Source organism: Arthrobacter sp. ATA002, from assembly GCF_026898095.1.
In the GTDB taxonomy this organism is placed as follows: Bacteria; Actinomycetota; Actinomycetes; order Actinomycetales; family Micrococcaceae; genus Arthrobacter_B.
Window position 1 is genome coordinate 1429070 of sequence record NZ_CP114015.1, and the last position, 115343, is coordinate 1544412.

The following is a 115343-nucleotide window of genomic DNA, read 5'->3' on the forward strand; positions in this document are numbered from 1 at the left end:
AGCGGCAGACCGGCCTGCGGTAACCGCCTTCGCGGCCGGTCGCCGCTGCCGCCGGCCGCCTGCCGGCACTACTGCGCGGGCAGCTCCAGGTCGTTGCTGCTGATGCATTCACGGGTCGGTTCGATCCGCGACACCGAGTTCTCCAGCTGCACCAGGAGCGTGGAGGAGGAGACTTCCTCCGGGTTGAAGATCACTTCGATCGCCGGCTCCCGTCCGTACGTGGTGGCCGTCCAGGTGGTCTCGTCCTCCCGCAGGATCCAGTCGATGCCGTTGACCGTGGCGCATTGTTCCGTGGTGGGCCCGGGCACCGGCGCGCCGCAGCGCAGGATGATCTTCGAAGGATCGCCCCAGGCAGAGGACGACTGGCTGTCCGTCTCGCGCTGCTGTTCGCCGGCAAGCTCGGACGGCAGGGCCACCATGACGGTGGCGCAGTCCGGGTTTGAAGCATCGGGGGCCGGTTCGACGTCGGCCACGGGAGTGCAGGCGGTCAGGCCCGCTGCAAGGGTAAGAACCACTGCCGGAAGGGCAGCGCGGGAGGAGAACATGCCTTCAAGGCTATCCGCCCCGGGGCCGGGGGATCGAATCGGAGAAACGGCCGGGCTGCCGCTAAGCTCATAACTCGTTTACTTCAGGAGAGTTTTTGTGACGCAGTTCCTACAGGACTATGAGCAGCCGGCGCCCCGCCGCCGGCATCCGGTCCGCGCCACCATGATCGTTCTGCTGGTGCTCCTGCTCACGGCTGCGCTGGTGGCCGGCGGCTATCTCTGGAACCTTGCCCGCAGCTTCGACAGCGGCACGACCACCATAGAGAACGCGCTTCCGGTCAACAGCCCACTCAAGGACCCGGCTGCAGGCGAGTCGCAGAACATCCTGCTCATCGGCAGCGACACCCGGGATCCCGCCTCCGACGACGCACGCTCGGACACCATGATGCTGGTCCACCTGCCTGGGGACCGAAGCGGCGTGTACGTCATGTCCATCATGCGCGACACCTGGACGGACATCCCCGGCTACGGCGAACATAAGATCAACGCCGCAATGGCCTTCGGTGGAATTCCGTTGGTAGTGGACACAGTGCAGACCCTCTTCGACATGCCAATTGACCACGTGGCGATCATCGATTTTGAGGGGTTCAAGGGCCTCACCGATGCTCTGGGCGGCGTAACGGTCAACAACTCTGCCGCCTTTGCTGCGAGCGAGACGGGGGAGTACTTTCCGGCGGGAGAAATACGTCTCGAGGGGGAGTCCGCACTGAGCTTTGTGCGGGAGCGGTATGCCTTTACCGACGGAGACTATCAGCGGGTCCGGAACCAGCAGGCTTTTGTCCGCGGGCTCCTCGGGACGCTCCTGACCAAGGAGACGCTGACCAGCCCCGGGAAAATCAGTGAGTCGGTGGCAGAAATTTCGCCTTACCTCAGTCTCGATGAAGACCTTGATGCTGTAACAGTGGGCGGGCTTGCCCTTTCACTGCGTAACGTCCGCAGCGCAGATATTTCTATGTTCACCTTGCCGAACCTCGGTGTGGGTATGTCAAGCGACGGACAGTCTATTGTGGTCAAGGACGAAGTTGCGATCGCGGAAATAGCGGAAGCATTAGATACCGATGCCATGGGGGAGTACCTGGCCGCAAACGATGGGGGACAGTAGCGTGAGTTTTGGAGTCTTGCCGCGTCGGGCAGGAATGGCTGCGGCGGCTGCCGCGCTCATATCCTCAATGGTGGCTGCACCAGCGACTGCCGTGGAACCCGCGCCTTCTCCGGGAACCGAAAGCCCCGCCCCGCCGGAGACACCGGGTCCCGTGGAGCCCCTGCACCGCCGGCGACGCCTGCGCCGCCGATGGATCCGCCACCAGCCCCCGAGCCGCTGCCGGATCCTGCCCCGGCGCCGCTTCCTGAGCCGGCCCCAGCCCCGGCTCCTCAACCGGCTCCCGCTCCTCAACCAGCTCCGCTGACGCCTCTTATCGATCCTGTAACCGGTTACACCATTGACCGGGGCACCGGTTACCTCATCCATCCGGGCACCGGCTGGCTAATAGAGGCTGGAAGCGGCTACCTCATTGACGGCGGAAGCATGCTCTATACGGACTTCCGGTGGGATGCATCCACAGGACTGGTGACGACGCTTGGCGCTGACGAAGAGCCCACCCAGCCCTCGCCCTCGCCGACTCCGACACCGACAACAGAGGCAACGCCAACACCCTCTCCTACGCCGTCAGCGACACCGACGGCATCAGCCAGTGCATCGGCTACCCCCTCAGCGACTCCCAGCGAGACCCTGTCGCGGCTGAACAAGCTGCAGCGAATGACGGGCTATCCCAGTCCGACTGGGCGCTTCGCGGGAGCGTTATTCTCCTCATCCTGGGCCTTGGAGCGCTCTATTATCGGAAGTTGCGGCGTCCGGCGAAGGACATAACGGCCAAGCCCTAGAGTTTTTGCGAGTAGACTTGGCACGTAATTTTGTCTCAGCGTCTATCAGCGCTGGTTAATGGGGTGGAAAAAGCTTTGCGGGTACTCTTGCTCACGCATTCGTATTCGCCGGAGCACAGCCCGCCGCAGCGGCGCTGGACGCAGTTTGTGCGAGCCTTTCGCCACAAAGGGTGGGCCGTCGACGTCGTCGCCCCCGTTGCACACGCACCCAACGGACGCCGTGTCTTGCCCCGCAATAGTGCTGGCCGTCCCTTTCGCAAGGACGAGGGTAAATACGGGGAGCGCATTTTGAGGGTGCCATTTCTCTGGCATAAAACTACTCGCCTGGGGAGGCTCCTCGACCACTGTTTTTCGGCTTTCTTCAGCACCTTGGCTGGACTCTGCAGTCCGAAGCCAACGGTCGTCATCGTAACCGTCCCAAGCCTGCCTATTCTGGGTGCTGGTTTTGTCGTTGCGCGCCTCCGGAAGCTTCCGTTGATAGTGGATATGCGTGACGCTTGGCCGGACATCGCACGGGACGCACGCCTAGTGCAAGGAAGGGCAAAGAGTCTCGCAGAGAGACTCATTATGGCGGTTCAGGAACGTGCAGACCTGGTGGTGACCGTGACCGATGGATTTGCAAGGACTTTGAAATCGAGGGGCATCCGACGGGTGAAAGCCATAAGCAATGGCGTGGACACGGCTGTCCGCGAGTTGCTTCCACCGCCACCTGCAGAGGCCGACAAGTTGAGAGTCCTATATCTGGGCAATCATGGAGAAAGCCAACGCCTGGAGGTTGTGGTTCGTGCAGCTGCATTGGCCCGTAAGCATGTCGAGTTGACGATGGTCGGGCACGGAGTGCAGCGACGCGCATTGATTGAGCTGGCTGAAGCCTTGGATGCCCCAGTGGAGTTTCACGGTCCGGCGCTCTCCCCGGAGGTCATGGAGTTCTACCGCTCAGCAGACACCTGCGTTGTTTCACTGCGGGACGACTGGAAATCGTTCGAAACAACCGTTCCCTCCAAGACCTATGAAGTCTTGGCTGTGGGGCGACATGTTACCGGAATAGTCCTCGGTGAAGCCAAGAAGATCATCGAGGAATCCGGGGCCGGAGCTGTTGTACCTTCAGACCCGGTGGCTGTTGCTGATTTGTGGAAAAGGTTAGCCTCGGATCGGACCCTGTTGCTGACGGGGACATCAGGCAGGGACTGGATCCACGAGAACGCGAACTTAGAGAGCCAGTGTCTTGACTACATTGCAGCGATCGAGTCGTTGGCTGGGGCCGGAGCCAAGTAATGCGCTATTTTAATGGCTTGGTTAAAAACCTTTGCCTCGTGGGCAATACTGCCCTAGACCATGTCGGTGATGACCCCATGCTATTTGCCGTGCAGGTATCGCGACGTTTGCCAGCTTCGATGGCCCAAGCTGTAGCGGCCTTAGGCAGAAAAACGCCGGCAACAAGCAGTTGGCATCCCTTTTCACTTTTTCTCGCGGGTGATGTGGACGCGGCCAGTGAGTGCCTCAGTCGGGGGATTTTCCGTGCCAGATCGTCGAAAAAATCAGTTCGGCTGGGACAAATCGCGTTGGCAGCCAATTTACCGGAGTTGGCGGATGAGCTGGTTTCTTCTGTTCCCAGCGGGAGCCAGGACTGGCCGCCTTTGAATCGCGTCGCCGATGGCACAGCGGCGACATGAGCGGCGCTGTGGAAGCCCTTGAATGTGGGAGTCGACGAGACGTTAGGCAGAAGCGACGGCTCGAAAGCGAAATGCGCGTCTTCGAAGGGTGGACCCCCGTGTTGGACGCGGTTCCATACACTCCCACGCCCCGGACGGTGCTTCACTTTCTGACGAATTCACTGCCTTACACCGCAAGCGGCTACGCCCAGCGTTCGCACTCTTTGTTGAGGGCACAATCGCGTGCGGGGTGGGCTGTGCACGCCGTCACCCGTCAAGGGTATCCAGCACTGGTCGGCAAGCTCACCGGCCGGGAGACGGAAAATATAGATGGGGTCCACTACCATCGATTGTTCGTGGCCAGACTACCGTCAGGGATGGATCAGCGTTTACAAGAGCAGACCGCGGCCCTCTTGAAACTGTGTTTGCGCCTCCGTCCGGAAGTGCTACACACCACCACCCACTTCGTCAACGCGCTTGTCGTATCCACAGTTGCGCGAGCACTTGGCATCCCCTGGGTTTATGAAGTGCGCGGTCTTCTGGCAGAGACGTGGGCATCATCCAGACCAGGGTCGGCCCGGCACAGCGAGCGGCACCGAAACTTCCGCCGGCGGGAAAGTGACGCCACAAGATGTGCTGACGCCGTAATCACTCTCGGAGAGGCTATGAAGGCCTCCATCACCGAGGAAGGCGGCTGCGCCCCAGATAAGGTGGAGCTGATACCTAACGCTGTCGGAGGCATGTTCCTGGATACCCCGCGAAGTCCTGCAGAGGCTCGCATGGATGTGGGATTAGATCCAGACACGCTCACTATAGGAACGGTAAGCAGCTTGGTCGGTTACGAAGGGCTGGACGACCTCATCCGGGCGTTTGCGCTCCTTTCTCCTGAAATACCTAATCTCCGCTGCCTCATAGTTGGCGACGGAGCGGATTCTTCACGCTTAAGGAACCTTGCGCGGGAACTGGGAGTGAGCGATAGCGTTAGTTTCCCCGGCCGCGTCGATTCAGCCCAAAGCCACCTTTATCATCAAGCATTAGACATATTTGTGCTCCCTCGTAAGAACCTCGCAGTAACACGAACTGTGACCCCCTAAAGCCGGTGGAAGCGTTGGCCAGCTCTCGTCCCGTCATCTTTAGCGATATTCCTGCGTTGCACGAGTCTGTACGTGACGGAATCGAAGGAATATCGGTGGAAGCTGAGAACCCTACTAATCTGGCCAACTCTGTGGCAGCGCTAATTGGGGATGAAACTCTTAGAAGACGAATGGGTGCTGCTGGCAGATCGCGAGTGCTCACTCAGCGGACGTGGCAGGTCGCGGCCGAACAGACAATAGCAATATACGAACGATTGAAGGTAGCACGTGGCGGAAACTAAAACACCGGCACACCCCGGCCCCACCAAGGTTCCAGTAACAATTGATTTACGGTCGGTATCGAGGGTAGGTGCAAGACCATCACTTATCGATTACATCGTCTCTCTCTGGAACTATAGACATTTCGTGCTGTACGACGCAAAAGCGCGAGTTCAAAGTAAGAACAAGCGTGATCGCCTCGGAAGTGCGTGGTTGCTCCTGGATCCTCTACTCAACGGGCTTGGCTACTTCCTAATCTTTGGTTTGCTACTCAATTCCAGCAGAGGTATAGAAAACTTTCTGGGGTATCTGATAATTGGAATCTTTATGTTCCAAATGAGTTCACGGTCCATCGTAGGAACAGCCCGGATTATATCCGCAAACCAAAACGTAATTCAAGCCTTCAATTTTCCACGTGCAGCCCTTGCTTTGGCGGTAAATATACGCGAGCTTATTGCGAACGTTCCGGTTCTGCTTATGATGCTGCTTTTAGTTCTGCTCATTCCACCATCCGAACCAATATCGCTACTTTGGTTTCTCCTGATTCCGATTGTGCTTCTGCAGGTAGTATTCAACTTGGGAATAGGGCTGATCTTGGCGCCACTAGTGGCAAAGGTTAACGACCTGTTGCACCTGATCTCTTTCTTCATGAGATTTTGGCTCTTTGCTTCATGCGTGATGTTCTCGATTGAGCGGTATGCTCAATGGCCGGTTATTCAGAAGATCGTGGAGATTAATCCGCTATACATAATAATTTCCATGGCGCGAGACGCCATTCTCTACAACCAGATGCCTATGTGGCAGCACTGGGCTGGTCTGGGAGCGTGGGCGCTTGGAGCTATTTCCGTTGGGACTGTGATTTTTTGGAAGGGGGAAGAATCGTATGGACGCGATGAGTGAAACGCCCCGGTTGTTGGAGGCGTCACCCGCTGTTGTTATCGACAAGGTGACCATGACTTATGCGGTTACGGCCGACCCCAGCGGATCTGAAAATGACGGAGCAAGAGGGAACTTCCTCCGACGCATCTTTCCAAGCGTCAAGACAGGTTCTCGTGTCGAGGCACTAAAGGAGATCTCCCTCGTTGCAATGAGGGAGAGGTTATCGGTGTAATCGGCCTGAATGGATCTGGTAAGAGCACGCTTATGAAGCTGATTTGTGGAAAGGTTCAGCCCTCTTCCGGTAATGTATATGCTTCATCCACGCCTACAATGCTCGGTGTCTCCGCCGCCCTGGTGCCTGATCTTTCAGGTGCTCATAACATTATGCTTGGCTGCCTCGCGATGGGAATGACTCGCGATGAGATTACGGAGAAATACGATGAAATCTTGGACCTCGCGGGTCTCGGCGAAGCAATCCACTTCCCGATGAGGTCTTATTCATCGGGAATGTCCTCACGGTTGCGGTTTGCAATCGCTGTTTCCGTAGAGCCTGAGATCCTGATTATGGATGAAGCACTGAACACAGGTGATGACGAATTTAAGGACAGGACTAAAAGGCGCATGGACCAAGTCCGGGACCGGGCGGGTTGCGTCTTCTTGGTGAGCCACAGTCTGAATACCATAGCGGATCTCTGCACCCGGGTTATTTGGTTGGATAAAGGGGACCTTCTGTTTGACGGCGAACCGGAATCAGCGCTGAACTGGTATCGGCGGTATACAAAGCATTTAGCTGAACGGGATCGGTCTTCTGCTGGTAAGGTCAGGCGTCGGCTGCGGCGGACTCTGGAAGTAGTGGAAATCCAACCGCGAACACAGGGCCGCCGAAGGTCTGTGCGCGAATGAGACGTTCACAGGTCCGTGCCTTCATATGGCACCTACGAAAAGGAGGGTGCCAGCAGGCTATAGATGGATAGCTAAATATGCTGCTGAACGGACGTTTAGGTCTGACAATCCTAGCGCAAGGCCGCTTTTCCAATGGTCAAATCGTCGTCGCCCTCATTTTAACCCTGCAACCCTACCGGAACGAGCGCCCCGACGTAGGGACCTGACTGTCGCCGTCATATTGGATGAATTTTCAGCACTTTCATTTGGCTTCGAATGGCAACAAATCGAGCTCAGCCTTAATGGCTGGGAGCCTGAGATTCGCTCCGCGCGCCCAGATTTCTTGTTTGTCGAGTCGGCGTGGGCTGGTAATGGTGGCGTTTGGAGGTACCAACTGACCGGAGCAAACGGTCCTAAGCCAGAGTTCAAGAGGTTGATGCGGTATTGCCGCGAAAATGGCATCCCAACTGTCTTTTGGAACAAAGAAGATCCCCCGCACTACGATGACTTCCTTGAAGCAGCGCGCCTGTTTGACTACGTCTTCACCAGTGATTCGGACCGTCTGGAGCGCTACCGACTGGACTTAGGACATACGAATCTGGGTGTTCTGACGTTTGCCGCGCAGCCCGCGATTCACAATCCTGTTCGGCCGTTAGTGGGATGGCACGAAAGAAGCGTCGCATTCGCTGGCATGTATTTCGCCCACAAGTACCCTGGGCGCAGAAGCCAGTTGCAGATGTTGCTAGCTGGTGCGGAAAAGGCCACGGCTAATCTTTCCCACGGCCTCGAAATCTTTGCCCGACATTCGGGCAGAGACGACAACTATAAGTTTCCCTCGCCCTACGACAAACGGGTTGTGGGCACTCTATCGTATCGGGAGATGCTGAGTGCCTACAAGGCATACAAGGTGTTTCTGAATGCCAACTCTGTGGTCGAGTCTCCGAGCATGTGTGCCCGCCGCATTTTGAAATAACGGCATCGGGTACCACTGTTGTGAGTACGCCGAGCCGTGCGCTGGAATTGTTATGGGAATCCAATGAGCAGTATATTGTCCGCTCGCAAGAAGAAGCTCAGGATGTGCTGGCAGCACTGTTCAGGAACCCTGAACTCTCCGGCAGACAGCTTCATCGTGCACAGCGGCGAATTTGGGCTGAGCATACATACACGCACCGGGCGGAGACGATCATTAGGGCTGTCATTCCGAGTAGGGAGCGGGCAGTAGAGACGCCGACTGTGTCCCTTCTCGTTGCCTCTATGCGGCCCCATCAATTGGAACACGTTTTCCGAACCGCTGGGGGTTTTGTAGATGTGGACCTGGAGCTGGTCCTGGTGACTCATGGATTTACGGTATCTGGAAGCCGAATTAATGAGCTGAGTACAAAGTTCGGAGTCGCGAAGGTAGTAGTCATTGAGCGTCCGTTTGAGGTGACACTAGGTGAATGCCTCAACGCTGCGGTTGCGGCTTCCCGCGGCGCGGTACTCAGTAAAATGGACGATGATGACTTCTACGGTCCATATTATCTTCGGGATCTTTTGAATGCTCTGCACTATTCTGGCGCGCAGCTAGTGGGCAAAAGAGCGCATTTTGTCAAGGTGGCTGCGTATGATGCGACTTTGATAAGGTATGAAGGTAGTGAGCATACGTTTACCAGTTCAATCATGGGGCCCACTATCACGGGACCCCGCGAGATCTTTGAATCCAATCCCTTCCTGCCTATTGGAAGAGGCGAAGACACGAAGTTCATCCGAGCGGTTCGCGCCGGCGGCGGCCAAGTTTATTCGGCCGACCGGTATAATTACTGTCAAATCCGTGGCAGCGGGGACCACACATGGAAGATTTCCGACGAGACCATTATCGCGTCGGGTGATGTACGGCTTTTTGGGCCGTCCGAAGAGCACATAGTTATATAGGGGAGTATTTGTGAATGGAATAAAGACTGTAGCTGTCATTGGTCTTGGCTATATAGGCCTTCCCACCGCGGCTGTTCTGGCCTCCAATGGAATAAACGTTATTGGTGTCGATGTCAAGCCTTCCTCGGTCGAGGCGATCAACCGAGGTGAAGTGCCTTTTGTCGAACCCGATCTGGCCACTCAGGTCGCTGGAGCCGTCAGCCAAGGAATGCTTAAAGCGACCACGGATACACCCGCTGCTGACGCATACATTGTCGCGGTTCCCACGCCCTTCAAATCCGACAAAACCGCGGACCTGTCGTACATCGACGCGGCCGCGAGGAGCATCGCTCCCCAGTTGATGGGCGGCGAGCTTGTGATCTTAGAGTCGACGTCCCCTCCGGGTGCCACCCAGCACCTGGCGGACTATCTGGTCACCCTGCGGCCCGACCTGTCACTTGATCCTGAGTCATCCAAGGGAGTAATTCATGTCGCTCATTGCCCGGAACGAGTGTTGCCGGGCCGGGTCATGATCGAACTCGTAACGAATGACAGGATCGTAGGAGGGCTGACGCGGGCTGCAGCTGAAATGGCGCGTGATCTGTATTCCGTTTTCTGCCAGGGAGCAATGCACATTACGGATGCAACAACCGCTGAGATGGCAAAGCTCGTGGAAAACTCTTACCGCGACGTCAACATTGCGTTTGCAAACGAACTTTCGGTCATCAGCGACCGGCTTGGCATAGATGTGTGGGAGTTAATCGAGCTTGCTAATCACCACCCACGCGTTAATATCTTGCAGCCCGGTCCAGGTGTCGGTGGACACTGCATTGCAGTCGATCCGTGGTTTATCGTCGCGGCTGATCCCGAAAATTCAAACCTGATCCGGCAGGCACGCGAAACTAATGACGCAAAGCCGGGCTGGGTTATAGATCGTGTCGCTGAACTTGTGGGAGATAGGCCTTCAGCCACGGTTGCGGCGCTCGGGCTCGCCTTTAAGTCCAATATCGATGATCTGCGTGAGTCCCCTGCGGTTGCCATCGTGCGCGACCTGAGTCAGCGTTTAGAGGGCACATCGGTCCTCGTGGCAGAGCCTCACGTCAGTGAGCTGCCGGCAGTTCTCCAGGAGCCCGGCAACGTTGCCCTTGTAAGCACCGAGGAGGCTATCGCAGAAGCGGATGTCGTTCTTCTTCTCGTGGATCATGATGCATTCAAGTCTCTGAACACTGAGCTTCTTGCCGGAAAGCAAGTAGTCGACACGCGTGGTATTTGGCGCTAACACAAATTCAACAAGTACAAACAGACAGGATTAACGTGAAGTTTGAAGATGAATTCCGTCCAGCATCTGCTGTTGCGGGGGCTAAACGGGCTCGAGTTGCCGCAGATCTGGACGGGTTCATTGTCAAATATGATGGTTTGTTTCACAGAGACAGGCGCAACACAGCAACGATTGAACAACTGCAGAAGCAGGTAAAAGACCTGCAGGGCAAAGTGTCGCAGTTGAATCGTGTAGCTACGCAGAGAAATGCTGAGCTTCGGCGTGTACAGTCCGAGAAGGCCAAGCTTCAGGTGCAGCTTGCGGCGCTGAGGAACTCATGGCGGGTTCGGATTGGTGCAGCGGCAACGGCACCATTCAGATGGGCTGGCACCGCCAGTCGGAGGCTAAGCCTCGGAGAAGCTGTCGCTAGTCAGGGCAGCGTTTCTTCCGGTGAGATAACCGAGGGCGGCACTGCGACAAAAGCGGTGCCGCGATTGTCCACTGAGCTGGTTTCTAAACGAGTCTCCGGCACAGCGGAAAGTGGCACCAGCCATGTTGAGAGCAGAAACCAACATGATGAATGGAAACACCTTTTAGACCTTGTTGATTCATTTCCGACCAAAGCCAATGTTCTTAAGGCTGCGTCGTTCGGTTACTACACTCTGGGCAGAGTGACACTGCCGTTGAGACTCCTCACCGATCATCACGAACTGTTGACACCACTTACGAGCAAAGAGAATCTTCTTGTAAAGACTCTTGAAGGTTTGGCATCAGTTCGTGAGTCCGAATTCTCAATCCCGCCCCGCCAGAGCAACCCGGGGTACCAGGCCGAGCGCGGGCGTCTGCTTTACTGCGCACATAGTGTGGCCCCCTACAACAGCAATGGGTACTCCACTCGGACAAGCGGTCTCATTGAAGGAATGGTGTCCACCGGTCTCGATATCGTTGTTGCGGCCAGACCGGGTTATCCGTGGGACGTCAAGACGGATGTGGCGCCCGACGCACCTCTTAGCTTTGAAAAGACCATCAACGGAGTCACGCATTTCTTCAGCAGTGGGCCGAGCTGGACTGGGGATCGACTCGACTACTACTTACAACAGTCGGCCGACAGCTACGTCCAGGTTGCAATGCGGACCCGTGCCGAGACGATACAGGCTGCCTCCAACCATGTAACCGCTCTGCCAGCCCTTATTGCAGCTAGACGGCTCGGTCTTCCCTTTATCTATGAAGTTCGCGGTCTGTGGGAAGTAACGAAGGCATCGATCTCGCCTCAGTGGGCTGGATCTGAAGCATTTGAACTGGCGAAGAAGCTCGAGACGATCGTCGCTACCTCAGCAGATCTCGTTTGTGCAATCACGGAGCAGGTCAAAGAGGAACTAGTAGCCAGGGGCGTCAGTCCCGATAAAATTGTGATCCTTCACAACGGTGTTAATACGACACAGTTCACCCCGATGCCGGCACATGCCCCAACTCAACATAAGTTGGGGCTGGACGCAGCGACCCCAGTCATTGGTTACGCCGGAAGCTTGGTCGAGTATGAGGGGCTCGAGTCCCTCCTCGAAGCATCCAGGGCACTTGCCGACAGAGGAGTTAACTTCCGAACCGTTATCGTTGGGGACGGTGCGTCGTTGCCTCGACTCCTCCAAATGACGGCAGATCTCGATATAGCCGACCATGTGACCTTTACGGGACGGGTAAGTCCCGCAGAAGTTGCGGACTACATTAGTACGTTCGATGTTTTGCCTTGTCCAAGGTTGCCGCTTGATGTCACTGAGATGGTTTCTCCCTGAAGCCCCTGGAAGCTATGGCGGCAGGAAAGGCGGTTGTGCTGTCGGATCTTGGGCCACTTAGGGAAATGGCCGGTGCTGACGGTGTGCGGGCTCGTCTGTTTGAACCAGGCAATGCCATTGGGCTGGCCGATGTCTTGGAGGATCTACTCAGCGACCCGCAGCAGCGGGTAGAACTCGGACGTAGGGCTCGCCTGTGGACAATAGATGAGCGAGACTGGAAACGGATCGGTGCGACCGCAAAGGATGCAGCTGAGAAGGGCAAAACTAATTTGTATTCTCAGGAGTCGTCTGGATCAAAGTCTGTCAGACTCTCGGAAGTCAGGGTCGGGATTATCGCGGACCCATTCACCACGGCAGGTTTGGAGCCGGAAGTTGATCTCGTGATTCTGCGTCCGGAGACATGGAAGAATCAGCTGGAAGAGACTCCGGTGGATGTGCTTTTTGTGGAATCTGCGTGGGAGGGTAATGAAGGAAGCTGGCGAGGTAAAGTCGGTTACTACGACGACGAATCATTCGGCAACTTGCGCAGTCTGCTGGAGCACTGCAGGCGGAACCACGTACCCACCATCTTCTGGAACAAGGAAGATCCGGTTCATTTCAACCGCTTCAGAACTACGGCTGCCCATTTTGACCATGTCTTCACCAGTGATGACGGTTCGATCTCTGCGTACCTAAGCCATGCGGGTGATCATCTCAAGTCAGTAGCATCACTTCCGTTCTACGCTCAGCCAAAGATTCACAATCCGCTATCCGGGAAACGAGATTATAGCCATACCGTGGCTTATGCGGGGTCCTACTACGGTGACAGGTATAAAAAGCGGTCAAAGCAGCTGCAACAGCTTCTCTCAGCCGCTATTCCATATGGTCTCTCTATCTATGACCGGCAACACTTGAATCCGGAAAGTCCGTACAAATTTCCGGCTGAATTATCGCCCTACGTACGTGGTGGTCTGACATATGCAGAGACGGTTGATGCATACAAGTCTCACCCCGTGCACATAAATGTCAACAGCGTTGAAGACTCGGGGACAATGTTTTCCCGCAGGTTATTTGAAATTGCAGCCTGTGGTGGCGCTGTGGTAAGCGGACCTGCTTTTGGAATCCGTAAGATGTTTGGCGGTATCATTCCCACAGCTGAGGATAAAGGGACCGCTTCGATACTCATCCAATATTGGATGGAAAATGAGCGTGCAAGGAACGCCGATGCCTGGCTCGCGATGCGGTCGATCTTTCGGAGTCACACAGCTGGACACCGCCTCGCTTATGCCCTTCGTACAGCCGGGCTCCGCGTTCTTGCGCCCCAGTTGGAAGCGTACGCAGTAGCAACAAAGCGAATGACTGCGGAGACCCTTCACCAGTTGGAGAATCAAAGTGTCCGCCCGGCGCTCGTCCTCGTCGCAGAACCATGGGAAGGCCAATTAGAGACTAGTCTCAACATCAGGGTCAGCGACGATCATGAGGGCGCGGTGCGGGAATCCAACCTATCGTTGGTAGGAGTACTGCCTGCTTCGGACCTGGACCGCACCTTCTTCGAGGACCTTCTGACCTCCAGAAAATACTGTGAGTGGCAGAACGTGCGTTATGCACCATATGATGACGTGGACACTATCGCTTCGCTGACAGAAATTGATGAGATAAATCTCAAATGCGTGGGCGGGGGAATGTATGCACTGAACCAAGAATCTGGGAAACCCTCGCTTCAACTAATCAGAGCGCTGACTTCAAAGCAGCGCGACGACCGTCCCGTAACGGTCGGGACCACTACTAGCGGACGAGCGGTAAAGAAGAACGTGCTCGTCGCCGGGCACGATTTAAAGTTTGCTCAAGGCATCATTACCGAGTTGGAGTCTCAGGGCCACACCGTACTCATCGATCGCTGGCAAGGCCATTCAGAGCATGACGAGGAAGTTAGCCGCCGCCTCCTAGCCGAATCGGACATTATCTTCTGTGAGTGGACGCTGGGAAACGCCGTATGGTACTCGAGGAACAAGCTGCCAAACCAAAGGCTGGTGACTCGGCTTCATCTCCAGGAAATAAATACTAAGTATCTTACGCAAATCGCAAAGTCAGCAGTAGACCGCTTTATCTTTGTTGGACAACACATCGCAGATATCGCCTTCCGAGACTTTGGGCTCCCTGTTTCGAAGAGTGCTGTAGTCCCCAACTATGTTCCTGTGGACCGGCTGCGTCGGGATAAAACGGACGATGCTCGTTTCAACATCGGCATCGTCGGAACGGTTCCACAGCGCAAACGGTTGGACGTCGCTCTTGATGTCTTAGAAATGCTCCGTAAGCAAGACGGCCGCTATAAGTTATTTGTTAAGGGAAAGAACGCCACGGACTACCCATGGATGAAGGACCGACCGGAGGAGATGGCCTTCTACGAGGAACAGGACCGCCGCATTAGCGCGGACCCCCTACTTAATGACGCGGTATTTTTCGACGGACACGGCGAGGACATGGACAAATGGTACGAAAAGATCGGGACCGTTCTCTCAGTCAGTGACTTCGAATCTTTTCATTTGACGATCGCTGATGGGGCGGCTTCTGGGGCGGTGCCTGCGACCTTGGCTTGGGATGGAGCAGATCAGATTTACCCTTCGGGCTGGATCCATGCGTCTGTGCCTGAAATGGTCGAAGCCATTATTTCCCGTACTTTGACTGATGAACTTTGGAGACAGGCCGGAGCTGCGGCTTCCAGGCAGGCCGAGACGTCCTTCGACCAGCGCCATGTTCTCCCCGAGCTCGTGTCGCAAATCTTGGGCACGAAGACCAACCAGGAATAAGTTGAATGAAAGTATTTTTCAGCTTTTCAGAAGCTAAGAGACATGTAACAACAGGTCAATTCTTTTATTTCGTACCGTAATGTTCTATTTCCTTTCTGGTGGAATTTGACTGGTTCCCCAAAATGGACACTCTTCACTCCGGGACGCTTCGACAGGTCGAAGCCCGCACCGGCATATCAGCGGTCGTCGTACGCAAGCGATCTTGAACACAATGTCGTTTCCGTATTTGACCCACTACTGTTCCGGGACCAAAATATAGGGTTAGGGTGGTTTATTGGCGTCAAAAATGTAGACCACGCGGACATGTTGGCGGATCTAGTTCTCCGTTTGGCAGGGAGTTCAGGTTCACAGGAAACGATTTGCTTGTCTTTGCTTCGTCTGGAGGCGGGCTGCCCGCCCTGAGAATCGCTGCCAAATTTCCAAAGACCTCGGTCTATCTTTCAAACGTTCAGACCGATCCGAGAAGGTATTACGAGAAGTCATATCGGAAACTTATGAGGGTCTCATTTGCGGGCATGAGCCAAGTGGAGATTGACGACCGTTACGGAGACCGGTTGTGTAGTTATGGTTGGGATGGCGATTTTCACCTTGTCTATGCGCAGAATTTAGCGGATGACTTTCACTATAGAAACCATTTTCTACCCTACGTCGACGCTCACGCGAAAACTTCGCGTCTAGCGGCTACTGAATTTATGACCTACGATGATCCCGAGAGTGGGCACGCTGTTCTACCTCGAAGCACTGAAATTGAAATAATAAACGCTATGCATTCTCGGCAGGATGTGTGTGCCATATTACCGAAAGGTCGTATATTTCGTATGACGATGAGTGGAGTGTGAACCGCATGAGTGATTATAGTGCGAAAGAGTTTGCTCGCATCCTCATGTATGGGTCGAGCGATGAGCAGTCGTCCGAGATATTCCATACTGCAGGAGATCACCTGCGACAAGCATTCACGAAGACTCTTAGTCCAGTTAAGAATTCTCAACGGGTGGAGTTTCGCAATTTTGTCGATTATGTTCGGTTAACGCAGGGTCTAGATGAAGCGCTCGGGTGCCTTGAAGGTTTTCGAACGACAGGATTGCCTCCGGAGCTTTATGCAACAGCCGGTATGATCGCAGCCCGTCGCGCGAACGAGTATGACCGGGCAGCTGCGCATTTGGAATCCGCGCATCAGATCTGGCCAGACAATGTCACAATTCATGAGTTTCTCATTGAATCATTGATATCTATATCGCGCTTCGAATCTGCTTCCGCTCTTTTCGCAGCTGTGAAGCCGACTACCGAGCGTGAGGTAGTACGGTTTGGTAACCTGGCTGCAGTGATGGGCAGATGGGATTTAGTACAACGTCTCGTAGATCCGTTCAAAAGTGAAGATTCGACATTTGCACTCCAAGTCTTGCAGGAAAGGCAGCGGATCTCGACCGGGTTTAGCGGGCAGCAAATGGAAATCACTGCCTATGTGCTCAACATGCCGTCTGACGTCCGCAAACTCAATCTCGTATCAGCGCACCTGAACCGCTTGGACGTGCGCATGGAGAGGCAGGCTGGCGTCGACGCGGGCACAATGACGGCAGGAGAGTGGGCAGCGTGGGCAGGCCACGATCGGCTCAACCTTGGGGCTGGTGCCATGGGGTGTGCGCTTGGGCATGTTGCAATGTGGGAGAGGTTCCTTGCAAGCTCGGATAGTTTCTGCCTCATGATGGAGGACGATGCTTATCCTTTCGTCCATGGTGACATTGGTGCCCTCATCGACGGGGCGGAGGAGTTCGATGTACTTTTTGTCCACAACGGAATGTCTGCGCTAAAGTCCGGTAATTTGCGGCACGGATATACCTCGGTCTGGGAAGCCCTGGAGAAGCGGCCTGAGGGCGGTGGGTGGGGAGCCTATGGATATATTCTCTCCAAGGCCGGGGCCGAAAAACTTGTTGATGCCGTCCGAGCTGATAGGATCACGGGTCACATAGACGGTCAGATTGCATCATATGGCGTCCATCCGACCGCAGAGGTCAAATCAAATGCACAACGAATAGGTCGTTCGATACACTCAAAGTCTTCTTCGAAGACCTATTTAAATATCAAATGCGCCCAGTTTCCGCTTATAGGAACAATCGACTTTGGAGACTCCTCGATTGGAAGGATGGGTGGTCACTTCGGATAACCGCCTCGGCCTACCCGTACTTGCTACGGAGATTGGATACGTGCACGTCGTCGAACATGACGTGAGGAAGGCCTCCGGACGATGTGAGCGTGCCTAAATCACACCGCCTAGGGGATCTTCATGTCTAATACTTACGGCTGATGGCGGACTCAGGCCCCGCGTGCACTTACAGCCGGTCCGGTCCGGTGCGGTGGGGGTGGTTGGGGTCCCGTGCAGAAGTCCGGTGTTTATGTGAGTTTCGTGTCCGAGAATGGACACAGGAGGAAATTCACGACTCATGGCACGCAGACACACGCCCGAGGAGGTCATCGCTAAGGTCCGGCAGGGCCAGAAAATGCTCAACGACGGACACCCGCTGATTGAGGTCATCAAGGAACTTCAGGTCACCGAGGCGACTTGGTACCGGTGGTTGAACCAGTACGGCTCCGAGAAGAACGCCGAGGCGTCGAAGCGGACGAAGGAGCTGGAGAAGGAGAACTCCCGACTCAAGCGGCTGCTGGCGGAGAAGGAACTGGCCATCGACATCCTGAACGAGGTGGCTAAGGGAAAATTCTGAGCCCTGAACCCCGCCGCCGTGCCGTGCGCATGGCGGTGGAGAAGTTCGGGGCGTCCGAACGCCTCGCCTGCGAAATCCTGGGCCAGAACCGCTCAGCCTTCCGCAAGAAGAAGCCTGACATGGGTTTCGGGGAAGCCGAACTGCGGGCAGCACTGCGTGCGGTGGCAGCGAAGCATCCGGCGTGGGGGTGGAGGAAAGCCCGCTGGCACCTGCGTACCCAACCTGCCTGGGCCGGGGTGGCCTTGAACGGGAAGCGGGTGCGTCGGCTCTGGCGCGAGGAAGGCCTGACGTGCAAGCCCAAAGCGCGGAAGAAACGCCGTACCGGGCCCGGCGCCGGGGAGGAGAAGCGGTTGTCGGCAGAGTATCCGATGCCTGCCCTTAGCTTCGACTTCCAGTCCGGTGTCACCACCTGCGGCCGGCATATCCGGTTTTTCAATGTCATCGATGAATACACCCGCACCGCCCTGGCGATTATCCCGCGCCGGTCGTTCAAGGCCACCGATGTGGTCGCGGTGCTGGAGAACATCATCGCGGAGACCGGCATTGAACCAACCTATGTCCGGTGCGATAACGGGCCTGAGTTTACAGCCGGCGCGCTCATTGACTGGTGCGCTGCTGCCGGGGTCGAAACGGCGTTTATCGACCCGGGATCACCATGGCAGAACGGGTTCATTGAGTCTTTCAACGCCCAGTTCAGAAGGGAGCAGCTCGCCGGAGAAATCATGGACACGATGGCCGAAGCGGAGTATTTGGCCGAGGAATGGAAAGCTATCTACAATCATGAGCGTCCCCACGGATCCCTGAACGGTATGACGCCGAAGCGGTACTGGGAAACCTGGACGATCAACAACCAATTAGCTATCGCATAAGCACTTGATACGGTCCCTGCGTTTTCCACCGGTCTTATGTGAATAGGAGCGGGTTATTGATGTCGTTCCAAAGTACTTCGTATTGGTCGGGGCTCATATAGCCCGTGTAGCTATGCCTGCGTTTTTCGTTGTAGAAGTCCAGCCACTTGTCCATTGCTGTGACCAGTTCAATGACTGTTGCCCAAGGTTTTCGCGTATTGAGCAGTTCAGTCTGCATGCGGCCCCAGAATGACTCCATGGCCGCGTTGTCGTAGCAATCTCCGACGCTGCCCAGCGAGGGTGTGAGGTCCCAGCTGCGCAGGTTCTCGCTGAATCCCCAAGAGGTGAAGTTCGATCCGTGATCTGAGTGCATGATGGTCGCTCCGTCACGGTCCCGGCTTCGTTGAGCCTGCGTGATGGCACGGTTGACCAGGGCGGTGTCGTTGATCCTTGAGAAGGAGCGGCTGACAGCGGTGCGGGCGAAGCAATCCAAGACGACGCAACAGTAGACCTTGCCTTCTCTGGTGGGGTGTTCAGTAACGTCGGTCAGCCATAGCCTGTTCGGCCCGTCAGCTGTGAAGATCCGGTTAACCAGATCGTTGTCGGTGCGCTTGTCCGCCAGCGGGTTGCGGAACGCGCTGGGGCGCGGGACTCCGGCGATTTCGTGCTCGATCATGATGGCCATGATGAGTTTACGATTGACGATCATTTCGTATTCATCAAGCAGCTCAGCTCTGATCCGTCGCCATCCGTAGGTGCCTTTGGATTTGCGGTGAATGAGGCGCACGTAGTCGGCAACAATGCTGCGTCTGATCGCACGAATTGAGGGTTCGGCACGAAGGTGTTTGAGGTAGGTTGACCGGTTCAGGTCTACGCTGATGCAGGCCCGGCGGGCGGAGAATCCTTGGGCGACGAGCCCGGCGACGACTGCGGTTTTCCTTTTGGGCGCACCACCTCTGTCTGGTCGAACAACGCGCTGGCGGCCTTGACGATCGCTAGTTCTTCCTCGAGCTGGCGGATTCTCTTGCGGGCCGAAACGAGGTCACTGGCATCCGGGCTTGGTGTTCCTTCTTTGATGCCGGCATCCACAAGAGCCTGGTGTTTCCACCGGTATAGAGTGCCCTGGCAGATTCCGGTCTCGGCGGAGATGGACACGACGGATTCGCCCTGGCGCAGACGGATACTGATGCCGCGCCAGACAGAACGTGGATATTGGAAAGGCATGCGGTGACCTCCTGCAGTCACTATGCCCCACTCACGTAAAACTGGACTACCTATAAGGGCCCATGCCAACTGGACTGCTAACGGGGACCCAACCAGGGACCAGCAGCAGTTTCAGCGACGAGCCGCTGAACACTTCGAAGCCCTCTGTCTCCACAGCAGCTGGTGGGGTGCGCTGTACCGCGAGCAATGTCCGGCAGGAATGGCCAACCGTTCCAGCAGGCCGCACCGCAACCAGAAGAGGACCTGCGTTTAGACCGAACGGTGGCAATCCGTCTGCATGTGAACTGACGGTGGGGTCCAGGCGGGTTCGGGCGCAGGCGGGGCATCCGACCGTGCACCGTGTGCTTTCGCGGTTCAGTCTGGCATTTACCCGGCACGACTGGACTGCTGTGCAGGGTCCTCCGCCGCTAGGGGCATACCATTCCCGGTGGGCAGGGTACGCAGGAGTCGGCGCTGAGGCGACCCAGCGACCGGGGCATGCCATTTGGCGTAAAGCCGTCGGCGTGTGTGATCGATCCAAGCGGCAGTAGTCCTAGCTCGCTTGTTTTTTCCGGAAGATGCTGCCTTTATGCTTGCTCGGCTCGCGTCGGCTAACCCGTCGGCAGACGGACCCCGGGAGAACCCGTCGGCCAGGAGGCCACGTTTCCAATCGGGTGCTGTCCGCAGGGAGGCTTTAATCGCCTTTCGGAGGACACTTCTCGGCGGCACGACGTGTCCTACGCCATATTCTCCAACCTTGAGGTAGATCCTTTCATTCCCGGGGCATTGCTCGAGGAAAGGAATCAATTGATTATTGAGAAATCGCTTATCCTGTAGGTTTTGTATATAAGCGACCGTGTTCGCTTCACCGGAAGCGTGCAAGGTCGCTGTGTCCATACTCAGGAACGAGCCGAAATCGTCGGTTTGAGTTCCCGGATAAGCCACATCGCGATATTCCTCAAATGTGTGTGGACTGTTAAACAGGGCTGTCCTAGGATTCACGACTACGGAAAGAGAAGATTTAAACTGAGCTCCATAGTAGAGAGAAGCAAACCCGCCAGCCGAAGCACCAAAAAACATAAGTTGCGTCCCCGAACCAGTGGCTAGGACGTGAGCAATAACCTGAGCGAGGTTCTCATGAAGTGGCATCTGAGACGTCCCGAGGTGCCAGCCAGCAGTGGGAGCATTGACTAATCCGGCTACTGGATCGGCGATGCCCAGATAATTCACGGGGAAACCGTCGATCATCCCCCGGCCCCCGAAAAAGGGGTAGGCCTGCTTGAGCCCCAGGGCGGCATGAAAGTACACGAAGGTTACCGGAGAACCCTTGTCCTCGTACAAAAAATCGAGGTGCATCTCGTTCGAAGAAATGCGAGAAATGCCGTGTCGCACCTCAACTCGCAAAAAATCCCTAAAAGAGTTGTACTGGTGAAGAGGTGCGTCTTCGTACTGGCTCAGGTCCCGTAATCGATAGTTCATCCACTCATTTTATCTCAACACGGTGGAAGCGCCGGTTTGCCATGCAGTACCTAGATCTGTACCCATTTTGTCGTGAAAGCTGTTGGGGTATCCACAGCGTTTTGTCTTGTGAAGACCCTGATCCGGTAACGTCCAGGTGCCAAGTCGTCGAAAAGAGCCTCATGGCTTCTGGAATAGCGGCTCATGGACACTGGCTCTGAACCGCGATACAACCTATAGGCGACCTCAGTAGAGGAGGGCAGTTCAGCGGCGATGTGAATGCTTGTGCCTAACGGGCCAGCGGTAATATTGTACGCGGCTGGAGTGGTCATGGAACGAAGGCTGGCTGAGGCAGGTGATGACACTTGTTCCGCGGGGACCCTTTCAAAATCTGAAAGGCGAATAGTTGTCTCTAGCTCCGCAGCGGCACCTTCGAATTTGATCATGACAACTTGGGTTGGCACAGCGTGGCCGAAGCGCGGAAACCTCCATCCCAGCGGGCGCGGCTTCTGTTCGCCCTCGTGAAGCGATATCCGCACTGGTACATCTCCCTCTAAGCGAAGTTCCAGAACCTTGATAGCGCCGTGCATGAGGTCGAAGCCGTTTGTCGTCAGGTGCGCCCGAACATCCGGACCGAGGTTCCACAACAGTTGGTATGTATGCGGCTGGGAGCTAATGATGGTGTCTGTAAGGAAAAACGACGGCATTCCTCCGTTTTCCTGAACCTGCAACCGCCTGTTGTGGATGGTGTCTGGATAGCGGCCGTTAGTCCCCACGACTGTGAAGTCTGTTTCAGTCTCTGCCTCTCGGACTAGCTGAACCTTATGCCTGAGCCCATCGGTCCGGGGGAGGCTGACTCCATCTACAACGAGTGAATTGTGTGAGTACTGGGAGTAGGCGTATCTGGAGAATGGGTGTTTGTAATCGTATCCGTACGGTCCCGACTCACTGAGTAAATCAATGCCTTTGCTGCGTAGGAAGAGACTTAAATCATCTGAGTGCTTGTGATAATCGGCATTGTAAGCGGCTGAAAAAATGCGTAGACCGCATCTGGGTCACCCCAGCTGCTGCGATAAATAGCATAGCCGGAGTCTGGAAGAACGAGTACGCGGGCTTGCGGGGCCACGCCCTTTCGGCCGCAAGTGGAAGCATACTGGAAGGCAGACCCGGGGAAGACCTTTGCCATCCCGGATTTGCTTGTATCGACTTGCTGGGTATCACTGATGGGCGGGTACTTTCCATCCGGCATCAGCGCATGGGCGGCATATGTTTCGGCATTTTGAACAAGCTGTCCGTAGTAATCCGCGTCTTCGTGATCAGCAGCCTCCACCAGCTTGTGCACATTGGCAAGCTGACGAGAGACGAGGAGATGATAAGTAGGTGTGTTTTCCACGTGGACACCATCGGAGGTGTAGCACGTGGAGAAGTAGTTCCTTAGGCGGCGCAGAGAGAGCTCATAATATTTTTGCATTACGCCAGGATCCGTTGCACACAGCAGACTGTAATAGAGCAAGGACAAGTCTTGAAACATGCCGTGGTTATTGTTTCCGGCATGGAAGTCGTCTCGTGCAAGAACTGCCGCGGTTGATTCCATGAGGGCTTGGACCGGAGCAGTCGCTTGTTCTCCAAGTGTCCGAACCAGGGCAGGATAAATCGAGATCAAGTTGATCAGACGCTGCGCGGTCGTCTCGTCGTGATAGGCCATGTTTGAAGACGGCTCGCGACTCGGATGAAGGTCTGCCCACCGTCCAATGATGGCAAGAGCGGCCCCGGCGCCCTCTTCACACCTCGGATTACCCTGTGCTAGGAGCGTTTTCGACCAGTCAATGAAGAACAGGAAGCCATGCAAGTAACGCTCGTTGGCTCGTGTAGTTGAGGCACTCCATACCCGTCCACCGTTGAACGGCTGATCGCCAAATTGGACGGAGGAGATTAGTTCCTGATCCAGGAACTTGGACGCTCGTGCCTGCGCCTCACTCGAAGAAGAAGCTGGAAGTTGACTCAAAGCTATTTCTCGAAGCCGGAGCGATCGTTCTGAATTTAACATGGTTCCTAGAAGTGGGGATTAGCACGGTGTTCGGGGCTCTACCAGCAGCCAAAGGGCTGCCGATGCTAGCTGGCGAAGTCCAAAACTCGTTTGCCAATACCGAGCAGCTGCTCGATCGCGGCAACGGTCCGCTCGGCGGCCTTGCCGTCACCGTAGGGGTTTACGGCGTTGGCCATGGAGTTGAAGTACGCCTGGTCGTTCAGGAGCCGGTCCACCTCGGAAACAATGCGGTCCTCGTCCGTGCCGATCAGCTTGACCGTTCCGGCCACAACGGCCTCCGGGCGCTCGGTGTTCTCCCGCATCACCAGGACGGGCTTGCCGAGGCTGGGTGCTTCTTCCTGGACTCCGCCGGAGTCGGTCAGGACCAGGTGGGAGAGGGACAGCATGCGGGTGAACTCGCCGTAGGCCAGCGGCTCGGTGACGACGATGTTGTCGATGCCTTCGATGAAGGGCATCACGGCGTCGCGCACCACGGGGTTTTTGTGCAGGGGGAGCACGATGGTCAGCTCAGGTTCGGCGGCGGCGATGCGGGCCAGTGCCCGGCCCACTCCACGCATCGCTTCGCCCTGGTTCTCGCGCCGGTGCGTGGTGGACAGCAGAATGCGTCCGCCGGCTGCTGCCAGCTCTTCAAGCTTCGGGTCGGTGAACGGAATGTCCTTATCCACGGTCATGAACAGCGCATCAATGACACTGTTGCCGGAGACAACAATGTCGTCCGCGGTCACGTTTTCGGCCAGGAGATTGTCCCGGCTGGTTGTGGTCGGAGCAAGGTGCAAACTGGCGATCTGCGAGGTCATCTTGCGGTTCGCTTCCTCAGGGAACGGCGAGAAGAGATCATGGCTTCGCAATCCCGCTTCAACGTGCACCACCGGGATCCCATGGTAAAAAGCCGCAATGGCGCCAGCCGTGGACGTGGTGGTGTCGCCCTGGACAATCACGGCATCCGGCTTGTTGACACTGAAAAGCTTGTCCAAACCGTCGATGGTCTTGGTAAGAATTCCGTTCAGGGTTTGCCCGGGGGAGAAAATGTTCAGGTCATGGTCCGGAACGATGTCAAAAAGGCCATTGACCTGATCCAGCATCGACCGGTGCTGGCCCGTGACCGTCACGAAGCAGTCCAGGGTTTTGGATTCCTGAAGTGCTGCGACAATCGGAGCCATTTTGATGGCTTCCGGTCGGGTTCCATAAATAGGCATGATGACTGGCATGAGATTCCCCCAAATACGCTTGACAAGAGACTGTTATTTGCTGCCAGTCTAGCCGATTCGTTTACGTTGGGGTTATGCCTTCCAAAATTCCTGATCTTAGGACACGCGCGGCCGGTGGCGGTAAGGCTTAGCCGAAAAGCACCAAAAGGGTGATCAGGGTCGGCACCGAGAGGCACACCAGCGTTGTCAGGACCAAGGCCACGAAGCGTTTCTTCCGATAGGCCTTGTCCTTCTTTGCCAACGGCGCGGTAGCTGGTTTCGCCGGGCTCGCCGAAGCGTCGGCCCGCTTTCCGCGGCCGGTGCCCTTCTGTGGCTCCAGAGGCGTGTCCTTCATGTGTCTCGCCGCGGCAATGTCCGGGTACTGCTTGTGCGCCATAGACTCAACCTTCCCACATTTGTGCAAATCGTTATCGGCACCGCCAAGGTCCCTGCGGTAGGCTTCCTACTGACCAAACCGGCTCGGGGGCAATGTGGGGCAGCAAGCAGGCCCGGGGCCAGCACAGCAGCAACAGCACGGAAACGGGATCACTTTGCAGACCAAAATCACCGCGAATGCACAGGCGCTGAAGCGATGGTTGAGCAACGCTGAAGTCTCCCTGGGCAACCACAGTGACCGGCTCAACGCCATCAACATCTTTCCGGTGGCCGACGGCGACACCGGCACCAACCTCTACCTCACCCTCCGCTCCGCCTCCCGGGCCGTCGCCGACGTCGACACCACCGACATCGGTGAACTGCTCGGCATCGCCGGACGCGCGGCCATGGAGGACGCCAAGGGCAACTCCGGCACCCTGCTCTCCGTGTTCCTGAGCGCCATGGCCGAACCGCTGCAGGGCAGCACCCGACTCTCCGCACCCTGCTGGCCACGGCACTGCACCGGGCCCAGCTGCGGTCCTGGTCTGTCCTCAGCGATCCCGTGCCGGGTACCATGCTCTCCGTGCTGGAGGAAGCGGCCCGCGCCGCGATGGACGAAGAGGCCGCCCAAACCGGCGACGACAGCAACGTGGGCCTGGCCGCCACCCTGCGCGCCGTGATGGACGCCGGCCTGGCCGCCGTCGTGCACACCGAACTGCAGCTGGACGCGCTCACCCAGGCCAAAGTGGTCGACGCCGGCGGCGTCGGCTTCCTGCTTGTGCTGGACGCCCTGCGTGCCGCCGCCCTGGGCGAGGAACTGCAGGAGGAACTGCTCGATGGCCTGCACGGCTACGACGTTCAGGCACCGCACATTCACAGCGACATGCCGCGGATGGAAGGGGTGGAGGTCATGTGCACCATCAACCTCAGCCCGCTGGACGCCGCGACCCTGCGCCTGCAGCTGGACGAGGTGGGCGACTCGGTGATCATGAGCGCCGTGAACGCCGTGGGGGAGGGTACCGCTGGCGCGTGCACGTCCACACGCCCGACGCCGGCACCGCCATCGACCTGCTGCGCACCGTGGGCGAACCCATGAACCTGACCATCACCGAGCTCTCCGCCGACGGCCACGAAACGAAGGAAATCGCCGAGGGCAGCGAAATCCACGAGGCCCATGAAGTCCAACGTTCCCCGGAACTCGATTTTCCGCTCGACCGGCGCATCGGCAAGCCGTCCGCCACCAAGCTCGACAAGCAGCTGGGCCTGAAAACGGTCGGGGACCTGCTGCACCACTTTCCGCGGCGCTACATGGAGCGCGGCGAGCTCACCCAGATCGCGGACATCCCGTATGACGAGGACGTCACGCTGATCGCGCGGGTGCAGACCGCCAACTCCCGGCAAATGCAGACCCGCAAGGGAATGCTGCTGGAAGTCACCGTCACCGATGATGACTCCGGCGCCCTGGGCCAGCTGCACCTGACGTTCTTTAACGGCTGGAAGGCGAAGCAGGAACTGACCGTGGGCACCCGCGCCATGTTCTCCGGCAAGGTGAGCGTGTACCGGCACAACCTCACGCTGACCAACCCGAACTACGTGGTGCTGAACGACGACGCCGACGACGAGGAGGAGGCCAAGCGCCCCATCCCCCTCTACCCGGCCACCGCCAAACTCAACAGCTGGGACATCAAGAAGGCGGTGGACACGCTGCTGGTCACCCTGCAGCCCGAAGAACTGCAGGACCCCATTCCGGAGCCCATCCGCCAGCGCGAACACCTGCTCGGCCTGGCCGAGGCCTACGAGAAAATCCACCGGCCCTCCGAGGTCGGGGAGGCCTATAAGGCCCGGCACCGGTTCCGCTACCAGGAAGCCCTGGTGCTGCAGACCGCCCTGGCCCGGCGCCGCAGCATCGCCGCCCGCGAGGACGCCACTGCGCGCCCGCCGCGGACCGGCGGGCTCCTGGACCGCTTCGACGCCTCCCTGCCGTTCACCCTGACTCACGGCCAGTTCGACGTCGGCCGGGAACTGAGCGACGACCTGAGCCGGCCGCATCCAATGAACCGGCTGCTGCAGGGCGAAGTGGGGTCCGGCAAAACCCTGGTGGCCCTGCGCGCCATGCTGCAGGTGATCGACGCCGGCGGGCAGGCCGCGCTGCTGGCCCCCACCGAAGTCCTCGCCGCGCAGCACTACGAGTCCATCACCCGGACCCTGGGCCCGCTGGGCCGGGGCGGACAGCTGGGCAGCGACGACGACGCCACGCAGGTGACGCTGCTGACCGGCTCCATGAACACCGCCCAGCGGCGGGCCGCCCTGCTGGATGCTGCGAGCGGCAGCGCAGGAATCGTCATCGGCACGCACGCCCTGCTCTCGGACCAGGTGCAGTTCGCCGACCTGGGACTCGTCGTCGTCGACGAGCAGCACCGCTTCGGCGTCGAACAGCGCGACGTGCTGCGCACCAAAGGCCGCAGCACGCCGCACCTGCTGGTCATGACCGCCACCCCCATTCCGCGGACCGTGGCCATGACCGTGTTCGGGGACCTCAACGTCTCCACGCTCGCCGAGCTGCCCGCCGGCCGCGCACCCATCTCCACCTACATGGCGCCGCTGGCGGAAAAACCGGCCTGGAACCGCCGCATCTGGGAACGCGCCCGGGAAGAGATCGACGCCGGCCGGCAGGTGTACGTGGTCTGCCCCAAGATCGGCGACCGGGAGGACGAACCGGGCTTTGATATGGCCTTCTTCAACGACGGCCCGGGCGCCGGCAGCAAGGCGGACAAACTGAACCTGGCCTCCGTTCTGGAAATGCACCAGCAGCTCTCCGAGGTTCCGGCGCTCGCCGGCGTGCGGATCGGCGTGCTGCACGGGCGGCTGGACCCGGCGGACAAGACCGAAACCATGGCGGCCTTCAACCGCGGCGACATTGACCTGCTGATTTCCACCACGGTCATCGAGGTGGGCGTGGATGTCCACAACGCTACCCTGATGGTTATCGAGGACGCCGACCGGTTTGGAATGTCCCAGCTGCACCAGCTGCGCGGACGCGTGGGCCGCGGCGGGCTGCCAGGAACGTGCCTGCTGGTGACCCGGCTGGAACCCGGACATCCCAGCCGGGAACGGCTGGAGGCGGTGGCAGCGACCACCGACGGCTTTGAACTCTCCCGCCGGGACCTGGAGCTGCGCCGCGAAGGCGACATCCTCGGCGCCTCGCAGTCCGGCGGCCGCTCCACCCTGAAGCTGCTGCGCGCCATTCAGGATGAAGCGTTGATCGAGAAGGCCCGCGCCGACGCCACGGCGCTGGTCGAGGAGGATCCGGACCTGCACATGCATCCGGCCCTGAACGAGGCCATCGAGGACTACCTCAACCCGGAGAAGGAAGCCTTCCTGGACCGCGGCTGACACCTCGGCCGGAGCCGCCAGTCAAAGCCACGGGCGGGCTTCGGCGATGTCCGTCCCATCGTGGGTTCTTTAGGTGCCCGGCGTGGTTCCGGCCCAGGCTGCGGTGAGCAGCTCGGTGAGACTCGAGGGGCTAACCTTCCGCGGATTCGAAGCGGGGATCACGGGCAGGATCAGTTCCACTGCCTCGGGTATGTCCTTCTCCGCAAAACCGTAGTTCTTCAGCGCTTTGGGCGCGTTGACTGCGGTACGGAGGCGGTTCAAGCCTGCCGCGGCATCTTCGGAACCGAAGGCGCCAGCGATCCGGGCAGCGGCGTCCGGCGCCTCGGGCGCGTTGAATGCGAGCACATAGGGCAGCACCGTGGCGTGGGTCTGTGCGTGGGGCATCTTCCAGGTGCCTCCGAGAACGTGGCAAATCTTATGGTGCATTCCGGAACCGGCGGAGGCGAAGGCGACAGCCGAGAGGTACGCGCCGTAAAGGGCCTGTTCCCGGCCGGCCAGGTCCTGCGGGTTCTCGAAAATGCGGGGCAGGCCACGGCTCAGGGCCCGGATGCCCTCCGCCGCCAGGGCCTGGTTGATCGGGTCCGCCTCCGGGGCCCACATCGAATCGATGCAGTGGGCCAAACCGTTCAGTCCGGAGGCCACCGACAGATCCACCGGAAGAGACAGGGTCAACGCGGCGTCATAGATCACGGTCGCCGGCAGGACCCGGTCATCGGTGCCGGTGGTCTTACCCGATGCGTCGGTCAGGCCCCAGACGTTTGTCGCCTCCGAGCCGGCATAGGTGGTGGGTACAGCGACGATCGGCAGGCCCGAGGTCAGGGCCACGGCTTTGGCCAGCCCGATGGTTGAGCCGCCGCCGATACTCACCAGGAGGTCGATCCCGTGGCCGGCTACGGCGGCCCTGGCTTTCTCGGCTTTTTCGATCGGTACGTGCGCTGCCACGTCGTCATAATTCACGGCGACGTCAATTCCTGCGGAAACGTCGGCGGCGGCCTGTGCTCCGGCCCCTGAGGCGATCACCATCACCCGCTTCGCATTGAACCTCGCGACCTCGGCCCTCAGGTTGTCTGCGGCCCTGCCGAATCCGAACAGCACCCGCTGACCAAGACTGACATGTTCAAAAGTTAGGGCCATGGTCATCTGCTCCTGCTCAGGGTGTTTTTCAGTGGCTGCTGCGCTACTTTCCGGTGGGCAAAACCGTTCGGCGCCTGAGATAACGGCGGATCCTTCCGATGGAATCGTCATTGAGGTGGTGGTCGGAATCGTCGTAGATCGTCAGCTCGACCGCGGCCCCGAGGGAACGGAGGGCCTGCCGTGTTGCTTCGACGCGGTGCAGGGGGACCCAAACGTCTTCCCGGGCGGTGCATAGCTCCACCGCCAGGCCACGCAGAGTGGACTGTGAAGAAACGGCCCACTCTCGTTCGGACGAGCCGAGGTAACCGCCGGTGTGGAGAAACGCCCCGGCCAGGCGCGGCTGGTCCCGCAGGAGGTATTCGGACAGCAGGCATGCGCCCTGTGAGAAACCCAGCACGACCACGGGCGGCCCATCCAGGTCCAGCAGGGCGCCCAGCTGCGTGCGGACGGTTTCCAGGGCATCATCGAGCGCTGGTTGATTCCCCTCGACCGGGGCAAGGAAGCTCTCCGGGTACCAGCTTCGGTGGTGCGCTGCCGGCAGGACCCACGCTATCCCGGGCATGTCCACGCGGTCGGCCACCTGCGTCATGAAGGCCGGGGTTTGCTCCCGCCCATGGACTGCATAGACGAGCAGGAGGCTTCCCCGAGGGCCGCCCCGTACCAGTGGGGCTCGTGAGTCAGATGTGGGTTGGAATGCGGAGTTGATTGCACGATGCTCCTGCAGTTGAGGCGCGAAGAAGGAAGCCGGGCGGCGCCTTTCCCAATCTTGTGACGGAGGGAGCGCCGCCCGTGTCGCGCCGGCGGAATCAGTCGTCGTCCGTCGTAACGGGTTCAAGCTGGGACATAATGTGTTCGCGTTCGTGCTCAAACTGCGGCGGCAGCATGAATGCCCGGCCCAGCTCCTCGGGGGACTCGTCGCAGTCCCAGCCGCCGTCCTCGTGGGTAACGGCGAGCTCGAACAGCGCGCCACCAGGGGAGCGCACATAGTGGGACTTGAAGTAGGTCCGGTCCTTGAGCTCGGAGATATCGGTGTAACCCGCACCTTCAATCTCGAACTTCGCCTCTTCCTGATTCTGCAAGGTGTCCAGATTCCACGCGAAGTGGTGATAGGTCCCAGCACCGTAGCGCCACGTTCCTGGGCATCGGTGCGGTTGCCCGTAAGTTCTATCCAGTTGCCGAAATCGCTCTTGCCCACCTGGAAGCGTGCACGGTCGCCCTCCTCCAGGATCTGGTCCCGGGCAAAGAAGGCCTCGTTGCCAAAGTCGACCATCCGGTCGGCGTCATACACGTGGATACCCACGCCGTGAATGCCGTGGATCGCGGCCGTGTCGGGTACGCCGTGTCCGGTGAATCCCCGGCGGGGATCCTCTGAAGTGCCCACCAGCTGATACTCCACCCCGGAGGGGTGGTGGAAAGCGACTCGCCGCTCGCCGAAGATCTCAACCTGCACGTTCTCCACCTCGTGGTCGCTGAGGCGCTGCGCCCAGAAGTCCAGCGACCCGTCCGGCACTGACAGCAGCACCTCGCGGGCCTGGTTGGTTCCGCGGGTGCCGAACAGGCCGTGCTGGGCCCAGGGGAAAGTTGTCACCACGGAGGAAGGATCGCCGTCCGCATTGGAGTAGTACAGGTGGTACACGGGTTTGGAGCCGTCATAGAGGACGGTCTTCTTGATGAAGCGCATGCCAAGGACTCGGGTATGGAAATCCACGTCCTCCTGGGCCGCTCCCACCGAGAGGGTCACATGGTGGGAGCCGATGAGATATGTCATGGCCGGTTCGTCCTAATCGTCGTGGTTGTTCAGAGAACCAGGACCGTACTCGTGTGGGTGAAACAGCGGATCAGTATTTGAGAAAATGTCGCTGCGCCAAAGCCCGATACAGTAAAACCCATGAGCCGCATCATTGCCGGAACCGCCGGCGGAACCTCCCTGACCAGTGTTCCCGGAACAGGAACCCGCCCCACCACGGACCGCGTCAAGGAGGCCCTGTTCTCCCGGCTGGAGTCCTATGACGTCCTGTCCGGCGCCCGCGTGCTGGATCTGTTCGCAGGCTCCGGTGCGCTCGGTGTGGAGAGCGCCAGCCGCGGCGCCGTCTCCGTGGACCTGGTGGAGCTGGCCGACAAGGCCGCAGGCACCTGCAAGCAGAATGCCAAACTGATCAACGACGCGGCCGGCCGGTCCGTGGTGAACGTGCACCGGGCCAAGGCCGACACCTACCTGCTGCGCGTGCCCGCCGACGTCACCTGGGACGTGGTGTTCCTGGATCCGCCCTACGACCTGGCCGAAGAGGACCTGAACTCGGTGCTGCGGGCACTGCCGCGGCATCTGGCCGAGGGCGCCGTCGTCGTGCTGGAACGCTCCACGCGCTCGCCGGAACCGGAGTGGCCCCAGGGCATGGAGCGCTTCAGTGAGCGTAAGTACGGGGAAACCACGCTGTGGTTCGCGGAGCCGTCCTCAGCCGAAGGTGCCGGAGCCGCCGCTGACGGCTAAGCCGTGTTGCTAAAGCTGTTGGCGTGCCAGTGAAGGGGTCACACGACACCATGTCTCACGGCCGCCTTGCGTGCTCGGTCCACATGCCGAAGGACACCCCGGTCGGATCTCGGAAAAGGCCGAACCACCGATCGTCGCCACCCAAAGCAACCCGGGACCGCTCTACCAGGCCGCCGAGCGCTGCAACACGGTCGAGCGCTGCCTCAAGATCATCGACAGCCACATACAAACGTGGCCCTGCAGACGGAGGAGACGCCGACGGGTCGGCCCGCCGAAGCCCGCCAATTCCGCGATCGCCTGCCTTGATGATCCAGTAGTCCGCACCCAACTCCGTGTCCGCGAAGGCAGGCTCAAAAAACCAACCTGATAGCGCCGCATGAAACTGTTGAAAGAGCTCTGGATCGGTCGTCTCGACTTCCCACCAAACCACCTTGTCCATGCGCTCATGCTATGGAAAAGCAAACAGGCCACGCTTAGCAACACGCTCTAGGAACCCGAGGCAAACACATCCAACCGCTCACCCGTCAGCACGTCGGCCGGATGCGGGCCGGCCGCCAGCAGCTGTGCGGTCCATTCCTCGGGCCAGGGGAAAGCGGTGGCCGCGAGCACGATGTTGCCGGGAAAACGCCCCGTGAACATGGATTTCTCGGCCAGGGCCGCGAACCCGGCTCCGGGGATGTTCGTCAGGCCCTCCTGCAGGGCGCGGATCTGCCTGCGGCAGAAGGCCATCCCGGGGTCGTCACCCACGTTTACCAGCAGCACGCCGGTGGGGGAGAGCAGGGCGGCGGCCTCGGCGTAGAACTCGGGCGTGGTCAGGTGTTCGGGCGCGTCGGCTCCGGCGAAGACGTCGAGGACTATGGCGTCAAAGGATCCGGGCTCGTAGTTCGACAGCGAGTCGCGGGCATCACCGATCACTGTTTCCAGCAAGGTGCCCTCCGGCAGCGGCAGATGTGCCAGGACGAAGTCCAGCAGCTCGCGCTCCAGCTCCACCGCGTGCTGCTTGGATCCGGGCCGGGTGGCCTGCAGGTACCGGGTGAGGGTCAGCGCTCCGGCCCCCAGATGCAGTGCCCGCAGCGGCTGCCCCGCGGGCGCCGCCAGATCCAGGACGTTACCGATCCGGCGCAGGTACTCGTAAAAGATGTCCTCCGGATGGGCCAGGTTCACGTGCGACTGCTCGGCGCCACCGATGCTCAGCACCCAGGCCCCGGGGGTGAAGCCGTCCTCGGTGATGGTGGCATGGGCGCCGATGCCGCGCAGCAGCCGGGACGGTGTTTTATGCGGGGTCTTGTCCTGCGCCCCCATCAGAGCACCTGTCCCAGCTTCGAGATGCGTTCGGCGGCTTCCTGCAGCACCTCGGTCTTCTTACAGAACGCGAAGCGCAGCAGGGTGCGGGTGCGGCGGGCGCCGTCCTCGTGGCAGAATACCGCCACCGGGATGGCGCCCACCCCCACCAACTCCGGCAGCCGGCGGGCCAGTGCCGTGGCGTCTGTGATGCCCAGGGGCGCGACGTCGGCATTGACGAAGTAGGTGCCCTGCGGCTCAAACACGGTCAGGCCCGCGGCGCGCAGTCCTTCACTCAGGACGTCCCGCTTGGCCTGCAGGGTCTGCGCGATACCGGTGAAGAACGCGTCCTCCAGGCCCAGGCCCACGGCAATGGCGCTCTGGAACGGGGTGCCGGAACTGTAGCTGAGGAAGGACTTCACCGCGCGGACAGCGGCCACCAGCTCCGCAGGGCCGGAGAGCCATCCGATTTTCCAGCCGGTGAAGGAGAACGTCTTTCCGGCGGAGGAGATCGTCAGCGTGCGCTCGGCCGCTCCGGGAAGGGTGGCGACGGGAATGTGGCGCGGGCCGAAGGTGAGGTGCTCGTACACCTCGTCGGTGATGATCACGGCGTTGTACTTCGCGGCGAGCTCCACGATCCGCTGCAGGGTTTCGGCCGGAAAGACCGCGCCGGTGGGATTGTGCGGGTTGTTGACCAGCACCACCCGGGTGCGCTCGGAGAAGGGCTCCTCCAGGGTGGCCAGGTCCGGCTGGAAGTCCGGGGCCCGCAGCGGGGCCGTGGTGTGGGTGGCGCCGCTGAGACCGATCACGGCACCGTAGGAGTCGTAGAACGGTTCGAAGGTCAGCACCTCGTCGCCGGGACCGGTGAGTGCGAGCAGGGCCGCGGCGATGGCTTCGGTGGCGCCGGTGCTGACGATGATCTGCGTGTCGGGGTCCAGAGAGATCCCGTAGAAGCGTTCCTGATGGGCGGCGACGGCGTTGCGCAGCACGGGCAGGCCCTGCCCGGGCGCGTACTGGTTGGCGCCGGCGCTGATGGCAGCCCGGGCGGCGTCCATGACTTCGGCCGGGCCGTCCTCATCCGGGAAGCCCTGGCCCAGGTTGATGGCGTTGTGCCGGCCGGACAGGAGCGTGATTTCCTCGAAGATCGTCACCCCGAGCGCGCCGTCCGCGCCGAGCAAATTGGCTCCGGCGGCAAGGCGCTGCCAGGGCGGAGTTCCGCCGGCGGAGTCGGAGCGTAACAACGGTGCGGGATAGGGGAAGCTCATGCCTTCCAGTATTACCCCTTTCACCGGGTAGATTCGATCTATGCGACGCGCTGTATGCCCCGGCTCCTATGACCCCCTCCACAACGGACACGTGGAGGTGATTGCCCGCGCAGCCAGCCTGTTCGATGAAGTGATCGTGGCGGTCTCCACCAACTACGCCAAGAAGTACCGGTTTTCCGGCCCGGAACGCCTGGCCATGGCCCGCGAAACTCTGGGCGCGCTGCGCGGGGTGTCGGTGGTTCCGATGGGTGAGGGCCTGCTGGCGGACTTCTGCCGTGAGCACGGCGTGGACGCCATCGTCAAGGGGCTGCGCTCGGTTCAGGATTACCAGTACGAGCTGCCCATGGCCGTCATGAACCGTCACCTCACCGGCGTCGAAACCGTGTTCCTGCCGGCCGAGAGCCGGTACACCCACCTGTCCTCCACACTGATCAAGGAAGTCTCCGCGCTCGGCGGCGACGTCAAGGAACTGGTGCCCCTCGCGGCGTACCGGCGGCTGCAGCAGGACCAGGGCGCCTAAACCGGTGCCCAGGGGTACGGCGGCCCGGGAACTCTCCGAGCCCCTGGATGTTGGCGGACACCGTTTTGCCGTGGAACTGGTGCCGGCCGGCGGCGGTGCCGGAACCGCGGTGTCCGTACGGGCCGTGGAGACCGGCGTGGACACCGGCGGGGAAACCGCAGCGGAGACGGCGCCGGGGTCGGTGCTACTGCGCAACGCGTTGATCGAGCGCGCTGACCTGGTCCGGGACGATGCGCCGGATGCCGGCGAGCGGCACCTGCTGCAGTACCTGCCGGCCGGGGCGCCGGAGGAGCACTCGAGGGCCGCTTTGGCGGAGGCCCGACGGCGGCTGTCCGGGCTCCTGGCACCGGCTTCAGCGGTTGCGTCCGGGACCCGGGAGGTTCCCGACGGCGGGGTGAACCTGCTCTGGTGGGACGAACGCGCCAACTTCGGCGACGCCGTCGGGCCCTGGCTGGTGCGCAGCCTGACCGGACTGACCCCCGTGAACGGCTGGCGGCGCAACCTGTCCGTACCGCCCCTGGTGACCGTCGGATCAACCGCGGGCTGGCTGGAGCAGGACGGCACCCGGATCTGGGGTGCGGGGCTGATGACGCCGCTGTCGTCCGGGACTGTGACGCGGCTGGCGGGGCTCCGGGGAATCCGGATCGACGCCGTCCGGGGCGAACTCACCGCGAACGAACTGCGCTCGCGGCTGAGCTGGACGGTGCCGGAGGTGTACGGCGACCCGGCGCTCCTGCTGCCGCGCTTCCTTCCGGTGCCGGACGGCCAGCCGTCCCAGGGCAGGGTGGCGGTGCTGCCGCACGTGGACCACCAGGGCTTGTTCGGCCCTCGCGGGACATTCGACGAACCTTCGGCGTCCGCGAATTCTTCGACGTCCGGAAAAGCCTCAGCGTCCGGGGAAGCCGGAGAAACCAGTGAGGGCCGGGGAGCCGGGGTGTGCACGTCATTGATGCCCGGCAGGGGGTGGAGCAGGTGGTCCGGGAGGTTGCAGCTGCCCGCGTCTGTATTTCCAGTTCGCTGCACGGGATTATCGTGGCGCAGGCCTACGGAGTGCCGTGGGTCTGGGTGCGGATCGAGGACGCCCTGATTGCCGGAGACACGTTCAAGTTCCGGGATTTTTTCACCACGCTGGATGCCTCGGCAGTCGCCGCGGTGAGCATGACCGCGGCCGCAGCCCGGGACATGCATCCGGCCGTGCTGGCCCGGAAGGCCGCGTTGCCGCGGCTGCGGATTTCCCTGGACGCCCTGCTGGACGCGTTTCCGCTGCCCCGGCGGCCGTAAATCCGGTTGGCGCGCCCGGCTGGCACTCCCGGCCTGGATCCGGCTGGCGCAGGCCGGCCTAGATCCGGCTGGCGCAGGCCGGCCGCAGCACGGCGGCCGCCAGCCCGCCGGTTTCCTCCACAAACCTGCCCAGCCACTGCCCGGCCGAAAGCTCGGGATCCGAGGGCACCATGGTGAGTGCCGCCGTCGTGCACTGGCTGATGTTGGTTTCAGCGCGCAGCAGGTGATAGCGGGAGGTCACCACGATGAGGTTGTCCCAGCCGTTGTCGGCGGCCAGCCGGGCGACGGCGCGGGCTTCGCCGCGGGTGGTCAGCGGTTCCGGAAGGAAGCAGGTCACGGTGGGACTGGAAATGTAGTCGCAGTGCATGTCGGTGATTCGGTTGCCCGGGGTGTCCGTGGTGGAAAGGACCAGCTCCTCGGCGTACCCCTGGTAGGACAGTTCGCGGCCCACCGGCAGTCGTTCGGATGCCGCGCCGGCGAGGACCACAATGGCGTCCGCCTTGGCCGGCTGGTGCACCTGCGGATAGTAGAAGAGGGTGGCCGCGGCAAACACCCAGATCAGCACGGCGGAGACAATGGTGACGACGGCGGCGTCGACCCAGCGAGGCACTCCGCGCTGAAGCCGGACCACCAGGCGGTGCGGCATGGCGCGGAGGGCGGATAGCATCCCGACAGTTTATGCGAGCGGCGCCCTAATGCGAGCCGGGCAGGGCTCGGGTAAACCTGCGGGGCCATGGCCTGTAAACTGGAACGAGCAGCCCGGGCCCTGCCCCGATTCGAGGGGAGGCGCGGCGCAGTTTGAGAGAATCGGCCGTATCAGGCTAAGATGATATGTCGGTCTATGTTCTACAGGAGTTCTCATTAGCGTTCAGTCGCGGATTAATCCGGGTTCGTCGCCCTTGGCCATCAGCGTCAAGGATCTCGGGCGCAGCCCGGGGGTTATGCGGACTATGCACGAACATGTTCCGGCACCGAAGGACTTCGGTGTTGCGCTTATCGGCGTACCGGAAGGCGCAGATCTCGATCTGGACCTGAGGTTCGAAGCCGTGCACGAGGGGATTTTGGTATCCGGAACCGTCATCGCTCCTGTTCAGGGAGAATGCGGACGGTGCCTGAAGCCCATCGCGTACGACGAGGAAGTCGATGTGCAGGAACTCTTCTACTACGAGGACGCTGAGTCCTTCGGAACAGAAGAGGAAGAAGAGCAACACCGGATCGAGCGAGATGTCATCGATCTTGAGCCGGTTTTGCGGGACGCAGTGGTCACCACCCTGCCGTTCCAGCCGGTGTGCCGGGAGGACTGCGAAGGCCTTTGCTCCGAATGCGGAGCGCGCCTTGAGGAGGATCCGGGTCACCACCACCAAAGCGTGGATCCTCGCTGGGCAGCCCTCTCCGGGCTGGCTGGCAGCGCCGCAGACAATTCTGCGGCAACAAGTACAGAGTCAGACGAGAGAGAAGAGAGTTAGTCGTGGCTGTTCCCAAGCGGAAAATGTCCCGCTCGAATACGCGTGCACGCCGGTCCCAGTGGAAGGCAACTGCCCCCAACCTGGTGAAGACCGTTGAGAACGGCCGCGTCACCTACAGCCTGCCTCACCAGGCCAAGGTTGTGACCGATTCAGCTGGTACCGCGCTGTTCCTTGAATACAAGGGCCGCAAGGTAGCGGACGTCTAAAACCAGTGTTCCTTCCCGGTGCGGTTCTCCGGATCGGGACGTGAATACTGCTTTTCGGGTCAATACCAAAAAGTGAAGAATACTGAAGAGCTTCTGAAGCGTCTCGGTGTCGATATCGACGCCGGGACGCTTCGTCTTGCCCTCACGCACCGCTCCTACGCTTACGAGCAGGGCGGGATCCCCACGAACGAACGCCTGGAGTTTCTGGGGGACTCCATCCTGGGCTTTTCCGTCACCGACGCGCTGTACCGGGACAACCCGGACCTGTCCGAGGGCGAGCTGGCCAAGCGCCGCGCCGCCGTCGTCAGCACCCGCGCGCTGGCCGGGGTGGCCCGGGAACTTGAACTGGGCCAGTACCTCCTGCTGGGGCAGGGCGAAAAACTCACCAAGGGCCGCGACAAGTCCTCCATCCTGGCGGACACCACCGAAGCCCTGATCGGCGCCGTCTACCTGTGCCACGGGATCGAAACCGCCCGTGCCATGGTGATGCGGCTGATCGGCCCGCTGCTGCAGAACGCCGACGCGCTTGGCGCGGGCACCGACTGGAAGACCAGCATCCAGGAGATCGCGGCGAGCCGGAAGCTCGGCGAGATTGAATACCAGGTCACCGGCTCCGGTCCCGACCATTCCCGCAGCTTTGCCGCCGTGCTCCACATCGGTGGCAAGCCCTACGGCAGCGGCGTGGGCCATTCCAAGAAGGAAGCGGAGCAGGAAGCTGCCGCCGCCACCTGGAAGATGGTCTGCCCGACCGGCAGCTCCGCGGCCGCCGGAGCCTAGCTCCGTGCCCGAACTGCCCGAAGTCGAAGTGGTCCGCCGCGGACTGGCCTCATGGGTCCGCGGCCGGACCATCACCGGCGTCGACATCCTAGACCCCCGGTCCGTGCGCCGGCACGCCGCCGGACCCGAGGACCTAGTCGGCAACCTCGAGGGCGCTGTCGTCACCGACGTGGCCCGCCGCGGCAAGTTCCTCTGGATGCCGCTGGTGGAGGCTTCCGCCCTTGCGGAGCCCCTGGGTTCGCCCGCCTCCTCCGCGACTTCTGCCGCCTCCGCGACTTCCGCGACCTCCGCCCCGGAGTCCGTTGCGCCGTCCCTCCCGTCGAACGACGGCGGCGTTCCCCGGCTGGCGCTGATGGCGCACCTGGGCATGAGCGGACAGCTGCTGATGGAAGATTCGCACCTGCCCGACGAAAAGCACCTCAAGGTCCGCTTTACGCTCAGCCCCGCGGTGTCCGGCGACGGAACCCCGATGCCCGCAGAGCTGCGGTTCGTGGACCAGCGGATTTTCGGCGGCGTCTTCCTCACCGACCTGCAGCCCACGCCCGACGGCGCCCCGGCGGTTTGTCGGAGACCGGCCTGCCGCTGATCCCCGGAGAAGCCGCGCATATTGCCCGCGATCCGCTGGACCCGGCGTTCTCCTTTGAAGAGTTCTACACGCGGCTGCGCAAACGCCGGACCGGCATCAAGCGGGCCCTGCTGGACCAGGGGCTGGTCTCCGGGGTCGGCAATATTTACGCCGACGAAGCCCTCTGGGCCGCGAAGCTGCACTTCGCCCGGCCCACCGATACGATGCGCCGCGCCGATGCCCTTCGCCTGATCGAGTCCGCGTGCGACGTCATGACCCGGGCCCTGGCCGCCGGCGGCACCAGCTTCGATTCCCTTTACGTCAACGTGAACGGCGCCTCGGGCTACTTTTCCCGGTCCTTGAACGCTTACGGCCGCGAGGGCGAACCGTGTCCGCGGTGTGCCGCGCTCGGGCTGTCCACCCTGATCCGGCGCGATTCGTTCATGAACCGCTCCTCGTACAGCTGCCCGGTCTGCCAGCCCCGGCCCCGCAACGGCCGCTGGTAGGGGCCTTTCGGGTTTCCGGCTACTTGCGGGCGAGGCTTTCTGCCGGCGCCGTCCGTTGTACAGCTAATGGGGTCATTTCCGCGGTTTAGGCCCGTTATCTGTACAACCAACGTCGGGCCGGGCGGTGTAGACCCGTTATCTGTACAACCGACGTCGGGCCGGGCGCGTGAAGGCCCGTTATCTGTACAACCGACGTCGGGCCGGGCGCGTGAAGGCCCGTTATCTGTACAACGGACGTCGGGCTGCCCGGATTAGGCCCGTTATCTGTACAACGGACGTCGGGCTGCCCGGATTAGGCCCGTTATCTGTACAACCGACGTCGGGCTGCCGACGTGTGGCCGGGCGGGTGGTTGCCCTCGTGCGCAGCTCAGGTGACTTCCGGTTGCCCTAACCCGCCATACGTGCACACCTGTTGCCCGGAACACCGCCTCACCAAGCGCTGCAGCGGAGCCACGGAGCCGCGGGCCGGGCGTTAGGAGCGGCGAAGCTCCGCGAGGACGCCGTCGGTGAAGGGCGGCCACACTTCGGCAGCCCAGGGCCCGAAGTCACGGTCCGTCAGGGCGACGGCGGCAGCACCGGCGTCGGGATCGACCCACAGGAAGGTGCCGGACTGGCCGAAGTGCCCGAACGTCCGCGGTGAGCTGTCGCCCCCGGTCCAGTGCGGGGACTTGGAGTTGCGGATCTCGAAGCCCAGTCCCCAGTCGTTTTCCTTCTGCCGGCCAAACCCGGGCAGCACGCCGGACAACCCGGGGAACACCACGGCGGTTGCCTCGGCCAGGCGCCCGGGTGCGGTGAGCACCGGCTGCTGCAGCTCGGCGGCAAAACGGCTGAGATCGGCCACTGTCGACACGGCGCCGGCGGCCGGGGATCCCTCCAAGGCGGTGGCGGTCATGCCCAGGGGAACGAGAACGCCGTCGCGCATGTAGTCGGCCATGGAAATGCCGGTGGCCTCCTCCAGGGTTTCCCCGAGCACTTCGAAGCCGGCATTGGAGTACAGGCGCCGGGTCCCCGGCTCGTAGCGGACGGTGCGTTCACCGAAGTCGTAGCCGGCGCTGTGCGCCAGCAGGTGCCGCACCGTGGAGCCCTCGGGCCCGGCGGGCTGGTCCAGTTCCAGTGCTCCTTCGTCCAGTGCCACCAGCATGCTGTAAGCGGTCAGGAGCTTGGTCACCGAGGCCAGCGGATAACGCCGCTCGATGTCCCCGGAGCTGCCGGCCACGCTGCCGTCGGCCAGAATGACGGCGGCGGAAGCATGCTCGACCGGCCAGTTTTCGATTACCTTGACGCTGTCCATGGAGTTCCTCTGCTGTGAAGCGGTAGTGACGTAAGGGTTGCAGTTCCGTCAGGCCGCGGTGCCGCCGTAGTGGGCGGCGAGCCGCCGCATGCCGTCCTCCACCGTCACCGCCGGCGTCCAGTCCAGCACCTCGCGGGTGCGGCGCTGGTCAAACCAGTGCGACGTGGACAGCTGCTCGGCCAGGAACCGGGTCATCGGCGGCTCGTCCTGCACCAGGCCGCGGGTTCCGGCGGCCAGCCACAGGCGTTCGATGACGGATCCGGCGCCGCGGGCCAGCCCGCCCGGAACACTCCACGCCGGTGCGGCAACGCCGGCGGCGGCGCAGATGCCGGCCAGCAGTTCGCCCACCGGACGGGGCTGCCCGTTGGTCACCACCAGCGCCTGCCCGTGGGCATGGTCCATCCGTTCCAGCCCGCGCACGATGGCCGCCGCGGCGTTGCTGATGTACGTGGTGTCGATCAGGGCCGTTCCGCCGTTGAGCAGCGGCAGCCGGCCGGAGCGGGCGCGGTCAATGACGCGCTCCACCAGCTGGGTGTCGCCGGGCCCCCAGACGATGTGCGGGCGGATGGCTCCAACCCGGAAACCGGGGGAGTCCTCGGCCAGGGCGAGCAGCTCAGCGGCGGCCTTGGACCGGGCGTAAAAACCGCGGGCCCGGTCCGGATCGGCGGTGCCGGCGTCCGCTCCGGCGATCGGCCCGCCGAAATGCGCCACCGACGGCGAGGACACAAAGACGAAGTCCCGGATTCCGGCTGCCTTCGCCGCCTCGAGCAGGGTCCGCGTTCCGATGATGTTGGTGTCCACGAAGTCCTGCCACTCACCGGTGAAGGACACCTTTGCCGCCAGGTGCATGACGGCGTCCATCCCCTCGACAGCACGGGCGACGGCGGCCGGGTCGGAGACGGAACCGGCGACGGCCTCGATGGCAGCAGGCCTCTGCCCGCCGGCAGCAGCCACAGCGGCCACGCCGGCGGCCGCGCCGGCAGCAGCCACGCCTGCAGCGGCAGGCATGACAGGCACGGACGGCATGGGGGTGCGCTGCAGGGTCCGGACCGTGTGGCCCTTCTCCGCCAGCAGCCGCGCGACGGCACCGCCGAGCAGCCCGCTGGCACCGGTCACCAGGACGCGGCGCGGGGCTTCGCCCGAAGTCATTCCCGGCACTCCGGCGGCGGCGCTCATTTGCGTCCCCCGTTCCGGGAACCTTCGCCGGCTGGCCGGCCAGGACCTGTTCGGCCCAGCCCGCCAGTGCGGTGCGGTCGATCTTGGAATTGTGCCGGATGTCCGTGGGCATCGCCGGCAGCACCAGCACGGCGGCCAGGTCGAGCCCGGCAGCGGCGGACACCGCGGTCCGCACGGCGGCGGCCAGCTCCTGCGGGGCGGTTCCGGCTCGGCGGGCCGGTTCCTCCAGTTCCAGCACGGCCGCCGGAACCTGCACTCCGGCCGGACCAATGCCGACGACGGCGGCACGCCCGACGCCGGGCACTGACTCCGCGGCCTGTTCGGCCGCCACCGGGGTGACCACGCCGTCGGGCGTTGTAAGGATGTGTCCGAGCCGGCCTTCGACCCAGAGCCGGCCTTCCTCGTCGAGGTGCCCGACATCGCCGGTGCGGTGCCAGCCGGGCAGCGAGGAACTCTTGGCTTCGGTGATCCAGAGCCGGTCGTAGCGGTCCTTGACGTGCGGGGCGGACACCAGGATTTCACCGGTCACACCGGCGGTGTCCAGCGGTGTGTCGCCGACGCTGCCGTCCGGAGCCAGCGCCGCGATTGCCACGAGGGCACCCGACACCGGAGTGCCGACGCAGACGCCGTTGCCGGCGCCCGCGGCGCGGATCCCGTCCAGGCTGATGTCGGTGACCGGCAGGGCTTCCGTCATGCCGTAGGGGGTGTGCAGCTCAGCGTTGGGCGCCAGCGCCGAGACCCGGGCCAGCAGCGGTTCCGGAATCGGCGCGCCGGCCGAGAGCAGCAGCTCCACCCGGGCCAGGGCCTTGCGCTGGTCCGGATCCAGCTCCCCGGAAGTGGCCAGCACGTTGACCAGGGCTGCCGGCGAGGCGAACACCGTGGTCGCGCCGACGGCGGCTGCCGCGTCGGCCAGGGCCGCCGCGGTCAGGGTGCGCGGGGAGGTGACGTCCATGTCCGGAGTGACCGAGGTGGCGCCCAGTGCCGGGCCCAGCAGGGCAAACGGAGCGAACCCGGCCACCAGGGACGTGCCGGCCTGCAGGTTGTACGTGTTCTTGAGGGCATCGCGCATGGCGGTGAGCTGGCGGTGCGTGTACACCACGCCCTTGGCCGGTCCGGTGGAACCGGAGGTGAAGAGCACGGCGGCGTCGGCGTCGGGCTTCTCCGCCAGCCACGGCACGTCGCGGCCCTCGCCGGCGGCGATCAGCGCGGGCACTGAGTGCTTGACCCCGAGCAGCCGGGCCCTGGCCGGTGACAGCGTTTGCGCGCTGATCTTCACGCCCGGCCAGCCGAAGGCCCGCGCGCCGATCAGTGCCCGTTCAATGCCGATGATGTACTGCGGACCGGCGCCCTTAATGGCACGGCTCAGGCCCTTGGTGCCCAGCCCGGCGTCGGCGACGACGATGACCGCCCCCAGCCGCAGGCAGGCGTAAATCAGCGACGTGAGTTCAATGCCCGGCGGCACGAGCAGGTTCACGCGGTCCCCGGGGCGGACCCCGGCGGCGGACAGCCCGGCGGCGAGCCGGTTGACGCGCTCCGTCAGCTCGGCCCAGGACAGGGTGGCCGGGGCGCTGCCCGCGGGTGCGCCCAGCGGTGCCATGTCGACGACGGCGGGGGAGGTGTCGCCGTCGCGCTCGTCCAGTTCCGCCAGCATGGGCCGGAACAGTGACAGGCCCGCCGCGGCGCGGCCGCGGATCTCGCGGTTCTCGGTGCCCGGCCCCTTCTCCAGCCAGTCGAAGACCGGCGCGGTGATGTCCACGTCCTCGGGCAGCAGATGGCTGGCGCCTTCGAAACGGTGCACGTCGGCGTTGGGCAGCCGGTCCATCAGGTCCCGCAGGTAGCGGTCGGAGAACACCGGGTCCTTCGGTCCCCACAGCATCAGTGCGGGCACGTCCAGGCGCCGGATGCCGTCCGCCACCCGGTTCAGGGTGCGCCAGCTCGGATGCGTGGACTCGGCCGGAATGTCGGCAACGAAGTTCGCGACGCCCTCGCGCCGCGCGGCACTGCGGTAGGGGGCGGCGAACGCGGCCCGCACGTCCCGGGCCAGCGCGGGCTGTGCCAGGGAATGCGTGACGCGGATGAACGCGTCGGTGGTCTGCGTGCCCCAGCCGTGGACGGCGGGGTGCAGGGCCAGCTGCAGCGCCGGCGGCACGTTGAACCCGGCCGGATGCACCGCGGTGTTGGTCAGGATGATGCCGGCGAGCACGCTGCGGTGCTTCAGCGCCCAGCCCAGCGAAATGAGGCCTCCCCAGTCGTGGCCAACCGTCACGACCTTGCCGGTCAGGCCGAGCGCGCCGGTGAGGTCGCCGAGGTCGGTGATGCGGTCCTCCAGCCGGCGGAAGGCGCCGGTGCGGGCGGAAAAGCCCATGTCCAGCTGATCGACGGCCACCACCCGCCATGGCTTGTCGGCCGTGGACCCGGCGGCGATAAGGCTGCGCCAGAGGTAGGACCAGGTGGGGTTGCCGTGCACGCAGAGCAGGGTGCCGGCCGGTTCGACGCCGCGGGCCGCGAGGTCCGCGCCGTTGTCGAGCAGGTGCCACTTGTGAACGGTGCCGGGACGGTCAACAGCCGCGGTCGAGGGCACCTGAACGAGGGAGGACCAGGATTCCGGAACGCCGGGCCACAACTGCTGCGTCACCAGGCGATCTCCATCATCATCGTGTTCAGGCCCGAGCCCACGCCCATGCAGAGCACCCGGTCGCCGGGGTTCAGGGTGCGGGATTCCTGGGCCAGGGTCATCGGCAGCGACGCCGGTCCCACGTTGCCCCAGCGCGGGAAGGTGATGGGCACGCGGTCCCGGACCAGATCCACCGCCTTAATGATGGCGTTGGTGTAGGAATTGGACACCTGGTGGGTGACGTAGCGGTCCATGGAGCGCCAGTTCCAGCCCTTCTCGTGTGCCTCGTCCCAGGCGTTGACCACCAGCTCCAGGCCGCCGTCGAGCAGTCCCTTGGTGTCCGTGTACATGCCGTCCACGCCGCCGACGCACAGCTCGTGGTGCTCGGTGCCGGCCCGGGACACGCCGCCCATGATCCGGTGGGAGCCGGGGTTCTCGTCGGCCCGCCCGATGACGGCGGCTGCGGCGCCGGAGCCCAGGGTCAGGGTGGCAAATTCGCGCAGATAGTCGTCGCGGGTGGAATCGGGGCTGTTCAGGCGCCGGAAGGTGGCTTCCTGCGTGCCCTGGGCATCTTCGCCGGCCACGATCAGGGCGTACTTGATCTGTCCGGATTCGATCATGTTTGCGGCCAGGGTCATGCCGTTGACGAACCCGAGACATGCGTTGGCCAGGTCAAAGTTCAAGGCCGACGAGGGCAGTCCCAGCTGGTGGTGGATTTTCACGGCCACCGAGGGCTCCAGGTTCCGCCGGGTCACCGAGGTGTTGATGAGCAGCCCGATTTCGGAGGGCTCGACCCCCGCCTCGGCGATGGCCTTGGCGCCCGCCTCGATGGCGGCGTCGTCGAAGTCAGTGCCCGGAGACCACCACCGGCGCTCGCTGACGCCGGCCACCCGTTCCAGGAGCCGTTTGGAGAGCCGCAGCCGTTTCAGGGACGGCGCGAGCCGTTCATCGAATTCAGCTGAGGTCATAACCACCGGTGCTTCAACGCTCGTGACGCTGAGAAGGGCCGTGTTTTTATGCTGGAAGTTGAAGTTCCCGGTCAAAATGCCTGCCTTGTCTCCTGCTGAAGTGATCGCGCTGGCTGGCTGAGGGGAGCCTGCATCCACGTCCTGATTCACTTGTTCCTTAGAGAATCCTACGTTCCCGCTGGGACTGAAGGGACGCGCGGGCCGGGATTACGCTCTGCGAGTACTGCAGTTAAGTCTCAGGCACCAAGTAGATTTAAGGAATCACCCGACAGCAGGAAAGATTGGCCCCCCGTGCATTTGAAGACGCTGACCATGCGTGGATTTAAATCCTTCGCATCAGCCACCACGTTCGAGTTCGAACCCGGGGTAACCGCTGTGGTGGGGCCCAACGGGTCCGGCAAGTCCAACGTGGTGGACGCCCTGGCGTGGGTCATGGGGGAACAGGGCGCCAAGACCCTGCGCGGCGGCAAGATGGAGGACGTGATTTTCGCGGGCACCAGCGGCCGGCCGGCGCTGGGCCGCGCCCAGGTGTCCCTGACCATCGACAACGCCGACGGCGCCCTGCCGATCGAATACTCCGAAGTCACCATTTCCCGGACCCTCTTCCGGTCCGGCGGTTCCGAATATGCCATCAATGGTTCCCCCGCCCGGCTGCTGGATATCCAGGAGCTGCTCTCCGATTCGGGTCTTGGCCGGGAGATGCATGTCATAGTCGGGCAGGGCCAGCTGGACCGGATTTTGCACGCCGGAGCCGAGGAGCGCCGGGGCTTCATCGAAGAAGCCGCCGGAATCCTAAGCACCGCCGCCGGCGGGAAAAGACGGTGCGGAAACTCGACGCGATGCAGGCGAACCTGGCCCGCCTGACGGACCTGACGTCTGAGCTGCGCCGCCAGCTCGGTCCGCTGGGCAAACAGGCCGCCGTCGCCCGCCGTGCCCGCACCGTGCAGCAGGACGCCCGCGACGCCCGGGCCCGGCTGCTCGCCGACGACTTGGTGACGCTGACCAGTGCGCTGGCCCGGGACGAGGCCGAGGAAACGGCGCTGCTGGCCCGGCGGGACGCAGCAGCGGCAGTTCTGGCCGGCGCCCGCGCCCGCCAGGATGAGCTGGAGAAACTCGCAGCGGAGGCCACGCCGCGGGTCAATGCGGCCCGGGACGCCTGGTATGCCCTGTCGTCGCTGCGGGAGCGGTACCTGTCCCTGGCGGCCCTGGCCGACGAACGGCAGCGGCTGCTGGGCGCGTCCGAACAGCGTGCGGATTCCGGCTCCGATCCGGAGCGGCTGCAGGCCTCCGCCGAGCGGGTCCGCGCTGAAGCTGCGGCACTGCAGGAAACGATTGAAGACCGGCAAGGGGTGCTGGCGGACGCGGAAGAGCTCCGGGCCGCCGCGGAAGCTGAGGCTGCCGCCGAAGAGCAGCGCCTGGCTGCCGTCCTGCGGGCCGCAGCGGACCGCCGCGAGGGCCTCGCCCGCATCTCCGGTGCGGTGGGCGCCGCCCGCTCCCGGGTGGAAGCGGCCGAGGCGGAGCTGGGCCGGCTGCGCGCTTCCATCACCGAAGGCGAGGAGCGGCGCCGGCAGGCACAGCAGGAATTCACGGCACTCGAGAACTCCGCAGCCGGTGCCGAGGAAAGCGAAGAGGGGCTGGACGCGGAATACGAGGACGCGCTGGCCGAACTCGACGCCGCCGCAGCGGCGCTGGAGGACCTGCGCCGCACCAAACAGCAGGCCGAGCGTGAACGTGAAACGCTGACGGCGCGCCGCGATGCGCTGCGTGTGGGTTTGGACCGGAGGGACGGCTCGGCGCTGCTGCTGGACTCAGGGCTCGACGGCGTCCTGGGGCCGTTCGCCGCGATGCTCACCGTCCGCTCCGGCTGCGAACGAGCAGTGACGGCTGCCCTCGGTGCGGCCGCTGCCGCCGTGGCGGTGACCGGCCCCGGAGCCGCGGTGCGTGTGCTGACCCACCTGCGCGACGCCGAAGGCGGGCAGGTGGACCTGGTGCTGGCCACGGGGGAGGCCGGTGCCGTGGATGGCGCTTCCGGTGGTGCGGGTGGCGCTTCCGGCGGTGCGGGCGCCGTCGAGGGTGCGGGCGCTGACGGCGCGGGTGCCGGTGGTGCCGGCGCTGTCGAGGGTGCCGGCGTGGGGCAGGCGGCGGACAGCCGGCGCGGACCGGCCCCGGCTGACGGGGCCTTCTGGGCCCTCGACGCAGTGCAGGCGCCGGCGGAGCTGCAGCGCACGCTGGAGGAACTGCTGGACGGCGTGGTCATCGTGGAGTCGCTGGCCGCTGCAGCCGACGTCCTTGCCGTCCGGCCGGAGCTGAAGGCCGTGACCGCCGGGGGAGAGGTCCTTTCGGTGTATGCCGGGCACGGCGGGTCCGCCTCGGCACCCGGTCTGCTGGAGCTGCAGGCGGCGGTGGACGAGACTGAAGAACGGATCCGTGCTGCTGCGGCCCGGTCGGAACAGGCCGGTTTTGCCCTGTCCGGCGCCGCGGCGCGCCGCGATGCCGCCCAGGTGCGCACGGATACGGCGCTGGCTGCGCTGCACGACTCCGACGCACGGCTGGCCGCCGTCGCGGAACGGCTCGGCACGCTGGGTTCGGCGCTGCGCTCTGCGGCGGGGGAATCGGACCGCCTGCAGCGGCTGGTCAGTGCGGCCGAGGCCAACCTAGTTCGGGAACAGGAAGCGCTGGCTGAGGCCGAGGCCCGGCTGGCCGCCGCGGACGAAGCGCCGGCGGACGAGGAACCGTCCACCGAACACCGGGAGGCCCTGGCGCTCGCCGCTGCCGCCGCCCGCCGCGCGGAAACCGAGGCACGCCTGGCGCTGCGCAGCGCGGAGGAGCAGCACAAGGCGGTAGCCGGCCGGGCCGCCGGACTCGAACGCGCTGCGGAGACTGAACGCCGGACGCGGGCCGCCGCGGAAGTCCGGGCCCGGCGTCGTGCCCTGCAGGCGGCGAAGGCCGCGGCGGTTGCGGAGGCGGCGCGGGAGGTGCTGCGCTTCCTGGAGGTGTCCCTGGCTTCGGCGGCGTCCGAGCGGGACACCGCCGAAGCCGCGCGCACCGCCCTGGACGCCGAGCTGGGCGCCGTCCGCACCACCGCCGCAGATGCCGCCGCCGAAGTTGCCCGGCTCACCGACTCAGTGCACCGCGACGAACTGGTCCGGGCGCAGCAGCAGCTGCGGATCGAGGCACTGGAAACGCGCGCCGTGGAGGAACTGGGACTAACACCCGATCATCTGGTGGCGGAGTTCGGTCCGGACCAGCCGGTTCCGGTCCCCGCGGAAGCGGAAGCCGGGGCGGGTGATAAGTGGGCGGCGCTGCACGCGCCCGTGGACGACGACGGAAACCCGCTGCTGACCGCGGTGCCCTATGACCGGGCGGTGCAGGAAAAGCGGCTGAAGCAGGCGGAGCGCGACCTCGCCGCGCTGGGCCGGGTGAACCCGCTGGCGCTGGAGGAGTTCGCCGCCCTGGAGGAACGGCACACGTACCTGAGCACCCAGCTGGAGGACCTCAAGGCGACCCGGCGCGACCTGCTGGACATCATCAAGGACGTGGACCGGCAGGTGGAACAGGTGTTCACGGCGGCGTACCGGGACACCGCCGAGCAGTTCGAGCGGGTGTTCGCCACGCTGTTCCCGGGCGGGGAAGGCCGGTTGGTTCTCACCGATCCGGACGACATGCTCACCACCGGAATCGAGATCCAGGCCCGTCCCGCGGGCAAGAAGATCAAACGCCTGTCCCTGCTGTCCGGCGGCGAGCGGTCACTGACCGCCGTGGCCCTGCTCGTGGCGATCTTCAAGGCCCGGCCCTCGCCGTTCTACGTCATGGACGAGGTGGAAGCCGCACTGGACGACACCAACCTGGGACGGCTGATCACGATCTTCGAAGAGCTGAAGGAGTCCAGCCAGCTGATCGTCATCACCCACCAGAAACGGACCATGGAAGTTGCCGATGCGCTGTACGGCGTCACGATGCAGGGCGACGGCGTATCCACGGTCATCAGCCAGCGGCTCAAGAAAGCGTCCGAGCCGGCCGGCTGAGTGTCGGGTTCCTGCGTCCACCCGCCCCGTCGAGTGTCGAGTTCCTGCCGGCTAACTCCGTCGAGTGTAGAGCTCCTGCGGGAATCCTCCGTCGAGTGTAGAGCTCCTGCGGGAATGAACGTTCTGGATCGGTGTGAGCTCGACAATGGATGTGCCTAAGCAACACGATTCCGACATTGGACGTGCCTAAGCAACACGATTCCGACAATGGATGTCCCTAAGCGGCACGATCCCGACAATGGAAGTGCCTATGGGATGCGCCGGATTACCGGGCGTAGCGGAGCACGAAATTGCGCAGGATCAACGGCGGAACACTGACGTCGGCTCCGTGCACCGAGGCGCGGACGGCGTCGGCCTCCTCGGGCGGAAAGTACCCGGCGTGCCGGTAAACGGTGATGCGGGTCAGCAGCCCGGGGACGTCCAGTTCAGGATGGAACTGTGTGGCGTAGAGGTTGTCCTTGATCCGAAACATCTGCACCGGGCAGGTGGCGGAACCGGCCAGGTTCACGGCGTTGGGCGGCAGCACGGAAATGGCTTCTCGGTGGCCCACGAAGGCGCTGAAGGAATCCGGAACCCCTTCAAGCAGCGGATCAAGCCGGCCCTCGCCGGTGAGCTTGATATCCACGGCTCCGATGGCCTCGCCAAACTGCCGGTCCACGATTCCGCCCTGGTGGCGGCCCAGCGTCCCCACCCCGTAGCAGGCGCCCAGGAACGGAAAGTCCCGCTCCACCACCTCGTCGAGCAGTATCCCCAGTTCGCTTTCCACCCGAAGCTGCAGCTCCGACTTCGCGCTGTCCGGATCGCTGGCGTTGAACGGGCTGCCGCTGACGAAAATGCCGCTGTACCGGTCCAGGTCGAGGGCAGGCAGCGGTCCGGCCTCGAGCCGGATGCGGTGCAGCTGCTCAGGCTGCAGGCCTCCGAAACGCAGGAACGCTTCATACTCTTCGGTGGCGGCAGCGTCCTCGGCCCGGGAGGCCAGCAGCAGGAAAGGCTTCATTCTTCGATCGTAGTGCGGGACGGGCCGGACTGCGTATCAGGTGCGGAAGCGGACTTCGGCTGCGGGCGCTGCGAGCCGGAAGCACCGGAAGCACCGGAAGCATCCGGAACACCGGGTGCGTCGGGAGCCCCGGGTGCAGGGGCACCAGCGGCGCCCGGTGCCGGCACGCTAACCTCCGGCTCCAGGGTTTCCCGGGCGCCGATCCAGGCGAAGCACGCCATGATGACGATGGCTCCGGTGACGCCGAAGGCCCAGCCGAAGCCCAGATAGTCGGCCAGCAGGCCGGCCAGGATGGGCCCGACGATGGCTCCGCTGTCGCTGGCCATCTGGAACGTCGCGAGCACCTTGCCGCCGCTGCGGTCGTTGCCCACCACGTCGGCGACGGCGGCCTGCTGCGCCGGATTCAGCAGCCCGGTGCCCATGCCCGCGATCACCGAGACCACCAGGAACATCGGCACGCTGGTGCTGAAGCCGATCGCGGCGGTGGCCAGCGCGTTCACGGCCAGGCCGGTCAAGATGAGAGGACGCCGGCCCCAGCTGTCCGCCAGCCGGCCGGAGAAGGTCAGAACCACGGCGGTGCCCACGGCAAACGCGGTCAGCGAGATGCCGGCGATTTCAGGGCCCGCGGACAGGGCGGCGGCGGCGAACAGCGGCAGCAGGGAGTTGCGCACGCCAAAGGAGGACCACCCGTTGGCGAAGCTCGAGGCCAGCGCTGCCCGGTAGGCGGAATCACCCAGGGCTTCGCGGACGGTGAGCACCGGACGGGGTGCGGGCTTGGTTTCACCCTCGGCCAGCCGGGCGTCCTTGAGCTGGAGGGCGACGACGGCGGCCGCCACGACGAGCGCGCCGGCATACACCAGGAACGGCACGCGCAGCCCGAACCCGGCCATGAGCCCGCCCGCGAGCGGGCCGGCAATGTTGCCCAGCAGGAACGAGGATGCGTAGGCGCTGGAAACACGGCCGCGCACCGCCGGCTTGGCGAGCCGGATGATCAGTGCCATGGCCGAAATGGTGAACATGGTCGAGCCGATGCCGCCCAGTCCCCGGAAGACCAGCAGCTGCCAGTAGCTTTCGGCAAAGGCACACGCTCCGGTGGAGGCGGCGACGATGAGCAAACCGGCGATGTAGACCGGGCGCTCGCCGAACTTTTCCAGGAGGGCTCCGCCGGCCGGCGCAAAGACCAGCCGGGTGAAGGCAAAGGCACTGACGATGACGGAGGACGCGGCGACGCCCACATTGAAGCTCTGGGCGAATTGCGGCAGCACCGGGGCGACGAGGCCGAAGCCCAGGGCGATGACGAAGGCGGCGGCAATAAGGACTTTGATTTCCCGCGGTATCGCGAGACGGGGGCACGGACCATGATGCCTAGATTCTCTCAGACCGGCGCGCCTTCCGGGGATCCCGCCTCCGTCCGGAACGGAGCGCCGCCGCAGGGCCCGCCGGGTGCCCGGAAACACACCGGTGTGACATGCTAAAGAGCGTGAATGAGACTCTTGCGATTGTGATCTATGTGGTCGTCGCCCTTGCGGTCGTTGGTTCCGTGGCAGCTCTGCTGGTCGGACCCGACGCACTCCCAAGGGCATGTACCCCACCACCCGTGACGCCAATGATCCGGTGACCGGAGCAGGCGCGCATGCCGCCGGCACCGATGTCCTGGATGCGCCGCCCGCGGGCACCCCGCCGCCGGCGGACACCGACGTCGTCATTCCCGATGACCTGCGTGGCCTGGAGGAAGCGGCTCCCGCTCCCGAGGCTCCGACGGTGGAGACTCCGGAACCGGTGCAGGGCCGGCTGGCCCGGCTGCGCGCGCGGCTGTCCAAGTCCAACAATGCCCTGGGCAAGGCGCTGCTGGCGCTGCTGTCCAGCGACAAGATTGACGAGGATGTCTGGGACGAGATCGAGGAAACGCTGCTGCTGGCGGACCTCGGCACCGAACCGACGATGGAACTGGTGGATGCCCTGCGCGAGCGGGTCAAGATTTCCGGCAGCCGCGACCCGCAGGAAGTCCATCAGATGCTCCGCGAGGAGCTGATCAAGCTCGTGGATCCGACCATGGACCGTTCCCTGGCCGTCACCCGGCACGCGGACAAGCCGGCCGTCGTGATGGTGGTGGGCGTGAACGGCGTCGGCAAGACCACCACGGTGGGCAAGCTCGCCCGCGTGCTGGTGGCTGAGGACAAGGACGTGGTGCTGGGCGCCGCTGACACCTTCCGCGCGGCCGCCGCTGAGCAGCTGGCCACCTGGGGACAGCGCGTGGGCGTGCCCACCGTGCGCTCCGACGTCGACGGCGCCGACCCTGCGTCCGTTGCCTTCGAAGCCGTGAAAGCCGGAATCGACGGCGAGGTGGACGTGGTCCTGGTCGACACTGCCGGGCGCCTGCAGAACAAGGTGGGCCTGATGGACGAGCTGGGCAAGGTCAAGCGCGTCATCGAAAAGCAGGCCGAGGTCGATGAGGTCCTGCTGGTCCTGGACGCCACCACCGGCCAGAACGGCCTGATGCAGGCGAAGGTCTTCTCCGAGGTCGTCAACATCACCGGCATTGTGCTGACCAAGCTGGACGGCACCGCCAAGGGTGGCATCGTCGTCGCGATCCAGCGCACGCTGGGCGTGCCGGTGAAGCTCGTCGGGCTGGGCGAGGGCGCCGATGACCTGGCACCGTTCGAAGCCGAGAGCTTCGTGGACGCACTGCTGGGCTAAGCCGCGCCACCCGCGCAAGGGGCTCCGCACTTCCTTCGGAAGTGCGGAGCCCCTTGGTGGAACGGAGTTCGGCGGAAAGTGCGGCGGTTAGAACGTGAAGTTCAGGACCGTCACCGTTCCGGCGGTCAGCGCGAAGGTCTGCGTGCTGGAGCCGTATTCAAAGCCCGGCACGGTCAGCCGCTCGGCGGCCGGAGTGCCCTCGGCGGGGGCGCCGTCGATCAGCGTGCCGTCCTCCGCACTGTAGGAGGTACCCGTCATCTGGGACATGGTGCCGGTCAGGGCCTTGCCCGGAAGTTCAAGGGTGACGGCCGCCTGGGCATCGGTCTCGGGATTGTTGTTGTTCACCACGACCACGCTGACGCTGCCGTCGGCGTGCCGCACGGCGTACGGGTACGCGAGGCCGCCGCCGGCGGTGTCCAGTTTGAGGAATTCACCGGCCGGCATTTCGGCGACCATGGACAGGCCGTAGTAGTTGGCCCGTTCATCCACTGCTCCGTTGGGCTGCAGGTAGGCGCCGCCGGTGCAGATGGCGGACATGGGCGGACCGCCCGTGCAGGTGATCAGCGAGCTGTGGAACGAGACCCGGGAAATGCCCATCTGTGCGGCACTCAGGGCGTAGTCGGCACTCCAGATGGCCGAGGCGTGGGTCTTGGTGGTTTCGTTGGATCCGGGGCAGGCGGAGATGCCGGTCTCCGGGATCCAGGTCTCCAGGCCGGCCTGCCTTGCCGGCTCCATGGCTGCGGCGCGGAAATTGTTGGCGTGGTCGTGCAGGTGCCGGGTGGTCAGGTTGGCCATGATGGGCTCACCCAGCGGATCGGACCCTTCACAGGAGGACAACGGGTAGTGGTGGAAGGAGAGGATCTTCTTCTGCGGCAGTTCCACCTCGGCGAACGGACCCCACCAGGTCTGCTCGTACGTTCCCGGGCCCACGATGGGGACTTCGGGGGCCACGGCGTGCATTGCTGCGGCGTAGGCCTGCAGTTCGGTCAGGTAGTCCTCAATGCCGTAGCCGGAGTCCCGCAGCCCGGTCTTGGCGAAGCCGTTGGGCTCATTGCCCACGGTGATGCCGACCAGGCGCTCGCCGAAGGCCGCAGCCGCGTATTTGGTCATGTCGGCGGCGCGGGCCGGATCATAGTTGCCCAGATCCACGGTCAGGGCGATCTGCCCGTCGACGGCTTCCAGGAGGGTGTTGACCCGTTCCAGGTCCGCCGGAGTTACAGCGCGCACCGGGTGCGCCTTGTCACCGGAGAGGTTTCCGGGAATGGCCTCACCGGCGGAGGTCCAGAAGAAGCGCCGGTCCACGGCGTTGCCGCCGAAGCGCAGCAGGGGCCGGCCGAGTCCGGAAATGGACTGGACCATTTCCGGATTGTCGCCGGACAGGGAGGGATCGGCCAGGTCGGTGGCTTCCAGGGAGAGCCCGATCAGCCCGTCGGGCAGTGCGGTGCCGGTGGTTTCCGCGGCCACAGTGATGCTCAGCGGCTCCACGGGATTCTGCGGTGATCCGGCCGGCGGCCCGGTCTGGTCGTAGTAGGTGACTGCCGGCGCCGGGGGCAGCGTGGGTGTCGGCGTCACTGTGAAGGGAGTTCCGGTGGGGGAGGGTGCAGCGGCGGGGGCGGGTGCGTCGTCGTTCATCACCATGGGTGCGACGACGGCGCCGGCGGCCAGCACGGCTACAAGAGCTGTCCCGGAGATGATCCACGTTTTCTTCTTGTTCTTGCCTGGGGTCTTGTTCTTGCCGTCGTCGGCGGCCGGGGAATCCGGGCCGCCCGATGGCGGAAACTGCTCGGGCATAAAGGTTGTACCTCCGGTTGTGAGACTTAGGGACCATCCTAGCCGCGGGCACGGACACCATACGCCCCGCCGTCACCCCTGCACTTCGCTGGCCGCCGTCCGCCGAAACGCTGTGGAAACATCGCCGACGCGGAGTTTTTACATCAACGGCGGGTTTGTAATGTCCCGGCAATCAGCCCGGGCGAAGACCGAAATCTTGCCCCGGCAAAGTTCATGGTGCGGGAAGGGCCCGCGGTACGTGAAGGGACGTGGAGATGGATCTGTCAGCAGGTCACGTCTGGGTGATGATTTCGGCGGCACTGGTGCTGCTCATGACGCCCGGAGTGGCATTCTTTTACGGCGGGATGACCCGCGCCAAGGCCGCACTGAACATGATGATGATGAGCTTTGTCTCCATCGGACTGGTGGGGGTTGTCTGGGTGCTGTGGGGTTTCTCCATGACCGGGGGCGACGGCGTGGGCGGGCTGTTCGGCAACCCCTTCACTTCCTTTGGACTTGAGTCCCTGATCGGCACCGAAGACCTCATCAGCGCCGGCTTCGGCGCCACCTTCGCCATCATCACGGTGGCCCTGATCAGCGGCGCGATTGCGGACCGCGCCAAGTTCAGCGCCTGGGCCGTCTTCGTTCCGGTCTGGGTGACCCTGGTGTACTGCCCGCTGGCCTTCATGGTCTGGGGCGGCGGACTGCTTGGTGAAGAGGGAGCCATCGGCTCGGTGGTCGGGGAGGCCATCGACTTTGCCGGCGGCACCGTGGTTCACATCAACGCCGGTGTGGCAGCCCTGGTCCTGGCCCTGATCATCGGCAAGCGCAAGGGCTTCGGCAAGGACCCGAGCCAGCGCCCCCACAACATTCCCTTCGTGATGCTGGGCGCCACCCTGCTCTGGTTCGGCTGGTTCGGTTTCAACGGCGGCGCCGCCGGCACCGCCGAGGAAGCTGGCCTGATCTGGGTCAACACCATGGCCGCTCCGGCCGCTGCCATGGTCGGCTGGCTGCTGATCGAACGGATCCGGGACGGACGCCCGACGTCGCTCGGCGCCGCATCCGGAATTGTTGCCGGCCTGGTGGCCATCACCCCGGCCTGTGCCAGCGTGAGCCCGCTCGGCGCCGTCGGCCTCGGCCTGGTGGCCGGAGTCCTCTCCGCGCTCGCCGTCGGCCTGAAGTACAAGCTCGGCTATGACGACTCGCTCGACGTCGTCGGCGTACACCTGGTGGCCGGCATCGTCGGCACCCTGGCACTGGGCTTCATTGCCCTGCCGGTCGAGGGTGAAGGCGGCGGCCTGTTCTACGGCGGCGGCTTCGCGCAGCTCGGTGCACAGCTGGTTGCCATGGTCGTCGCGATCGTCTTCTCCGCGGTCCTGACCCTGGTGATCGGCCTGGCCATCCACAAGACCATCGGCTTCCGGGTGTCCGAGGAGCAGGAAGTCAACGGCGTGGACCTCAGCGAACACGCAGAAACGGCTTACGAATTCGGCGGCCTGGGTGTGGGCGGTTCCTTCCGGCCCACGCACGAGACCGTCCGCACCGCCACGAAGGAGAGCATCAACTCATGAAACTCGTAACGGCCATTGTCCGGCCCGAAAAGCTCGACGCCGTCCGCGGCTCCCTGGAAACCTACGGCGTGCAGGGCCTGACCGTCAGCCAGGCCAACGGTTACGGGCGCCAGCGCGGCCACACCGAGGTCTACCGCGGCGCCGAATACACCGTGGACCTGCTGCCGAAGATCCGCATCGAGGTCCTGGTGGCCAACGAATGGCTCAACGACATTGTGGACGTGCTGGTCTCCACCGCCAACACCGGCCGCGCCGGCGACGGCAAGGTCTGGGTGGTCAACGTGGAGGAAGCTCTCCGGGTCCGCACCGGCGAACGCGGGGACTCCGCCCTGTAGGCGCCGGCAGGCGCGCGGGTTTCGCGGACGGGGCCTTCCTTCCAACGTCCGCTCCTGATTACGACATGAAGACCTCTTGGGTTCGGCGGCGCAGCTGCCGCCGCCCGAGGGGTCTTCTTGTATGGGTGCAGGCCGCGGCCCGGTCGGGTTGCGCGGGCGGGATCCCTTTCTCCGATACATGCCGTCACATGTTCTCAACCAGGTTCACTACCCAGTGATCCGAGACGTAGGTCGCCTCCATTATTTGGGCTGTGGTTGTCTTGTCAATTGGAGCCTCAAAAAACACTTTGCCGTTCGGGCCTCGGTTGGCAACCGCATCTTGTCTAATTGAGAGCAATAGCTGATAGCGTCCCTCGGGAGTTTTTACAAACTGGGTTCCAGAAGAGTTGATATTGATTTTCCCGCCATGGATCCAGTCATCATTGATATATCCTTCTTCTAGATCCGTATAGAATATTTCGCACCGTGCACAGTCCGGTGCACTTATTTCCCATACCGGATCTGAGTCTCCGGTTTCGAACCCGTAATTCACTAAGCTAAACCAGTAGTCGCCGAAGGCCACCAACCCTTCTTTAGACTCTTCTTTCGCAATGTCCGGCATCACCGGCAGCGGCACATTCTCGGCTGGGCCCTCAGCGGTCGCCGGCTTGTACGCGGCCGCCGGGGTTGGCGTTGCAGAGGGCGCAGCGCTTTCGGTTGGGCCCGAGCTTTCACTGGCAGACGGGCTACTCGAGGCGATTCCGGCAGCACCGGCGTTGGGCTCCCCGCCGGATTCGGAACATCCGCCCAGCACCAAAACGGCAGCCAGTCCAAGCGCTCCGAAGCGGCTTGTAGGAACAACGGAACGGGCGGAAGTACGGATCATCGAATTACCCCCGGGAAAAATGGTGCGGGACTGGACGTGATGCCAATGCTAAGGTGCTGGGTCAAGGCGCACAGCGTTTTCCACAAGTCGCCAGGGTGGAAGGTAATCGTCGTCTCACCCTGATGGTTGCCATTTTCGGGGCGCCATCTCAGTCGCATCGCCAGCTGAGAACTGCGGGATCAGCAGCCGTAGCCAGCGGGGTTCACCAGACAATCGTCGGCGACGCTGCGGGATTCGGATTTCCAGACACTTACAGGTTGGGCGGGCGTATCGAATATACCGCGACCATCAATTGATATGTCGGGACCGCCATTCATTGAATAAACTGCCGTGAAGTAGACCGTGGCGTACATTTCGAAGTCACCGGTTGAAGTGTAGACATGGCTTGTCGCGGTTGGTTGTCCCACGCCGGACTCAGGCAAGGGTGAACCCGGATCGAAGGATAGGTCGCTGCTGGTCCCGTCGCCGTAGTGAAGGACATACTCTGTTGGCGTCGCAGTAATCTTGATATCTTGACCCAGAATCTCAGTGCTGATTACTTGTATCTGCGAATCAACGTAGACGTTGGTCTCGGCACCAATCATCGTGTAGGGCCCGGGCTGGGCTCGCACTTCGCCGGCGGTCACCGGATGTTCCTGGAATTCTGAAAGGAGGCGTGCGGTAACTTCTTCTAAAAGTTCTTCGGGATTCTCCGAGTATACGCAAGTAGGACCATTGTCCGGGAAGTTTTGCCACTCGGGAGGACTTACTCTCAACGCTCGTTTCCAGAGAACATATTGGCCGCTAGGCCCTTCGACACAAGGATTTGCGTCTAGACATAGAACATCTCCGACGTCACCCCTAAAACACACGGGCTCATACGAATAGATGTATCCGTCATTGCCCAAGGTTGGCAGGTCGCTCCAAACATCCGTTCCCGGTGCTCTACTCCAGCCCCCGATCCCGATCTCTTTCTCTTTCCATTCCCCCCAATCTTCCCCGGCACCGATAGCATGGGGGCCGGTAAGATTGAATATGCTACAAACAAACGTGGTGACTAGAATTGAGCCCAAAACTCTCCTGGTAGGCGGCCGCATTTTCGCTCTCACATGTTTTCAACTAAGTTCACTACCCAGTGGCCTGAATCATATGTAGCCTCCATGATCTGTGCCGTTGATGCTTCATCAGCAGGGCCCTGCCCATAGACTTTGCCGTTCGGTCCGCGATTTGCACCTGCTTCTTGAATAACAGATAGGAGCAGTTGATAGCGCCCTTCAGGTGTTTTTACGAACTCGGTACCGCTTGAGAGAACGGTAAGTTTTCCTCCCTGGATCCAATCGTCGTTGACGTAACCTTCTTCTAGATCTGCGTAGAACGATTGGCAGATTGAACACTCCGGTGCGCTTATTTCCCTCACCGGGGCTGCGTCTCCAGTTTCGTATCCGTAGTTGATCAAGCTGAACCAGTAGTCCCCGAAAGCCTCCAGACCTTCCTTCGACTCTTCCTTCGCAATTTCAGGCATAACCGGCAGAGGCACATTCTCGGCCGGGCCCTCAGCGGTCGCCGGCTTGTAAGCGGCGGTCGGAGTCGGCGATGCAGATGCAGAGGGCGAAGCGCTTTCGGTCGGGCCGGAGCTTTCCGTGGCTGACGGACTGCTTGAGCCATTCTCGGCGGCCTCGGCGTTGGGGTCGCCGCCGGATCCGGAACATCCGCCCAACACCAAAACGGCAGCCAGTCCAAGCGCGCCGAACCGGCTGACAGGAACAACGGAACGGGCGGAAGTGCGGATCATCGAATTACCCCGGAAAAATGGTGCGGGACTGGATGTGAGGCCAATGCTACGAGTTGGTCCGCAACGTATCGGAGTTATCCACAGCACACCAGAGGAAATTCGAAAGCGGGCTTATTAGACGGCAGCAGGTGCCACCTGACCGGCCGCAGTCAGCAGCTCGGCGGCCGGCCAGGAAGCTAGATACTCCACTAAAGATTCGTACGGCTCGATTCCCACTCCGCCGGGCCCATGCTTCCGGCCGGATACGTTTCCAGGGCCACCTCGCCGTCGGCCCACGCCTTCAGTACCGGGTCCACGATCCGCCAGCACTCCTCCGCGATGTCCGCACGCACGGAAACGAGGGGGTCACCCGAAAGGATTCCGTCGAGCACTTCGCCGTACGGAGTCATCGCCGATTTGTGCATGGGCGCACTGAGTCCGGTCCGCTCAAGCGTGAAGACGTTCTTCGGACCGTTGACGTTGAGCTCCAGTTCCAGGCGGGCTGGGGCGAACGATATCCGCAGCCGCGACGCTTCGCCCGCTGAACCGGTGAATCCGCCGGGCAGGTGATTGACCGGCTTGAAGGTGATGACGGCTTCCTGCCGGGTTTTGCCCAGGGCCTTGCCCGAGCGCAGGATGAACGGCACCCCAGCCCAGCGGTCGTTCTCAATCCGGATTTCCACCTCAGCGAGCGTTTCGGTTTCCCGGTCCGGATCCACGCCGGGGGAGTCTACATAGGCCTCAACCTCTTCGCCGTCAATCTCTCCCGCAGTCCAGCGGGCACGGCGGGTACTGCGTTCATAGTCCTCCGGCACCCGGGAGGCCCGTAGCGTGGCGGCGATCTGGTCGCGCACATCCCGCTCGCCAAGGGTCGCCGGGGGACCCATCGCGATGACCGCCATGGTGTGCAGCAGGTGGCTTTGGATCATGTCGCGCAGGGCGCCGGCGCCGTCGTAGTATTTCGCCCGGTCCTCCAGCCCAAGCTCCTCGTCAAAGAGAATCTCGACGCGTTCGACATGCAGGTTGTTCCACACCGGCTCCAGAATGCGGTTGGTGAACCGCAGCCCCAGGACGTTCATGACCGTGGCCATGCCCAGGAAGTGGTCAACCCGGTAAATGTGGCTCTCCGGCAGCAGATCCGCCAGCATCCGGTTCAGTTCTCGCGCCGACGCCTCGTCGCTGGCGAACGGCTTTTCGAGCACCAGACGGGTGTTTTCGGGCAGGTCTCCCGGCTTCAGCGCGGCCACGGTGGACTGTGTCACTTCCGGCGGCAGCGCGAAGTACACGGCCAGCGGTGCATCCAGGCTGCCCATGTCCCGCACCAGCCGTTCCGGGTCCTTGAGGTCCACCTGCAGGTAGCTGCCGTTCCGGACGGCGGCGTCGAGCGCCTCCCGCCCGTCGTCGCCGGCCTCGCCGCGGGCAGCGGCAAAGGCCTCCGTCAGCAGGTCCTGCCAGGTGCCGTCGTTCCAGTCCCGGGAGCCGGATCCGACGACGCGCAGCTCAGCCGGCGCGCGGCCGCTGCCGATCAGCTGGCCCAGCCCGGGCAGCAGCAGGCGCTTGGCGAGGTCGCCGGTGCCGCCAAGAATCAAGGGTGCGAAGTGGGGAGGAATCAGTCATGGTTACAGCCTGCCATCAGCCGCGCGGAACTGCTAAGAGTTTTGCGGCGATTACCCAAGGCGCCTTGGTACCCTTAATAGCTGGGCCTGCCAAACATGGCGAAGAACTGACGAAAGAAGTGCGCGGCACGTGTTCAATTCACTGTCTGACCGGTTGACTACAACCTTCAAGAACCTTCGCGGCAAGGGCAAACTGACCGAAGCCGACGTCGACGCCACAGTCCGCGAGATCCGCCGCGCCCTGCTCGACGCCGACGTCGCGGTGCCCGTGGTCCGCGCCTTCACCGCCTCCGTGAAGGAACGCGCCCTGGGCCTGGAGGTCTCGCAGGCGCTGAACCCGGGCCAGCAGGTCGTCAAGATCGTCAACGAAGAGCTCAAGGCGATCCTCGGCGGCGAAACCCGCCGGCTGCGCCTGGCGAAGAACCCGCCCACCGTCATCATGCTCGCGGGCCTACAGGGTGCCGGTAAGACCACCCTCGCCGGCAAGCTGTCCAAGCACCTGAAGTCCCAGGGCCACAGCCCGCTGCTGGTCGCCGCCGACCTGCAGCGCCCCAACGCCGTCCGCCAGCTGCAGGTTAACGGTGAGCGCGCCGGCGTTCCCGTCTACGCTCCGCATCCGGGCGTGTCCTCGGAATTCGAGGCAGCCACCGGCGATCCGGTCGCCGTCGCGCGCCAGGGCATCGAGGAAGCCCGCACCAAGCTGTACGACGTCGTCATCGTGGACACCGCCGGCCGCCTGGGCGTGGACGCTGAACTGATGCAGCAGGCAGCGGATATCCGCGCGGCCATCAACCCGGACGAGGTCCTCTTCGTCATTGACGCCATGATCGGCCAGGACGCCGTCAACACGGCGCAGGCCTTCAACGAGGGCGTCAACTTTACCGGTGTGGTGCTGACCAAGCTCGACGGCGACGCCCGCGGCGGTGCCGCGCTGTCCGTCGCGTCGGTGACGGGCAAGCCGATCATGTTCGCCTCCACCGGCGAGGCCCTGACGGACTTCGAGATCTTCCACCCGGACCGCATGGCCAGCCGCATCCTGGACCTCGGCGACGTCCTGACGCTCATTGAGCAGGCCGAGCAGAACTGGGACAAGGACGAAGCGTCCCGGATGGCGAAGAAGTTCGCCGACCAGGAAGACTTCACCCTCGACGACTTCCTGCAGCAGATGCAGCAGCTGCGCAAAATGGGTTCGATGAAGAAGATGCTCATGATGATGCCCGGCGCCGCCGGCATGCGTGAGCAGCTGGAGAACTTCGACGAACGCGAGATTGACCGGGTCGAGGCCATCGTTCGGTCCATGACCCCGCACGAGCGGGTGGCTCCGAAGATCATCAACGGCTCCCGCCGCGCGCGCATCGCCCGCGGTTCCGGCGTGCACGTGTCCGAGGTCAACGGCCTGCTGGAGCGTTTTGTGCAGGCCCAGAAGATGATGAAGAAGATGGCTGCCGGCGGCGGCATGCCGGGGATGCCGGGCATGGCCGGACCCGGCGGCTTCAGCGGCTCCCGCAAGAAGCAGCAGGCCGCCAAGGGTAAGAAGAAGGCCAAGTCGGGCAACCCCGCCAAGGCAGCACAGGAACGGGCCGAAGCGGAGGCCCGCCGCGCCGGAGCCCGCAAGGCACTTCCGACGGGCAGCGCCTTCGGCGGCCAGGACACCGACTTCGATCCGTCCTCCCTGAATCTGCCCAAGGGCTTCGAGAAGTTCCTGGGCAAGTAAGGAACTACGCCAGGCACCGCCGGACCCTCCGTCCGGCGGTGCCTGGTCAGAGCGGATTCAGCCGGATCCGCCCGGTCCGCCGGCGGGTCAACCCAGGAAGAGGCCAGTGTGGCAGCACAGGGACTGAGCGGCTTTTACGGGTCGGTGTTCAAGCGCAGCACCGCTGCCTACGCGCTGATCCGCACCGTGGACGGGCGCATTCTGATGATGCGCGCCGGCTCGGGCGGCTGGGTGCTTCCCGGCGGCGTGGTGAAGGGCGGGGAGGACCCCCGCTCGGCTGCGCAGCGCGGTGCGGGCGAGGCGCTGGGAGCCGGGTTCGACGTCGGGCGCGTGCTGGTGCTGGACTATGTCCAGGGCGGGGACCGGCAGGGCGGCGCGCAGGGGGACTCCATCGTTTTTGTGTTCGACGGCGGCACGCTGGCCACATCGGTGACCGGCTTCAGCGGAGCCGGAGGTGAGCGTGAAGCCCGCTTTGTGGCCCTGGGGGAGGGTACCGAGGTCTTCGGTGCGGCGACGGCCGGCCTGCTGGCCGCCGCGGTGGAAGCCCAGGAGCTGGGAACTGTGACGGAACTGGTCGACGGCAGGCCGGCCCGGGGCGAGCATGTCCTGGCGCCGCCGCCGCGCCGGATGATGCCGCCGGTGGACGGCTTTTCCGGAATTCTTGGACGTTAGGAGTCCCGCAGTGCCTTCGGAACGAGTGGTGTTTGTGCACGGCGCGGGCAGTTTCGGCGCTGCGGCCTGGCCGCGGCAGCACGGGCTGGCGCTGGGTTATGACTGCCTGTTCATCAAGCGGCACGGCTACGACGCCGTGGAGGAACCGCAGGCACCGGATTTGGAGGCCGACATTGCGGTGATCCGGGAGGCGCTGGGGGCAGGCGGACATCTGGTGGCGCATTCGGCAGGAGCCATTCCGGCCATGCTCGCGGCCCTGCGGGATCCGGGCCGGGTCTATTCCCTGATCCTGTGTGAGCCGGCAGTTTTCTCGCTGACCCGCGACTTGCCGGCCACCGCCGCCCACCGCGAGTTGCTGCAGCCGCTGTTTGACGCCGCGCCGGAAATGACCGACGAAGGGTTCGAGCGGGAATTTGTCCGCCGCGTCTTCGCCGTCGAGGCCGCCGCCGCAGGCCGCGCCGCCCGCCCGGGCCACACCGCTCCGGCCGATGAGGCGGCCCGGCGTTCCGCCGCCCGGCTGCGGTTGCAAACTCCGCCCTGGGAAGCGCCGCTGGATATTGTTCCGGGCGTGCCCACACTGGTGCTCACCGGAGGATGGGAACCGCTCTATGAGGAAGTCGCGGAATTCCTGGTGTCCACCGGGGCCGAGCACCGCCAGGTAGGCGGAAATCACCGACCACAGGACACCGGCGCCGGCCGCAAGGCCATACGGGAGTTCCTCGCCCGCAGCCGACAGGCCGAAACGGGCGCCGGGTGACCCGTCGCGCAGTGCCGGTTATTCGGGACGCCCGGGCGGAGGATTTGGTTCTGCTGCCGGAACTGGAGGCCGCGTCGGACACTCTTCTGGCCGGGATGCCGGGCGTCCGGAGTCCGGGGAGGAACCGCTGCCGCCGCCGTCGTCCGCGGCCGAACTGGCCGCCGCCGTCGTCCGCGGCCGAACTGGCCGCTGCCCTGCATGTACTGGTGGCCGGAACGCCGCCCGTGGGATTCGCGCGTATTGAGGAAGTGGACGGGCAGGCCCATCTGGAGCAGCTTTCAGTTCATCCCGATGCCGCAGGCAAGGGGGTGGGCCGGGCGCTGATGGAAGCCGTCCTGGCCTGGGCACGGACGCAGGGCTACACGTCAGTGACGCTGTCCACGTTTGCTGCGGTGCCCTTGAACGCTCCGTTCTACCGGAGCTGCGGATTTGCCGAGGTCCCGAGCCCCGGCGGTGAACTGGGAGAGGTGCGCGAGCACGAGAAACAGCTCGGCCTGGATGCCCTGGGGAGCGGGTTGCCATGCGCGTCCAGCTTGAGCCACCGCACTAAGTCCGCTGCAGGCACTTGGCATTACGTGAAGCTTCAACTAAACTCATTACATGAACCTTCAAGTAAATCCCGCTGATCTGCTACCCGCTGAGCTTGCCATGGGAACGGTGATGCTCAAGGTCGGCGACCTGGCGGGAGTCTCCGCCTACTACCGCGGTGCCCTCGGCCTGGATATCGTTGCTGAAGCCGACGGCGGCCAGTACCTCGGGCGGGGCGGTGTTCCGGTGGTCCATCTGGCTCCGGCACCGGGGCTGCAGGTGGCCTCACGGGGTGAGGCGGGCCTTTTCCATACCGCCATCCTCTTTGAGTCCCGTGCCGATCTGGCGGCCACGGTTGCGACAGCCGCCCAGTACGATCCTTCCGCCTTTGCCGGTTCGGCCGATCATTTGGTCAGCGAGGCGTTCTACTTCACGGACCCCGAGGGCAACGGAATCGAGCTCTACTACGACAAGCCCCGGGAGAGCTGGGAGTGGGAGGAGACCGCCTCCGGCCGCGAGGTCCGGATGGCCTCGCTGGCACTTTCGCCGCAGACCTACTTCCGCGAGCACCTCACCGAGGATGCACTGACCGGGCTGCGCTCCGCCGGGGCCGGCGTCGGGCATGTGCACCTCCAGGTGGGGGATACCGGTACCGCCGCCGCCTTCTACGTGGATACGCTCGGATTCGAACGCACGGCCGGCTTCCACGGGCAGGCCCTGTTTGTGTCCGCGGGCGGCTACCACCACCACATGGCCATGAACGTCTGGAACAGCCGCGGGGCCGGACCCCGCCGGGACACGCTGGGCCTGGGCGAAGTGCTGCTCACCGTTCCGGCAGCGGACGACGTCGCCGCGCTCGCCGACCGGCTCAAGGCCGCCGGTATCTCCAGCCACCACACCGGTGCCGAGCTCCGTTTCGAGGATCCCTGGCGGAACCGCCTGCGCGTCGCTGTGGGCTGACGTTCCCGCGCAGCCCGTCGAGTGTCGGGGTCATGCGGGATTGCCCCATCGAGTGTCGGGGTCATGCGGTGTTGATCCGTCGAGTGTAGAGGTCATGCGGGAAAGTTCGAGGCAGAGTCATATGGTCAGTGCAACGCTCTGAAAATACAGGAGCGATGCGATGCCCAGCGGTTACCCCTTCAGCCAAGATTTCAAGGACCGGTTTTACGACCTGATCTGTTCCGGCGTCTCCCTGACCAGAGCGTGCGAGCTCATGGGCGTGTCAGCGATGGGAGCAAGGAACTGGTGGCGTGATGCTGGTGCAATGAAACTAGTTCAAAGACCCGGTGGTGGCGGACTGGCAAGACCTGGCCCGTCGAATAGACCCGGCGGCCCGGGACGCCGGCTAAACCTGGACGAACGGATCGAGATCATGTGCGGACTGCGGGCCGGTAAAAGCCAAGCCGAGATCGGGCGCATGATTGGCCGGGACAAATCCGTGATCTGCCGGGAAATCAGACGCAACCTCAACGCCAACGGGATCTACCACGCAGGGATGGCGCACTCCCGCGCCCATATCCGCGCCGACCGGCCCAAACCGTTCAAACTCATAGACAACCCGGGACTCTGCACCCAGATCACGCAATGGATGGATCAGGGCTGGAGCCCAAAACTCATTTCGTTGGTCCTGGCCAAGGACTTCCCCGATGATAAGAGCATGCAGGTCAGCCACGAAACGATCTACCAGTGCCTTTACGTTCAAACCCGGGGCCAGCTCCGCAAGGACCTTTACCGCACCCTGAGCCTAAAGCGGGCCCGCCGCAAACCGTTGACCACCGATCACACCACCGGGCGAGGCAAGCTCTTCTCTGACGCGTTCACGATCAGCCAGCGCCCGGCCGAGGCCGAAGACCGGGCAGTGCCGGGGCATTGGGAAGGGGACCTGATCGTCGGAACCGGCTCCCGCTCAGCGATCGGCACGCTGGTGGAACGCTCGACCAGATTCACGATCCTGCTGCACCTTCCCGAACGGCATACCTCCGAAGCGGTCGCGGAGGCCATGATCGCGGCGATGAAGCACCTGCCGGCGGACCTGCTGCGCACGGTGACCTGGGACCGGGGCTCGGAAATGGTCAAGCACAGGCAGATCACTGCAGAGCTCGGGCGCCGGTCTATTTCTGTGATCCGCATTCGCCTTGGCAACGCGGAACGAACGAGAACACGAACCGATTACTGCGGCACTGGTTCGAGAAGGGTACGGATTTGAGCGTGTATACCAAAGCCGATCTGCGCAAGGTCCAGGACTCCTTGAACCGGCGGCCCCGCCCGACCCTCGGGCTGGCGACACCGGCTCAGAAACTTGCTGAGCTGCTGCAACCTGCAGCAGCCTAAACCCGCGTTGCACTAACCGGTTGACTTAGCCCGAGTGGAAGGGCAATCGTCCCGACACTCGACCCGGGGAAGCGGCATTTACTCGACACTCGGCCAGGGGGCGACCGGAGCCGGTCCCGCCGAGGACCCCGCCGCCAAAGATCCGGCCAGAACGGGCTGCCCGGGCACCAGATTCCGTCCCCCAGGGCCCAGCCCCGGGTTCCCGCGCAGTCCCCGCGGGTCCAAGTCGCCAAACATGGACTCATCTGGCACAATGGTCAGGTACTCGATCTGCGTGGACCCTCTCTCCGCGCATGTATCTTGTCCTTTTTGAACCCCAACGTTATGGCCCGCCCCACGGGAGCAGAAGTACGGGTTCGCCCCTTTTCAGATCAGGAGTGACCACAAAAGTGGCCGTAAAGATTCGCCTTAAGCGCCTCGGCAAGAAGTTCTCAGCACACTACCGCGTTGTTGTCATGGATTCCCGTGCCAAGCGCGATGGCCGTGCCATCGAGGAAATCGGACTGTACCGTCCGACCGAGAACCCGTCGTACATCGACATCAAGTCGGACCGCGCCCAGTACTGGCTCGGCGTCGGCGCCCAGCCCACCGAGCAGGTCGCAGTTCTGCTGAAGATCACCGGTGACTGGCAGAAGTTCAAGAACATCGAAGGCCAGGAGGGCACCCTTCAGGTCAAGGCTCCGAAGGAAGCTTTCGTGGCTCCCGAGAAGAAGTCCGTGATCGTTCCCGAGGCCATCACCCCGAAGGCCAAGAAGGACGAGGCTCCCGCAGAGGCTGAGGCCGAGTAACTTGCTGGCCGAAGCGCTGGAGCACCTCGTCCGCGGAATCGTTGACAGTCCCGAGGACGTCAAGGTTTCCGCCAAGAGCAACCGCCGCGGGGAAACCCTCGAGGTGCGCGTTCATCAGGATGATCTGGGCCGCGTCATCGGACGCCAGGGTCGGACCGCACGTGCCTTGCGCACTGTGATCGCCGCCCTGGCGAACGGCGAACCGGTTCGCGTCGATGTAGTGGATACCGACCGCCGCCGCTGAGCATCCGCGGCACGGCCGGACTGCATCGGCAGTTCACAGCACTTCACAGCAGTACCAGTTGGACCAGCAGTACCAGGTGAACGCAGTTCACGGCATCCGGCCCCTGCACCAGATAATGGTGAAGGGGCCGGATGTGTTTTCCGGGCAGGAGCGGCCGCCGCATGCGCCAGCACCCCGTCACCCCATTCAGGCCGCACCAGAATAAGCCGCACCACAACAAGGAGACCCCCATGCAGTTACAGGTGGCACGCATCGGCAAGCCGCACGGCATCCGCGGCGAAGTGACCGTCCAGGTCATGACCGACGCCCCCGAGGACCGCTTCGTGCCCGGAACGGAGCTCATCGTCGAGCCCGCCTCCAAGGGCCCGCTCACGGTTCTGAGCGCGCGGTGGAACAAGGACATCCTGCTGCTCGGATTCGAAGAAGTTGCGGACCGCAACGGCGCCGAGGAGCTCCGCGGCGCCATGCTCTCCGTCGACACCGAAGAACTCGATGGCGAGGACGACGACGAGGGCTGGTACGAGCACGAGCTGGTGGGCCTGCAGGCCAAGGTGGACGGCGACGTCGTCGGTACGGTCAGCGGGCTGCGCACCCTGACCGTCCAGGACCTTCTCGTGGTGGACGACATCCAGGGGCGGGAAGTCCTGGTGCCGTTCGTGGAGGCGATCGTTCCCGAGGTCAACGTCGAAGGCGGCTTCGTGCTGATCACCCCGCCGCCCGGCCTGTTTGAACTGAACCTGCCCGAAGACAAGCAGGAGAAGCCGGCCAGGCAGAAGCCAGCCGGCGACGCCGCAGCCGCTGATGACGCCCGGGACGGGGCCGGCAGCTAACGTGCGCATTGATGTAGTCAGCATTTTCCCGGAGTACCTGGCCGCGCTGGACCTGTCGCTGATCGGCAAGGCCCGGCAGGAGGGGCTGCTGGACCTCAACGTCCACGACCTGCGCAACTTCACGGCGGACCGGCACCGCACCGTCGACGACACCCCGTACGGCGGCGGCGCGGGCATGGTCATGAAAGCGGAACCGTGGGCGCAGGCCCTGTCCTTCGTCGCCGACGCAGGTGTGCCGGGTGAGGTGGCGCCCGACGGCGGTGTGCCGGTCAGCGCTGTGCCCGGCGGCGGTGCGCCGGTCAGCGCTGTGCCCGGCACCGGGGCTGATGCTGATGCGGGGGCCCGCCCCGTGCTGATTGTCCCATCGCCCGCAGGCGCGGTCTTCACGCAGGCCATGGCGTACGACCTGGCCGAGGAGAAGCATCTGGTGTTCGCCTGCGGCCGGTACGAAGGCATCGACGAACGCGTGCTCGAGTGGGCTGGAGAACGTTTCGACGTGCGCCCGGTCAGCCTGGGCGACTACGTGCTCAACGGGGGAGAGGTGGCCGTCCTCGCCATGGTGGAGGCGATCGGCCGCCTGGTGCCCGGCGTCGTCGGCAATCCCGAATCCCTGGTGGAGGAATCCCACTCGGACGGACTGCTCGAATACCCCGTCTACACCAAGCCCTCCGTCTGGCGGGACCGCGGGGTGCCGGAGATCCTGCTCAGCGGCAACCACGGCAAAATTGCGCAGTGGCGCCGCACCCGGCAGCTGCAGCGCACCGCCGACCGCCGGCCAGACCTGCTGGAGAAGCTCGACGCCGCGCGGCTGACCAAAGCCGACAAGGCAGCCCTCGAAGCACTGGGCTACGAAGTGACGAAGGACCGGGTTCTGCCCCGCCGGTGATTGGTGGCGTTTGCCCGGGTATGGCAGAATGGATAACTGTGTCATCTGGGTCCGCACCTGCCACAGGGGGAGCGCGGCCAACAGACTGCACGCCGGCAGCCAATCCTCGGCTCGGCCGGTCTCCAGCTTCGGCAGCATCTGTGCGGCGTCAGCGCCGCATCCTTGCATGCCGTTACCAACGTGGGTGACCTGTGGCGTCCACCAGGAGTGATAACCAATGCACATCCTAGATTCTGTTGATGCAGCTTCGCTGCGTTCAGACATCCCCGAGTTCCGCGCCGGTGACACGGTCAAGGTTCACGTAAACATCATCGAAGGCAAGAACACCCGTGTTCAGGTCTTCCAGGGCTTCGTCATGAAGCGCCAGGGCGACGGCCTGCGCGAGACCTTCACGGTCCGCAAGGTCAGCTTCGGCGTCGGCGTGGAGCGTACCTTCCCGGTGCACTCCCCGGTGCTCGACAAGATCGAACTGGTTTCCAAGGGCGATGTCCGCCGCGCCAAGCTGTACTACATGCGCGACCTGCGCGGCAAGGCAGCCAAGATCAAGGAAAAGCGCGACGCACGTCCCGCCAAGTAATTACTTGATCCACGCAGCATCCGCTTCGGGGGAGTCTCCGGACCCTCCCGTAAAGCACACGAAACGCCGGCCCAGGTTTGTGGGCTGGCGTTTCGTGTTATGCGCCCTCGCCGCAGCCGTCGTGCTGGTGGCGCTCGTCCGCGCCCTCGTCGTCGACGTGTACTACATCCCCTCGGAATCGATGCAGCCGCTGCTGGAACCGGGCGACCGGGTGGCCGTCTCGCGCACTGACTACCGCTCCAGCGAGATCCTGCGCGGAGACGTCGTAGTTTTCGACGGCAGGGGTTCCCTGGCTCCCCTGCACAACGGCGATCCGGTGCCGGTGACCGCGCTGAAATCGGTTGCCCGGTGGGTTGGACTGGCGGGAAGCGACACCGTCTATGTGAAACGGGTCATCGGAATTCCCGGCGACCGCGTCAGCTGCTGCACGGACGACGAGCCGCGGGTAACCGTCAATGGAACTCCGGTGGACGAGTCATACGTTTATCCGGGAGACGCTCCGAGCGGGCAGTCCTTCGACGTCATCGTTCCTGAGGGCCGGCTGTGGCTGATGGGCGACCACAGGTCCGAATCCGCCGATTCGCGCTCCCTGCTGGGTGCGCCCGGCGGCGGGCTCATATCGGAGGAGCGCGTTATTGGCAGGGCCACAGCCATCTTGTGGCCGCTGGAGCGTAGTTCGGATATTGAGCGGCTAGAGTTAGGAGCCGAGTGGAACACGGCGAAGTAAGAGGAAAGCACATGGCTCAGAACGTCCCGGACGAGCCCATCCAGAGCGCCGGATCCGGTGTCCACGGCGCGCATTCGGCGCATCCCCGGGCGGCAGCGCCGCGCAAGGGCGACCGCCGCCGCGGGAAGGGCAGCGACAAAAACCGGGGCTTCGGCGGCTGGCTGCGGGAAGTGGCCACCATCGTGGTCATCGCCCTGCTGCTCTCCTTCCTCATCAAGACCTTCCTCTTCCGGGCGTTCTACATTCCCTCGGGGTCCATGGAGGAAACCCTGGAGATCAACGACCGCATTTTCGTCAACCTCCTGGTTCCGGAACCCTTCGACCTGAACCGCGGCGACGTGGTGGTGTTCAAGGACACCAAGGGCTGGCTCCCCGAGCTTCCGCCGGCGGCCGAGGGCCCGGGCACCTGGATCCGCGATGCCCTCATCTTCGTGGGCCTGGTTCCGGACACCTCCGAGCAGCACCTCGTCAAGCGCGTCATCGGCACCGAGGGCGACCGGGTGGTCTGCTGCGACGCCGACGGCAAGATCACGGTCAACGGTGAGCCCCTGGACGAGCCGTACATCTATCCCGGCGCCACGCCGTCGGACATTGCCTTCGACGTCGTCGTCCCCGAGGGCAAGGTCTGGGTCATGGGCGACCACCGCAACGCTTCCGCGGATTCCCGTGAACACCTGCAGGATCCCAGCGGCGGCTTCGTGGACGTCGAGGACATCGAGGGCAGGGCCGCAGTAACGGCCTGGCCGCTGAACCGCGCAGGTTTCGTGGGCAGCTACCCGGAAGTCTTCGAGGACGTTCCCGAACCTTCGACCCCCGCACCGGCCGAATCCAAATGACGGACGCGCCGGCCCGTCCGCGGCCCAGGACCGGAACCGGAAGCAAGGCTCCCACCCTGCGCTTCGAGCGCACCTTCGCAACGGCCGGGCACAAGGTCCTGGCCGGCTGCGACGAGGTGGGCCGCGGAGCGCTGGCCGGACCGGTCAGCGTGGGCCTGGTGGCCGTTGACCTGGCCACGGTCCGTTCCCTCAAGGGCGTGCGGGACAGCAAGCTGCTTTCCGTGCGGGACCGCGAGGCGCTGGTACCGCTGATCAAGAAATGGTCCAGAGGCTGGGGCGTGGGCCACGCCAGTGCGGCCGAAATCGACCTGCACGGGATCATGGCCGCCCTGCGGCTGGCCGGGACCCGCGCCTGGGATCAGGTCTGCGCGGACTTGACCCCCGACGTCGTGCTCCTGGACGGCAACTACAACTGGCTTTCGCCCGTTTCCCAGGTGAGCCTGTTCGATCCCCCGAACGACGACGGCGGCGGCTGCCTGGCGCCCGTCCACACCAAAATCAAGGCGGACATGCAGTGCCTCAGCGTGGCTGCCGCCAGCGTGCTTGCGAAAGTGGAGCGGGACGCGATGATGGTGGACTACGCTGTGACACATCCTCAGTACGGCTGGGAAGTGAACAAGGGCTACGCTACGGCGTCCCATCGGCTGGCGATTGACGAGCACGGGCCCACGCCCCTGCACCGGATGTCCTGGCAGCTGGGAACGCGTCCGGAAGCGGATGCCCGGGACCAAGAAAGCGTCGTTGGGGGATGATGGAACTATGAGTGCCGAAGACCTTGAGAACTATGAAACGGACATGGAGCTCCAGCTGTACCGGGAGTACCGCGACGTGGTGGGGCTCTTCAGTTACGTAGTCGAAACGGAACGCCGGTTTTACCTGGCGAACCACGTGGACCTGCAGGCGCGGTCCGCGGACGGGGAGATCTATTTCGACCTCACCCTGCAGGATGCCTGGGTGTGGGATGTCTACCGATCCGCCAGGTTCGTCAAGAGCGTTCGGGTGATTACATTCAAGGACGTCAATGTGGAAGAGCTGACCCGCAACGACGACCTTACGATTCCCAAGGCTGACGAGCTGGGCTGAGCCCCGGAAGCCGGGACGCGACGTCGTCCCAAGCTGCCCACGGCCCCGCGGGCGTCCGCGGATCACCGGAGGCGAGGCTGGAGATCCAGCCCTCCACCATTTTGCCCCGGTGGGCCAGCAAATGGGGGACTGCGATGGGCGGCGGAAAACCGGAGCGCCACACCGTTTTGTAGCTGGCGGTGTTGCCCGCATTCGCCGTCCAGGTCACGACATCCCAGCCGAGGTCATCAAAGGCATGGGCCACCGCCAGCGCCACGGCGCGGGACATCAGCCCCCGGCCCCGGTACGCCGGTGCCGTGACAAAGCCCAGGTTTCCCGAGTTCGCCCCCTGGAAACGCAGATCCAGTGAGCCGGCGTAGGCGCCGTCGCAGTCCAGAGCCCAGGAGACCGCTTCCTCCTGTTCACTGGAAATGGCTGCCACATAGTCCGCCGCCATGGACTTGGTGTACTCCAGCGGAATGGTGGTCCACTCGCGGGTCAGCGGATCCACCGAGCGTGCGTACACCGGTACGACGTCGGAGGCCCGGTGCGGGCGCAGCGTGAGCGGGCCGTCGGACAGGAGCGGGATGGCGAAGGGCATGGACCCACCCTAGCGGGCAGGGGTGCCGGCCCGGTGCCGATCTCCTAGACTGCTCCAATGGCACTCCCTGATTCTCCGCTGGCCGGGTATCTGTCCGGGAACCGGCGCCTGTATGCCCAGCTTCGCCCGGACCCGGAGTCGTTGGCGCACCTGACCGGGCTGCAGCAGGAGCTGGCCGAGCTGCCGGAGGTTCACGACGGCGGCCGGCCGCGCTGGGTGTCCGAACGCCAAATGCACTTGACCTTGATCCATTTCGGCCGGGTCCGCGACGTTTATGCGCTGGTTTCCACGGCCACCGGTATTTCCTGGGAGCCGTACGAAGAGTTGCTGGCCGAGTACGTTGCCGACACTGAAGCGGCGATGCCCCGGCAGCCGGTTGCACTCGAACCGGCTGTCCTGTCCCGGTTCGGGCGGCACGGGCGGACCTTGGTGCTCGAGTATTTTCCGTCCGCGGTGCTGATGCAGGCGCATGCCGCTGCCCTTGCCGCGCTGGAATCGTTTCTGCGCCGTTGCGGCATTGACGACGTGGAAACCTTCACCGCCGCCGATCCCAACTTCATGTTTGCGTCCCGGCTGCGCCCGCACATCACCTTGGCGCGGGGCTTTGCCGGAACGCTGCCGGCCCCGGTACGGGGGCCGGATTCCGGAGGTCTGCATCTGGGCAGCGTGCGGCTCGAAGCCATGCCGGTGGTGTACTGAAGCCATGTTGACGGGTCCGGCCGGACAATCGGCACGTCCCGCTGTATCTTCTTTTATGGTGAGCGGCTGCTCGCTATGAAGGTCTCGGAATCAAAGGTCTCGGAATCGCGCTGGGGGAACGAATGGGCAAGAGTCCCGACGTCGGTACGGAACAGCTTCTGTCGCCGCTGACTTTCAGGGTCTCCTGGGGGCGTGTGCTGGGAATGGCACTGCTGGCTGCGGGGTTCACCGTCATCGGAGTGTTCATGGTAGTTGGCAGCCCGGACTGGGGCACCAAGATTATCGGACTGGTCAGCGTCCTCTTTTTTGGCGGCGGCTACACCGTGGTGCTGTGGAAGATGGCGCGGAATTCAACTGTCCTCACGCTCTCCGCGGACGGAATCACGCCGCAGTCGGGCGGTCTCATCCCCTGGGAGGATTTCGAGGCGGTTGGGACCGGACGCATTGAGACCGGATCGGCAGGAACCATGGTGCTCGGTATCCGGCTGAAATCCTATGAGGCGTACCTCGCGTCCTTTACCCCGGAACAAATCCGGACGATTCGGGCAGCGGCCGTGACAGGAAAAGCCACCGGTTCCCTGCTGCGGCGCTCGGCGCCCCGCGCGGCGCTCGGGCGCAGCCCCCGCGGGCTGGCAGGTCTCAATGCCCTCCCGCAGCGGGACCTGCCCGGCATGCTGCAGTGGAGCCGCGTCATGTCCGGGGGCTGGGACGTCACCATTTCAGTGCACCTGTTCCGGGGGCCGGCACAGGAGGTCGTCAGCAAGATCGACGCCTACTATCGAGCTGTTATGGAGTTGCGTTCCAGCTACTAAGCGTCCGACGACTAGCTTTCGGACGGGAGTCGGCTCTGAGGCAGGTTAGGCCCCCAGTGCATGGCACGGGGGCCTAACCGTCTCCGCTGTGGACCGCTATTTGACTGCTTTAGTCCTCGGTAGCTTCAGTCCGGCGGCGATTGCGGATCAGGGCAGCCGCACCCAGGCCGGCAACCAGGACTCCTGCCCCTGCCATCGCAGCCATGGCGGGATTCGCTCCGGTATCCGGCAGCCGCGGAGTTTCATTGTTTACCGGCGGTGCCGTCGGGTCCTCTTCCGGGGTCGGATCGGGGGTGGGCTTCGGGTCCGGGGTGGGCTCGGGCGTCGGCTTCGGATCCGGGGTGGGCTCGGGCGTCGGCTTCGGGTCTGGGGTGGGCTCGGGCGTCGGCTTCGGATCCGGCGTGGGCTTGGGATCGGGGGTTGGCTTCGGGTCCGGGGTGGGCTTCGGGTCCGGGGTGGGCTCGGGCGTGGGCTCCGGGTCGGGCGTCGGCTTCGGGTCCGGGGTGGGTTTGGGCTCGGGCGTGGGCTTCGGATCGGGCGTCGGCTTGGGGTCGCTGGGTTCAGTTTCGCAGTCCGGGACTTGGCCGTAGACCTCAAGGTCGTCGTGCCTGTCTGCCGTCAACGTCGCGTTGGGCCCGAAGGTTTCGGGATAGACAAGCGTTTCGGGCCAAGTGAAGTCCCCGGTAATGTCCAACTTGTCCTGCTGTATGGCCCACCCCGGTCCGCAAACATCCGCCGGCAGACGACCGATCAGATCCTCAAACCAGCTTGTACCGTTCTTCGTCACCAGAAGGCGTTGCGGGCCGGAGTTCTCCCAAGCGGCCGGCTTGGCGGGATCCACCTTCAGATAGACGTATGCACCAACCTCCTTCGATACGGGACGGTTTTTTTCTTCACCCGCTGCAATGGCCGGCTGAATGACAGCCAGTGAAAAACCCCCTATAGCCAAGGCGGTGGCTGCTGTTGCGGCCGTAGTCTTCATGACGTTGTTCATGGTTCCTTCAATAGTCAGTTGAATGTGATGGGTCCGTGCGGGGGGCCTGCCTATCGTGTCCGAGCACCCTCAGCGCGCACGCAAGATGGCGTCAAGATCAGAGCAAGATTTGGCACTGCATCTCCTCCCCAAGAGGCGGGCGGCACTGGAACGGACAGGATCGTCCACAGCCGGGACGCGGGGCCCTGCACTCTTCCGCCGGACGGCTCAGGGTTGACGCATGAGAGCCAAAGACACCCTTGGGCAGCGCGGCGAGGAGCTCGCAGCCACCTATCTGGCTGCAGCCGGAATCGAAGTCATTGACCGCAACTGGCGCTGTCCCGACGGGGAAATCGACCTCGTCGGAATCGACAACGGCACGCTGGTGATCGTGGAGGTCAAAACCCGTTCCTCCCTGGACTACGGCCATCCGCTGGAGGCCATCACCCCGGCTAAGCTCGCCCGGCTCTACCTCCTGGCCAGCCGGTGGAAGAAGGCCCAGGACCGCAGGTTTACGGCGTTCCGGGTGGATGCGGTGTCAGTGGTCGACGACGGCGGGGGCGCCCCCGTTATTGAGCACCTGCGCGAGGTGGCGCCGTGACTTTGGGAAGAACATACGGGGTGGGACTCGTTGGCCTTGACGGGCGGATGGTGGAGATCGAGGCGGACATCGGCCAGACACTTCCCGCCTTTGTCCTGCTCGGGCTGCCCGACGCGTCGCTGAATGAGGCTCGGGACAGGGTCCGGTCGGCGGCCAGGAATGCCGGACTGCCGCTCAGCCGCCGGAAAATCACCGTGAACCTCATGCCTGCGGACGTCCCTAAGCGGGGCTCCGGTTTCGACCTCGCCATCGTCACGGCTGCACTGGCTGCCTCCGGCGACGTCCGCGGCAGCGGGCGGCGCGTATTCATCGCGGAGCTCGCCCTGGACGGACGGCTGCGCCCGGTGCGCGGCATCCTGCCCGCGGTCATGGCGGCCGTGCAGGCGGGTTACCCGGAGATTACGGTTGCGGCAGCCAATACCGCCGAAGCGTCCCTGGTCTCAGGCGCCGAAGTCACTGGATTCGAATCACTGGCCGAAGTGGCAGCCTTCCTCGGTGCCGACCCCGGCCGTTTGTCCTTTCCCCCGAGGGTTTCCGAGGACACCCCTAATCCAGACGACGATGCAGGTGCCGCGGGCGTGCCTCCGCTGCGTGATATGGCGGACATCGCCGGCCAGACGGAGGCCAGGTTCGCGGTGGAGGTAGCGGCAGCCGGTGCCCACCACCTTCTGATGACCGGGCCGCCCGGCGCCGGCAAGACCATGCTTGCGGAACGACTGCCGGGCCTGCTGCCGGATCTTCCGGATTCCCACGCGATGGAAGTTACTGCCATCCATTCGCTGGTGTGGGGCGGTCGGCCGTGTTCGCAGCTGCTGCGCCGCCCGCCCTTTGAAAGCCCGCATCACACCGCATCCTCGGCGGCCGTCATCGGCGGCGGAGCGGGGATCGCCCGGCCGGGAGCCGCATCCCGGGCACACCGCGGCGTCCTCTTCCTCGATGAAGCTCCGGAATACGACCGGCGCGTGCTGGACGCCCTGCGGCAGCCGCTGGAGAGCGGCAAGCTGGAGCTGCACCGCGCCGCCGGCACAGCCAGCTACCCGGCGCGCTTCCAGCTGGTCCTGGCGGCTAACCCCTGCCCGTGCGGACTCGCCTCCGGAAAAGGCATCGACTGCACCTGTACGCCGCAACAGCGCCGCCGGTATTTCAGCCGCTTGTCCGGACCCCTGCTGGACCGGGTGGATCTGCAGCTGACGGTGCAGCGGGTGTCGCTGCGGGAACTGGCAGGAGACGATTCCGCGGAAGGAAGCGCCGTTGTTGCCGCCCGGGTGGCCGCCGCGCGGGATGTCCAGCACGACCGGTTAAAAGGCTGGGGCTATGAAACCAATGCCGAGGTGTCCGGCAACGTGCTGCGTGGTGCACTAAGACCCGCACCGCAGGCCACGGCTGCACTTGACCGTGCCATGGACCGGCAAACCCTGACCGCCCGCGGTTATGACCGGGTTCTGCGGGTCGCCTGGAGCGTTGCCGACCTGGCCGGCCACTCGTCGCCGGACGCCGACGACGTCGGGCAGGCACTGGGATTCCGCCAGCAGGAGCAGCGGCATGAGCGGGCAGCAGCCGGAGCTGCTCCGGAGCCGCGCCGCGCTGTCCCGGTTGTTTGAACCCTCGGACAACGTCGGCCTTGCGCTGGTCGCAGCAGCGGGGCCGGTGGACGCTCTCCGGGTCGCCACGGGGACCCTGCGCGCGGGGGACGCACTGGCCCGCGAATTAGCGGAGGAGCTGGCAGCCGCCGGCATTTCCGGGCGCGGCAGCAGCCTTTCCGAGGCCCTGCGCCGCTGGGCCCCCAGAATTCCGGATCTGGCTCCCGACCGGGATTTGGCGACCATCGGCCGTGCCGGGGGCGAACTGTTGATTCCGGAAGACCCGCGCTGGCCGGGAGGCCCTGCGCGACCTGGGGCTGGGCATGCCGCTGTGCCTGTGGGTACGCGGCGACCTCAGCCGCGGCATGCCTGTGCTGAATACGACAGCAGCAGTTGTTGGGTCGCGGGACAGTACGGGGTACGGCGCATCCGTGGCCGGGGACCTGGCCGCGGGACTGGTGACGAGGGGATGGACCGTCGTTTCCGGGGGAGCCTACGGCATTGATGCCCAGGCCCACCGAGCGGCGCTTGCGGCCGGCGGCGCGCACGCCACACCCACGATCGCCGTCATGGCCTGCGGCGCTGACCGCTATTACCCTGCCGGGAACGAGGACCTCCTGCGGGAGGTGGTCCGGCGTGGCCTGATCCTGTCGGAAGTGCCGCCGGGATCGTCTCCGACACGCTGGAGGTTCTTACAGCGAAACCGGATTATCGCAGCACTCAGTGCAGTGACAGTGGTGGTCGAAGCGCGCTGGCGCTCGGTGCCTTGAACACGGCCCACCACGCCGCGGCACTGGGGCGCGAGGTCGGTGCCGTGCCGGGTTCGGTCTACTCAGCCAACTCGGCGGGCTGTCACCGGCTGCTGCGGGACGGCAGCGCCGTCTGCGTGACCGATGCCGCGGAGGTCATCGAGCTGGGCGGCCCCATCGGTGCGGCTGCGGACTCCGCGGAAGCCGCGCGCGAGGGGCCCGCGGCCGTGCATGACGGGCTCACGATCGAAGATCTCCTCCTACTCGATGCCCTGCCGCTACGCAGCGGTTCCCCGGTCGAGAAGCTCGCCGTAGTCGCGGGTCTGTCCGTGCCGGCGGTGCGGGCGGGGCTGGCCCGCCTGGAACTGGAAGACCTCGCCGTCCGCGACGGCGCGCAGCTGTGGAAAAGGAGCCGCCAATGACGCACAGCTGCCGCGGCGCCGGCGGGTCCACGCAATACCCGCCTTCCAGACAACCCCTCCCCGGAACCACTTCCACGCACGGCAACCATCCAACCGCAGTACACCATCACGAGGGGAACCACCATGAAAGGAACCATCATGCGCATTCACAAAAGTGTCGTTACGCCCCTGGGCATCCTCACGCTAGCCTCTGACGAGGAGCCCTGCGGGCCGTCTTTCCGGGAGTTCCGGATCCGGCCGCGGACCACGGGCTGGGCCGAATTGTCGAAGACGGCTTTGAGGAAGCTGAACGCCAGCTCGGCGAGTATTTCGAGGGGACGCGCTGCTGCTTTGATCTGGATCTGGACACCCGGGGCACGGACTTCCAGCGGCGTGTTTGGGCTGAGGTCTCCGCGATTCCCTACGGTCAGACCTGCAGTTACAAGGAGCTGGCCGTCCGCCTCGGGGACGCGGCGAAAGCGCGCGGGGTAGGTGCGGCGCTGTCCCGCAATCCGCTGAACATCGTGATTCCCACCCACCGGGTGGTCGGGTCCCGGGGCGCCCTCACCGGATACTCGGCAGGGATCGACTCAAAGCGCTTCCTGCTGGAACACGAGTCATCCCAGGCAACCGCCGCCCTGCGCATCCAATGCGCCGGTGCGGACGGTGTGCCTGCTTGAGGTCAGGACCTGATGCGGGGACAGTAAAGGGGTGACACCATCCCCCAGTAAGAAGCAGCGTCCCGCGGAATCCGTGCCCGGCGCATCCGAAGGATCCGTTCAGCCTGATCCCTGGCCTGCTGAGTTCAGCAGGGCGCTGCGCGGCTTCAGCCGTTACCTGACCAGTGAGCGCGGCCGCTCCGAGCACACGGTTCGGGCCTACGAGGGGGACGTCGCCCAGCTGTTGACCTACGCGTTCGCCGGGGGAGTGCGGACCCTGGCCGGAATAGACCTCGCCATCCTGCGCGGCTGGCTCGGCGAACTCAGCGGATCAGGCCAGGCCCGCTCCACGCTGGCCCGCCGGGCGGCCACGGCCCGCAGCTTTACCGCCTGGGCCCTGCGCGAGGAACTGATCGACACGGACCCGGCGCTGCGCCTCAGGGCTCCCAAACGCGAAAAGACCCTCCCGGCGGTGCTGCGGGCCGGACAGATCGGAGAGCTGTTTGATGCGCTCGCCGCCGCAGCCTTCGACGGCGGCCCGGTGGCCATCCGGGACCGGGCCATCGTCGAGCTGCTCTACGCCACCGGCATCCGGGTGGGTGAGCTCACGGGACTGGACATCGACGACCTGAACGCTGACCGGCGGACCCTCACCGTCATCGGCAAGGGGAACAAGGAGCGCACAGTTCCCTACGGCCAGCCTGCCGCGGAAGCGGTGGACGACTGGCTCCGCCGCGGCCGGCCCGCGCTGGCCGCCGCAGACAGCGGTCCCGCCCTGTTCCTGGGCCAGCGCGGCCGCCGGGTGGACCAGCGGCAGGTGCGTTCGGTGGTGTCCGGACTCTTCGAGGCCCTCGGGGACACCGGTGCAACGGGACCCCACGCCCTGCGGCACTCGGCCGCCACCCACCTGCTCGACGGCGGCGCGGACCTGAGGGCGGTGCAGGAAATCCTCGGCCACTCGTCCCTGGCAACCACACAGCTGTACACGCATGTATCAGTGGACCGGCTGCGGGCCAGCTACTCCCAGGCCCATCCACGGGCCTGATACGGAGCCGATCCGCCGGCCGGTTCCCGCGCCCCCGGAACGGAAAACCTCATTGGCGCATTCCTGAATCTTGCGGCACAATAAGGCTAAGTCCGCACCGGATGAAAGTCTCGAAAGAATTGGAAGTTACCGCAGAGAAAATGTAGCGCAGTTCACAGTGCATTCAGGGTGACGCATTCACGCCCGCCCTGAAGGAGTCAGGCAACACGGGATTCGCCTGGGTTGAAGGTCGTTGGGGAAGACGTACCTACAGCTATGGAGGATGGAATGTCTGTTGTGATGGCCCACGGCGTGTTATTCATACACTCCGCCCCGTCTGCGTTGTGCCCCCATATCGAGTGGGCGATTGGATCCGTCGTGGAAAAGCGAACGGATCTAAAGTGGACCCCGCAGCCCGCCGCGCCCGGCATGCTGCGCACCGAGGTGGAATGGACCGGCCCCCAGGGCACCGGCTCACTGCTGGCGTCGGCGCTGCGCGGCTGGGCGCACCTGCGTTATGAAGTCACGGAAGACCAGAGCCCCGGAGCGGACGGAAGCCGCTGGTGCCACACACCTGAGCTGGGCATTTTCCATGCCGCCACGGACGTCCACGGCAATATCATGGTCTCCGAAGACCGGATCCGGTACGCCTACGAAAACGGCGCCGGAGACCCGTCAGCTGTCTACCACGAACTGTCCCTCGCACTGGGTGAGGCCTGGGACGATGAGCTGGAGCCGTTCCGCCACGCAGGCGACGGCGCGAATGTCCGCTGGCTGCACCAGGTCGGGTAGCCGGCAGGCACACCACAACATGCCATAGCGACGCGAAGCCGCGGCTGTTCCCCAGGGAAACAGCCGCGGCTTTCACTTCATGGGCGGGCGCCCGCCGCCCAGCAGCTGCGCAGCGCAATGACGGCGTTGTGGCCGCCGAAACCAAAGGAATTGCTCAGGACCACAATGTCGCCGCCGGGCAGGGACCGGGCGGATGTTACGACGTCGAGCGGGATTTCCGGATCCTGGTTATCCAGGTTGATGGTCGCCGGAGCCTGCCGGTCGTAGACGGCCATGGCTGCCATGACGGCTTCCACCGCACCGGAGGCGCCGAGGAGGTGGCCGGTCTGGGACTTGGTGGCCGAAACGGCGACGTTGTCCACCTGCGGGCCCAGCGCCGCCTTGAGCGCTGCATACTCGGGCTTGTCACCCACGGGGGTGGAGGTGGCGTGCGCGTTGACGTGGACCACGTCCTCAGCCTGCGCCCGGGCATCGTAGAGGGCCGCCTTCAGTGCACGGGTGGCGCCGAGGCCCTCGGGATCGGGTGCGGTGATGTGGTAGGCGTCGGCCGTCACCGCGGTGCCGGCCAGTTCGGCGTAGATGCGGGCGCCGCGGGCCAGGGCGTGCTCTTCGGATTCCAGGACGAGGGCTCCGGCGCCTTCGCCCATCACAAAGCCGTCACGGTCCTTGTCATAGGGGCGGGATGCGCGTTCCGGATCGTCGTTGCGCTTGGAGAGGGCCTGCATGGAGGCGAAGGCAGCCATTGGCATGGGATGGATGGCTGCTTCGGCACCGCCGCAGACGACGACGTCGGCCTTGCCGGAGCGGATCAGCTCCAGACCCTGGTGTAGGGCTTCAGTGCCGGAAGCGCAGGCGGACACCGGGGTGTGGGCGCCGGCGCGGGCGCCGAGGTCAAGGCTGACCGCGGCCGCGGGGCCGTTGGGCATCAGCATGGGCACGGTCATGGGCAGGACCCGCCGGGGGCCCTTCTCCCGGAGGGTGTCCCAGGCGTCGAGCAGGGTCCATACTCCGCCGATGCCGGTGGCGAAGGAAACACCGAGCCGGTCGTGGTCCACGTCGTCGATGCCCGAGTCGGCCCAGGCCTCGCGTGCGGCGACGACGGCGAACTGGGTCGAGGGGTCCATGCGCTTGGCTTCAACGCGGGACAGGATTTCGGTGGCCGGCGTGGAGACACGGGCGGCAAAGGTGACGGGAAGGCTGTACTGCGCCACCCAGTCGTCCTCGAGGGTCTTGGCGCCGGCGACACCCTTGAGCGCGTTCTTCCACATGGTGGGAACATCGCCGCCGATGGGCGTGGTGGCGCCCAGGCCGGTGATGACTACTTTGCGGGCCATGATTCACTCTCTTGAAGACGTTGGTGGTGCGGGAGCTGCAATTGCGTGTGCTGCGGAAAGGCTGACGCGGCGGCCGCCGCCGGGAAGGCAGCGGCCGCCGGCAAAATTACGCCTGGGCTTTGGAGATGAAGTCCACGGCGTCGCCGACGGTCTTCAGGTTCTTGACCTCTTCGTCCGGAATGCGCACGCCGAACTTCTCTTCCGAGTTCACGACGATGGTCATCATGGAGATGGAGTCGATGTCCAGGTCATCGGTGAAGGACTTGTCCAGCTCGACGGACTCGGGGGCCAGACCGGTTTCCTCGTTGACGATCTCGGCGAGGCCGGCCAGGATTTCTTCGTTGCTAGCCATGTTGGCTCCTTTTTCTCGTGATGCCGGCAGGGCCGGCATGGTTGTCCAACCGCGGAACGGCGGGGTGTTGGGGGACGGACAGATTATGGAAGAACGATAACCTGTGCGCCGAAGACCAGGCCTGCGCCGAAGCCGATCTGGAGGGAAAGCTTGCCGCTCAGCTCCGGGTTTTCCTGCAGCAGCCGGTGGGTCGCCAGCGGAATGGAGGCTGCCGAGGTGTTGCCGGCGTCGGCAATGTCCCGGGCAATGACCACGGACCCGGGCAGCTTCAGCTGCTTGGCCATTTCATCGATGATGCGCATGTTGGCCTGGTGGGGAACGAAGGCGCCAAGGTCCCCGGCGGTGACGCCGGCGGCGTCGAGCGCCCGCTGGGCAACCTTCGCCATTTCCCAGACAGCCCAGCGGAAGACGCTCTGGCCGTCCTGGCGCAGCGTGGGCCACAGCTTCGTGTCACGTTCAGCGACCTCCGCCGGGCCGACGGCGGTGGCTTCGGCCTCGGCGGCCAGCGACAGTTCGCGGATATCCAGCATGGAATGCGTCATGCCGATCGTGCTGGACTTGCTGCCGTCGGACCCCCACACGGACGGGCCGATGCCGGCCGAGTCGGAGGGGCCGACGACGACGGCGCCGGCTCCGTCACCGAGCAGGAAGGAGATGGTGCGCTCGGTGTTGTCGATGAAGTCTGAGAGCTTTTCCACGCCGATGACCAGCACATAGTCTGCGGCCCCGGAGCGGACCAGCGCATCCGCCTGGGCGATGCCGTAGCAGTAGCCGGCGCAGGCTGCGGAGACGTCGTAGGCCGGTGCGGGAGCCGCGCCGAGCAGGTGCGCAATCTCGGCGGCCGCCGACGGCGTGGCGAAGGGGTGGGTGACAGTGGAGACGATGACGGCACCAAGCTGGGAGCCCTCAATGCCTGCGGAAGCCAGGGCGTCGCGGCCGGCGGCTTCGGCCATGTCGATGACCGACGTGCCCTTGTCGGCGCGGTGCCGGGTGATGATGCCGGTGCGCTGACGGATCCACTCGTCGGAGGAATCAATCCACTGGCAGACATCCTCGTTGCTCACGATGACATCGGGGCGGAAGGCGCCAATGCCGTGGATGCGGCTGAATTCGTGGACGGGGGACTGTTTCAGGGTGGGCGTGCTCACGCGTTACCTTCTCCGGTGGTGGTTGCTGCTGTCACGGCGGCGGACGAGGAAGAGTGTTCGGTGATGAACTCCCGCGCGGCGTCGAGGTCTTCGGGGGATTTAAGGGCGAGCGTGGGCAGGCCCTTCAGGCCGCGGCGGGCCAGCCCGGTCAGGGTGCCGGCCGGCGGCAGTTCCAGCATGCCGGTTACGCCCGTGGCGGCCATGGTCTCCATGCACAGGTCCCAGCGCACGGGGCGGGACACCTGGCTGATCAGGCTGTCGAGGTTGGCCTCCCCGGAAACGACCGCGCCGCCGTCGTAATTGGACAGCAGGGTGGGCAGCGGAGCCGCAGGGCGCAGCTGGGGCCGCAGCGCCTCAAGCACGCTCACGGCCGGCGCCATGTGCGCGGTGTGGAAGGCCCCGGCGACCTTCAGCGGGATGACGCGTGCTTTGGCGGGCGGAGCTGCGGCGAACGCGGCGAGCTGGTCCAGGGTGCCGGCGGCTACGGTCTGGCCGCCGCCGTTGGCGTTGGCGGCGGTAAGGCCGGCGGCGGCCAGTGCGGCTGCTATGTCCTCCGGATCCCCGCCCAGGACGGCGCTCATGCCGGTGGGGGTTTCCGCGGCGGCCAGGGCCATGGCGTTGGCGCGTTCGCGGACAAAAACGAGGGCATCGGGTTCGGTCAGCGCGCCGGCCAGCGCCGAAGCGGTGATTTCACCGACTGAGTGCCCTGCAACGACGGTGGAGGCCGTCAGCGCCTGCGGGTCGACCAGCAGACGCGCAGCCATCAGTCCCGCGGCAACTATCAGCGGCTGGGCCACAGCGGTGTCCTTGATGGTCTCTTCGTCGGAGACTGTGCCGTGGGCAATCAAGTCCAGGCCTGCAATGGCGCTGAGCGCCTCGAGGTGTTCCCGGACTCCGGGCAGTTCCAGCCACGGAGAAAGGAAACCTGGCGTTTGGGACCCCTGGCCGGGGCAGACGATAGCTAGCACGTATCAAGCTTTCCAAAGAGAAGGGACGAAGCCGGGTGTTTGCGTGAACCAAGCTCCAGGTGAGGCGTTGTAGGAAGTCTACAAGGGGGCAGGGTGGATGCAACCCGGTCAGGAGCGGGCGGCGGGACGTTCCGGAGCTGCCTTTCCGGGCGGCGCTAGCCGTCCCACCACGAGGGCGGTCTGCAGCACGAAGGCCTCGCGCGGCAGCATGGGATCCCAGCCCGTGACGTCGCAGACCCGGCGCAGCCGGTACCGCACCGTGTTCGCATGGACAAAGAGCTCCCGGGCCGTGGCCTCCAGGGAATGCCCCAGGGACAGGTACGCCGAAAGGGTTTCCGCCAGGCCGTTGGAAGCGCCAAGCAGTGGCCGGTAAATGCTCCGCACCAGGGCCTTGCGGGCGATGTCGTCGCCGGACATCACCCGCTCGGGCCAGAGATCGTCAGCGGCTACCGGGCGGGGCGCGGCGGGCCAGGCGCGGGCCGCCGTAAGGCCCGCGAAGGCGGCCTGGGCGGACGGACCCGCATCGACCAGGGACTCGGCGGGCGGCCCGTAGACGACGGGGCCGGGGCCGAACAGTTCGGCAAGCCGCGCATATGAACCCGGGCTGTCATCGAGCCCGCCGAGGACGAGAATCAGCCGTTCACCCTGGATGCCCACCAGTGCATCTTCGGTGAGCCGCGCAGTGGCGCGGCGCAGCTCATTGACGAAGGAGGCATTGGTGTCAGACGGCGAGCTGCCCACCATGACGGTGATCCGGGCGGCGGAGGTCCAGCCGACGGCGGCAATGCGCGAACGCAGCGCATCGGAGCTTTCTCCGCGCAAAATGGCGTCGACCACGAGCGCCTCCAGCCGCGTGTCCCAGGCTCCGCGGGTTTCCGCGGCCCGCGCGTACACGTCGGCGGCGGCGAAGGCCACCTCCCGGGAGTAGCGCAGCACCGCTTCGCGCAGCGGCCCCTGCACGCCGTCGCCGGCCAGTTCCGGAACGCGGTCCTCCACGACTTCCACCACCACGCGGATCAGCTGCAGGGCCTTCTGCAGGCTGATGGAGCGGGTCAGCTCAGTGGGGGCCGTGCCGAAAACGTCGCTGAGGACCCAGGCCGGCGAGGCCGGGCGCTCGTACCAGTTCACGAACGACGCGATGCCCTTTTGGGCCACCATGCCCAGCGCCGAGCGCTCATCCGGCCGCAGTCCCCGGTACCAGGGCAGGGATACGTCCAGCTGCTTGAGCGTGGCGGTGGACAGCTTTCCGATGTTGGCCTTGAGGCGTTCCACTGTGGAGGGATCCGCCGGATCGGCCCGCATCCCGGGTCCGGGCGCGGCTGTGCTGCGAGTCACTGGCATAAGCAGAGCTTACGGGGTCCGCGGATCAAGCACCATTTTGTGTGAAGGCTACAACCCGGGGTATGGGTTCAGCCGGCGGACCCGAGCCGGCGGAACCGTTCGGTCCGCCGCGCCAGCCGCTCGGTGCCCGGCTTCGTCCGCAGCGACGCCAGCTCATATTCCACCGCCTTCGCCATCCGGCGGCAGAAATCCGGAGCTTCCGCAGCGGCGTCCGGCTCCTCCGGAACGACGTGGTCCACGATGCCGTGGGCCGCCAGTGCAGACACCGTCACGCCCTGCGCCTCCGCCATTTCCGCTCCGTGGAGCGTGTCCCGGTACACAATGGCGCTGGCACCTTCGGGCGGCAGCGAGGACAGCCAGGCGTGCTGCGCCGCAACCGTCCGGTCGGCCGGCAGGAGGGCCAGCGCTCCGCCGCCCGCACCCTGGCCGAGCAGCACCGAAACCGTCGGGCAGTCCAGCCCCACCAGGTCGTTGAGGCTGCGGGCAATCTCACCCGCGAGGCCGCCTTCCTCCGCTTCCTTGGACAGTGCCGCGCCGGCGGTGTCGATCACGGTCAGCAGGGGCAGGTTCAATTCCTCCGCCAGCCGCATGCCACGGCGTGCTTCCCGGAGGGAGGCCGGCCCCAGTGCCGGCTGCTGTGTCCCGCGCTGGCGGTCCTGTCCCAGCACCACACATGAGGTTTCCCCAAACCGGGCCAGGGCCAGCAGCAGGCCCGGGTCCTTTTCGCCCTGTCCGGTCCCGTTCAGCGGCAGGACATCGGCGGCACCGAAATGCAGGAGCTGCCGCACTCCGGGCCGGTCCAGGTTGCGGGAGATGGTGATGGACTCCCATGCCGGCACCGCCGCCGGTGGGGTGTTCAGGAAGCCGGCGCCGGCACGGTCCCGCCCGGGCCGGGCAGCAGCATGGACAGTGCGCGGTGGACGGTTTCGGCGAGTTCCTCCGGTTTCAGGACGGCGTCCACCAGACCGCGGGCCTGCAGGTTCTCGGCGGTCTGCACACCCTCCGGGAAGGGTTCGCCGTACAGCGCCTCGTACACGCGGGGGCCGAGGAAGCCCAGCAGCGCTCCGGGCTCCGCCACCGTGATGTGGCCCAGCGATCCCCACGACGCCATGACGCCTCCGGTCGTGGGATGGCGCAGGTAGACCAGGTAGGGCAACCCTGCTTCCTTGTGGCGGCGCACCGCAGCCGTGATCTTGACCATGGACAGGAAGGCCAGGGTGCCCTCCTGCATCCGGGTTCCGCCGGAGGCAGGTCCGGCCAGCAGCGGCAGGCCTTCGCGGGTGGCCCGTTCGACGGCGTCAGTCAGCCGGTCCGCCGCAGCCACTCCGATGGAACCGCCCAGGAAACCGAATTCACACACGACCAGCGCCACCCGGCGGCCCCGCACCAGTCCTTCCCCGGTCAGCACGGACTCATCCTCGCCCGTTTTCTCCCGGGCGGCGGCGAGGTCCGCCTCGTAGGCGTCACTGTGCCCGGTGTAGGCCACCGGAGAGTCCCAGGAGCGGAACGATCCCGGATCGACCACGAGATCCAGCAGTCCGCGGGCGGTGAGCCGCTTCGGCTTGGCAGCGACGCTCATGCCTGTGCTGCCTGGTCGGTTTGTGCTGCCTCGTCGGGCTGGCCGGCCTGCGCGGGCTGTGCTGTTTCGCCGCCGCCGGGCGCCGGGCTGCTGCCCAGCCAGCTCCGGATGTCGCCGCCGTGCTGGTCGAGCAGCGGCGGGGCCAGGTGGTCCCGGTTGGTGGTTTCAGTGCCTTCCGCGGCGGAAAAGAACCGCAGCGGCGGGCCGGGCAGGGCAACTTTGCCCAACACGGGATGATCGACGTCGATCACCAGGCCCTGGGAGTGGACCTGCTCCCATTCGTACACTTCATCAAGCGTGCGCACCTTGCCCGCGGGAATGCCGGCAGCCCGCAGCTTCTCCAGGAGCGGTTCGGCGTCGAAGTCGGCGAAGGCCTCCTCCACGGCCTCGATCACCGCCTGCCGGTTGCGGACCCGCTGCGCGTTTCCGGCGAACTCGGGGCGTGATGTGTCGATCCCGAACGCCGCGGCAAAGGTCTCCCACAGCTTTTCGCTGCCCACGCTGATCTGAACCTTCCCGCCGCGGCAGGAGAATAGCCCGTAGGGGGCGATGGAGGGTGGTGGTTGCCCTGCGCCTGCGGGACCTCGCCGGCAACGGTGTGGCGGGTTCCCTGGAAGGCATGGACGCCGACGACGGCGGCAAGCAGCGATGTGCGGACCACCTGGCCCTTGCCGGTGCGTTCGCGTTCCAGCAGTGCCGCGAGCAGGCCGAAGGCACCGTACATGCCCGAGAGCAGATCGGCGATGGGAACACCGACGCGCTGCGGGTCTTCGGGGCCGGACCCGGTCAGTGACATCAGCCCGGCCTCGCCCTGGACAATCTGGTCGTAGCCGCTGCGCGTGGCTTCCGGGCCGTCGTGGCCGAAGCCGCTGATCGACAGGATGACCAGCCGGGGGTTGAGCTCATGCAGCTGTTCGGGGGAAAAGCCGAGCCGGTCCAGGACTCCGGGCCGGAAATTCTCCACCAGGACATCCGCCCGCCGGACCAGGTCGCGCAGCACCGCTACGCCGTCGTCGGATTTCAGGTCCAGGCTGATGGATTCCTTGTTCCGGTTGCAGGAAAGGAAGTACGTGGCCTGCTGGTCATCGTCGGGGCCCACGAAGGGCGGGCCCCAGCTGCGGGTGTCATCGCCTGTGCCCGGAGTCTCAACCTTGATCACGCGCGCGCCGAGGTCGGCGAGCATCATGCCGGCGTGGGGTCCGGCCAGGGCGCGGCTGAGGTCGACGACGAGGTAGCCGTCCAGCGGGCCGCGGGAAGTGGGGGCGGTGCTCATGGGTTCTCTTTCTGTAGCGGGGATGCGGTGCCGGCGGTGCGGTGCTCGGGGTGCGGGTTGGATCGGCGGCCTAGAGCCAGCCGGGAACCACCATGATCAGCCAGGCCACCAGTGGTCCGGCGACGACGATGATTCCGCTGTAGCCGAGGATTTGCTTGTAGAAGCGGTCCTTATCCATGTCTTCGGGCGCATTGGCCAGGACCAGCGCTCCGTTGGTCGAGAAGGGGGAAACATCCACGATCGTGGAGGACACGGCCAGTGCGCAGATGAGTCCGACGGCGCCGATCTCACCGGAGGCGAGGAAGGGAACGGCCAGCGGAATCAGGGCCGCAAGGATGGCAGTCGAGGAGGCGAAGGCGGATACGACGGCGCCGATGTAGCAGATGAGCAGGGCGGCCAGGAGGGGCATGCCCAGGCCAACGACGCCGTCGGACACGTACTCCACGGTGCCCGCTTCCTGGAGCACTCCCACGAAGGTGAGCATGCCGCAAATCAGCAGAACCGTGGTCCAGCTGATTTTGTTGATGGCACCCTTCTGGGCCTGCGGGGAGACCAGGGCCAGGATCACGGCGATGGTGATGGACACGAACCCCACGTCGACCTTGAAGCCGAGGGCAATCACTGCCAGGGCAATCAGGCCCGCGATTGTCACGATCTGGGGAAACAGTTCGCTGCGGGTCTTGGTGGCCTCGATGCCGTCGCCTGCCGGGTCGCGCGGACCGTAAATGTCGGAACCGAATCCCTTGAAGGCAACGTCGGTGCGGCCGGCGGTGCTGAGGTTCATCCGGGCCTGGGCAACCTCTTCCACGAAGCCGCCCACCTTGCCGCTGCGCAGCTTGCTGCCGCCCAGGACGAAGAACAGGATCAGGGCGATAAACGTGTTGAAGAGCAGGCTGGCAAGGAAGACGGCCAGCGGGCTGGATTCGAGGTCGGTTTCGCCAATGATGCCGTTGACCGTGACGCCGTAGACGGCGATGGGGGAGAAGCCGCCGGCCTGTGCGCCGTGGATGACCATCATGCCCATCATCAGCGGGTTGATCTTGTGTTTGGCTGCGAAGCCCAGGGCGATCGGGGCGACGATGGCGACGGCGGCGGGGGACAGGGCGCCGACGGCGGTGATGATGGCTGTGATGGCGAACATGATCCACGGAATCAGTGCCACCCGGTTGCCGACCATCCGGACCGCGCCGCGGACCAAAAGGTCAATGGTGCCGTTGTTTTGCGCTATGGCAAAGAGATACGTGACACCAACAATCGTCAGGAACAGGCCGCCGGGGAAGTTGGCGAGAATGTCCTCGGTGCTCATGTCGAGGAAGACAAAGCCGAGAAGGAAAGCGCCGACAAAGGCAAGTGCCCCCATGTTGAGGGGCAGCACCGTGGCCAGGAGGAACATGGCCACCAATATCAGGATGGAGAGGACTGGAGCGGACATGAATAATTCCCTACGTCGAAGGTGCCGGCGCATCCCAGTGCCGGCGGCCGGAGCGTGAAAGTGACGAACACCACACTTTCACTGGACTAGCCTCTTAGACTCTGGGTCTCTTGTCAATTGCTGGCTATACTCATTTCGACCGCGCGGACGCCCGGTGAAGGCTAGAGAGGGGTTGCCATGTCCGGCAGCGGTGACGGCAAAGGATTTGTCCGGGTCTCCCGGCCCCGGCTGTATGAGCGGCTCGTGGAGCAGCTTTTGGGTTTTATCGCTGCAACCGGTTTGGGGCCCGGCGACCTGCTCCCCGCGGAACGGGACCTGGCGGAGCGGATGGGGGTATCGCGTGCCACGTTGGCGCAGGCGCTGGTGGCGCTGGAGGTGCTCGGCGTCATCGACGTCCAGCACGGAACCGGCGCCGTCCTCGTGTACCGGCCAAGTGTGGCGTCAGTGCTGCGCGAACTGCGCGAACACCGGGACCGGATGCCCGAAATTGTCGAGGCCCGCAGCACCCTTGAAGTGAAGCTGGCGGCGCTCGCCGCGGAACGGCGGACTGCGCAGGACCTGGCTGCGGTTGATGCAGCCCTCGACGTGATGTCTGCCGAGATTGCCGGGGGCAGCCGCGGAACCGAGGGCGATGAACTCTTTCACCAGGCGGTTGCCGCGGCTGCGCATTCCTCCATCCTGGCGTCGATGATGACGTTTATTTCCGAACTGGTGCGCGAAACGAGGCTCGCGTCCCTGGGACAGCCCGGGCGTCCGGAGCGTTCGCTGGAATCGCACCGTGCCATCGCCGATGCCATCCGCATGTCCGATCCCGAGGCCGCGGCACGTGCCATGCAGGCTCACATCGACCTCGTCTCCGAAACGGCCATGTAGGGTCTTTGCCCAGGTGTTTCCCGGCCGTTCCTCCCGGCCGCGCTTGTGCCCAGGCCTGCGCCGGACGGGCTCTGTCCCGGCCTGCCCCGGCCGCGCCTCTGCCCAGGTTTGCCCAGGCCAGCCCTGGCCTAGGTGGTGTGCTGGAAAAGACAGGTATTCGGCCGTCATCGGAAGGGCCGTTTGGCGCCCGTTTCAGGCTTTTTTCGCGGCCGAAATGTCAGAGCCGGATGAAACCCTCGGGATATGGATCAGAACGGATCTTCGACAGGCATTCCCGGTGCTTCGACCGGGGAGCGCACCGGCGCTTCTTCCGGCGGGTGCGCCGCTGCTTCCAGCCGCTTTGTTTATGCCGCCGGCCCTGAAGCAGATGCCGGATCCCTGGGAACTCCTGACCGGCCCCGCGTGCCAGCGGACGCGCAGCAGCAGTCCGGCCGGTGCGCCGGGAGATCCTGCCGAGGTTGCCGGCGGGGGTTCGCAGGCTCGCTGGTCCTGCAGGATGTCGAGTCGTTGACGGAGGCGGAGGCCGGCGGCGTGTTGTCCCGGTTGAATCACTTGTCCCGGTGGGTCCAGGCGCAGCAGGCGAAGGTCCTGGCCCGGATGCAGGCTGTTTACGAGGAAGAGAGCATGCTGCTTACCGGCGTTGAGGACACCGATATGGCGTTCAGTCTCGCCGCGGAGGAAGCCGCCGCAATACTGGGTGTGCCTGCGGGCACCGGCAAGGCACTGATGAGTGAGGCCGGAGACCTCTGCGGTGCGCATGCCGGCACCCTGGCGAAGCTGGAGTCCGGGCAGATCGGTTACGGGCATGTCCAGGTCCTGTTGGAGCAGTCCGTCGGTGTCCTGCCCGAAAAGCTGCCGGCATTCGAGGCCGAACTGCTGGGACTAGCCGGCGGACTGACCAAAGCCCAGTTCCGGGTAAAGGCCCGGCGGCTGCGGGAGAACCTGTACCCGGAGACTCTTATCGAGCGCCAGCGCACCGCGTACGACCGGCGGACGGTGTGGATGCAGCCGGAGCCCGACGGAATGGCCTGCCTCTCGGCAATCATGCCGGCGCAGACGGCACAGTCGATCTACACGCAGCTCACGGCTGCAGCCCGGGGCGAGCAGGCGGCAGGGGATACCCGGACGGTGAATCAGCTGCGCACTGATATCTTCGCTGACCTCCTGGGCGGCCATGGACATGAGTCCGGGGGCTGCAGCAGCGGAGCCGTCCTCGGGACCCCGGGTGGCACAGGAGATTCGGGTGGCACAGGAGATCCGGACGAGGAGGAGAGGAATGAAGACGGAAGGCACGAGCACCGAAAGGCCAGTGGCACCTGCCGTATTGCTCACGGCCCTGCGGCCCGGGCCGAAGTCCTGGTCGTGATCAATGCCGAAACGCTCTTCGGGGCCGATGACGCGCCGGCCGAACTGGTCGGGTACGGACCCATAAGTCCCGAAACGGCCCGGCACATGGCCCGCGAAGCCGTCAGCTGGACGCCGGCGGAACGCGATCCGGACTCCGGGGAGATACTGCGGGTCGGGCAAAGCCGGAAAGTGCCCCGCGGAACCAAACGCTGGCTCCGTGTCCGCGACGGAACCTGTCGTTTCCCGGGCTGCCGCGTAAACGCGGTGATCTGCGAAATCGATCACACAAAACCCTGGGCCCGCGGCGGCGCCACAGATCACGACAATCTGGAGCATCTGTGCCGGCGGCACCATATGTTCAAAACCAAGGGATTTTGGAAGGCCCGACAACCCAGTCCAGGGGTCATTGAGTGGATTTCGCCGGGAGGACGGCATTACCGCACGGAGCCGCACCTCACCCTGCTCGCTGGATCTGCTGGATCTGCTGGATCTGCTGGGCAGGTTGGGCCGGCTGGATCGGATGGCCCGGCAGGGCCGCCCGGGCCGGCTGGCTTGGCTGGGCCGCCTGGATCGGTTGAGCCGGCTGGGCGGGAGAAAGACTGGACGGGTCCGGCAGGGCCGCCTGGATCGGTTGGGCCGGCTGGGCGGGAGAAAGACTGGACGGGTCCGGCAGGGCCGCCTGGATCGGTTGGGTCGACTGGGCCGGAGAAAGACTGGGCCGGCCCGGCAGACCAGGACAGGGACCCGGCGCATGCCGGTGACCAGGACGACTACGGTTCCGATCCGCCGCCCTTCTGACACGGCACTGCTTGGGCCCCGCGGGTCACCGAACAGGGGGGAGACATAACCGGCGAGACGGCGCCGCGGGTGACAGAAAGCCGCGGATGACAGAGATCGGAGGCAGCCGCGGGACACAGACGCGCGGGACACAGCAAAAACCCCGCGGGACACAGCAAAAAGAAGAGAACCGCCGCAGAAGCGGCGGTTCTCTTCTTTGTTCCCCGGTCAGGAGCGGGTGACGAAACGCTTAGGCGTCGCCGCCGGCATTGCCGGAGGTTCCCGCATTTACGTTGAGCAGGTCGTACTTCTTGATTGCTTCGGTCGGCGCGCTGGCGTCAACCTCGCCGCGGCGGGCGAGCATTTCCAGGGTTCGGACAACCATGGAGTGCGAATCGATCTTGAAGTACCGGCGTGCAGCAGCCCGGGTGTCGGCGAAACCGAAGTCGTCTGCACCCAGAGTGGCAAACTCGTTCGGAACGAACTGCCGGATCTGGTCCGGAACGGCCTTCATGTAGTCCGTGCTGGCGATGATCGGTCCGGTGGCTCCGGCGAGCTGCTTGGTGACAAACGGTACGCGGGGCTCGGTGTCGGGATGCAGGAAGGACTCTTCCTCGGCGGCCAGGCCGTCGCGGCGAAGTTCGTTCCAGGACGTCACGGACCAGACATCGGCGGAAACGCCCCAGTCTTCGGCCAGGATCTTCTGGGCATCCAGCGCCCACGGCACGGCAACGCCGGAGGCCAGCAGCTGGGCGCGGGGTCCGTCGATCTTTGCCGGAGCCAGGAGGTAGATGCCCTTGATGATGCCCTCGACGTCGAGATCCTCCGGAGCCTTGGGCTGCAGGATCGGCTCGTTGTAGACCATCAGGTTGTAGATGACGTTCGGATCCTGCGAATCCGGGCCGTACATCTCCTCCAGGCCGTGGCGGACGATGTGCCCGATCTCGTAGCCGTAGGCCGGATCGTAGGTCTTCACTGCCGGGTTGGTCGAGGCCAGGATCGGGGAGTGGCCGTCAGCGTGCTGAAGGCCCTCACCGGTCAGCGTGGTCCGTCCGGCGGTTGCTGAGATCAGGAAGCCGCGCGCCATCTGGTCGGTGGCCGCCCAGATGTAGTCGGCGGTGCGCTGGAATCCGAACATCGAGTAGAACACGTAGACCGGAATCAGCGGCTCGCCGTGCGTGGCGTAGGAGGTTCCGGCAGCGGTAAAGGCCGCAATGGAACCGGCTTCGTTGATTCCCACGTGCACGATCTGGCCCTGCGGGGACTCCTTGTAGGCCAGGACGAGGTCCCGGTCCACGGACAGGTAGTTCTGTCCCTTGGGGTTGTAGATCTTTGCCGTCGGGAAGAACGAGTCCATGCCGAAGGTCCGGGCCTCATCCGGGATGATCGGCACAATCCGCTTGCCGAATTCCTTGTCCCGCATGAGGTCCTTGAGCAGACGGACAAAGGCCATGGTGGTGGCCGCCATCTGCTTGCCCGAACCGCGGTTGGCAACCTCGTAGGCCTTCTCGCCGGGCAGGTGGACCGGCTCGTGCTCGACCTTGCGCTCCGGAACGTTGCCGCCGAGTTCGCGGCGGCGCTCCAGCATGTACTTGATCTCCGGAGCATCGGCACCGGGGTTGAAGTACGGCGGCTTGTACGGGTCGGCTTCGAGCTGCTCGTCGGTGATGGGGATGCGCAGGTGATCGCGGAAGGCCTTCAGGTCATCCAGGGTCAGCTTCTTCATCTGGTGCGTGGCGTTGCGGCCTTCGAAGTGCGTGCCCAGGCCGTAGCCCTTGACCGTATGGGCCAGGATGACAGTGGGCTTGCCCTTGAATTCCGTGGCGGCCTTGTACGCAGCGTAGACCTTGCGGTAATCGTGGCCGCCGCGCTTGAGGTTCCAGATTTCTTCGTCAGTGAGGTTCGCTACCAGTTCCTTGGTCTCGGGGGACTTGCCGAAGAAGTGGTCGCGCACAAATCCGCCGTTTTCGGCCTTGTACGTCTGGTAGTCGCCGTCGGGGGTGGAGTTCATGATGTCCACCAGCGCCCCGTCCTTGTCCTTCTCCAGGAGCGAGTCCCACTCGCGGCCCCAGACGACCTTGATGACGTTCCAGCCGGCGCCGCGGAAGAAGGCCTCAAGTTCCTGCATGATCTTGCCGTTGCCGCGCACCGGGCCGTCGAGGCGCTGCAGGTTGCAGTTGACCACGAACGTGAGGTTGTCCAGCTTGTCGTTGGCCGCCAGCTGGAGCAGGCCGCGCGATTCGGGCTCGTCCATTTCGCCGTCGCCCAGGAAGGCCCAGACGTGCTGGTCGGAGGTGTCCTTGATGCCGCGGTTCTGCAGGTAGCGGTTGGACTGCGCCTGGTAGATGGCATTCATCGGCCCGATGCCCATGGACACCGTGGGGAACTCCCAGAAGTCCGGCATGGAACGCGGGTGCGGGTACGAAGACAGGGCGTGTCCCTCGCGGGACTTTTCCTGCCGGAACCCGTCCATGTCCTCTTCGGACAGGCGGCCTTCAAGGAAGGCGCGGGCGTACATGCCGGGGGAGGCGTGGCCCTGGAAGAAAATCTGGTCTCCGCCGCCGGGGTGGTCCTTGCCCCGGAAGAAGTGGTTCATGCCCACCTCGTACAGGGTGGCCGCTCCGGCGTAAGTGGAAATGTGTCCGCCGACGCCGATTCCCGGGCGCTGGGCACGGTGCACCATGACGGCGGCGTTCCAGCGCAGCCATGCGCGGTAGCGGCGCTCGACTTCCTCGTCCCCGGGGAACTCGGGTTCCTGGTCCACCGGGATGGTGTTCACGTAGTCAGTGGTGGTGACCATGGGGACGCCCACCGACTGCGCACCGGCACGCTGGAGCAGCGAACGCATAATGTACTGGGCTCTTTCGGTGCCCTGGGAACGGATCAGTTCATCCAGTGACTGCATCCATTCCGCGGTCTCCTCGGGGTCACGGTCCGGGAGCTGGTTGGTTAACCCGCTCAGGATGTCCGTTGTGTCTTCTGCGGCCACGGCAAACCTCTCTCATGTACAGATTGTGTCTGCACGAACGTCTGTGGGGATCCGGTTTCGTTACCGGACGATCACGGTGGCTGCGCGGATGCTGGTGCCTCCGGAGCCTCTGTGATCCACTCTAGTCCCGCCGGACGGCAGTTGCGTAGCCCGTTCGCTAACGGCTGGCTGCGGGCCGCCGCACATCCCCGCCCGCAGGCGGGTCATGCCCGCGCAGGCGATAGTGCGCCCGCATAACCTTGTAGGTTCCGGACAAAAGGTGTTGGCTTATGTCCTAGACACCACATCTCGCCCAAATATGTGATTCCCTTGTATTTATGCATGCAACCAGGAGGAGTGAAGTGAGCGAGGCCGAAGCCGTCACGGATAAGAACGTGGCGGGAAGATTGGGTTTCAAAGACCAAGACCTGATTCAGGAATTCGGTTACGACGAGGACGTCGATTTCGACCTCCGCGACGGCCTCGAGGACTTGGTGGGGAGCGAGCTCCTGACGGAAGAGGACCATGAAGTCGTTGACGGTGTGATCCTGTGGTGGCGGTCCGACGACGGGGACCTGGTGGACGCGCTGGTTGATTCCATCACCACCCTCGACGACGGCGGCGTTGTGTGGGTTTTGACCCCCAAATCGGGGCGGGTGGGATATGTCCCGCCTGCCGACATTGAGGAGGCCGCACCGACGGCCGGCCTGCACGTCACCACATCACCCGCAGTTAGCAGCGACTGGGCCGCAACCCGCCTGGTCGCCCGCCGCAAGAAGTAGCACCGGTTTGCATCAAGGTCCGGAACCGGAAGCTGTCAGGCGTCCGGCTCCGGACTTTGTGCTTCCCAACCAGTTTGGCGAGCCCGTTGCGCTCTCGTCCCTGCGCGGATCGCCGGTCGTCCTCGTGTTTTATCCCTTCGCCTTTTCGGGCGTGTGCACCGGGGAGCTGGACGAACTTCAGGGCGCCGGCGGGAAGTTCTCCGGGCAGGTGCCCGGCTGCTGGCTGTCTCCTGTGACTCCAAGTACGCCCTGCGCGCCTACGCACAGCAGGGCGGCTATTCCTTTGACCTGCTGGCCGATTTTTGGCCGCACGGCGAAGTGGCGGACGCCTACGGGGCCTTCGACGCTGAGCTTGGCCGCCCCGTCCGGGCCTCGTTTATCATCGATGGGAGGGGCCTGATCCGTGCGGACATCCGGTCTGAACCCGGATCTCCCCGTCCGCTGCAGGCCTACCTGGACGCCCTCAAGGAGATGCCTTCGGAATGACCCACGCACCACAGCCACACTCCGGGCCGGAGCACTCCGGATCCTCCGGGCCTGCCTCCTCCCGAGAGGTCCGGCCGGGCCTGGGACTCACCGGTTTCGTCCGCTCCCGGCCCGAACCGCCCTCACCGCCGGCTCCGACCCCCGAAGAGGAAATCCAGCTGCGGCGTGCCGCCGAGCTGCTGAGCGGGCGCCGGATGGCGGTCCTCACCGGTGCCGGCGTGAGCACCGATTCCGGCATTCCCGATTACCGCGGGCCCGACGCTCCGCCCCGCAATCCCATGACCTACCAGGAATTCGTGGGCGACGCCGGGCTCAGGCGCCGCTACTGGGCCCGGAACCACATTGGCTGGCATCATTTGCGGCACGCCGCACCCAACGCCGGACACGCTGCGGTTGCCCGCTTGGAACACCGGGGCCTGACCACCGGACTGATCACCCAGAACGTTGACCGGCTGCACGCCGACGCCGGCAGTGCCCTCGCCGTTGACCTCCACGGACGCTTCGACCGGGTCTTGTGCCTTGACTGCCGCACCCGCTATTCCCGCGACACCGTCGCCCGGCTGCTCGAAGAGCTGAACCCCGGTTTTCTGGAGCGCACCCGCCTCGACGGAGATATTGCCCTTGACGCCGATGCCGACGTGGCGGACACGGAGGACTTTGTTGTCGCGGACTGTCCGGTATGCGGCGGCATGCTGAAGCCGGACTTCGTGTATTTCGGTGAAAACGTTCCGCGCGACCGGGTGGCCGCCGCCTACGCCATGCTGAACGCCGCCGACGCCCTGCTGGTCGCCGGGTCGTCACTGACCGTGATGAGCGGACTGCGTTTCGTCAAACATGCGCATAAAACCGGAAAGCCGGTGGTCATCATCAACCGCGGGTGGACCCGCGGCGATGATCTTGCAGATCTGAAAATCGAAGCGGGAGTGGCTACCGCACTGGAATACCTGGCGGCCGAACTGCCGGACCTGCCCGGCCGGCATCCTGACCTGCCCCAAAGCCAATTAGGTAATTCCCCCAAAGGTCCGGTAAAGTAATTCCTCGTGATGCGGCGCTGATCAAGGAGAACTTGAAAGGCATAACGGTCACAAAGGGTCTTTAGCTCAGCTGGTAGAGCGCCACGTTTACACCGTGGATGTCATCGGTTCGATCCCGGTAGGACCCACCGCATACAAGCGGTACACAGAGAACCCCGCCATCCGGCTCCGGAGAGCGGGGTTTTTGCTGCGCGGGCGGGTTCAGCCGGTCATGCCAATGTCCCGGCCCGAAGCCCTGCCGTGAAGTTGGCCACCGGGCTGCCCGGACGGCCCTGAAAGTATGCGCCGGCCCGCCGGCTTACGCAGGTATTCACCAGCCTTTCCTGCTATTGCTGAAGAAACGGCATGCGGTGTACAGCGAACCAACGGCAGTAGACGGAAACGGGGGTGCAGATATGCGGACTCGCTTCACCACACGTGTTTTTCTCCGGCGCTTCATGGCAGCAATGACGGCGCTGCTGCTTCTGTTTTCCGCCGCAGCGTGCGCAAACCGGCCGGTTGAAGACGTGTCCTCCGGCTTTGAGACCGCCGCGGAGGCCGGCGCACCGGCCGCCGTTCCGCAGGCGGAATCCGGCCCGCTGGAAGACGCCCTGAACTCGTACGCAGCGGCAAGCGGCACAGAATTCTCCGCAGCAGTCTACGACAGAACCACCGGCGCATCCTGGTACTACAACCGGCAGGCCAGCTACCTGGAAGCCAGCCTGGTCAAGGTCCCGATTCTCTTGACCCTGCTGCGGCAGGCAACGGAGGAGGAGCGGCAGCTGACGCCGGAAGAGGAAGACCTCTGCGTGATGATGATCGACTACAGCGACAATGACGCCACGACTGCCCTTTACCAGTCCGTCGGCGGCGCCGGGGAACTGGCCCGAACCTATGAGCTGCTGGGCATTACGGATACCTCGGCCGGCGAGGTCTGGGGTGCCAACGAGACCGGAGTGGAGGACCAGCTCAGGATTGCGCGGGCCGTGCTCGACGGAGTCGACTGGATCAGCCGTGATCTGCGCGGATACGCCGTCGGGCTGATGGAAAACGTGGAGGACAGCCAGCGGTGGGGAATCAATGCGGGATTCTCGGACGGCGAGGCGGACATTGCGCTGAAAAACGGCTGGCTGCAGGATGACGAACGGGCGTGGAACGTGGGAAGCACCGGCTTTGTACGCGCCGGCGGGTCAGAATATGCGGTGGTGGTCATGACCTCCGGGAGCCCGACGATGGAAGAGGGAGTGTCGGTAGTGGAAGACATCGCCGCCGCCATTAACTCCTTCGAAACGTCGGGCATCATCGGCACGGCAGCAGATACCGGTAATTCCGGCATCCCGGGAGCCGGTGCGGCAGACTAGGGCGCCGCGACACGAACGTCCCTTTGTGGCGGGCCGGCCGTCCGGAAGCATAGGCTGGAGGGTGAAGACGGCGGGTGAGCGCCGATCGCCGCGCCCTGGCTGGGGCCCCGAAGAATTCTGGAGAAAACTTGAGCGCACAAATTGGCGTCACCGGTCTGGCAGTAATGGGTGCAAACCTGGCCCGGAACCTGGCCCGGAACGGTTACACGGTTGCCCTTCACAACCGGTCCATCGAGAAGACGGACGCACTGCTGTCCGCGCACGGTGACGAAGGGGACTTCATCCGCACCGAATCCTGCAGGAGCTGGTCGATTCGCTGGAAAAGCCGCGCCGGGTCCTGATCATGGTCAAGGCCGGGGCTCCGGTCGACTCGGTGATCGAGAAGCTCGTACCGCTGCTGGAGGCGGGCGACATCGTTATCGACGCCGGCAACTCCCACTATGAGGACACCCGGCGCCGGGAGGCGTCCCTGGCGGAAAAGGACCTGCACTTTGTGGGGGTCGGAGTGTCCGGCGGTGAGGAAGGAGCCCTGCTGGGCCCGTCCATCATGCCCGGCGGCTCGCGCGAGTCCTACGACTCCCTGGGCCCGATGCTGGAAAAAATCGCCGCAAAGTACGACGGCGATCCCTGCTGCGCCTGGATCGGCACCGACGGCGCCGGCCACTTCGTCAAGATGGTGCACAACGGCATTGAATACGCCGACATGCAGGTGATCGGCGAAGCCTACGACCTGCTGCGCTCCGCGGCAGGCATCGAGCCGGCCGAGCAGGCCAAGATCTTCACTGAATGGAACACCGGCCAGCTGAGCTCGTTCCTGATTGAAATCACGGCCGAGGTGCTGGCACACACGGACGCCCGCACCGGCAAGCCGTTTGTCGACGTCGTTGTGGATTCGGCCGGCCAGAAGGGGACCGGACGCTGGACGGTCGTCTCCGGGCTGGACCTGGGATCGCCGGTGTCCGCCATTGCCGAGTCCGTTTTCGCCCGGGCCCTGTCCTCGCAGCGGAACCAGCGTGAGGAAGCCCAGGAGGTCCTTACCGGCGGCGAAGGCACCGTTGAGCTGCCCGAAACGTTCGTCGAGGATGTCCGGCAGGCACTGTACGCGTCCAAGCTCGTCAGCTATGCCCAGGGCATCGACATGCTCACCGCTGCCGCAAAGACCTATGGCTGGGACCTGAAGCTGGACGAGATCGCCTCCCTGTGGCGCGCCGGCTGCATCATCCGCGCCGAGCTGCTGGACGACATCATGAAGGCCTACGCCGGCGACTCGGCACCGGAGAACCTGCTGCTGGCACCTGCCTTCGCCGAGTCCATCGCAGCGGCCCTGCCGGCCTGGCGCCGCGTGGTCTCCGTTGCGGTCCAGCTGGGGATTCCCGTTCCCGTGTTCTCCTCGTCGCTGGCCTACTACGACGGACTGCGCCGCAAGCGCCTGCCCGCCGCCCTCACCCAGGGCCTGCGGGACCTCTTTGGTGCCCACACCTATCACCGGGTCGACGACGAGGGCACCTTCCACACCCTCTGGGGCGCCGACCGCTCCGAAATCGCCGCCGTGGACACCCACTAGGCAGCAGCAACACCGGACAGAAAAAGGCCGCCGGCACCCGCAAGGGTGCCGGCGGCCTTTTTCGCCGGACGGAACGGCTCAGATATAGATTGCCGGATCGATATATTCCGCCGGATCCACGGCCGGCTGGGTCTCCTTGACCTGGCGGTGCCGCCAGCGCGCGGGAATTCCGGTGATGATGGAATCGGCCGGAGCGTCCTTAACGACGACGGCGTTGGCACCGACGGCGCTGTTCTTACCAATGGTCACCGGCCCCAGGATCTTCGCACCGGCGCCCACGGTGACGCCGTCGCAAATGGTGGGGTGCCGCTTGATCCGGGCCAGCGACCGTCCACCCAGGGTTACCCCGTGATAGAGCATCACGTCGTCGCCGATTTCGGCGGTTTCACCGATCACCACGCCCATGCCGTGGTCGATGAAGAACCGGCGGCCGATGGTGGCTCCGGGATGAATCTCGATGCCGGTGGCAAAGCGGGTGATCTGGGACAGTACCCGGGCCGGAAAGCGCAGCCCCGGCCGCGCCCACATGCGGTGGGTCAGCCGGTGCATCCAAATCGCGTGAAGCCCCGAATAGACCACGATGTTCTCGAGCGAACCGCGGGCGGCCGGGTCGTGGGACGCGGCGGCGTCGAGGTCTTCGCGCAGGCGTGCAATCAGGCTCACAGAGGACTTTCTGCTCGGGTGGGTCCGGTGGGGACGGGCGTGGGCGGGTCTTAGCCCCGGATGTCGTCGTACAGCACCGTGGAGATGTAACGCTCTCCGAAGTCGCAAACGACGGCGACAATCAGCTTACCGGCGTTCTCCGGCCGCTTGGCCAGCTCGAGGGCCGCCCAGACGATGGCTCCGGAGGAGATGCCGCCCAGAATGCCTTCCTGGGTTCCCAGGGCACGGGCCGTGGCCACGGCGTCGTCAATGGATGCATCGATGACTTCGTCGTAAATTTCCGTGTCGAGCACCTCGGGAACGAAGTTGGCGCCCAGGCCCTGGATCTTGTGCGGTCCGGGGGAGCCGCCGTTGAGGATGGCCGAGTCCTTGGGCTCGACGGCAACAATCTGCACGCCGGGCTTGCGCTGCTTCAGGACCTGCCCGACGCCGGTAACGGTGCCGCCGGTGCCGACGCCGGCGACGAAGATATCAATCTTGCCGTCCGTGTCTTCCCAGACTTCCTCGGCCGTGGTCCGGCGGTGCACCTCGGGGTTGGCGGCGTTGGCGAACTGCTGGGCCCAGATGGCGTTCTCGGTGGTGGCCACGATTTCCTTGGCCTTGTCCACGGCGCCGCGCATGCCTTCGGAACCGGGGGTCAGGACAATCTCGGCACCGTAGGCGCGGAGCATGACGCGGCGTTCAGTGGACATGGTCTCGGGCATGGTCAGGATGACCTTGTAGCCGCGGGCCGCGCCCACCATGGCCAGTGCGATGCCGGTGTTTCCCGAGGTGCCTTCGACGATGGTGCCGCCGGGCTTCAGCGCGCCGGCCTTTTCGGCGGCGTCCACGATGGCCACGCCAATGCGGTCCTTTACGGAATTGGCGGGGTTGTAGAACTCGAGCTTGACGGCAATCTCCGCGTCAAGGCCCTCCGTCAGCCGGTTCAGCCGCACCAGCGGGGTACCGCCGACCAGCTGCGTCACGTCGTCATAAATCCGTGCCATGGTTTGTCCTCAATCCGTTGGAGTGTCTGGGAGTCGTGCGGCTCGAACGCCGTGGGAAATGTCTGCATTGGGGCCCCGCTCCAGCCTATCGCCACCACGGGGAAGTGTCAGTTGTCAAGCCATTCCGCGTAATATTTCCGCGCCTTGGCCAGCTTGGGGTTGATGATCACCTGGCAGTAGCCCTGTTCCGGGTGCTTTGCATAAAAGTCCTGGTGTTCGGCTTCCGCCACGTGGAACTCGGGAAGCGGTGAGATTTCCGTCACGATCGGGTCGCTCCAGTGCTCGCGGGCCCGGTCGCGGGCCTTCTCGAATTCCTCCCGCTGGGCTTCATCCGCGTAGAACATCGAGGACCTGTACTGGGTGCCGACGTCGTAGCCCTGGCGGTTCAGGGTGGTCGGGTCATGGGAGATGAAGAACATGTCCAGGATGACTTCGGGCGGAATGATCTCCTCGTCGAAGGTGACGGCTACGACTTCCGCGTGTCCCGTGGTGCCCGAACAGACGCTGTAATAATCCGGGTGCGCCGTATGCCCGCCGGTGTAGCCGGAGACTACTTCGGTGACGCCGCGGGTTTTCTGATAGAGGGCGTCGAGGCACCAGAAACAGCCTCCGCCAAGTACATAGGTCTTCATACCCTCTATCAATGCGTGCGCGGCCGGAAGAATTCCCGGCCGCCGGTCCGGCGGACGGGTTGGAGGCGCGGTACGGCCGGCCGGCTGGAGCCGCACGAACGGTGACTGGCGGGGCGGGGGCGGCCGTGCGGTCCCGGCGCGGTGGAATTGAGCGGGGATAGCCGAGCGGGTACAACTGGAACTATGGAAACAGACAAGCCCGCCGAAGGCAGCAAACCGGCGGCACCGGGAACGGACCCGGCAGCACCGGACAGCGCCACGACCCCGGAAACCCCTGACGATTCCGCGGCGTCCGCCCCGCACCCCGTTCCTTCACTGGGTGACGTCCTGCTGGCCGCCGAAGAACTCTGGCCCGCATCCCTGGCCGAGGGCTGGGACGCCGTCGGGCTGGTGGCGGGACGGCCGTCCCGGCCCGTGGAGCGCATCCTGTTCGCCGTGGATCCCACCGCCGAGGTGATCGACGAGGCCCTGGAATGGGGCGCCGACCTGCTGTTGACCCATCACCCCCTGTTCCTGAAGCCGGTCCACTCGGTGGCCGGAACCGGATTCAAGGGCGATGCCGTGCACCGTCTGATCGAAGGCGGCTGCGCCCTGCTGACCGTTCACACCAACGGCGACAGCGCCGTCGGCGGCGTCTCCGACGTCCTGGCCGACGCCTTCGGCCTGCGGGACGTGGTTCCCCTGGTGCCTGCCGAGGACGGGCTGCCCGAGGAAGGCATTGGCCGCGTGGGGGACCTGCGCGACGCCACGACGCTCGCTGATTTCGCCAAACTGGTCTTCAGTATCATGCCCGCGGTCGCCGGCGGTGTCCGCGTTGCCGGTGATCCGCACGGCCTGGTTCGCCGGGTCGCTGTTTGCGGCGGCGCCGGGGACAGTCTTTTCGATGCCGTGCGCCGGCACCAGGCTGATGTTTACGTCACAGCCGACCTGCGCCACCATCCGGCCTCCGAGGCCCGCGAAGCCGCCGTGAACGGACGCCCCTACCTGATCGATGTCTCCCATTTCGGCAGTGAATGGCTGTGGCTGACCCCCGCAGCGAACGCACTGGAGAATGTGCTGACCGACCAGGGCTTCGCCGCGGAGATCCGGATCAGCGGCACCAACACCGATCCGTGGGACTTTGTGCTGACCCCGGGGCTGAACTGAGCCGCACCCTTGACATAGGCTAGGGGGAAGAACCGGCCAGGTTGGTCCGGTCATAGGTGGAGGTTTTTCGGTGGCAAAAGCATCGTCGGCGGAGCAGCTGCGGCTGCTCGATTTGCAGGCTCTGGACAGTAATATTCGTAAACTCCGGAACCGGGCTCGCACCGTCAGCGACAACTCGGCCATCGCGGACCTGGGGCTGCAGCGGGCTGCCGCGCAGAGCAGGCTGGTGGCCGCGTCCACCGAGGCAGCGGACGTCAGCCGGGAACTCAGCCGCGCAGAGGCCGATGTCGCCTCCGTCGTGGCGCGCATCGACCGGAACCAGAACCACCTGGACAGCGGCAAGGGCAGCTCCAAGGAACTCACCGCCCTGCAGAGCGAAATGGAGTCCCTGAAGCGGCGCCGCTCGGATCTGGAAGACGTCGAGCTGGAAGTTATGGAACGCCTCGAGGCAGCGAAAGCCGCCGAAGAGCAGTTCCGGCAGGCCGCCGCGGCCCTGGACGCCGAGGTGGCGGTACTGGAGGGCGAACGCGACGCCGAACTCGCGGAAATCGAAGCTGAGCGCGCCGCCGCCGTAGCCGAGCGCGCCGAACTGGCTGCCACATTCGAACCGGAACTGCTCGCGGTGTACGAAAAGACACTGGCCAAGCACGGCATCGGCGCGGCCCGGCTGTTCAACGGAACCTCCGAAGGCTCGGGTATGCAGCTGAGCCCGGGCGACCTCGCAGACATCCGCCGCGCCGCCGAGGACGACATCGTGTTCTGCCCGGACTCCGGCTGCATCCTGGTGCGTTCCGCCGAGTGGGGCAGCTGATCCGTGACCCTGTTTGACCCGTCAGACACTTCCGCTGACCTTTCCGGAAGCGCGGAACCAGCTGACAAGCCGGGTTCCGCCGGCGGTCCGGCTGCCGGATCCGCCCGCCGGACCCTTATCGTGGAGGCCGACGGCGGCTCCCGCGGCAACCCGGGGCACGCCGGCTACGGCGCACTGGTGCGGGACCCGGACACCGGAGCCATCCTGGCCGAGAAGGCGGAGTACATCGGCAAGGCGTCCAACAACGTGGCCGAGTACTCCGGTCTGCTGGCCGCGCTGGAAATGGCCCACGACATTGATCCCGACTGCTGGATCCTCGCCAAGATGGACTCCAAGCTGGTGGTGGAACAGATGAGCGGGCGCTGGAAAATCAAGCATGAGGACATGCAGCGCCTTGCCGCGAAGGCACGCGGCATCGTCAACCCGCGCCGGGTGAAATACCAGTGGATTCCGCGCGAACTCAACAAGGACGCGGACCGGCTCTCCAACGAGGCCATGGATGCCGGGATAGCCGGGGTGCCCTGGGTCCACAAGGGCGGACTGGCGCTGGACAACGGAGCGGCGTTTGCTGCCGCTCCGGCGGCGCAGGCCGTGGACACTCCTGAACCGCACCCTCGAAGGAACAGGACCAGCGGGCGCAGGCCGCTGCCGTTTCCGCAGAGCCACCGGCACCCACCGGCCGGCTCCACCACACCGAGATCTGGGTCCGGGACTTCCCGGCCGCGGAAGCGTCGCTGGGGTGGCTCCTGGAACGGCTGGGCTACGTGCGCACCGATGCCTGGAACACGGGCGCGAAGTGGCAGGGCGCCGACAGCTACGTCGTCATTGAAGCCGGGCCTGATGTGCTGGACGCCGCGCATGAGCGCCGGCGCCCCGGCATCAACCACCTCGCGTTCCGCGCAGGAACCGGGCCGAGGTTGACCTGCTGGTCCGCCGGGCATCCAGCCACGGCTGGACGCTGCTCTTCGCGGACCGACATCCCCACGCCGGCGGACAGGGCCACTACGCCGCCTACCTGGAAAATGCCGAAGGTTTCGAAGTGGAGCTGGTGGCGGACTAGGAGTGGAGCTGGTCGCGGACTGGGCGTCCGGCTACCGCTGCGGCAGGATGAGGTTCAGCTGGAACGGCTTGCGGGCCGTGGCCGGCACCAGCTCCGCCTCCCACTTTTCGGATGCTGCTGCCAGCAGCTGCTCCGGCGTGGCAGGCTCGGGGCCGGTGCGGGTGAGCAGGTGCCGGGCGAGCTCGCCGCGGGTGTGCTTGGCGAAGTGCGACACCACTGTGCGCTTGCCGTTGCGCATCTGGAACACGTTAACGGCCGCGGACTGCGCGGGTGGCGGTGCCCAGGCCGCCGCATAGGTGCTGGACCGGCAATCCACCACCAGATGTCCGGCGGCATACTCCCCGAGAGCGTCGCCCAGGTGCGGCTTCCAGAACGAGGCCAGTTTGCCGGTCTCGGGCAGTTTTACGCCCATGGACAGCCGGTACGCCGGAATCGGGTCACTGAAGCCCAGGGCACCCCACAAGCCGGAAATGACGACGACGGCGGCGTCGGCCCGGTGCTGCTGGGCCGGAGTTAAGTCCGCGTACCCCAGGGCGTCATACAGGACGCCCGTATAGATCCGGTGCGCCGGGGCGCACGGCTCCGCATGAAGCACCGTATTCCGCCGGACTTCGGCCCCCAGGGACGGCCCGACGCCGAGAATGCTGTGGGCGTCTTCGGAGCTGCTGGCAGCGGCCAGGGCGGCCAGCACCTGCTTGCGGGCATCGTTGAGCCGGGGAAAATGCAACTGGTCGGGGTCAAAGGCGGCACCGGTGACAGCCGGCGTTTTTCCTTCGGAAGGCGGTAACAGAATCAGCACCAATTAATCCTACGCGAGCAGCGGGCAGTGGCCGGCCGGGAGCCGCGGACTCGGGACAGGCCGCAAAGACGGTAGCATTGAGCCTGGACGGGCTGGCCAGGCGATCGCGTTGGTTCCTTTTTTGAAGGGAGCCGCCGAGGAAAGTCCGGGCTCCGCAGAGCAGGGTGGTGGGTAACGCCCACTCGGGGAAACCCGCAGGCCAGTGCCACAGAAAAGAAACCGCCGCTGACGGGATTCTTCTTTGGGGAATCCTTGTTTTTCGGTAAGGGTGAAAAGGTGGTGTAAGAGACCACCAGCGTTCCGGGCGACCGGTTCGGCTAGGTAAACCCCACCCGGAGCAAGGCCATACAGAACACGGTTGAGGGCTGCTCGCCCGATGTGTTCGGGTAGGCCGCTTGAGGGCGCCGGCAACGGCGTTCCTAGATGGATGATTGCCGCCTCCGGCCCGGTAACGGACCGGGGATACAAAACCCGGCTTATCGGCCAGCCCGTCCCTATAACAGCACGCCGCCGGAGCCCGCATCGTCTCCCCGGCAACACTGCCGGACTGCCTCCGCCGTTTTTCCACAGGATTAGCGAAAGACGGCCGCAAGTAGCGTGGTACCGGGGGTACCGGGTCTATTCTGTGGCAATGTCCCGAATGATGACAAAGCCAAGGCCGCTGGTAGTCCGCAATGCGAATTTCCGTGCGTTATGGATTTCCTCTACGTCAGGAATCTTTGGCACGTCGGTGGCGGCGGTGGCCCTTCCCCTGATCGCGGCCGTGGAACTGCAGGCGTCGGACTTCGCTGTCGCGGCCCTCTCCGGCGTCGGGTTCCTGCCATGGCTGCTCTTCGGACTGCCCATTGGTGCCCTCGTAGACCGCTACCGCCGAAAACCCGTGGTCATGGCCGCGCTGGTACTGAGGATCATTGTGCTGCTCTCCCTTCCGGTGGCGTTCTGGCTGGACCGCCTGACCGTGGAACAGCTGTTTGTGGTGTCGTTCCTGTCCGGACTGGCCGCCGTTTTCTGCATGCTGGCGGAGTCTGCGTTGCTCCCGCGGGCGGTGCCGCGTGAAGAACTTATCGAAGGCAACGGGCTGATGACGGGATCGGCTGCCTCGGCCGACGCCGTCGGGCGCAGCCTGGGCGGCTGGCTGACAGGGGCCTGGGGCGCCTCGAACTCGCTCCTGCTGCAGGTCGCGGCCTCAACGGCGTCACTGGGTTCCGTGGCAACACTGAAGGTTGTGGAAACCGTGACCGCACCCGCACCCGGAAACCGGATCTTCCATGACATGGCGGCAGGACTGCGTTACAGCTTCAGCACGGCGCCGCTGCGGACCATCCTCCTGACCGGGGCGCTGTGGAACCTGGGCGGGGCCATCGTGGTGTCCCTGACGGTGATCCTCGTGGTGCGTACCCTGGGGGAGTCCGGCGCCATGCTGGGGTTCCTCACGGCGTCCACAGCACTGGGCGGCACCCTCGGGGGACTCACGGTCAAGTGGGCCACGCAGCGGTGGGGCTCGGGCACCGTATGGCGTCTGTCCATGGTTCCTGCCGTGCTGGGATATTCGAGTTTGCTGCTGATGACGCCGGGCTGGGGATTGATTCCGGGGTTCGTCGGCCTGTTCCTGGCCGGAGTTGCCATTGCCATGAACGTGGTTGTTGCAACGAGTTTCCGCCAGCGGGTTTGCCCGCCGGAAATGCTGGGCCGGCTGGGCTCGGCCTCGCGGATGGTGACGTGGGGAATGCTGGCTGTCGCCGGCGTGATCGGCGGGGCCCTCGTAAATCCGCTGGGCGTCCGCGGCGCCATCACCGCGGGCCTGGCCATCGCCGTCCTGGCGCCGGTCGTGGCAGCCATCGGTCCGCTGCGCAGCATCAAACACCTGGAAGACTTGGAGCCCGTACCGGTGGAATCAGCCGCCGGGAGCCGCTAGCCGTGTGATAAACATCTCCTGCAACGTGTCGGCGGGCCACATGTGTCCTAATACACTTGTAGGGACCGGGGCGCGGGATATCCGCAGCTCCGGGACACGCGTCGCACGCCCGCGGACCTGCAGTCGCAAGCCGCAGCATCCGGGGCGCAGCGGCCTGACCAACCGGCACAGAGCAGTGCCGGCTGAGAGAAGGATGTGAAGATCTTTGAGTCAGTTCTCCGATGCCTGCCTTGATACGTGGATGGACCGTGAGGCCATCGCCGAGGCGATGATTCCACTGATCGGGCGGCTGTACCGGGAAAACAGTGTGGTCACTTCGGTTTATGGCCGGCCGCTGGTCAACCGGTCCGTCATCGAAATCCTCAAGGCGCACCGTTTTGCGCGGCAGATCGATGAAGTGGAGCTGCCCGTCTCCGACACCTTTCCGCTGTTGCAGGCACTGGCCGGGCTCGAACTTGGTGCAGCATCCATCGACCTGGCACGCCTGAGCCTGAAGTACAAGGCCGAGGGGGAGGGTACGGACCTCGTTGAGTTCCTCCGCACGGAGCTGGCCGGGGTGGCGGGCAGGCACGGTGCCGACGACCGCACCAGCACCGACGTCGTTCTCTACGGCTTCGGGCGGATCGGACGGCTGCTGGCCCGCATCCTCATCGACCACGCCGGCGGCGGCCAGGGGCTGCGCCTGCGGGCGATCGTGGTCCGCCGGGGAGCCGAAAACGACCTGGTCAAGCGGGCGTCGCTGCTGCGCCGCGATTCTGTCCACGGTGCCTTCGACGGCACCATCACCGTGGACGAGGAGAAAAACACCATTCTCGCCAACGGCACGCTGATCCAGGTCATCTACTCCAACGATCCGGCCACCGTTGACTACACGGAGTACGGCATCAGGGACGCCGTCGTCGTGGACAACACCGGACGCTGGCGCGACGAGGAAGGGCTCGCGCAGCACCTGCAGGCCAAGGGTGTCGCCCGCGTGCTGCTCACGGCCCCGGGCAAGGGCAGCCTCAAGAACATCGTCCACGGCATCAACCACGAATCGATCAGCGACGATGACAGGATCATCACCGCGGCGTCCTGCACCACCAACGCCATCACCCCGGTCCTGAAGGTCCTCAACGACAAGTACGGCATCATCCACGGCCACGTGGAAACGGTGCACTCGTTCACGAACGACCAGAACCTGATCGACAACTTCCACAAGGGTGACCGCCGCGGCCGCTCCGCAGCACTGAACATGGTCATCACCGAAACCGGTGCCGCCAAGGCTGTGGCGAAGGCGCTGCCGGAGCTGGCGGGCAAGCTCAGCGGCAATGCCATCCGCGTGCCGACCCCCGACGTGTCAATGGCGATTCTGAACCTGAACTTCGAAACCGCCACCACCAAGGAAGAGATCAATGCGTTCCTAAGGGAAACGTCGCTGAACTCCGACCTGCACAAACAGATTGACTACATTGATTCGCCGGAGGTTGTCTCCACCGACTTTGTGGGATCCAAGCGCGCCGGCATCGTGGACGGCCTGGCCACCATTTCCAACGGCAAGAACGCCGTCCTCTACGTCTGGTACGACAACGAGTTCGGTTACAGCTGCCAGGTCATCCGCGTCCTGGAGGAAATGGCGCATGTGAACCCGCCGGCTTTCCCCCGGGTCGAGGAACTGGCCGCCTCGCTCTAAGCGGGAGATGGAGAAGGCGCGTTTCCCGGATGGGGAACGCGCCTTCGTCTTTGTTCCTGACCGCGCCCTCAGTGGCCAAACGGGTCCGGGTCGACTCCGGGCATCCAGGTCAGTCCCGGAACGTTCCAGCCGTGGGCCTTGATTGCTTTGCGGGCCTTACGGCTCCACCGGTCGTTGAGTTTGTCCACGTAGAGCTTGCCGTCCAGATGGTCATACTCGTGCTGCAGCACGCGGGCAAACCAACCGGTGGCCTCGAACTCCAGCGGTTCCCCGTTCTCGTCAAAACCGGACACTTTGACCCACTCGGCGCGGTTGACGGGGAAGTTCTCCCCGGGCACCGAGAGGCATCCTCCGAGTCCTCCTCCGGGTCCGGCACGGAACCGGGCACCTTCGAGGTGATGAGCACGGGATTGACGACGACGCCGCGGTCGGGGGCGTCGTCGTCGTTCGGGTAGGCAAAGGTGAACAGCCGCAGCCCCACACCCACCTGCGTGGCTGCCAGTCCAACACCGTTGGCGAGGTCCATGGTTTCATACATGTCAGCCACCAGGGTGAGCAGCTCACCGTCGAACTTTTCCACCGGCGCGGCGCGGCGGTGCAGGACGGGTTCACCGTGGATGACTATGGGACGAACGGTCATTGCTGGTCTTTCTCTGGGACGGGTGGTGCCGGCTGAGGAACTGCTGCCCGCCGGGCCGGGTGGTGCCGGACTAAGCGGTGATCCGCCGGCCGATGACTTCGCGCATGATCTCCGACGTTCCGCCGAAGATCGTGAGCAGCCGAGCGGCCAGGAAGGCCTGGGCCACCGGGTACTCCAGGATGTAGCCATAACCGCCGTGCAGCTGCAGGCAGCGGTCCGTGATGGACTTGACCCGCTCGCTGGCCCACAGCTTGGCCTTCGCCGCGGAGACGGCATCCAGCTTGCCCTCATTGAAGGCGAGGATGGCAGAGTCCACGTAGGCTTCGGTGACCTCGACCTCGGTCTCGATGTCGGCCAGGGCAAACCGGGTGTTCTGGAAATCGGCAATCCGCTCACCGAAGGCGCTGCGTTCCTTCGTGTACTGCACCGTGGCTTCGTAGATCTGCCGGGCGACGGCGGAGGATGCGACGGCGATGGCCAGCCGTCCCTGCGGGAGCTGGCCGGCGGCGTATTCCAGTCCACGGCCGACTTCACCGACGAGGTTCTCCTCGGGGACGGAGACGTTGTCGAAAAAGAGCTCGGCGGTATCCGAAGCCTTCAGTCCCATCTTGTCCAGCTGGCCGCCGGTCTTGTAGCCCTCGGTTTTTTCCACCATGAACATGCTGAAGGAGTCCCTGCCGCCACGGCCGGAGCTTCCGTCGGTGCGGGCCAGGACCAGGGAGGCGTCGCCGCTGATGCCGTTGCCGATGAAGGTCTTCTGCCCGCTCAGGCGCCAGCCGCCGTCGTCGCGCACCGCCTTGGTGCGGATCCCGCGCAGGTCGCTGCCGGCGCCGGGCTCGGTCCAGGCCACGGACGTGACCTTGTCGCCGCTGACCATGTCCGGCAGGAAACGTTCCTTGAGGTTATCGGAGCCGTAGGCCAGCAAGTGGGGGAGGACCATGTCGTCATGCAGGTGGAAGGCAAGGCCGACCGCGAGATGGTTGGCCTTGGCGAACTCCTCGTCCAGGACCACCCGGTAGCGGTAGTCCGGCATGCCGGCACCGCCGAACTCCTCCGGAACCGCAAGCCCCAGCAGCCCCTGCTCCCCGGCTGCTTTCCACAGCTGCCGCGGCATGATGTGCTCGGCGTCCCAGCGGGCATACCCGGGTGCGACCTCGCGGGAGTTGAACTCCCGGGCGAGGTCACGGAAAAGCTCATGGTCTTCTTCGAACAATTTGCGCTCCAAGCGGCGCCTCCTCATTGATAGGCCATGCATAGGGAATACGGTCCGGACAGGCCGATGGAAAAAGGCCGCCCCGGACTAATCCGGGGGCGGCCTTCCGAAGCTGGAACCGCCGCCCCCGCAGGAAGGGGAAGCGGGGGTGAACCAGGCGCCTGCTACCCCGGAAAATCCCGGAATCCAGCGCATCGCGGGGGAACGGGCGGAACATCGACTACTGAGCTGGATGGTGCTAAATCCGGCTAAAACATTACCACGGTTGCCGTTTCGCTGCCGTTGGCGCACGGCTGCGGAACGGCTGGACGCAGCAAACCAGTGACACAGCGAAAAAGACCGGCGGGACGCTGTTTCCAGCATCCCACCGGTCTCTTATTCGGGTGAGTAACGGGGGTTGAACCCGCGACCTCCTGGACCACAACCAGGCGCTCTGCCAACTGAGCTATACCCACCATGTGCCCCGGATAACATATTCGTGAAGTCCAGGCGAGTGGTCTTCGCGAACTCATTTATCTGAGGCAGCGGAATCAAGCTTACACGGTTTTTGGGGTGGTCCTGACCAAGCGGTGCCCAGAAGCCCCAAATGTGACCGAGCTAACCCTTGAAGCTCTCCGCGATTTTCTTGGCGGTCGCGGAATCCGGGCCCGGCGCGGGCACGAAGACGGCCTGCCGGTAGTAGCGCAGTTCATCAATGGAATCGACGATATCGCCCAGAGCGCGGTGGTTTCCGGTCTTGGCCGGGGCCTGGAAGTATGCCCGGGGGTACCACCGGCGTGCCAGCTCCTTAATCGTGGAGACATCAATAATCCGGTAGTGCAGGTGATCGATGACCTCGGGCATGTCGCGGGCAAGGAACATCTTGTCGGTGCCCACGGAATTTCCGGCCAGCTGGGCTTTTGGGTTCCGGGACCCATTTCGTGATGTATTCGATGACCTGGGCTTCGGCCTCCGCCATGGACATCCCCTGCGGCAGTTCATCCAGCAGCTTGGAGGCGGTGTGCATGTTCCGCACAAAGTCGCCCATCTGGGCCAGAGCGGCGTCATCGGGCCGGATG

94 protein-coding genes, 2 tRNA genes, 1 other RNA gene and 14 pseudogenes (2 of these 111 running past the window's edge) are annotated in these 115343 nt (G+C 64.4%); 66 read left to right on the forward strand and 45 right to left on the reverse strand.

Features of this window, described 5'->3' with window-relative positions; genetic code table 11:
* A protein-coding gene (locus OL239_RS07100) for a D-alanine--D-alanine ligase family protein (RefSeq protein WP_442864286.1) crosses the window boundary here: on the forward strand, positions 1-23 show its 3' portion. It extends 1144 nt beyond the left edge of the window; only the last 23 of its 1167 coding nucleotides appear in the window; its start codon lies beyond the left edge, outside the window; the stop codon is at positions 21-23.
* A 45-nt stretch (positions 24-68) separates the two neighbouring features.
* On the opposite strand, the gene OL239_RS07105 is transcribed toward OL239_RS07100, so the two are convergent.
* Positions 69-545, reverse strand: a complete 477-nt coding sequence (locus OL239_RS07105; protein ID WP_268911271.1) for a DUF3515 domain-containing protein — start codon at positions 543-545, stop codon at positions 69-71.
* A 97-nt stretch (positions 546-642) separates the two neighbouring features.
* Here OL239_RS07105 and OL239_RS07110 point away from each other — a divergent pair, with 97 nt between their 5' ends.
* The 14 genes from OL239_RS07110 to OL239_RS07175 all read left to right on the forward strand — a co-directional run bounded on the left by OL239_RS07110 (position 643) and on the right by OL239_RS07175 (position 18501).
* Complete coding sequence (locus tag OL239_RS07110) at positions 643-1647, forward strand: LCP family protein (RefSeq protein ID WP_268911272.1); 1005 nt, start codon at positions 643-645, stop codon at positions 1645-1647.
* A gap of 842 nt (positions 1648-2489) precedes the next feature.
* The gene (locus OL239_RS07115; protein WP_268911273.1) at positions 2490-3701 is read left to right on the forward strand and encodes a glycosyltransferase family 4 protein; all 1212 of its coding nucleotides are present in this window, start codon (positions 2490-2492) and stop codon (positions 3699-3701) included.
* Positions 3701-4099 (forward strand): hypothetical protein, encoded by a 399-nt coding sequence (locus OL239_RS07120; RefSeq protein ID WP_268911274.1) that lies wholly within the window; start codon positions 3701-3703, stop codon positions 4097-4099. The genes OL239_RS07115 and OL239_RS07120 overlap by 1 nt, the downstream gene beginning before the upstream one ends.
* A gap of 71 nt (positions 4100-4170) precedes the next feature.
* The gene (locus tag OL239_RS07125; RefSeq protein WP_268911693.1) at positions 4171-5172 is read left to right on the forward strand and encodes a glycosyltransferase family 4 protein; all 1002 of its coding nucleotides are present in this window, start codon (positions 4171-4173) and stop codon (positions 5170-5172) included.
* Positions 5173-5177: 5 nt separating this feature from the next.
* Positions 5178-5453: a glycosyltransferase gene (locus OL239_RS07130; protein ID WP_268911275.1), complete on the forward strand. Its 276-nt coding sequence runs from the start codon at positions 5178-5180 to the stop codon at positions 5451-5453.
* A complete protein-coding gene (locus OL239_RS07135) occupies positions 5440-6330 on the forward strand; it encodes an ABC transporter permease (RefSeq protein WP_268911276.1) in 891 nt (296 codons plus the stop codon). Before OL239_RS07130 ends, OL239_RS07135 begins: the two co-directional genes overlap by 14 nt.
* A gap of 243 nt (positions 6331-6573) precedes the next feature.
* Positions 6574-7212 (forward strand): ABC transporter ATP-binding protein, encoded by a 639-nt coding sequence (locus OL239_RS07140; protein ID WP_268911277.1) that lies wholly within the window; start codon positions 6574-6576, stop codon positions 7210-7212.
* Positions 7213-7432: 220 nt separating this feature from the next.
* Entirely contained in the window at positions 7433-8164 is a 732-nt protein-coding gene (locus OL239_RS07145) for a CgeB family protein (RefSeq protein WP_268911278.1), read from the forward strand.
* Between the two features lie 20 nt (positions 8165-8184).
* Positions 8185-9102: a glycosyltransferase family protein gene (locus tag OL239_RS07150; RefSeq protein ID WP_268911279.1), complete on the forward strand. Its 918-nt coding sequence runs from the start codon at positions 8185-8187 to the stop codon at positions 9100-9102.
* Between the two features lie 10 nt (positions 9103-9112).
* Entirely contained in the window at positions 9113-10360 is a 1248-nt protein-coding gene (gene wecC / locus OL239_RS07155) for a UDP-N-acetyl-D-mannosamine dehydrogenase (RefSeq protein WP_268911280.1), read from the forward strand.
* Positions 10351-12129: a glycosyltransferase gene (locus tag OL239_RS07160; protein ID WP_268911281.1), complete on the forward strand. Its 1779-nt coding sequence runs from the start codon at positions 10351-10353 to the stop codon at positions 12127-12129. The genes wecC and OL239_RS07160 overlap by 10 nt, the downstream gene beginning before the upstream one ends.
* Before the next feature lie 35 nt (positions 12130-12164).
* Positions 12165-14915 carry a glycosyltransferase family protein gene (locus tag OL239_RS07165; RefSeq protein WP_268911282.1) on the forward strand — a complete coding sequence of 917 codons (2751 nt, stop codon included), beginning with the start codon at positions 12165-12167 and terminating at the stop codon, positions 14913-14915.
* An 844-nt stretch (positions 14916-15759) separates the two neighbouring features.
* On the forward strand, positions 15760-17076 hold the full coding sequence (locus tag OL239_RS07170) for a glycosyltransferase family 25 protein (RefSeq protein ID WP_268911283.1): 1317 nt from the start codon (positions 15760-15762) through the stop codon (positions 17074-17076).
* A 277-nt stretch (positions 17077-17353) separates the two neighbouring features.
* Positions 17354-18501 (forward strand): IS3 family transposase gene (locus OL239_RS07175; RefSeq protein WP_268911284.1). Its coding sequence is split into 2 segments (ribosomal slippage): positions 17354-17627 and positions 17627-18501, totalling 1149 coding nucleotides; the frame shifts between segments, so codons are not numbered across the junction.
* A gap of 34 nt (positions 18502-18535) precedes the next feature.
* Here OL239_RS07175 and OL239_RS07180 read toward each other — a convergent pair.
* The 7 genes and pseudogenes from OL239_RS07180 to OL239_RS07210 all read right to left on the reverse strand — a co-directional run.
* A pseudogene (locus tag OL239_RS07180) lies at positions 18536-19369 on the reverse strand (IS3 family transposase); the annotation flags it as partial.
* Positions 19351-19704 carry a transposase gene (locus OL239_RS07185; RefSeq protein WP_268911285.1) on the reverse strand — a complete coding sequence of 118 codons (354 nt, stop codon included), beginning with the start codon at positions 19702-19704 and terminating at the stop codon, positions 19351-19353. The pseudogene OL239_RS07180 and the gene OL239_RS07185, both read right to left, overlap by 19 nt.
* A gap of 366 nt (positions 19705-20070) precedes the next feature.
* Positions 20071-21162 (reverse strand): hypothetical protein, encoded by a 1092-nt coding sequence (locus OL239_RS07190; protein ID WP_268911286.1) that lies wholly within the window; start codon positions 21160-21162, stop codon positions 20071-20073.
* Positions 21163-21212: 50 nt separating this feature from the next.
* Positions 21213-22178 (reverse strand): heparinase II/III domain-containing protein, encoded by a 966-nt coding sequence (locus OL239_RS07195; RefSeq protein ID WP_268911694.1) that lies wholly within the window; start codon positions 22176-22178, stop codon positions 21213-21215.
* The gene (locus tag OL239_RS07200; protein WP_268911287.1) at positions 22127-23188 is read right to left on the reverse strand and encodes a heparinase II/III family protein; all 1062 of its coding nucleotides are present in this window, start codon (positions 23186-23188) and stop codon (positions 22127-22129) included. Before OL239_RS07200 ends, OL239_RS07195 begins: the two co-directional genes overlap by 52 nt.
* 65 nt (positions 23189-23253) lie before the next feature.
* On the reverse strand, positions 23254-24396 hold the full coding sequence (gene wecB, locus OL239_RS07205; RefSeq protein WP_268911288.1) for a non-hydrolyzing UDP-N-acetylglucosamine 2-epimerase: 1143 nt from the start codon (positions 24394-24396) through the stop codon (positions 23254-23256).
* A 127-nt stretch (positions 24397-24523) separates the two neighbouring features.
* On the reverse strand, positions 24524-24772 hold the full coding sequence (locus OL239_RS07210) for a hypothetical protein (protein ID WP_268911289.1): 249 nt from the start codon (positions 24770-24772) through the stop codon (positions 24524-24526).
* 265 nt (positions 24773-25037) lie between these two features.
* Between OL239_RS07210 and OL239_RS07215 the strand changes: the two are divergent.
* Positions 25038-25846, forward strand: a pseudogene (locus OL239_RS07215) (DAK2 domain-containing protein).
* Complete coding sequence (recG, locus tag OL239_RS07220) at positions 25780-28143, forward strand: ATP-dependent DNA helicase RecG (protein ID WP_268911290.1); 2364 nt, start codon at positions 25780-25782, stop codon at positions 28141-28143. The pseudogene OL239_RS07215 and the gene recG overlap by 67 nt, the downstream one beginning before the upstream one ends.
* 69 nt (positions 28144-28212) lie before the next feature.
* Here recG and OL239_RS07225 read toward each other — a convergent pair whose 3' ends face one another.
* The 3 genes from OL239_RS07225 to OL239_RS07235 form a co-directional block, all read right to left on the reverse strand.
* Positions 28213-29277, reverse strand: a complete 1065-nt coding sequence (locus OL239_RS07225; RefSeq protein ID WP_268911291.1) for a maleylacetate reductase — start codon at positions 29275-29277, stop codon at positions 28213-28215.
* A gap of 43 nt (positions 29278-29320) precedes the next feature.
* Positions 29321-29866 carry an alpha/beta hydrolase gene (locus OL239_RS07230; RefSeq protein ID WP_268911695.1) on the reverse strand — a complete coding sequence of 182 codons (546 nt, stop codon included), beginning with the start codon at positions 29864-29866 and terminating at the stop codon, positions 29321-29323.
* A 217-nt stretch (positions 29867-30083) separates the two neighbouring features.
* Positions 30084-30356: a hypothetical protein gene (locus tag OL239_RS07235; protein WP_268911834.1), complete on the reverse strand. Its 273-nt coding sequence runs from the start codon at positions 30354-30356 to the stop codon at positions 30084-30086.
* A gap of 809 nt (positions 30357-31165) precedes the next feature.
* Here OL239_RS07235 and rsmD point away from each other — a divergent pair.
* A complete protein-coding gene (gene rsmD, locus OL239_RS07245; protein ID WP_268911292.1) occupies positions 31166-31765 on the forward strand; it encodes a 16S rRNA (guanine(966)-N(2))-methyltransferase RsmD in 600 nt (199 codons plus the stop codon).
* A gap of 55 nt (positions 31766-31820) precedes the next feature.
* Here rsmD and OL239_RS07250 read toward each other — a convergent pair whose 3' ends face one another.
* From OL239_RS07250 to OL239_RS07260, 3 genes are read right to left on the reverse strand one after another with little or no spacing between them, the layout of a single operon-like run.
* Positions 31821-32204 carry a VOC family protein gene (locus OL239_RS07250; RefSeq protein WP_268911293.1) on the reverse strand — a complete coding sequence of 128 codons (384 nt, stop codon included), beginning with the start codon at positions 32202-32204 and terminating at the stop codon, positions 31821-31823.
* A gap of 47 nt (positions 32205-32251) precedes the next feature.
* On the reverse strand, positions 32252-33067 hold the full coding sequence (locus tag OL239_RS07255; protein ID WP_268911294.1) for a spermidine synthase: 816 nt from the start codon (positions 33065-33067) through the stop codon (positions 32252-32254).
* Complete coding sequence (locus OL239_RS07260) at positions 33067-34311, reverse strand: aminotransferase class I/II-fold pyridoxal phosphate-dependent enzyme (RefSeq protein ID WP_268911295.1); 1245 nt, start codon at positions 34309-34311, stop codon at positions 33067-33069. The genes OL239_RS07255 and OL239_RS07260 overlap by 1 nt, the downstream gene beginning before the upstream one ends.
* A gap of 40 nt (positions 34312-34351) precedes the next feature.
* Between OL239_RS07260 and coaD the strand changes: the two genes are divergently transcribed.
* From coaD to OL239_RS07275, 3 genes are read left to right on the forward strand one after another with little or no spacing between them, the layout of a single operon-like run.
* Positions 34352-34831, forward strand: coding sequence for a pantetheine-phosphate adenylyltransferase (gene coaD / locus OL239_RS07265; protein WP_268911296.1), 480 nt, complete (start codon positions 34352-34354; stop codon positions 34829-34831).
* A 4-nt stretch (positions 34832-34835) separates the two neighbouring features.
* Complete coding sequence (locus OL239_RS07270) at positions 34836-35918, forward strand: hypothetical protein (RefSeq protein ID WP_268911297.1); 1083 nt, start codon at positions 34836-34838, stop codon at positions 35916-35918.
* Entirely contained in the window at positions 35804-36112 is a 309-nt protein-coding gene (locus OL239_RS07275) for a hypothetical protein (protein ID WP_442864242.1), read from the forward strand. The genes OL239_RS07270 and OL239_RS07275 overlap by 115 nt, the downstream gene beginning before the upstream one ends.
* 58 nt (positions 36113-36170) lie before the next feature.
* Here OL239_RS07275 and OL239_RS07280 read toward each other — a convergent pair whose 3' ends face one another.
* Positions 36171-36779 carry a YdcF family protein gene (locus OL239_RS07280; protein WP_268911299.1) on the reverse strand — a complete coding sequence of 203 codons (609 nt, stop codon included), beginning with the start codon at positions 36777-36779 and terminating at the stop codon, positions 36171-36173.
* A gap of 232 nt (positions 36780-37011) precedes the next feature.
* Between OL239_RS07280 and OL239_RS07285 the strand changes: the two genes are divergently transcribed.
* The 4 genes and pseudogenes from OL239_RS07285 (at position 37012) to mutM (ending at position 39632) form a co-directional block, all read left to right on the forward strand.
* Positions 37012-37578 carry a YceD family protein gene (locus OL239_RS07285; protein WP_268911300.1) on the forward strand — a complete coding sequence of 189 codons (567 nt, stop codon included), beginning with the start codon at positions 37012-37014 and terminating at the stop codon, positions 37576-37578.
* A gap of 2 nt (positions 37579-37580) precedes the next feature.
* On the forward strand, positions 37581-37784 hold the full coding sequence (gene rpmF / locus OL239_RS07290; protein WP_055240805.1) for a 50S ribosomal protein L32: 204 nt from the start codon (positions 37581-37583) through the stop codon (positions 37782-37784).
* Positions 37785-37856: 72 nt separating this feature from the next.
* Positions 37857-38561 (forward strand): ribonuclease III, encoded by a 705-nt coding sequence (gene rnc, locus OL239_RS07295; RefSeq protein ID WP_268911302.1) that lies wholly within the window; start codon positions 37857-37859, stop codon positions 38559-38561.
* Between the two features lie 4 nt (positions 38562-38565).
* Positions 38566-39632, forward strand: a pseudogene (gene mutM, locus OL239_RS07300) (bifunctional DNA-formamidopyrimidine glycosylase/DNA-(apurinic or apyrimidinic site) lyase).
* A gap of 472 nt (positions 39633-40104) precedes the next feature.
* Here mutM and OL239_RS07305 read toward each other — a convergent pair.
* From OL239_RS07305 to OL239_RS07320, 4 genes and pseudogenes are all read right to left on the reverse strand, one after another.
* Entirely contained in the window at positions 40105-40923 is an 819-nt protein-coding gene (locus OL239_RS07305) for a serine hydrolase domain-containing protein (RefSeq protein ID WP_268911303.1), read from the reverse strand.
* A gap of 48 nt (positions 40924-40971) precedes the next feature.
* Positions 40972-42072 carry an NAD-dependent epimerase/dehydratase family protein gene (locus OL239_RS07310; RefSeq protein WP_268911304.1) on the reverse strand — a complete coding sequence of 367 codons (1101 nt, stop codon included), beginning with the start codon at positions 42070-42072 and terminating at the stop codon, positions 40972-40974.
* 43 nt (positions 42073-42115) lie between these two features.
* Positions 42116-44734, reverse strand: a pseudogene (locus OL239_RS07315) (alpha/beta fold hydrolase); the annotation flags it as partial.
* Positions 44731-45756 (reverse strand): 3-oxoacyl-ACP synthase III, encoded by a 1026-nt coding sequence (locus OL239_RS07320; protein WP_268911305.1) that lies wholly within the window; start codon positions 45754-45756, stop codon positions 44731-44733. The pseudogene OL239_RS07315 and the gene OL239_RS07320, both read right to left, overlap by 4 nt.
* Positions 45757-45972: 216 nt before the next feature.
* Between OL239_RS07320 and OL239_RS07325 the strand changes: the two are divergent.
* Positions 45973-49706, forward strand: a pseudogene (locus OL239_RS07325) (chromosome segregation SMC family protein).
* Between the two features lie 265 nt (positions 49707-49971).
* Here the strand turns inward: OL239_RS07325 and OL239_RS07330 are convergent.
* On the reverse strand, positions 49972-50703 hold the full coding sequence (locus tag OL239_RS07330) for a glutamine amidotransferase (protein WP_268911306.1): 732 nt from the start codon (positions 50701-50703) through the stop codon (positions 49972-49974).
* Positions 50700-52082, reverse strand: a complete 1383-nt coding sequence (locus OL239_RS07335) for an MFS transporter (protein ID WP_268911696.1) — start codon at positions 52080-52082, stop codon at positions 50700-50702. The genes OL239_RS07330 and OL239_RS07335 overlap by 4 nt, the downstream gene beginning before the upstream one ends.
* Before the next feature lie 101 nt (positions 52083-52183).
* On the opposite strand from OL239_RS07335, the pseudogene ftsY reads away from it, so the two are divergent.
* Positions 52184-53400 (forward strand): annotated as a pseudogene (ftsY, locus tag OL239_RS07340) (signal recognition particle-docking protein FtsY).
* 87 nt (positions 53401-53487) lie between these two features.
* Here the strand turns inward: ftsY and OL239_RS07345 are convergent.
* Positions 53488-55191 carry a hypothetical protein gene (locus OL239_RS07345; protein ID WP_268911307.1) on the reverse strand — a complete coding sequence of 568 codons (1704 nt, stop codon included), beginning with the start codon at positions 55189-55191 and terminating at the stop codon, positions 53488-53490.
* Positions 55192-55445: 254 nt separating this feature from the next.
* Here OL239_RS07345 and OL239_RS07350 point away from each other — a divergent pair, with 254 nt between their 5' ends.
* On the forward strand, positions 55446-56741 hold the full coding sequence (locus OL239_RS07350) for an ammonium transporter (protein WP_268911308.1): 1296 nt from the start codon (positions 55446-55448) through the stop codon (positions 56739-56741).
* Positions 56738-57076, forward strand: coding sequence for a P-II family nitrogen regulator (locus OL239_RS07355; RefSeq protein ID WP_268911309.1), 339 nt, complete (start codon positions 56738-56740; stop codon positions 57074-57076). The genes OL239_RS07350 and OL239_RS07355 overlap by 4 nt, the downstream gene beginning before the upstream one ends.
* Before the next feature lie 184 nt (positions 57077-57260).
* On the opposite strand, the gene OL239_RS07360 is transcribed toward OL239_RS07355, so the two are convergent.
* The 4 genes from OL239_RS07360 to OL239_RS07375 all read right to left on the reverse strand — a co-directional run bounded on the left by OL239_RS07360 (position 57261) and on the right by OL239_RS07375 (position 61280).
* Positions 57261-57941 (reverse strand): DUF6318 family protein, encoded by a 681-nt coding sequence (locus OL239_RS07360; protein ID WP_268911310.1) that lies wholly within the window; start codon positions 57939-57941, stop codon positions 57261-57263.
* A 179-nt stretch (positions 57942-58120) separates the two neighbouring features.
* Complete coding sequence (locus OL239_RS07365; protein ID WP_268911311.1) at positions 58121-58567, reverse strand: hypothetical protein; 447 nt, start codon at positions 58565-58567, stop codon at positions 58121-58123.
* A 458-nt stretch (positions 58568-59025) separates the two neighbouring features.
* Positions 59026-59712, reverse strand: a complete 687-nt coding sequence (locus tag OL239_RS07370; protein WP_268911312.1) for a DUF6318 family protein — start codon at positions 59710-59712, stop codon at positions 59026-59028.
* 188 nt (positions 59713-59900) lie between these two features.
* Positions 59901-61280, reverse strand: coding sequence for a glucose-6-phosphate dehydrogenase (locus tag OL239_RS07375; protein WP_268911313.1), 1380 nt, complete (start codon positions 61278-61280; stop codon positions 59901-59903).
* Between the two features lie 157 nt (positions 61281-61437).
* On the opposite strand from OL239_RS07375, the gene ffh reads away from it, so the two are divergent.
* The 15 genes and pseudogenes from ffh to OL239_RS07450 all read left to right on the forward strand — a co-directional run bounded on the left by ffh (position 61438) and on the right by OL239_RS07450 (position 73280).
* Positions 61438-63021 (forward strand): signal recognition particle protein, encoded by a 1584-nt coding sequence (gene ffh, locus OL239_RS07380; protein WP_268911314.1) that lies wholly within the window; start codon positions 61438-61440, stop codon positions 63019-63021.
* Positions 63022-63129: 108 nt separating this feature from the next.
* A complete protein-coding gene (locus OL239_RS07385; protein WP_268911315.1) occupies positions 63130-63693 on the forward strand; it encodes an NUDIX domain-containing protein in 564 nt (187 codons plus the stop codon).
* 10 nt (positions 63694-63703) lie between these two features.
* Positions 63704-64450 carry an alpha/beta fold hydrolase gene (locus OL239_RS07390; protein WP_268911316.1) on the forward strand — a complete coding sequence of 249 codons (747 nt, stop codon included), beginning with the start codon at positions 63704-63706 and terminating at the stop codon, positions 64448-64450.
* A complete protein-coding gene (locus OL239_RS07395) occupies positions 64447-65076 on the forward strand; it encodes a GNAT family N-acetyltransferase (protein WP_268911317.1) in 630 nt (209 codons plus the stop codon). The genes OL239_RS07390 and OL239_RS07395 overlap by 4 nt, the downstream gene beginning before the upstream one ends.
* Positions 65051-65938 (forward strand): VOC family protein, encoded by an 888-nt coding sequence (locus OL239_RS07400; RefSeq protein WP_268911318.1) that lies wholly within the window; start codon positions 65051-65053, stop codon positions 65936-65938. Before OL239_RS07395 ends, OL239_RS07400 begins: the two co-directional genes overlap by 26 nt.
* 160 nt (positions 65939-66098) lie before the next feature.
* Positions 66099-67309 (forward strand): annotated as a pseudogene (locus tag OL239_RS07405) (IS30 family transposase).
* A gap of 389 nt (positions 67310-67698) precedes the next feature.
* Positions 67699-68097, forward strand: coding sequence for a 30S ribosomal protein S16 (gene rpsP / locus OL239_RS07410; RefSeq protein ID WP_268911319.1), 399 nt, complete (start codon positions 67699-67701; stop codon positions 68095-68097).
* A gap of 1 nt (position 68098) precedes the next feature.
* On the forward strand, positions 68099-68341 hold the full coding sequence (locus OL239_RS07415; RefSeq protein ID WP_104053842.1) for an RNA-binding protein: 243 nt from the start codon (positions 68099-68101) through the stop codon (positions 68339-68341).
* Positions 68342-68571: 230 nt separating this feature from the next.
* The gene (rimM, locus tag OL239_RS07420) at positions 68572-69171 is read left to right on the forward strand and encodes a ribosome maturation factor RimM (RefSeq protein WP_268911320.1); all 600 of its coding nucleotides are present in this window, start codon (positions 68572-68574) and stop codon (positions 69169-69171) included.
* Positions 69143-70057, forward strand: a complete 915-nt coding sequence (gene trmD / locus OL239_RS07425) for a tRNA (guanosine(37)-N1)-methyltransferase TrmD (RefSeq protein WP_442864243.1) — start codon at positions 69143-69145, stop codon at positions 70055-70057. Before rimM ends, trmD begins: the two co-directional genes overlap by 29 nt.
* A 217-nt stretch (positions 70058-70274) precedes the next feature.
* Positions 70275-70634, forward strand: coding sequence for a 50S ribosomal protein L19 (gene rplS / locus OL239_RS07430; protein ID WP_268911322.1), 360 nt, complete (start codon positions 70275-70277; stop codon positions 70632-70634).
* Positions 70635-70638: 4 nt separating this feature from the next.
* Positions 70639-71361 (forward strand): signal peptidase I, encoded by a 723-nt coding sequence (lepB, locus tag OL239_RS07435; protein WP_268911323.1) that lies wholly within the window; start codon positions 70639-70641, stop codon positions 71359-71361.
* An 11-nt stretch (positions 71362-71372) separates the two neighbouring features.
* Positions 71373-72197 carry a signal peptidase I gene (gene lepB, locus OL239_RS07440; RefSeq protein ID WP_268911324.1) on the forward strand — a complete coding sequence of 275 codons (825 nt, stop codon included), beginning with the start codon at positions 71373-71375 and terminating at the stop codon, positions 72195-72197.
* Positions 72194-72949 carry a ribonuclease HII gene (locus tag OL239_RS07445; protein ID WP_268911325.1) on the forward strand — a complete coding sequence of 252 codons (756 nt, stop codon included), beginning with the start codon at positions 72194-72196 and terminating at the stop codon, positions 72947-72949. The genes lepB (OL239_RS07440) and OL239_RS07445 overlap by 4 nt, the downstream gene beginning before the upstream one ends.
* A gap of 7 nt (positions 72950-72956) precedes the next feature.
* Positions 72957-73280, forward strand: coding sequence for a DUF2469 domain-containing protein (locus OL239_RS07450; protein ID WP_104053848.1), 324 nt, complete (start codon positions 72957-72959; stop codon positions 73278-73280).
* Here the strand turns inward: OL239_RS07450 and OL239_RS07455 are convergent.
* Complete coding sequence (locus OL239_RS07455) at positions 73249-73860, reverse strand: GNAT family N-acetyltransferase (protein WP_268911326.1); 612 nt, start codon at positions 73858-73860, stop codon at positions 73249-73251. The genes OL239_RS07450 and OL239_RS07455 overlap by 32 nt on opposite strands.
* A 57-nt stretch (positions 73861-73917) precedes the next feature.
* Here OL239_RS07455 and OL239_RS07460 point away from each other — a divergent pair, with 57 nt between their 5' ends.
* Positions 73918-74559 (forward strand): 2'-5' RNA ligase family protein, encoded by a 642-nt coding sequence (locus OL239_RS07460; RefSeq protein WP_268911327.1) that lies wholly within the window; start codon positions 73918-73920, stop codon positions 74557-74559.
* Between the two features lie 122 nt (positions 74560-74681).
* The gene (locus OL239_RS07465) at positions 74682-75371 is read left to right on the forward strand and encodes an STM3941 family protein (protein ID WP_268911328.1); all 690 of its coding nucleotides are present in this window, start codon (positions 74682-74684) and stop codon (positions 75369-75371) included.
* A 109-nt stretch (positions 75372-75480) separates the two neighbouring features.
* Here the strand turns inward: OL239_RS07465 and OL239_RS07470 are convergent, their stop codons facing one another.
* Positions 75481-76365 carry an LPXTG cell wall anchor domain-containing protein gene (locus OL239_RS07470; protein ID WP_268911329.1) on the reverse strand — a complete coding sequence of 295 codons (885 nt, stop codon included), beginning with the start codon at positions 76363-76365 and terminating at the stop codon, positions 75481-75483.
* 220 nt (positions 76366-76585) lie between these two features.
* Here OL239_RS07470 and OL239_RS07475 point away from each other — a divergent pair, with 220 nt between their 5' ends.
* The 6 genes and pseudogenes from OL239_RS07475 to OL239_RS07500 all read left to right on the forward strand — a co-directional run bounded on the left by OL239_RS07475 (position 76586) and on the right by OL239_RS07500 (position 82150).
* Complete coding sequence (locus tag OL239_RS07475) at positions 76586-76945, forward strand: YraN family protein (protein WP_268911330.1); 360 nt, start codon at positions 76586-76588, stop codon at positions 76943-76945.
* Positions 76942-78546: a YifB family Mg chelatase-like AAA ATPase gene (locus OL239_RS07480; RefSeq protein WP_268911331.1), complete on the forward strand. Its 1605-nt coding sequence runs from the start codon at positions 76942-76944 to the stop codon at positions 78544-78546. The genes OL239_RS07475 and OL239_RS07480 overlap by 4 nt, the downstream gene beginning before the upstream one ends.
* Positions 78488-79696, forward strand: a pseudogene (gene dprA / locus OL239_RS07485) (DNA-processing protein DprA). The gene OL239_RS07480 and the pseudogene dprA overlap by 59 nt, the downstream one beginning before the upstream one ends.
* Positions 79697-80091: 395 nt before the next feature.
* A complete protein-coding gene (locus OL239_RS07490; protein WP_268911697.1) occupies positions 80092-80355 on the forward strand; it encodes a methylated-DNA--[protein]-cysteine S-methyltransferase in 264 nt (87 codons plus the stop codon).
* A gap of 73 nt (positions 80356-80428) precedes the next feature.
* Positions 80429-81379, forward strand: coding sequence for a tyrosine recombinase XerC (locus OL239_RS07495; protein ID WP_268911698.1), 951 nt, complete (start codon positions 80429-80431; stop codon positions 81377-81379).
* Positions 81380-81646: 267 nt separating this feature from the next.
* Entirely contained in the window at positions 81647-82150 is a 504-nt protein-coding gene (locus OL239_RS07500) for a DUF3145 domain-containing protein (RefSeq protein ID WP_268911332.1), read from the forward strand.
* A 77-nt stretch (positions 82151-82227) separates the two neighbouring features.
* Here OL239_RS07500 and fabF read toward each other — a convergent pair whose 3' ends face one another.
* The 8 genes and pseudogenes from fabF to OL239_RS07540 form a co-directional block, all read right to left on the reverse strand.
* On the reverse strand, positions 82228-83484 hold the full coding sequence (gene fabF, locus OL239_RS07505; RefSeq protein WP_268911333.1) for a beta-ketoacyl-ACP synthase II: 1257 nt from the start codon (positions 83482-83484) through the stop codon (positions 82228-82230).
* Positions 83485-83590: 106 nt separating this feature from the next.
* Entirely contained in the window at positions 83591-83836 is a 246-nt protein-coding gene (locus OL239_RS07510) for an acyl carrier protein (RefSeq protein WP_152217833.1), read from the reverse strand.
* An 83-nt stretch (positions 83837-83919) separates the two neighbouring features.
* Positions 83920-84984, reverse strand: coding sequence for a beta-ketoacyl-ACP synthase III (locus tag OL239_RS07515; RefSeq protein ID WP_268911334.1), 1065 nt, complete (start codon positions 84982-84984; stop codon positions 83920-83922).
* Positions 84981-85952 (reverse strand): ACP S-malonyltransferase, encoded by a 972-nt coding sequence (locus tag OL239_RS07520; RefSeq protein ID WP_268911335.1) that lies wholly within the window; start codon positions 85950-85952, stop codon positions 84981-84983. The genes OL239_RS07515 and OL239_RS07520 overlap by 4 nt, the downstream gene beginning before the upstream one ends.
* A 108-nt stretch (positions 85953-86060) precedes the next feature.
* Positions 86061-87254 carry a PucR family transcriptional regulator gene (locus OL239_RS07525; protein WP_268911699.1) on the reverse strand — a complete coding sequence of 398 codons (1194 nt, stop codon included), beginning with the start codon at positions 87252-87254 and terminating at the stop codon, positions 86061-86063.
* A 107-nt stretch (positions 87255-87361) separates the two neighbouring features.
* A pseudogene (locus OL239_RS07530) lies at positions 87362-88872 on the reverse strand (carboxyl transferase domain-containing protein).
* Positions 88869-90145 (reverse strand): annotated as a pseudogene (locus OL239_RS07535) (CaiB/BaiF CoA transferase family protein). The pseudogenes OL239_RS07530 and OL239_RS07535 overlap by 4 nt, the downstream one beginning before the upstream one ends.
* A gap of 70 nt (positions 90146-90215) precedes the next feature.
* Complete coding sequence (locus tag OL239_RS07540) at positions 90216-91577, reverse strand: SLC13 family permease (protein WP_268911336.1); 1362 nt, start codon at positions 91575-91577, stop codon at positions 90216-90218.
* Positions 91578-91754: 177 nt separating this feature from the next.
* Here OL239_RS07540 and OL239_RS07545 point away from each other — a divergent pair, with 177 nt between their 5' ends.
* Positions 91755-92450, forward strand: coding sequence for a FadR/GntR family transcriptional regulator (locus tag OL239_RS07545; protein WP_268911337.1), 696 nt, complete (start codon positions 91755-91757; stop codon positions 92448-92450).
* A 507-nt stretch (positions 92451-92957) separates the two neighbouring features.
* Entirely contained in the window at positions 92958-94595 is a 1638-nt protein-coding gene (locus OL239_RS07550) for a DUF222 domain-containing protein (protein WP_268911338.1), read from the forward strand.
* Positions 94596-94824: 229 nt separating this feature from the next.
* Here OL239_RS07550 and aceE read toward each other — a convergent pair whose 3' ends face one another.
* A complete protein-coding gene (aceE, locus tag OL239_RS07555; RefSeq protein ID WP_268911339.1) occupies positions 94825-97563 on the reverse strand; it encodes a pyruvate dehydrogenase (acetyl-transferring), homodimeric type in 2739 nt (912 codons plus the stop codon).
* Positions 97564-97904: 341 nt separating this feature from the next.
* On the opposite strand from aceE, the gene OL239_RS07560 reads away from it, so the two are divergent.
* From OL239_RS07560 to gndA, 6 genes and pseudogenes are all read left to right on the forward strand, one after another.
* Positions 97905-98324, forward strand: a complete 420-nt coding sequence (locus OL239_RS07560) for a DUF3052 domain-containing protein (protein WP_268911340.1) — start codon at positions 97905-97907, stop codon at positions 98322-98324.
* Positions 98206-98810, forward strand: a pseudogene (locus tag OL239_RS07565) (peroxiredoxin). The gene OL239_RS07560 and the pseudogene OL239_RS07565 overlap by 119 nt, the downstream one beginning before the upstream one ends.
* A complete protein-coding gene (locus OL239_RS07570) occupies positions 98807-99844 on the forward strand; it encodes an NAD-dependent protein deacetylase (protein ID WP_268911341.1) in 1038 nt (345 codons plus the stop codon). Before OL239_RS07565 ends, OL239_RS07570 begins: the two are co-directional and overlap by 4 nt.
* Positions 99845-99899: 55 nt before the next feature.
* A tRNA-Val gene (locus OL239_RS07575) sits at positions 99900-99972 on the forward strand.
* 309 nt (positions 99973-100281) lie between these two features.
* Entirely contained in the window at positions 100282-101184 is a 903-nt protein-coding gene (locus OL239_RS07580) for a serine hydrolase (protein WP_268911342.1), read from the forward strand.
* 128 nt (positions 101185-101312) lie between these two features.
* Positions 101313-102748, forward strand: a pseudogene (gene gndA, locus OL239_RS07585) (NADP-dependent phosphogluconate dehydrogenase).
* Positions 102749-102826: 78 nt separating this feature from the next.
* Here gndA and epsC read toward each other — a convergent pair.
* The 3 genes from epsC to msrA all read right to left on the reverse strand — a co-directional run bounded on the left by epsC (position 102827) and on the right by msrA (position 105029).
* Complete coding sequence (gene epsC / locus OL239_RS07590) at positions 102827-103411, reverse strand: serine O-acetyltransferase EpsC (RefSeq protein ID WP_268911343.1); 585 nt, start codon at positions 103409-103411, stop codon at positions 102827-102829.
* Between the two features lie 50 nt (positions 103412-103461).
* Entirely contained in the window at positions 103462-104397 is a 936-nt protein-coding gene (gene cysK, locus OL239_RS07595) for a cysteine synthase A (protein WP_268911344.1), read from the reverse strand.
* A gap of 107 nt (positions 104398-104504) precedes the next feature.
* Entirely contained in the window at positions 104505-105029 is a 525-nt protein-coding gene (gene msrA, locus OL239_RS07600; RefSeq protein ID WP_268911345.1) for a peptide-methionine (S)-S-oxide reductase MsrA, read from the reverse strand.
* A gap of 183 nt (positions 105030-105212) precedes the next feature.
* Between msrA and OL239_RS07605 the strand changes: the two genes are divergently transcribed.
* The 3 genes from OL239_RS07605 to OL239_RS07615 all read left to right on the forward strand — a co-directional run bounded on the left by OL239_RS07605 (position 105213) and on the right by OL239_RS07615 (position 107907).
* Positions 105213-106175: a Nif3-like dinuclear metal center hexameric protein gene (locus OL239_RS07605; RefSeq protein WP_268911346.1), complete on the forward strand. Its 963-nt coding sequence runs from the start codon at positions 105213-105215 to the stop codon at positions 106173-106175.
* Between the two features lie 70 nt (positions 106176-106245).
* Positions 106246-106986: a zinc ribbon domain-containing protein gene (locus tag OL239_RS07610; RefSeq protein WP_268911347.1), complete on the forward strand. Its 741-nt coding sequence runs from the start codon at positions 106246-106248 to the stop codon at positions 106984-106986.
* Positions 106987-106989: 3 nt separating this feature from the next.
* Positions 106990-107907: a reverse transcriptase-like protein gene (locus OL239_RS07615; RefSeq protein ID WP_442864245.1), complete on the forward strand. Its 918-nt coding sequence runs from the start codon at positions 106990-106992 to the stop codon at positions 107905-107907.
* 170 nt (positions 107908-108077) lie between these two features.
* On the opposite strand, the gene OL239_RS07620 is transcribed toward OL239_RS07615, so the two are convergent.
* Positions 108078-108845 (reverse strand): YaaA family protein, encoded by a 768-nt coding sequence (locus tag OL239_RS07620; RefSeq protein ID WP_268911348.1) that lies wholly within the window; start codon positions 108843-108845, stop codon positions 108078-108080.
* An 88-nt stretch (positions 108846-108933) separates the two neighbouring features.
* On the opposite strand from OL239_RS07620, the gene rnpB reads away from it, so the two are divergent.
* The 3 genes from rnpB (at position 108934) to OL239_RS07635 (ending at position 112432) form a co-directional block, all read left to right on the forward strand.
* An RNA gene (rnpB, locus tag OL239_RS07625) (RNase P RNA component class A) lies at positions 108934-109340 on the forward strand.
* 148 nt (positions 109341-109488) lie between these two features.
* Positions 109489-110760 carry an MFS transporter gene (locus OL239_RS07630; protein WP_268911700.1) on the forward strand — a complete coding sequence of 424 codons (1272 nt, stop codon included), beginning with the start codon at positions 109489-109491 and terminating at the stop codon, positions 110758-110760.
* A 205-nt stretch (positions 110761-110965) separates the two neighbouring features.
* Positions 110966-112432 (forward strand): glyceraldehyde-3-phosphate dehydrogenase, encoded by a 1467-nt coding sequence (locus OL239_RS07635; RefSeq protein ID WP_268911349.1) that lies wholly within the window; start codon positions 110966-110968, stop codon positions 112430-112432.
* Positions 112433-112500: 68 nt separating this feature from the next.
* Here OL239_RS07635 and OL239_RS07640 read toward each other — a convergent pair.
* From OL239_RS07640 to orn, 4 genes and pseudogenes are all read right to left on the reverse strand, one after another.
* A pseudogene (locus tag OL239_RS07640) lies at positions 112501-113072 on the reverse strand (peptide deformylase).
* 70 nt (positions 113073-113142) lie between these two features.
* Positions 113143-114297, reverse strand: coding sequence for an acyl-CoA dehydrogenase family protein (locus tag OL239_RS07645; RefSeq protein WP_268911350.1), 1155 nt, complete (start codon positions 114295-114297; stop codon positions 113143-113145).
* A gap of 370 nt (positions 114298-114667) precedes the next feature.
* Positions 114668-114740 (reverse strand) — tRNA-His (locus OL239_RS07650).
* A 142-nt stretch (positions 114741-114882) separates the two neighbouring features.
* Positions 114883-115343 (reverse strand): annotated as a pseudogene (orn, locus tag OL239_RS07655) (oligoribonuclease); it runs 98 nt beyond the window's last position.

Coding starts and splice junctions, on each gene's coding strand:
- OL239_RS07105 (WP_268911271.1), bottom strand. CDS start 545: ATGTTCTCCTCCCGCGCTGCCCTTCCGGCAGTGGTTCTTACCCTTGCA.
- OL239_RS07120 (WP_268911274.1), top strand. CDS start 3,701: ATGCGCTATTTTAATGGCTTGGTTAAAAACCTTTGCCTCGTGGGCAAT.
- OL239_RS07125 (WP_268911693.1), top strand. CDS start 4,171: ATGCGCGTCTTCGAAGGGTGGACCCCCGTGTTGGACGCGGTTCCATAC.
- OL239_RS07140 (WP_268911277.1), top strand. CDS start 6,574: ATGAAGCTGATTTGTGGAAAGGTTCAGCCCTCTTCCGGTAATGTATAT.
- OL239_RS07170 (WP_268911283.1), top strand. CDS start 15,760: ATGAGTGATTATAGTGCGAAAGAGTTTGCTCGCATCCTCATGTATGGG.
- OL239_RS07185 (WP_268911285.1), bottom strand. CDS start 19,704: ATGCCTTTCCAATATCCACGTTCTGTCTGGCGCGGCATCAGTATCCGT.
- OL239_RS07190 (WP_268911286.1), bottom strand. CDS start 21,162: ATGAACTATCGATTACGGGACCTGAGCCAGTACGAAGACGCACCTCTT.
- OL239_RS07200 (WP_268911287.1), bottom strand. CDS start 23,188: ATGTTAAATTCAGAACGATCGCTCCGGCTTCGAGAAATAGCTTTGAGT.
- wecB (WP_268911288.1), bottom strand. CDS start 24,396: ATGCCAGTCATCATGCCTATTTATGGAACCCGACCGGAAGCCATCAAA.
- OL239_RS07210 (WP_268911289.1), bottom strand. CDS start 24,772: ATGGCGCACAAGCAGTACCCGGACATTGCCGCGGCGAGACACATGAAG.
- OL239_RS07225 (WP_268911291.1), bottom strand. CDS start 29,277: ATGGCCCTAACTTTTGAACATGTCAGTCTTGGTCAGCGGGTGCTGTTC.
- OL239_RS07230 (WP_268911695.1), bottom strand. CDS start 29,866: ATGACGCAGGTGGCCGACCGCGTGGACATGCCCGGGATAGCGTGGGTC.
- rsmD (WP_268911292.1), top strand. CDS start 31,166: ATGAGCCGCATCATTGCCGGAACCGCCGGCGGAACCTCCCTGACCAGT.
- OL239_RS07250 (WP_268911293.1), bottom strand. CDS start 32,204: ATGGACAAGGTGGTTTGGTGGGAAGTCGAGACGACCGATCCAGAGCTC.
- OL239_RS07255 (WP_268911294.1), bottom strand. CDS start 33,067: ATGGGGGCGCAGGACAAGACCCCGCATAAAACACCGTCCCGGCTGCTG.
- OL239_RS07260 (WP_268911295.1), bottom strand. CDS start 34,311: ATGAGCTTCCCCTATCCCGCACCGTTGTTACGCTCCGACTCCGCCGGC.
- coaD (WP_268911296.1), top strand. CDS start 34,352: ATGCGACGCGCTGTATGCCCCGGCTCCTATGACCCCCTCCACAACGGA.
- OL239_RS07280 (WP_268911299.1), bottom strand. CDS start 36,779: ATGCTATCCGCCCTCCGCGCCATGCCGCACCGCCTGGTGGTCCGGCTT.
- OL239_RS07305 (WP_268911303.1), bottom strand. CDS start 40,923: ATGGACAGCGTCAAGGTAATCGAAAACTGGCCGGTCGAGCATGCTTCC.
- OL239_RS07310 (WP_268911304.1), bottom strand. CDS start 42,072: ATGACTTCGGGCGAAGCCCCGCGCCGCGTCCTGGTGACCGGTGCCAGC.
- OL239_RS07330 (WP_268911306.1), bottom strand. CDS start 50,703: ATGAAGCCTTTCCTGCTGCTGGCCTCCCGGGCCGAGGACGCTGCCGCC.
- OL239_RS07345 (WP_268911307.1), bottom strand. CDS start 55,191: ATGCCCGAGCAGTTTCCGCCATCGGGCGGCCCGGATTCCCCGGCCGCC.
- OL239_RS07350 (WP_268911308.1), top strand. CDS start 55,446: ATGGATCTGTCAGCAGGTCACGTCTGGGTGATGATTTCGGCGGCACTG.
- OL239_RS07355 (WP_268911309.1), top strand. CDS start 56,738: ATGAAACTCGTAACGGCCATTGTCCGGCCCGAAAAGCTCGACGCCGTC.
- OL239_RS07360 (WP_268911310.1), bottom strand. CDS start 57,941: ATGATCCGTACTTCCGCCCGTTCCGTTGTTCCTACAAGCCGCTTCGGA.
- OL239_RS07370 (WP_268911312.1), bottom strand. CDS start 59,712: ATGATCCGCACTTCCGCCCGTTCCGTTGTTCCTGTCAGCCGGTTCGGC.
- OL239_RS07400 (WP_268911318.1), top strand. CDS start 65,051: ATGAACCTTCAAGTAAATCCCGCTGATCTGCTACCCGCTGAGCTTGCC.
- rimM (WP_268911320.1), top strand. CDS start 68,572: ATGCAGTTACAGGTGGCACGCATCGGCAAGCCGCACGGCATCCGCGGC.
- trmD (WP_442864243.1), top strand. CDS start 69,143: ATGACGCCCGGGACGGGGCCGGCAGCTAACGTGCGCATTGATGTAGTC.
- rplS (WP_268911322.1), top strand. CDS start 70,275: ATGCACATCCTAGATTCTGTTGATGCAGCTTCGCTGCGTTCAGACATC.
- lepB (WP_268911324.1), top strand. CDS start 71,373: ATGGCTCAGAACGTCCCGGACGAGCCCATCCAGAGCGCCGGATCCGGT.
- OL239_RS07445 (WP_268911325.1), top strand. CDS start 72,194: ATGACGGACGCGCCGGCCCGTCCGCGGCCCAGGACCGGAACCGGAAGC.
- OL239_RS07450 (WP_104053848.1), top strand. CDS start 72,957: ATGAGTGCCGAAGACCTTGAGAACTATGAAACGGACATGGAGCTCCAG.
- OL239_RS07455 (WP_268911326.1), bottom strand. CDS start 73,860: ATGCCCTTCGCCATCCCGCTCCTGTCCGACGGCCCGCTCACGCTGCGC.
- OL239_RS07460 (WP_268911327.1), top strand. CDS start 73,918: ATGGCACTCCCTGATTCTCCGCTGGCCGGGTATCTGTCCGGGAACCGG.
- OL239_RS07465 (WP_268911328.1), top strand. CDS start 74,682: ATGGGCAAGAGTCCCGACGTCGGTACGGAACAGCTTCTGTCGCCGCTG.
- OL239_RS07470 (WP_268911329.1), bottom strand. CDS start 76,365: ATGAACAACGTCATGAAGACTACGGCCGCAACAGCAGCCACCGCCTTG.
- OL239_RS07475 (WP_268911330.1), top strand. CDS start 76,586: ATGAGAGCCAAAGACACCCTTGGGCAGCGCGGCGAGGAGCTCGCAGCC.
- OL239_RS07500 (WP_268911332.1), top strand. CDS start 81,647: ATGTCTGTTGTGATGGCCCACGGCGTGTTATTCATACACTCCGCCCCG.
- fabF (WP_268911333.1), bottom strand. CDS start 83,484: ATGGCCCGCAAAGTAGTCATCACCGGCCTGGGCGCCACCACGCCCATC.
- OL239_RS07510 (WP_152217833.1), bottom strand. CDS start 83,836: ATGGCTAGCAACGAAGAAATCCTGGCCGGCCTCGCCGAGATCGTCAAC.
- OL239_RS07525 (WP_268911699.1), bottom strand. CDS start 87,254: ATGCGGGCCGATCCGGCGGATCCCTCCACAGTGGAACGCCTCAAGGCC.
- OL239_RS07540 (WP_268911336.1), bottom strand. CDS start 91,577: ATGTCCGCTCCAGTCCTCTCCATCCTGATATTGGTGGCCATGTTCCTC.
- OL239_RS07545 (WP_268911337.1), top strand. CDS start 91,755: ATGTCCGGCAGCGGTGACGGCAAAGGATTTGTCCGGGTCTCCCGGCCC.
- OL239_RS07570 (WP_268911341.1), top strand. CDS start 98,807: ATGACCCACGCACCACAGCCACACTCCGGGCCGGAGCACTCCGGATCC.
- OL239_RS07580 (WP_268911342.1), top strand. CDS start 100,282: ATGGCAGCAATGACGGCGCTGCTGCTTCTGTTTTCCGCCGCAGCGTGC.
- cysK (WP_268911344.1), bottom strand. CDS start 104,397: ATGGCACGGATTTATGACGACGTGACGCAGCTGGTCGGCGGTACCCCG.
- msrA (WP_268911345.1), bottom strand. CDS start 105,029: ATGAAGACCTATGTACTTGGCGGAGGCTGTTTCTGGTGCCTCGACGCC.
- OL239_RS07605 (WP_268911346.1), top strand. CDS start 105,213: ATGGAAACAGACAAGCCCGCCGAAGGCAGCAAACCGGCGGCACCGGGA.
- OL239_RS07630 (WP_268911700.1), top strand. CDS start 109,489: ATGACAAAGCCAAGGCCGCTGGTAGTCCGCAATGCGAATTTCCGTGCG.